Origin of the sequence: Streptomyces sp. So13.3 (assembly GCF_005860785.2) — a bacterium.
Classification (GTDB): Bacteria; Actinomycetota; Actinomycetes; order Streptomycetales; family Streptomycetaceae; genus Actinacidiphila; species Actinacidiphila fildesensis.
The window spans coordinates 5789405-5904118 of sequence record NZ_CP048835.1; the positions used below are offsets into that span (position 1 = coordinate 5789405).

Annotated in this window: 110 protein-coding genes and 1 pseudogene (2 of these 111 only partly in view); 56 read left to right on the forward strand and 55 right to left on the reverse strand. The window is 71.0% G+C overall.

From position 1 onward, the window contains the following. Positions 1-29, reverse strand: partial view of an MFS transporter gene (locus tag C8250_RS26210; RefSeq protein ID WP_138352250.1) — the start only. 1216 nt of this gene lie to the left of the window's left edge; 29 of the gene's 1245 nt are visible here — the first part of the coding sequence; it begins with the start codon at positions 27-29; its stop codon lies beyond the left edge, outside the window. 77 nt (positions 30-106) lie between these two features. Between C8250_RS26210 and C8250_RS26215 the strand changes: the two genes are divergently transcribed. Together C8250_RS26215 and C8250_RS26220 are read left to right on the forward strand one after the other, a co-directional pair. Next, complete coding sequence (locus C8250_RS26215; RefSeq protein WP_138352249.1) at positions 107-646, forward strand: MarR family transcriptional regulator; 540 nt, start codon at positions 107-109, stop codon at positions 644-646. Positions 647-675: 29 nt separating this feature from the next. After that, positions 676-1527: a carboxymuconolactone decarboxylase family protein gene (locus C8250_RS26220; RefSeq protein WP_138352248.1), complete on the forward strand. Its 852-nt coding sequence runs from the start codon at positions 676-678 to the stop codon at positions 1525-1527. A 112-nt stretch (positions 1528-1639) separates the two neighbouring features. Here the strand turns inward: C8250_RS26220 and C8250_RS26225 are convergent, their stop codons facing one another. Then, complete coding sequence (locus C8250_RS26225; protein WP_138352247.1) at positions 1640-3784, reverse strand: M4 family metallopeptidase; 2145 nt, start codon at positions 3782-3784, stop codon at positions 1640-1642. A 235-nt stretch (positions 3785-4019) separates the two neighbouring features. On the opposite strand from C8250_RS26225, the gene C8250_RS26230 reads away from it, so the two are divergent. Beyond that, entirely contained in the window at positions 4020-4952 is a 933-nt protein-coding gene (locus C8250_RS26230; RefSeq protein WP_138352246.1) for a hypothetical protein, read from the forward strand. Between the two features lie 66 nt (positions 4953-5018). On the opposite strand, the gene C8250_RS26235 is transcribed toward C8250_RS26230, so the two are convergent. From C8250_RS26235 to C8250_RS26255, 5 genes are all read right to left on the reverse strand, one after another. After that, positions 5019-5801 (reverse strand): succinate dehydrogenase iron-sulfur subunit, encoded by a 783-nt coding sequence (locus C8250_RS26235; protein WP_138352245.1) that lies wholly within the window; start codon positions 5799-5801, stop codon positions 5019-5021. After that, positions 5801-7555 (reverse strand): succinate dehydrogenase flavoprotein subunit, encoded by a 1755-nt coding sequence (sdhA, locus tag C8250_RS26240; protein WP_138352244.1) that lies wholly within the window; start codon positions 7553-7555, stop codon positions 5801-5803. Before sdhA ends, C8250_RS26235 begins: the two co-directional genes overlap by 1 nt. A 27-nt stretch (positions 7556-7582) precedes the next feature. Beyond that, entirely contained in the window at positions 7583-8050 is a 468-nt protein-coding gene (locus C8250_RS26245) for a succinate dehydrogenase hydrophobic membrane anchor subunit (protein WP_138352243.1), read from the reverse strand. A 2-nt stretch (positions 8051-8052) separates the two neighbouring features. Then, a complete protein-coding gene (sdhC, locus tag C8250_RS26250; protein WP_138352242.1) occupies positions 8053-8433 on the reverse strand; it encodes a succinate dehydrogenase, cytochrome b556 subunit in 381 nt (126 codons plus the stop codon). A 256-nt stretch (positions 8434-8689) separates the two neighbouring features. Next, positions 8690-9220: a 2-oxo-4-hydroxy-4-carboxy-5-ureidoimidazoline decarboxylase gene (locus C8250_RS26255; RefSeq protein ID WP_138352241.1), complete on the reverse strand. Its 531-nt coding sequence runs from the start codon at positions 9218-9220 to the stop codon at positions 8690-8692. A gap of 152 nt (positions 9221-9372) precedes the next feature. Between C8250_RS26255 and C8250_RS26260 the strand changes: the two genes are divergently transcribed. Beyond that, entirely contained in the window at positions 9373-10899 is a 1527-nt protein-coding gene (locus C8250_RS26260) for a glycoside hydrolase family 20 protein (protein WP_138352240.1), read from the forward strand. Positions 10900-10944: 45 nt separating this feature from the next. On the opposite strand, the gene C8250_RS26265 is transcribed toward C8250_RS26260, so the two are convergent. Beyond that, entirely contained in the window at positions 10945-11730 is a 786-nt protein-coding gene (locus C8250_RS26265; protein ID WP_138352239.1) for a DUF4253 domain-containing protein, read from the reverse strand. Between the two features lie 164 nt (positions 11731-11894). Between C8250_RS26265 and C8250_RS26270 the strand changes: the two genes are divergently transcribed. From C8250_RS26270 to C8250_RS26280, 3 genes are all read left to right on the forward strand, one after another. Next, positions 11895-12473: an RNA polymerase sigma factor gene (locus tag C8250_RS26270; RefSeq protein ID WP_307811166.1), complete on the forward strand. Its 579-nt coding sequence runs from the start codon at positions 11895-11897 to the stop codon at positions 12471-12473. Between the two features lie 9 nt (positions 12474-12482). Continuing rightward, entirely contained in the window at positions 12483-13475 is a 993-nt protein-coding gene (locus C8250_RS26275; RefSeq protein WP_138352237.1) for a hypothetical protein, read from the forward strand. A gap of 359 nt (positions 13476-13834) precedes the next feature. After that, positions 13835-16156 carry a HEAT repeat domain-containing protein gene (locus C8250_RS26280; RefSeq protein ID WP_138352236.1) on the forward strand — a complete coding sequence of 774 codons (2322 nt, stop codon included), beginning with the start codon at positions 13835-13837 and terminating at the stop codon, positions 16154-16156. Between the two features lie 37 nt (positions 16157-16193). Here the strand turns inward: C8250_RS26280 and C8250_RS26285 are convergent, their stop codons facing one another. After that, positions 16194-17069 carry a L,D-transpeptidase family protein gene (locus tag C8250_RS26285; RefSeq protein WP_232484670.1) on the reverse strand — a complete coding sequence of 292 codons (876 nt, stop codon included), beginning with the start codon at positions 17067-17069 and terminating at the stop codon, positions 16194-16196. Positions 17070-17299: 230 nt separating this feature from the next. Here C8250_RS26285 and C8250_RS26290 point away from each other — a divergent pair, with 230 nt between their 5' ends. Continuing rightward, the gene (locus C8250_RS26290) at positions 17300-18898 is read left to right on the forward strand and encodes a methylmalonyl-CoA mutase family protein (protein WP_138352234.1); all 1599 of its coding nucleotides are present in this window, start codon (positions 17300-17302) and stop codon (positions 18896-18898) included. A gap of 32 nt (positions 18899-18930) precedes the next feature. Here C8250_RS26290 and C8250_RS26295 read toward each other — a convergent pair whose 3' ends face one another. The 5 genes from C8250_RS26295 to C8250_RS26315 form a co-directional block, all read right to left on the reverse strand. Next, complete coding sequence (locus C8250_RS26295) at positions 18931-19062, reverse strand: SCO1431 family membrane protein (protein ID WP_138352233.1); 132 nt, start codon at positions 19060-19062, stop codon at positions 18931-18933. A 123-nt stretch (positions 19063-19185) separates the two neighbouring features. Beyond that, on the reverse strand, positions 19186-20721 hold the full coding sequence (locus tag C8250_RS26300; protein ID WP_138352232.1) for an FAD-dependent monooxygenase: 1536 nt from the start codon (positions 20719-20721) through the stop codon (positions 19186-19188). Positions 20722-20800: 79 nt separating this feature from the next. Then, positions 20801-21958 (reverse strand): acyltransferase, encoded by a 1158-nt coding sequence (locus C8250_RS26305; protein WP_138352231.1) that lies wholly within the window; start codon positions 21956-21958, stop codon positions 20801-20803. Further along, positions 21955-23325 carry a polysialyltransferase family glycosyltransferase gene (locus C8250_RS26310; RefSeq protein ID WP_138352230.1) on the reverse strand — a complete coding sequence of 457 codons (1371 nt, stop codon included), beginning with the start codon at positions 23323-23325 and terminating at the stop codon, positions 21955-21957. The genes C8250_RS26305 and C8250_RS26310 overlap by 4 nt, the downstream gene beginning before the upstream one ends. Beyond that, positions 23325-24308, reverse strand: a complete 984-nt coding sequence (locus C8250_RS26315) for a glycosyltransferase family 2 protein (RefSeq protein WP_138352229.1) — start codon at positions 24306-24308, stop codon at positions 23325-23327. Before C8250_RS26315 ends, C8250_RS26310 begins: the two co-directional genes overlap by 1 nt. 187 nt (positions 24309-24495) lie before the next feature. Here C8250_RS26315 and C8250_RS26320 point away from each other — a divergent pair, with 187 nt between their 5' ends. From C8250_RS26320 to C8250_RS26370, 11 genes are all read left to right on the forward strand, one after another. Beyond that, positions 24496-25812, forward strand: coding sequence for a DUF6716 putative glycosyltransferase (locus C8250_RS26320; protein ID WP_138352228.1), 1317 nt, complete (start codon positions 24496-24498; stop codon positions 25810-25812). 23 nt (positions 25813-25835) lie between these two features. Beyond that, complete coding sequence (locus tag C8250_RS26325; RefSeq protein ID WP_244809362.1) at positions 25836-27125, forward strand: acylneuraminate cytidylyltransferase; 1290 nt, start codon at positions 25836-25838, stop codon at positions 27123-27125. Positions 27126-27136: 11 nt separating this feature from the next. Then, a complete protein-coding gene (locus C8250_RS26330; protein WP_138352285.1) occupies positions 27137-28072 on the forward strand; it encodes an N-acetylneuraminate synthase family protein in 936 nt (311 codons plus the stop codon). 100 nt (positions 28073-28172) lie between these two features. After that, positions 28173-29288 (forward strand): hypothetical protein, encoded by a 1116-nt coding sequence (locus C8250_RS26335; protein ID WP_138352227.1) that lies wholly within the window; start codon positions 28173-28175, stop codon positions 29286-29288. Positions 29289-29562: 274 nt separating this feature from the next. Then, complete coding sequence (locus tag C8250_RS26340) at positions 29563-30696, forward strand: amidohydrolase (RefSeq protein ID WP_138352226.1); 1134 nt, start codon at positions 29563-29565, stop codon at positions 30694-30696. Positions 30697-30849: 153 nt separating this feature from the next. Continuing rightward, a complete protein-coding gene (locus C8250_RS26345) occupies positions 30850-31884 on the forward strand; it encodes a BMP family ABC transporter substrate-binding protein (RefSeq protein WP_138352225.1) in 1035 nt (344 codons plus the stop codon). 182 nt (positions 31885-32066) lie between these two features. After that, positions 32067-33632, forward strand: a complete 1566-nt coding sequence (locus tag C8250_RS26350) for an ABC transporter ATP-binding protein (RefSeq protein ID WP_244809846.1) — start codon at positions 32067-32069, stop codon at positions 33630-33632. Next, a complete protein-coding gene (locus C8250_RS26355; protein WP_138352223.1) occupies positions 33629-34738 on the forward strand; it encodes an ABC transporter permease in 1110 nt (369 codons plus the stop codon). Before C8250_RS26350 ends, C8250_RS26355 begins: the two co-directional genes overlap by 4 nt. Before the next feature lie 47 nt (positions 34739-34785). After that, positions 34786-36012 (forward strand): ABC transporter permease, encoded by a 1227-nt coding sequence (locus tag C8250_RS43705; protein WP_244809848.1) that lies wholly within the window; start codon positions 34786-34788, stop codon positions 36010-36012. After that, positions 36009-36518 (forward strand): cytidine deaminase, encoded by a 510-nt coding sequence (locus C8250_RS43710; protein WP_138352222.1) that lies wholly within the window; start codon positions 36009-36011, stop codon positions 36516-36518. Before C8250_RS43705 ends, C8250_RS43710 begins: the two co-directional genes overlap by 4 nt. Before the next feature lie 13 nt (positions 36519-36531). Continuing rightward, entirely contained in the window at positions 36532-37809 is a 1278-nt protein-coding gene (locus C8250_RS26370) for a thymidine phosphorylase (protein ID WP_138352221.1), read from the forward strand. Positions 37810-37953: 144 nt separating this feature from the next. On the opposite strand, the gene C8250_RS26375 is transcribed toward C8250_RS26370, so the two are convergent. The 3 genes from C8250_RS26375 to C8250_RS26385 are packed head-to-tail and all read right to left on the reverse strand — an operon-like array spanning position 37954 to position 39296. After that, positions 37954-38172 (reverse strand): DUF397 domain-containing protein, encoded by a 219-nt coding sequence (locus C8250_RS26375; protein ID WP_138352282.1) that lies wholly within the window; start codon positions 38170-38172, stop codon positions 37954-37956. Between the two features lie 15 nt (positions 38173-38187). After that, the gene (locus C8250_RS26380; protein ID WP_138352220.1) at positions 38188-38406 is read right to left on the reverse strand and encodes a DUF397 domain-containing protein; all 219 of its coding nucleotides are present in this window, start codon (positions 38404-38406) and stop codon (positions 38188-38190) included. Between the two features lie 5 nt (positions 38407-38411). After that, positions 38412-39296, reverse strand: coding sequence for a helix-turn-helix transcriptional regulator (locus C8250_RS26385; RefSeq protein WP_138352219.1), 885 nt, complete (start codon positions 39294-39296; stop codon positions 38412-38414). A 308-nt stretch (positions 39297-39604) separates the two neighbouring features. Between C8250_RS26385 and C8250_RS26390 the strand changes: the two genes are divergently transcribed. Then, a complete protein-coding gene (locus C8250_RS26390; RefSeq protein ID WP_244809364.1) occupies positions 39605-40000 on the forward strand; it encodes an ATP-binding protein in 396 nt (131 codons plus the stop codon). A gap of 106 nt (positions 40001-40106) precedes the next feature. After that, entirely contained in the window at positions 40107-40697 is a 591-nt protein-coding gene (locus C8250_RS26395) for a Uma2 family endonuclease (RefSeq protein WP_138352217.1), read from the forward strand. Between the two features lie 79 nt (positions 40698-40776). On the opposite strand, the gene C8250_RS26400 is transcribed toward C8250_RS26395, so the two are convergent. Then, the gene (locus C8250_RS26400; protein WP_138352216.1) at positions 40777-42120 is read right to left on the reverse strand and encodes an MFS transporter; all 1344 of its coding nucleotides are present in this window, start codon (positions 42118-42120) and stop codon (positions 40777-40779) included. Between the two features lie 92 nt (positions 42121-42212). Here C8250_RS26400 and C8250_RS26405 point away from each other — a divergent pair, with 92 nt between their 5' ends. After that, positions 42213-43199 (forward strand): LysR family transcriptional regulator, encoded by a 987-nt coding sequence (locus C8250_RS26405; protein WP_138352215.1) that lies wholly within the window; start codon positions 42213-42215, stop codon positions 43197-43199. A 21-nt stretch (positions 43200-43220) separates the two neighbouring features. On the opposite strand, the gene C8250_RS26410 is transcribed toward C8250_RS26405, so the two are convergent. Beyond that, entirely contained in the window at positions 43221-43997 is a 777-nt protein-coding gene (locus C8250_RS26410) for an alpha/beta hydrolase (RefSeq protein ID WP_138352214.1), read from the reverse strand. Positions 43998-44097: 100 nt separating this feature from the next. Between C8250_RS26410 and C8250_RS26415 the strand changes: the two genes are divergently transcribed. From C8250_RS26415 to C8250_RS26425, 3 genes are all read left to right on the forward strand, one after another. Continuing rightward, a complete protein-coding gene (locus C8250_RS26415; protein ID WP_138352213.1) occupies positions 44098-45264 on the forward strand; it encodes an adenosine deaminase in 1167 nt (388 codons plus the stop codon). Positions 45265-45368: 104 nt separating this feature from the next. Beyond that, positions 45369-45731, forward strand: coding sequence for an ATP-binding protein (locus tag C8250_RS26420; RefSeq protein ID WP_138352212.1), 363 nt, complete (start codon positions 45369-45371; stop codon positions 45729-45731). Between the two features lie 140 nt (positions 45732-45871). Next, positions 45872-46594: a hypothetical protein gene (locus C8250_RS26425; RefSeq protein ID WP_138352211.1), complete on the forward strand. Its 723-nt coding sequence runs from the start codon at positions 45872-45874 to the stop codon at positions 46592-46594. On the opposite strand, the gene C8250_RS26430 is transcribed toward C8250_RS26425, so the two are convergent. From C8250_RS26430 to C8250_RS26450, 5 genes are all read right to left on the reverse strand, one after another. Then, positions 46578-46778, reverse strand: coding sequence for a PspC domain-containing protein (locus tag C8250_RS26430; protein ID WP_138352210.1), 201 nt, complete (start codon positions 46776-46778; stop codon positions 46578-46580). The two genes, C8250_RS26425 and C8250_RS26430, sit on opposite strands and share 17 nt — an antisense overlap. Positions 46779-46869: 91 nt before the next feature. Beyond that, positions 46870-47403, reverse strand: coding sequence for a VanZ family protein (locus C8250_RS26435; RefSeq protein WP_307811157.1), 534 nt, complete (start codon positions 47401-47403; stop codon positions 46870-46872). 17 nt (positions 47404-47420) lie between these two features. Continuing rightward, positions 47421-48077: a hypothetical protein gene (locus C8250_RS26440; RefSeq protein ID WP_244809850.1), complete on the reverse strand. Its 657-nt coding sequence runs from the start codon at positions 48075-48077 to the stop codon at positions 47421-47423. A gap of 5 nt (positions 48078-48082) precedes the next feature. Beyond that, complete coding sequence (locus C8250_RS26445; protein ID WP_138352279.1) at positions 48083-49546, reverse strand: HAMP domain-containing sensor histidine kinase; 1464 nt, start codon at positions 49544-49546, stop codon at positions 48083-48085. A 29-nt stretch (positions 49547-49575) separates the two neighbouring features. After that, positions 49576-50253 (reverse strand): response regulator transcription factor, encoded by a 678-nt coding sequence (locus tag C8250_RS26450; protein WP_187144990.1) that lies wholly within the window; start codon positions 50251-50253, stop codon positions 49576-49578. A 233-nt stretch (positions 50254-50486) separates the two neighbouring features. Between C8250_RS26450 and C8250_RS26455 the strand changes: the two genes are divergently transcribed. Continuing rightward, a complete protein-coding gene (locus tag C8250_RS26455) occupies positions 50487-51266 on the forward strand; it encodes a SigE family RNA polymerase sigma factor (RefSeq protein WP_138352208.1) in 780 nt (259 codons plus the stop codon). A gap of 225 nt (positions 51267-51491) precedes the next feature. On the opposite strand, the gene C8250_RS26460 is transcribed toward C8250_RS26455, so the two are convergent. Beyond that, entirely contained in the window at positions 51492-52145 is a 654-nt protein-coding gene (locus C8250_RS26460; protein ID WP_244809366.1) for a hypothetical protein, read from the reverse strand. A 191-nt stretch (positions 52146-52336) separates the two neighbouring features. On the opposite strand from C8250_RS26460, the gene C8250_RS26465 reads away from it, so the two are divergent. Further along, a complete protein-coding gene (locus tag C8250_RS26465) occupies positions 52337-52729 on the forward strand; it encodes a hypothetical protein (protein WP_138352207.1) in 393 nt (130 codons plus the stop codon). Here the strand turns inward: C8250_RS26465 and C8250_RS26470 are convergent. The 4 genes from C8250_RS26470 to deoC form a co-directional block, all read right to left on the reverse strand. Beyond that, on the reverse strand, positions 52682-54202 hold the full coding sequence (locus tag C8250_RS26470) for a hypothetical protein (protein ID WP_138352206.1): 1521 nt from the start codon (positions 54200-54202) through the stop codon (positions 52682-52684). The two genes, C8250_RS26465 and C8250_RS26470, sit on opposite strands and share 48 nt — an antisense overlap. Before the next feature lie 188 nt (positions 54203-54390). Continuing rightward, a complete protein-coding gene (locus C8250_RS26475) occupies positions 54391-55278 on the reverse strand; it encodes an aldehyde dehydrogenase family protein (protein ID WP_138352205.1) in 888 nt (295 codons plus the stop codon). Continuing rightward, a complete protein-coding gene (locus tag C8250_RS26480) occupies positions 55271-56701 on the reverse strand; it encodes an aldehyde dehydrogenase family protein (protein WP_138352204.1) in 1431 nt (476 codons plus the stop codon). The genes C8250_RS26475 and C8250_RS26480 overlap by 8 nt, the downstream gene beginning before the upstream one ends. A gap of 5 nt (positions 56702-56706) precedes the next feature. Next, positions 56707-57699 carry a deoxyribose-phosphate aldolase gene (deoC, locus tag C8250_RS26485; protein WP_187145318.1) on the reverse strand — a complete coding sequence of 331 codons (993 nt, stop codon included), beginning with the start codon at positions 57697-57699 and terminating at the stop codon, positions 56707-56709. A gap of 339 nt (positions 57700-58038) precedes the next feature. On the opposite strand from deoC, the gene C8250_RS26490 reads away from it, so the two are divergent. Then, positions 58039-58680 (forward strand): PH domain-containing protein, encoded by a 642-nt coding sequence (locus C8250_RS26490; RefSeq protein WP_138352203.1) that lies wholly within the window; start codon positions 58039-58041, stop codon positions 58678-58680. A 25-nt stretch (positions 58681-58705) separates the two neighbouring features. On the opposite strand, the gene C8250_RS26495 is transcribed toward C8250_RS26490, so the two are convergent. Both C8250_RS26495 and C8250_RS26500 read right to left on the reverse strand, forming a co-directional pair. Continuing rightward, positions 58706-59476 (reverse strand): GntR family transcriptional regulator, encoded by a 771-nt coding sequence (locus C8250_RS26495; RefSeq protein ID WP_138352202.1) that lies wholly within the window; start codon positions 59474-59476, stop codon positions 58706-58708. 3 nt (positions 59477-59479) lie between these two features. Then, the gene (locus tag C8250_RS26500) at positions 59480-60022 is read right to left on the reverse strand and encodes a UTRA domain-containing protein (protein ID WP_138352201.1); all 543 of its coding nucleotides are present in this window, start codon (positions 60020-60022) and stop codon (positions 59480-59482) included. Between the two features lie 459 nt (positions 60023-60481). Between C8250_RS26500 and C8250_RS26505 the strand changes: the two genes are divergently transcribed. From C8250_RS26505 to C8250_RS26545, 9 genes are all read left to right on the forward strand, one after another. Beyond that, positions 60482-60892: a DUF1508 domain-containing protein gene (locus C8250_RS26505; RefSeq protein WP_138352200.1), complete on the forward strand. Its 411-nt coding sequence runs from the start codon at positions 60482-60484 to the stop codon at positions 60890-60892. A gap of 92 nt (positions 60893-60984) precedes the next feature. Next, positions 60985-62007, forward strand: coding sequence for a phosphate ABC transporter permease subunit PstC (pstC, locus tag C8250_RS26510; RefSeq protein WP_138352199.1), 1023 nt, complete (start codon positions 60985-60987; stop codon positions 62005-62007). Positions 62008-62017: 10 nt separating this feature from the next. Next, on the forward strand, positions 62018-63301 hold the full coding sequence (gene pstA, locus C8250_RS26515; RefSeq protein ID WP_198357046.1) for a phosphate ABC transporter permease PstA: 1284 nt from the start codon (positions 62018-62020) through the stop codon (positions 63299-63301). After that, positions 63298-65046, forward strand: a complete 1749-nt coding sequence (gene pstS / locus C8250_RS26520) for a phosphate ABC transporter substrate-binding protein PstS (protein ID WP_244809368.1) — start codon at positions 63298-63300, stop codon at positions 65044-65046. The genes pstA and pstS overlap by 4 nt, the downstream gene beginning before the upstream one ends. Further along, the gene (locus C8250_RS26525) at positions 65043-67499 is read left to right on the forward strand and encodes a hypothetical protein (RefSeq protein ID WP_187144991.1); all 2457 of its coding nucleotides are present in this window, start codon (positions 65043-65045) and stop codon (positions 67497-67499) included. Before pstS ends, C8250_RS26525 begins: the two co-directional genes overlap by 4 nt. A gap of 248 nt (positions 67500-67747) precedes the next feature. Beyond that, the gene (locus C8250_RS26530) at positions 67748-68725 is read left to right on the forward strand and encodes a substrate-binding domain-containing protein (protein WP_198357044.1); all 978 of its coding nucleotides are present in this window, start codon (positions 67748-67750) and stop codon (positions 68723-68725) included. A gap of 103 nt (positions 68726-68828) precedes the next feature. Next, positions 68829-69974: an Ig-like domain repeat protein gene (locus C8250_RS26535; protein ID WP_138352197.1), complete on the forward strand. Its 1146-nt coding sequence runs from the start codon at positions 68829-68831 to the stop codon at positions 69972-69974. A 345-nt stretch (positions 69975-70319) separates the two neighbouring features. Next, positions 70320-71147 (forward strand): sortase, encoded by an 828-nt coding sequence (locus tag C8250_RS26540; RefSeq protein ID WP_138352196.1) that lies wholly within the window; start codon positions 70320-70322, stop codon positions 71145-71147. A gap of 17 nt (positions 71148-71164) precedes the next feature. Beyond that, positions 71165-71980, forward strand: coding sequence for a phosphate ABC transporter ATP-binding protein (locus tag C8250_RS26545; RefSeq protein WP_138352195.1), 816 nt, complete (start codon positions 71165-71167; stop codon positions 71978-71980). Between the two features lie 3 nt (positions 71981-71983). On the opposite strand, the gene C8250_RS26550 is transcribed toward C8250_RS26545, so the two are convergent. From C8250_RS26550 to C8250_RS26560, 3 genes are all read right to left on the reverse strand, one after another. Further along, positions 71984-73666 carry a phospho-sugar mutase gene (locus C8250_RS26550; protein WP_138352194.1) on the reverse strand — a complete coding sequence of 561 codons (1683 nt, stop codon included), beginning with the start codon at positions 73664-73666 and terminating at the stop codon, positions 71984-71986. Between the two features lie 131 nt (positions 73667-73797). Continuing rightward, positions 73798-74607, reverse strand: a complete 810-nt coding sequence (locus C8250_RS26555) for a purine-nucleoside phosphorylase (RefSeq protein ID WP_138352193.1) — start codon at positions 74605-74607, stop codon at positions 73798-73800. Between the two features lie 147 nt (positions 74608-74754). Continuing rightward, positions 74755-75192 (reverse strand): gamma-glutamylcyclotransferase, encoded by a 438-nt coding sequence (locus C8250_RS26560; protein ID WP_138352192.1) that lies wholly within the window; start codon positions 75190-75192, stop codon positions 74755-74757. 63 nt (positions 75193-75255) lie between these two features. Here C8250_RS26560 and C8250_RS26565 point away from each other — a divergent pair, with 63 nt between their 5' ends. Both C8250_RS26565 and C8250_RS26570 read left to right on the forward strand, forming a co-directional pair. After that, positions 75256-76764 carry an NAD(P)H-quinone dehydrogenase gene (locus tag C8250_RS26565; protein ID WP_138352191.1) on the forward strand — a complete coding sequence of 503 codons (1509 nt, stop codon included), beginning with the start codon at positions 75256-75258 and terminating at the stop codon, positions 76762-76764. A gap of 174 nt (positions 76765-76938) precedes the next feature. Continuing rightward, positions 76939-77877 carry a DeoR/GlpR family DNA-binding transcription regulator gene (locus C8250_RS26570; RefSeq protein ID WP_138352190.1) on the forward strand — a complete coding sequence of 313 codons (939 nt, stop codon included), beginning with the start codon at positions 76939-76941 and terminating at the stop codon, positions 77875-77877. A 105-nt stretch (positions 77878-77982) separates the two neighbouring features. Here the strand turns inward: C8250_RS26570 and C8250_RS26575 are convergent, their stop codons facing one another. After that, positions 77983-78543, reverse strand: a complete 561-nt coding sequence (locus tag C8250_RS26575) for a TetR/AcrR family transcriptional regulator (protein ID WP_138352189.1) — start codon at positions 78541-78543, stop codon at positions 77983-77985. A 129-nt stretch (positions 78544-78672) separates the two neighbouring features. On the opposite strand from C8250_RS26575, the gene C8250_RS26580 reads away from it, so the two are divergent. Further along, positions 78673-80100 carry an MFS transporter gene (locus tag C8250_RS26580; RefSeq protein WP_138352188.1) on the forward strand — a complete coding sequence of 476 codons (1428 nt, stop codon included), beginning with the start codon at positions 78673-78675 and terminating at the stop codon, positions 80098-80100. A gap of 73 nt (positions 80101-80173) precedes the next feature. On the opposite strand, the gene C8250_RS26585 is transcribed toward C8250_RS26580, so the two are convergent. Beyond that, on the reverse strand, positions 80174-81940 hold the full coding sequence (locus tag C8250_RS26585; protein ID WP_138352187.1) for a biotin carboxylase N-terminal domain-containing protein: 1767 nt from the start codon (positions 81938-81940) through the stop codon (positions 80174-80176). Positions 81941-82314: 374 nt separating this feature from the next. Between C8250_RS26585 and C8250_RS26590 the strand changes: the two genes are divergently transcribed. After that, positions 82315-82773, forward strand: a complete 459-nt coding sequence (locus C8250_RS26590) for a hypothetical protein (RefSeq protein WP_138352186.1) — start codon at positions 82315-82317, stop codon at positions 82771-82773. 34 nt (positions 82774-82807) lie between these two features. On the opposite strand, the gene C8250_RS26595 is transcribed toward C8250_RS26590, so the two are convergent. The 4 genes from C8250_RS26595 to C8250_RS26610 all read right to left on the reverse strand — a co-directional run bounded on the left by C8250_RS26595 (position 82808) and on the right by C8250_RS26610 (position 85530). Continuing rightward, positions 82808-83410, reverse strand: a complete 603-nt coding sequence (locus C8250_RS26595; protein ID WP_138352185.1) for a nucleoside triphosphate pyrophosphatase — start codon at positions 83408-83410, stop codon at positions 82808-82810. Between the two features lie 60 nt (positions 83411-83470). Next, entirely contained in the window at positions 83471-83608 is a 138-nt protein-coding gene (locus C8250_RS26600) for a hypothetical protein (protein WP_187144992.1), read from the reverse strand. A 114-nt stretch (positions 83609-83722) separates the two neighbouring features. Beyond that, a complete protein-coding gene (locus C8250_RS26605) occupies positions 83723-83926 on the reverse strand; it encodes an acyl-CoA carboxylase subunit epsilon (protein WP_138352274.1) in 204 nt (67 codons plus the stop codon). 14 nt (positions 83927-83940) lie between these two features. Beyond that, the gene (locus C8250_RS26610) at positions 83941-85530 is read right to left on the reverse strand and encodes an acyl-CoA carboxylase subunit beta (RefSeq protein ID WP_138352184.1); all 1590 of its coding nucleotides are present in this window, start codon (positions 85528-85530) and stop codon (positions 83941-83943) included. A 147-nt stretch (positions 85531-85677) separates the two neighbouring features. On the opposite strand from C8250_RS26610, the gene C8250_RS26615 reads away from it, so the two are divergent. The 5 genes from C8250_RS26615 to hutH all read left to right on the forward strand — a co-directional run bounded on the left by C8250_RS26615 (position 85678) and on the right by hutH (position 91724). Continuing rightward, positions 85678-86517, forward strand: coding sequence for a biotin--[acetyl-CoA-carboxylase] ligase (locus C8250_RS26615; RefSeq protein ID WP_138352183.1), 840 nt, complete (start codon positions 85678-85680; stop codon positions 86515-86517). Between the two features lie 213 nt (positions 86518-86730). Next, positions 86731-87900, forward strand: a complete 1170-nt coding sequence (locus C8250_RS26620; protein WP_138352182.1) for an adenylate/guanylate cyclase domain-containing protein — start codon at positions 86731-86733, stop codon at positions 87898-87900. Between the two features lie 48 nt (positions 87901-87948). After that, a complete protein-coding gene (locus C8250_RS26625; RefSeq protein ID WP_138352181.1) occupies positions 87949-88752 on the forward strand; it encodes an enoyl-CoA hydratase-related protein in 804 nt (267 codons plus the stop codon). A gap of 102 nt (positions 88753-88854) precedes the next feature. Beyond that, entirely contained in the window at positions 88855-90009 is a 1155-nt protein-coding gene (locus C8250_RS26630) for a sensor domain-containing diguanylate cyclase (RefSeq protein ID WP_138352180.1), read from the forward strand. 161 nt (positions 90010-90170) lie between these two features. Beyond that, entirely contained in the window at positions 90171-91724 is a 1554-nt protein-coding gene (gene hutH, locus C8250_RS26635) for a histidine ammonia-lyase (RefSeq protein WP_187145319.1), read from the forward strand. Positions 91725-91855: 131 nt separating this feature from the next. Here the strand turns inward: hutH and C8250_RS26640 are convergent, their stop codons facing one another. Beyond that, on the reverse strand, positions 91856-92152 hold the full coding sequence (locus C8250_RS26640) for a hypothetical protein (RefSeq protein ID WP_232484665.1): 297 nt from the start codon (positions 92150-92152) through the stop codon (positions 91856-91858). Between the two features lie 101 nt (positions 92153-92253). Here C8250_RS26640 and C8250_RS26645 point away from each other — a divergent pair, with 101 nt between their 5' ends. Both C8250_RS26645 and C8250_RS26650 read left to right on the forward strand, forming a co-directional pair. Continuing rightward, complete coding sequence (locus tag C8250_RS26645; protein WP_138352177.1) at positions 92254-92625, forward strand: hypothetical protein; 372 nt, start codon at positions 92254-92256, stop codon at positions 92623-92625. Positions 92626-92932: 307 nt separating this feature from the next. After that, the gene (locus C8250_RS26650; protein ID WP_138352273.1) at positions 92933-94207 is read left to right on the forward strand and encodes an Ig-like domain-containing protein; all 1275 of its coding nucleotides are present in this window, start codon (positions 92933-92935) and stop codon (positions 94205-94207) included. Positions 94208-94436: 229 nt separating this feature from the next. Here the strand turns inward: C8250_RS26650 and C8250_RS26655 are convergent, their stop codons facing one another. Then, positions 94437-95630 (reverse strand): ROK family transcriptional regulator, encoded by a 1194-nt coding sequence (locus C8250_RS26655; RefSeq protein WP_138352176.1) that lies wholly within the window; start codon positions 95628-95630, stop codon positions 94437-94439. A gap of 217 nt (positions 95631-95847) precedes the next feature. Then, the gene (gene xylB / locus C8250_RS26660) at positions 95848-97239 is read right to left on the reverse strand and encodes a xylulokinase (RefSeq protein ID WP_138352175.1); all 1392 of its coding nucleotides are present in this window, start codon (positions 97237-97239) and stop codon (positions 95848-95850) included. Between the two features lie 78 nt (positions 97240-97317). On the opposite strand from xylB, the gene xylA reads away from it, so the two are divergent. From xylA to C8250_RS26675, 3 genes are all read left to right on the forward strand, one after another. Next, the gene (gene xylA, locus C8250_RS26665) at positions 97318-98487 is read left to right on the forward strand and encodes a xylose isomerase (protein WP_138352174.1); all 1170 of its coding nucleotides are present in this window, start codon (positions 97318-97320) and stop codon (positions 98485-98487) included. 162 nt (positions 98488-98649) lie between these two features. Further along, complete coding sequence (locus C8250_RS26670) at positions 98650-100083, forward strand: ABC transporter permease (RefSeq protein ID WP_138352173.1); 1434 nt, start codon at positions 98650-98652, stop codon at positions 100081-100083. 31 nt (positions 100084-100114) lie between these two features. Then, complete coding sequence (locus C8250_RS26675; RefSeq protein ID WP_138352172.1) at positions 100115-100801, forward strand: ABC transporter ATP-binding protein; 687 nt, start codon at positions 100115-100117, stop codon at positions 100799-100801. Between the two features lie 136 nt (positions 100802-100937). Here C8250_RS26675 and C8250_RS26680 read toward each other — a convergent pair whose 3' ends face one another. From C8250_RS26680 to C8250_RS26710, 7 genes are all read right to left on the reverse strand, one after another. Beyond that, on the reverse strand, positions 100938-102143 hold the full coding sequence (locus C8250_RS26680) for a Shedu anti-phage system protein SduA domain-containing protein (protein ID WP_138352171.1): 1206 nt from the start codon (positions 102141-102143) through the stop codon (positions 100938-100940). 32 nt (positions 102144-102175) lie between these two features. Beyond that, entirely contained in the window at positions 102176-102547 is a 372-nt protein-coding gene (locus C8250_RS26685) for a hypothetical protein (RefSeq protein WP_346268773.1), read from the reverse strand. Positions 102548-102659: 112 nt separating this feature from the next. Continuing rightward, the gene (locus C8250_RS26690; RefSeq protein WP_138352169.1) at positions 102660-103049 is read right to left on the reverse strand and encodes an Imm7 family immunity protein; all 390 of its coding nucleotides are present in this window, start codon (positions 103047-103049) and stop codon (positions 102660-102662) included. A gap of 6 nt (positions 103050-103055) precedes the next feature. After that, positions 103056-103673, reverse strand: a complete 618-nt coding sequence (locus C8250_RS26695; RefSeq protein WP_232484664.1) for a hypothetical protein — start codon at positions 103671-103673, stop codon at positions 103056-103058. After that, positions 103666-104361, reverse strand: coding sequence for a peptide-methionine (S)-S-oxide reductase MsrA (gene msrA / locus C8250_RS26700; RefSeq protein WP_138352168.1), 696 nt, complete (start codon positions 104359-104361; stop codon positions 103666-103668). Before msrA ends, C8250_RS26695 begins: the two co-directional genes overlap by 8 nt. 70 nt (positions 104362-104431) lie before the next feature. Further along, entirely contained in the window at positions 104432-105490 is a 1059-nt protein-coding gene (locus C8250_RS26705; RefSeq protein WP_138352167.1) for a hypothetical protein, read from the reverse strand. A 4-nt stretch (positions 105491-105494) separates the two neighbouring features. Beyond that, complete coding sequence (locus C8250_RS26710) at positions 105495-107060, reverse strand: M48 family metallopeptidase (protein ID WP_138352166.1); 1566 nt, start codon at positions 107058-107060, stop codon at positions 105495-105497. 111 nt (positions 107061-107171) lie between these two features. Between C8250_RS26710 and C8250_RS26715 the strand changes: the two genes are divergently transcribed. Beyond that, entirely contained in the window at positions 107172-108335 is a 1164-nt protein-coding gene (locus C8250_RS26715; RefSeq protein WP_138352165.1) for a cystathionine gamma-synthase, read from the forward strand. Positions 108336-108425: 90 nt separating this feature from the next. On the opposite strand, the gene C8250_RS26720 is transcribed toward C8250_RS26715, so the two are convergent. The 3 genes and pseudogenes from C8250_RS26720 to C8250_RS26730 all read right to left on the reverse strand — a co-directional run bounded on the left by C8250_RS26720 (position 108426) and on the right by C8250_RS26730 (position 109942). After that, positions 108426-108674, reverse strand: a complete 249-nt coding sequence (locus tag C8250_RS26720; protein ID WP_138352164.1) for a hypothetical protein — start codon at positions 108672-108674, stop codon at positions 108426-108428. 212 nt (positions 108675-108886) lie between these two features. Further along, positions 108887-109312 (reverse strand): annotated as a pseudogene (locus tag C8250_RS26725) (sigma factor-like helix-turn-helix DNA-binding protein); the annotation flags it as partial. A gap of 108 nt (positions 109313-109420) precedes the next feature. Beyond that, on the reverse strand, positions 109421-109942 hold the full coding sequence (locus C8250_RS26730; RefSeq protein WP_138352162.1) for a MarR family transcriptional regulator: 522 nt from the start codon (positions 109940-109942) through the stop codon (positions 109421-109423). A gap of 132 nt (positions 109943-110074) precedes the next feature. On the opposite strand from C8250_RS26730, the gene ilvA reads away from it, so the two are divergent. The 3 genes from ilvA to C8250_RS26745 all read left to right on the forward strand — a co-directional run bounded on the left by ilvA (position 110075) and on the right by C8250_RS26745 (position 113323). Continuing rightward, entirely contained in the window at positions 110075-111301 is a 1227-nt protein-coding gene (gene ilvA / locus C8250_RS26735) for a threonine ammonia-lyase (RefSeq protein ID WP_138352161.1), read from the forward strand. A gap of 199 nt (positions 111302-111500) precedes the next feature. Then, positions 111501-112469 carry an ATP-binding cassette domain-containing protein gene (locus C8250_RS26740; protein ID WP_138352160.1) on the forward strand — a complete coding sequence of 323 codons (969 nt, stop codon included), beginning with the start codon at positions 111501-111503 and terminating at the stop codon, positions 112467-112469. After that, entirely contained in the window at positions 112469-113323 is an 855-nt protein-coding gene (locus C8250_RS26745; protein ID WP_138352159.1) for an ABC transporter permease, read from the forward strand. The genes C8250_RS26740 and C8250_RS26745 overlap by 1 nt, the downstream gene beginning before the upstream one ends. 118 nt (positions 113324-113441) lie before the next feature. Here C8250_RS26745 and greA read toward each other — a convergent pair whose 3' ends face one another. After that, positions 113442-113948: a transcription elongation factor GreA gene (greA, locus tag C8250_RS26750; RefSeq protein WP_138352158.1), complete on the reverse strand. Its 507-nt coding sequence runs from the start codon at positions 113946-113948 to the stop codon at positions 113442-113444. 132 nt (positions 113949-114080) lie between these two features. Next, positions 114081-114491 carry a DUF4307 domain-containing protein gene (locus C8250_RS26755; protein ID WP_138352157.1) on the reverse strand — a complete coding sequence of 137 codons (411 nt, stop codon included), beginning with the start codon at positions 114489-114491 and terminating at the stop codon, positions 114081-114083. Between the two features lie 115 nt (positions 114492-114606). Between C8250_RS26755 and mca the strand changes: the two genes are divergently transcribed. After that, on the forward strand, positions 114607-114714 hold the 5' portion of the coding sequence (gene mca, locus C8250_RS26760; RefSeq protein WP_138352156.1) for a mycothiol conjugate amidase Mca. The gene runs 765 nt beyond the window's last position; the window shows 108 of its 873 coding nt (coding positions 1-108); the start codon lies at positions 114607-114609; the stop codon falls past the right edge of the window.

The window sequence follows — 114714 nt, forward strand, 5'->3', positions numbered from 1 at the left end:
CGGAGGGGGTGCGTGGGTGGTTGGGTCACGCGGAGAATGTATTTCGGTACCGAACCTTTCGTCAACGAATAATTCGATGCCGACGGAACGGGCGTAGAGTGACGACATGAGCCCTAGTGACGCCGGCGGCGGCAGCGGTCGCAGTGGAGACCGGGACCGGACCGACGAGCACGTCGAGCGCTGGCTGCCCGTCCTCCCCGACCTCGACCCCGACATCGAGGGCGCGGTCACCCGGATGAAGATGATCGCCCACCATCTGCGCCGTTTCCGGGACCAGTCGCTCGCCGACTACGACCTCCAGCGGCACGAGTTCGAGACCCTGCACGCGCTCGCGGGCCGCGGCGGCAAGGCCAGCCCCTCCGAGCTCGCCAACGACCTGGACATGGCGCCCGCCTCCGTCACCGGACGGCTCGACACGCTCGCCCACCGCGGCTTCGTCCGCCGCACCCCCTCCGCCACGGACCGCCGCCGGGTCGACATCGAACTGACCGAGGAGGGCCGGGCGACCTGGCTCGGTTCGATGGACGTGCTCGGCCACGAGGAGTACCGGCTGCTCGGCGCGCTCGACGCCGGCGAACGCCGCACGCTGTCCGACCTGCTGCGCCGGATCCTGTTGGCGGCGGAGGACGTGCAGAGCTTGCGTTAGAGCCCACTCCAACCCGTACGTTCGATGCCATGGCCACCACAGACAAGAACACCGCCGCCGCCGACGCCCCCTCCGAGCGCTACGCGCGCGGCCTCGCCGTACTGCAGCAGATCGCCGGCACCGAGCGGCCCGCCGTGCTCGACAGTCTCGCCGACATCGCCCCCGACCTGGCCCGGTTCACCGTCGAGTTCGGCTACGGCGACATCATCTCCCGCCCCGGCCTGACGCTCCCGCAGCGCCAGCTGGCCACCATCTCGGCCCTCGCCGCGATGGGCAACGGGGCTCCGCAGCTGCGCTTCCACATCGACGGCGCGCTCAACGTCGGCATCAGCCGGCGGGAGATCGTGGAGACCTTCATCCACGCCAGCGTCTACGCGGGCTTCCCGGCCGCCCTCAACGCCCTCACGGTCGCCCGCGAGGCGTTCGCCGCGCGCAAGGAGTCGGACGACCCGGCCGCCGGCCCCGTCGCACCGGCCACCCCCAGCGAGCCGGGCACCACCCGCTACGAGCGCGGCCTGGAAGCGCTGGCCCGCATCGACGGCCACGCCGGCGAAGCCGTCGTCGCCTCGCTCCAGGACATCGCCCCCGACCTGGCCCGATACCTGATCGAGTACAGCTTCGGCGACATCTACTCCCGCACTGGCCTCGACCTCAAGTCCCGCGAGCTCGCCAGCGTCGCCATGTGCACCGCCCTGGGCAACGCCGCCCCGCAACTCCGCGTCCACCTCCACGGCTTCCTCAACGTCGGCGGCACCGAGGACGAAACCGTCGAGATCATCACCCAGATGGCCGGCTACGCGGGCTTCCCCGCCGCCCTCAACGGCATCGCCGCCGCCCGCGAGGTCTTCGCCGACCGAGCGGAGAACAACCCGGAGCACTGAACGCGCCGTTCGTCAGGTGCCCGTCCGGCTGCCGGAAGCGGAAACGGCGGCGGCCCGGGCGGAAGGCCTATGCCGTTCCGTCCGGGCCGCCACCCCGTGGGGGGCAGGTGGGTCAGCCGTTGGTGACGGCGGTGTCGTCGATCAGGAAGCTGGTGGCCGCGGAGGAGTCCTCGGCGCCCAGGAACTTGATGGTGACCGTCTTGCCCTTGAAGGCGGACAGGTCGAGGGTGCGCTGGACGTAGCCGCTCGGGGTGACGTTGGAGTACGTCGCCAGGGTGGTCGTCGTGGTGCCGGAGACGACCTGGGCCTTGAGGGTGTCGTAGACCGTGGAGCCGGTCTCCTTGGTGGTGATGCCGAGCCAGAAGCTGAGCTTCGGGGCGGCGGCGGTGGCCGGGATGGTCACCGACTGGGACAGGGTGTCGGTGTGGGTGGTGCCGTAGCCGTTGAGCCAGGCGTAGTACGAACCGGCGTGCGGGGTGGCGCCGGTCTCATTGGTGATGACGCCGCTGGTCTGGGCCCAGGTGGTCGCACCGGACTCGAAGCCCGGGTTGGCCAGCAGGTTGATGCCGTCCGGCGGCGGGGTGGTGCCGGTGCCGCCGCAGGTGGTGGAGGTCGCGGCGACGGCGGCTGCCGTCCAGGCCTTCTCGACCGCGGCGCACTGGGCGCTGCTGCCGCCGAAGAGGTCCTTGGCGGCCTTGATGCTCGCGGTGCGGGCGCCCGGGTAGTCGGTGGCGGCCGTCATGTACGTGGAGAGCGCGCGGTACCAGATCTTGCCCGTGTCGGCGTTGCCGATGCCGGTGACGGCCGGAGCGCCGCCGCAGGTCGGGCTGTTGCCGTACGTGGAGGAGCCGGAGCCGACGGCCAGCAGGTAGAAGAAGTGGTTGCCGACGCCCGACGAGTAGTGCGGGTCGAGGTTCTTGGTGCCGGTGGTCCAGCAGGACTGCGAGACGCCGTCCTTCTTCGGGTCGTCCATGTACCGCAGCGGCGTGGAGCTGATCTTCTCGCCGATGAGGTAGTCGGGCTTGTCCGCCGGGCTGTTGGCGTTGAACTCGACCAGGGTGCCGAAGATGTCGCTGGTGGACTCGTTGAGGCCGCCCGCGTCGCCGAAGTAGTTCAGGCCGGCGGTCGCGGCGGTGACGCCGTGGCTCATCTCGTGGCCGGCCACGTCCAGCTCGGTGAACGGCTTGTCGCCCACCGCGCCGTCGCCGTAGATCATCGAGAAGCTGTCGTCGTCCCAGCCGGCGTTGCCGTAGTTGACGCCGTAGTGGACGAAGGAGCGGGCGCCGACGCCGTCGTTCTTGATGCCGTTGCGGCCGTGCACGTTCTTGTAGTAGTCCCACGTGGCCTGGATGCCGTAGTGGGCGTCGACGGCGACGGTGGCGCGGTTGGTGAGGGTGCCGTCGCCCCAGACGTTGTCGGTGTCGGTGAACGCGGCGCCCCAGCCGGCCGGCGGCGAGTCGTTGGTCGTCGTCTTGTTCTGGGCGTCCCGCGTCTCCCCGTTACCGCGGGTCGGGTCCAGCAGCTGGTAGCCGCCGCTGACGCTGCTGGTGCCCAGCGTGACGTCGCCGACCTGGTAGCCGTGACCGGTGCCGGAGGCGGCGGCGCCCGCGACGGTCGTGGCGGGGGCGGTCGCCTGGTTCTGGCCCGCGACGGCCGTGCTGATGAAGCTGTTCCACGACTGGCCGGCGGCGCCGGTCTGCGCGTTCACCAGGACGTGCAGGTGGCTCGGCGACTGGTCGGGGGCGGTGCCGTTGGTGACGACCTGCCAGACCAGCGTCGGGGTGGCGGTGGTGGCGTCGACGACCAGCTTGGCCGTGCTGCCGTGCTTGACGCCCTTGAACTTCTTGGCCGCCGTGGCGATGGCCTGCTTGGCGGTGATCTTCGGCGTGACCGACAGGTTCAGCGGCGCCGCCAGGGTCAGCGAGGCGTCGCGCGCGGTTCCGTCCGGAGCCGAGTGGACGACGACGTCGCCGCCCAGGACCGGCAGGCCCTGGTAGGTGCGGTCGAGATGTACGTGGCGCGAGCCGTCGGCGTCGACGGTCACGTCGCGTGACGTGAACACGTCGTGAGCGCCGGCCTTGACCAACTGCGGGTGGGCCGCGACGGCGGAGTTCGCGTCGCGCAGTGCCTGAGCTTCGCTCGCCTTCGGCGGGATGGGCCGGGGGTTCTTCGCGGCGCTGGCGGGGGTGCCCGCCCCGGCTATCAGGAGCCCGCTGACCGCGAGGGTGAGGGTGCTGGCGAGTACAGATCGTTTCATGGCCAGGGAGCATGGCGGCGCCTGGTGACCCGGGGCAACGAACTCCCAACTCTGTTTAATTGCGGGAGTTACAACAACTCGTTAAAGCCTGGCCCACAAGCTGTGCAACCTCTGTGAACGCTAAATCTTTGGGTAAGACTGTTCACAGCGTGATGCGCGTCACCGGCCGTTTCCCGGCCGGTCGCTAACATGTGCCTCCCCCACACCCGGCACGCAGGACGGATGACCACCCCCTGTGACCTATAGACCGCTGCCTCCAGAAATCGCCGATGCGCTCCGCACCGGCCCCTTCGAAGCCGCCCTCGACGCCGCCGTCCGGGCCAGCGGACTCAGCATGGAACGTATCCGGCACCGGCTCGACACCCGGGGCGTCCAGGTGAGCGTCACCACTCTCAGTTACTGGCGCCGCGGCCGCAGCCGGCCCGAACGCCCCCAGTCCCGGCAGGCCGTTCGCCTGCTGGAAGAGCTGCTCGCCCTCCCTTCCGACTCCCTGGTCTCCCTGCTCGGCCCGCAACGCCCGCGCGGCCGCTGGGTCAACCGCCCGCCCGCCAACCTCGACGCCGCCCGGCTCTGGCAGGAGTACGAGAGCCTGCCGGGACTGCTCGGCGAGATGGGCTCCGCCGACGACGGGCTCGCCCGGCTGGCGGTGCACGACCGCTACGAGATCGACGCGAACGGCTGTGAGGCGACCTGGACGACGACCCTGGTCCTGCGGGCCGAGCAGGAACGGGTGGACCGTTGCATGATCATCACCCGTGGCGACGACCCGGAACGGGAGCTACCCGTCCTCACCGGGGTGCGCAACGCCCGCCCCGGCCGGGTCCGCATCGACAGCTCGGTACCGCTGGTCGTCGCCGAACTGCTGCTGGACCGGGTGCTCGCCAAGGGCGAGACCGAGGTCGTCGAGTACACGTACCGCATGCCGACGGTGGGCGCCCGCACCACCGAGTGCGGGCGCGGCTTTCCGGTGCCCATCCGGCTCTACACGCTCGAAGTGCAGTTCCATCCGGACGCCGTGCCGTTCCGCAGCCACCGCTGCGTCGGCACCACGGCGGGCGGGCCGCTGCCCGCGGTCGAACCGGTCTGGATCAGCGCGTCGGGCCGGGCGCTGTTCTCCGTCGAGGACCCGCAGCCCGGTTTCCAGGCGCTGCGCTGGGAGTGGGAGTAACCGCCGGCGGGAACGGCTGAGGGCCCCGTCCGCCGTGGCGGAGAGGGCCCTCAGTTGCGGGACGTCCTAGAAGCGGCGCGTGATGAGCGCGCGCTTCACTTCCTGGATGGCCTTGGTGACCTCGATGCCGCGGGGGCATGCGTCGGTGCAGTTGAACGTCGTGCGGCAGCGCCAGACGCCGTCCTTGTCGTTCAGGATCTCCAACCGCTGCTCACCGCCCTCGTCGCGCGAGTCGAAGATGAAGCGGTGCGCGTTGACGATCGCGGCCGGGCCGAAGTACTGGCCGTCGTTCCAGAACACCGGGCAGGACGACGTGCACGCGGCGCACAGGATGCACTTGGTGGTGTCGTCGAAGCGCTCGCGGTCCTCGGCGGACTGCAGGCGCTCGCGCGTCGGCTCGTTGCCCTTGGTGATCAGGAAGGGCATGACGTCGCGGTAGGCCTGGAAGAACGGGTCCATGTCGACGATCAGGTCCTTCAGGACCGTCAGGCCCTTGATGGGCTCGACCGTGATCGGCTTCTCCGGGTTGAGGTCCTTGATCAGCGTCTTGCACGCCAGCCGGTTGCGGCCGTTGATGCGCATGGCGTCGGAACCGCAGATGCCGTGGGCGCAGGAGCGCCGGAACGTCAGCGTGCCGTCCAGCTCCCACTTGATCTTGTGGAGGGCGTCCAGGACGCGCTCCTTGGGATCGATCGGGAACTGGTAGTCGACCCATTCGACCGCGTCGGAGACCTCCGGGTTGAACCGGCGGATCCGCATCGTGACCGTGATCAGGTGACCTGCGGCGGCCTCGGCGGCGTCCAGGGCCTCCGAGTGTCCGGAGGACTTGTCGAGCGTCGGGGTGCTCATCAGTACTTACGCTCCATCGGCTGGTAGCGGGTCACCACGACCGGCTTGTAGTCGAGACGGATCGACTCGTTGCCGGCGGAGTCCGTCTCGCGGTACGCCATGGTGTGCCGCTGGAAGTTGACGTCGTCGCGGTTGGGGTAGTCCTCGCGGTAGTGACCGCCGCGGGACTCCTTGCGCGCCAGCGCGGACACGGCCATGACCTCGGCCAGGTCGAGCAGGTTGCCCAGCTCGATGGCTTCCAGCAGGTCGGTGTTGAAGCGCTTGCCCTTGTCCTGGACGGACACGTTCTTGTAGCGCTCGCGCAGGGCGCCGATCGTCTCGACAGCCGTCTTGATCGTCTGCTCGGTACGGAACACCATCACGTTGGTGTCCATGCACTCCTGCAGTTCCTTGCGGATGTCCGCGACCCGCTCGGTGCCGGTGTTGTTGCGCAGGCCCTCGACCTGGGCGACGACCCGGGAGGCCGGGTCCTCCGGCAGCTCGATGTGGTCCGTGGTCGCCGCGTACTCGGCGGCCGCGATGCCGGACCTGCGCCCGAAGACATTGATGTCGAGCAGCGAGTTGGTGCCGAGGCGGTTGGCGCCGTGCACCGAGACGCAGGCGACCTCGCCGGCGGCGTACAGGCCCGGGACGACGGTGGTGTTGTCGCTCAGCACCTCGCCCTGGACGTTGGTGGGGATGCCGCCCATGGCGTAGTGCGCGGTCGGCTGGATCGGGATCGGGTCCGTGTAGGGCTCGATGCCGAGGTACGTCCGCGCGAACTCGGTGATGTCGGGCAGCTTGGCGTCCAGCTGCTCCGGCGGGAGGTGCGTGAGGTCGAGGTAGACGTGGTCGCCCTCGGGACCGCAGCCGCGGCCCTCACGGATCTCGGTGTAGATGGAGCGCGAGACGACGTCGCGGGAGGCGAGGTCCTTCATGACGGGCGCGTACTTCTCCATGAAGCGCTCACCGTCCTTGTTGCGGAGGATGCCGCCCTCACCGCGGGCGCCCTCGGTGAGGAGGATGCCCATCCGCCAGATGCCCGTCGGGTGGAACTGGAAGAACTCCATGTCCTCCAGCGGCAGCCCGCGCCGGTACGCGACGGCCTGGCCGTCACCGGTCAGGGTGTGCGCGTTGGAGGTCACCTTGAAGAACTTGCCGGTGCCGCCGGAGGCGAAGATGACGGCCTTCGCCTGGAAGATGTGGATCTCGCCGGTGGCCAGCTCGTAGGCGACGACGCCGGCGGTCCGCTGGATCCCGTCGACCTCGGTGAGGAGCAGGTCCAGGACGTAGAACTCGTTGAAGAACTCCACACCCTCCTTGACGCAGTTCTGGTACAGCGTCTGGAGGATCATGTGGCCGGTGCGGTCCGACGCGTAGCAGGCGCGGCGCACGGCGGCCTCGCCGTGGCTGCGGGTGTGCCCGCCGAACCGGCGCTGGTCGATCTTGCCCTCGGGCGTCCGGTTGAAGGGCAGGCCCATCCTCTCGAGGTCGAGGACCGCGTCGATGGCCTCCTTCGCCAGGATCTCGGCGGCGTCCTGGTCGACCAGGTAGTCGCCACCCTTGACCGTGTCGAAGGTGTGCCACTCCCAGTTGTCCTCCTCGACGTTCGCGAGGGCGGCGGCCATGCCGCCCTGGGCGGCGCCGGTGTGGGAGCGGGTCGGGTAGAGCTTCGTCAGCACGGCGGTGCGGCTGCGCTTCGTCGACTCGATGGCCGCGCGCATTCCGGCGCCGCCGGCGCCGACGATGACGGTGTCGTACTTGTGGATCTGCATGGGGTTGTTTCCCTGTCCGTCCCTGGCCTAGCGGATGTTCGGGTCGAAGGTGAAGATCACCAGCGTGCCGAGCACGATCGTGAACGCCGTTGCGGTGAACAGCAGCGTCTTCAGCCAGAACCGGGTGTTCGCCTGCTCGGCGTAGTCGTTGATGACGGTGCGCAGACCGTTGCCGCCGTGCAGCATGGCCAGCCACAGCATGACCAGGTCCCAGCCCTGCCAGAACGGCGAGGCCCAGCGGCCGGCCACGAAGGCGAAGCCGACCTTGGTCACGCCGCCGTCGAGGACCAGCTGGATCAGCAGGTGGCCCAGCACCAGGACGACGAGCACGACACCGGACAGGCGCATGAACAGCCAGCCGTACAGCTCGAAGTTGGTGCGGGTGGCACGCGGAGTGCGCTTGGTACGGGCGCGCGGGGCCTCGATGAACGGCGCCGGGTTCTCCGGGCTGAACGAGGCACTGGAGGAGCTGAGCTCCACGGAGTCAGTAGACATTCTCAGCTCCCGAACAGAATGCGTGCGGCGTGCCCGAGAACCGGGTAGATGGCCCCGATCATCAGCACGATCCAGACGCCGAGGACGGACCACAGCATCTGCTTCTGGTACTTCGGGCCCTTGGACCAGAAGTCGACGGCGATGATGCGGAGCCCGTTGAGAGCGTGGAAGAGGATGGCCGCGACGAGGCCGTACTCCAGCAGGCTGACAGGCCAGGTCTTATAGGTCGCGACGACCTTGTCGTAGTCCTCGGGGGAGACCCGCACGAGTGCGGTGTCGAGGACATGGACGAACAGGAAGAAGAAAATGAGGACACCGGTGACTCGATGAGCCACCCATGACCACATGCCTTCCCGGCCGCGGTACAGCGTTCCTGCCGGCACGGAAAACCCTCCGGGAGCGGTTTGGGGCCAGCCGGCTTCGGTGTCGGACGGGCCCGGCCGGGTACGGTCCACCGGCCCTGGCCATCGTAGCGACGCGTTGTCGGCTCCGTATGCCCGGGTAGGCCAGGTGTGATTGATCCCGCACGACTGGGTGAACGTCTGGGGGAACCTACGAATGAACGGGCGACCGGATGTGCGGGCCAAAGGCCGGTGGGCGTACGGGCGGAGACGCCTGCGGAGGTGTTGTTCCCCGGAGCTAGCGGTGCAGTTCCGCCGTGGTCTGTGCGTTCGATCGTTCCGAGACCAGCCGGGCGAGCCGCGCCCGGGTGATGCGGCGCAGCTCGTCGGCGGTGACGACCCGTTCCTCGTCCTCGTCGTTCGCGAGCCGGGCGCGGATTCCGGTCAGGACCTGGTTGAGGAGGCTGGCCGGGTCGTCGCCCTTGAGGGCGATGACGAAGACATTGCCGAACTTGTTCTCGTACGCGGCCTGCGCGGCGCTCAGCGCGGTGTGCGCGGCCAGGCCGCCGCGGTGCGGCAGCGGGGTGGCGGCCTCGCAGGCCAGCGCCTCGGAGAGGTCGCCGGGGGTGAGGTCGTACGCCGCCTCGTCGGCCGCCGCGAGTAGGGCGTCAAGATCCGGGTACGGGCGGTGCAGGGCCATCCGCCGGGCCCAGCGGTGGCTTCCGCAGCAGTCGCGCAGGGCGGCTTCCGCCGCGCCGAAGGGGGCCTCGTTGAGCCGGGAGAGCCCGGCGGCGGGGACGGGCCCCTGGGCCGGAGTGTCGGGGAACAGCGCTGAACTCCTGTCGGAAAAGCGGGGAAGCGGTACACGTTAGTGGGGCATGTTCGACTCCGTCCGACGGATGAGTGGATTTCACCCGTACGGGATCGAAATATGTCACGAAGTGGACGACGGAACGGGGATGGTCTGCCATAACGTCCGGTATGGGGAAAATCTGGACAGGGCTGGCGTTGTCGCTCGCCGTACTCACACCGGCCGTCGGCACACCCAACGAGGCACCGGCCACCCGGACACTGCCGGTCATCCCCTCCGTACGGGATTTCCGGCCGGCCGGATCCGGTGTCTTCCACCTCGGTCCGGGGACCCGGGTGCGCGCCGGGCGCGGCAGCGCCGTCGAGGACGAGGCGCGGCTGCTCGCCGGACAGCTGCAGGTCCCCTTCGGGTTCGACGACGACAGGAGCGACGGGGACGGGCCGGCCGGAACGGGAGACATCACGCTGCGGATCGACGGTCCCGGCGCCGGCACCACGAAGAACGCCGCGAACGTGAACGAGTCGTACGTCCTCACCGCACGGAACGGGCAGGTCACCATCGACGCGCCCACCGACGCGGGGGCGTTCTACGGCACCCGCACCCTCCTGCAGACGCTGCGCGCCGGCACCGGGTTGCCCGAAGGCGTCATCAAGGACGCCCCGGACCGGCCGCAGCGCGGCCTGCTCCTCGACATCGCGCGGAAGCCCTTCGCACGCGACTGGATCGAGGACCGGATCCGGCAGCTCGGCGACCTCAAGCTCAACCAGCTGCATCTGCACTTCAGCGATGACCAGGGCTTCCGCATCGAGAGCAGCAGCCACCCGGAGATCGTGTCGCGGGACCATCTCAGCAAGGCGGACCTCAGGGCGATCATCGACCTCGCCGCGCAGCGCCACGTCACCGTCATCCCGGAGATCGACAGCCCCGGGCACCTCGGCGCCGTCATCAGGGCCCACCCGGACCTTCAGCTGGTCAACGCCTCCGGCCGGGCGCTGCCCGGGGCGATCGACATCTCGAAGGCCGCCTCGGCCCGCATGGTCGACGATCTGACCCGTGAGTTCGCGCCACTCTTCCCCGGCCCCTACTGGCACCTGGGCGGCGACGAGTACCAGGCGCTGGTCGTCAGCGACCCGGAGAGCTCGTATCCGCAGCTCGTCCCGCCCGGCGGGACCGTCGCCGAGGCGACGACCCGCTGGCTCAACGACCGCGAGGCGGTGGCGAAGAAGTTCGGCAAGCGGACCAAGGCGTGGAACGACGGATTCCTCTCCACCCCGCGCGCCGTGCCCGACCGCGACCGCGAGGTCGAGTACTGGACGGGGAAGGAACTGGGCGCCCGCGAGCCGGAGGAATACCTCAAAGCCGGCCGCAAGGTCGTCAACCTCAACGACGAGTACCTGTACTACGTGCTCGGCGAGCCGAACGACTTCACCTATCCGACGGGCGAGCGCATCTACAAGGAGTGGACCCCCGCCGTCCTGCGCGGCGCCAGCCCGGTGGCCGCCTCGCTGGCGACGCCCGACCGGGTGCTCGGCGGCAGGTTCGCCGTCTGGTGCGACCAGGCGGACGCGCAGTCGCAGGACGAGGTGGCGCGGGGCATCCGGCTGCCGCTGAACGCGCTGGCGCAGAAGCTCTGGTACCCCGGGACGCCGCCCCTCTCCTGGCCGGCCTTCACAGCTCTGGCCGACAAGGTGGGCTGACGGACGGTCCGGCCACAGGTGGTGCGGTCGGTCCCAGTGTTGTGGTCAGTCCCACCAGAAGGACCACAGCCGCTCCCCGCGCAGCGCCTCGGCGTAGTCGGGGAACGGGAAGGTGCCGTCGTTGAGGTGGGAGGCGCCGGTGAGGACGTGTTCGAGGGCGACATGGGCGGCGTGCTCCGACGTCAGCGGCGGGGACGCGACGGAGAGGAAGACGGAGGAGCCCTCGAAGCCGATGACGCGGGCGCCGAACCGGGTCTCCCAGGTGCGCAGCAGCGCGGAGAACTCCAGGGCCGGCGCGTCGGACTCCCACCCGAGGAGGGCCGGGACATCGGCGCTGCGGCGGGTCGGGACCAGCGCGATGTGCGCGATGAAGCGGGTGGTGAAGTAGTGCAGCATCTGACCCACCGTCTGGCGGGCGACCGCGTCCGGCGGGGGCCCCTGGTGCGCGGGGGAGGTGCGGGCGAGGCCGGGCCAGCGGGTGAACGGCGGGCCCGGGTCGTCGAGGAGCAGGGCGACGTCCTCGGGCCAGACCTCGTCGATCGCGGGATGCGGCGGCCGCAATGAGCGCAAATCCTGGTACGACCCCCAGGAATCAGTCATCGTTGCTTCGACGTCCACGCCGTCGATGTCCTCGGTGCGGTGGCCGCGGCCCGTCGCGCACGGCCAGGCCATGAGGACCGGGCACCAGCCCGTCTCGTCCTGCTGCGCCTGGAAGCGGGCCCAGAGCCGGCCGGGAGCGACGACGGGTTCGTAGGAGAGCCACAACCCGGGGGAGTCACCGGGCAGGAACCGGCCGGGCGGAAGGCCGTCGGGGAGACGGGCCAGGGGCATCGGTGGGCTCCATCGGTGTGGGGGCACGAGCTGGGACGGCCGGGGGCCGCCTCCCCCCACAGGAGCGTCCCCGGCCGCCGTCTATTACAGCGTCGCGGGCGCCGGAAGTGTCACCGCGGCAATGGGGCAGGATGGTGCCGGTGTTCGAGGGGGTGGAGCGAGCGGTGGATCTGGGGACCGCGGTCAGTGCCGCGCAGGAGGGCGACGACGCCGCGTTCCGGGTGCTGTACCGGGCGGTGCAGCCACAACTGCTGCAGTACGTGAGGACCCTGGTCGGACCGGCGGAGGCCGAGGACGTGGCGTCGGAGGCGTGGCTGCAGATCGCCCGCGACCTGCCGGGCTTCACCGGTGACGGCGACGCGGTGCGCGGCTGGGCGGCCCGGATCGCCCGCAACCGGGCACTGGACCACCTGCGGGCGCGCAGCCGGCGGCCGGTCACCGCGGCCGGCGTCGACGCCCTGCTGCACATGCCGGCGCACACGGACACCGCGGGCGAGGCCCTGGACGCGGTGGCCACCGACCGCGCGCTCGCGGCCATCGCGACGCTGCCGCGCGAACAGGCCGAGGCGGTCCTGCTGAGGGTCGTCATGGGGCTGGACTCCAGCAGCGCGGCGCAGGTGCTGGGCAAGCGCGCGGGGTCCGTGCGGATGGCCACCCACCGGGGGCTGCGCCGGCTCGCCGAACTGCTGGACGACGAGAGCCGCACCGCGGGTGTGACGTTTTCGGCGGCGAAGACGCTTTGAGGATATGAGATGACGGAAAACCGGCGATGCGACGGACATCGTGACGACGACTGGCTCGACGAGGACGCCGCGGAGCGGCTCCTGCGCGGCGAGTCCGTCATGTCCGGCGGTGCCGGGGCGGCCCGGCTGGCCCGGCTGCTGGCGGCAGCCGCCGCGCCGGCGGCGGCCGATCCGGAGCGCGAGGAGGCGGCGGTCGCCGCCTTCCTGACGAGCTTCGACGCGGCTCCGAAGGCCGGCCCCCGGGACGGTTCCGGCGCCGGTCCCGAGCAGGGTTCCGGGGATGCCGATTTCCTGTCGGTGGTCCGGCTGGGCCGGCCGGTCACCGCACCGGGCACCGCACTGACGCCGAGAACGGGGCGGCTGGGGGCACCCCCGGCCGAAGGTCGGGGGAAGGTGGCGGGAGCGCCGAAGTCGCTGAAGGCGTCGGTCGGCGCGCTGGTGGTCGCCATGGCCCTGTGCGCCGCGGTGCTCGCCGCGAGCCCCGGCATCCTGCCGCTGCCGTTCGACGCCGACAACGTCGGTTCCGCGCCGGTGCGCAGCGGCGCCCCGAGCTCCGCCATGCCGGACGGCTCCGGCACCGCGGGCCCGGACGGCGGGTCCTCGCCGCTCACCGGCGGGACGGCCGACGCACCGCACGGAGCGTCATCGGATCCGGGGCACGGGGCGACGCCGTCCCCCGGCCGGCCGGCCTCGCCCGCGAACCCGTCCGCGACGCCGCCGCCGTCCGCCCACTCGCTCGCACCGCAGGGGACGCACGGGGAACGCGACCGGCAGAACGTGGAGTTGTGCCGCGCCTACATCAAGGCGGGCGGCCGGCTGGACGGCGCGTCGTCCGACCGGCTCGTGGCGGCGGCGGGCAGCAAACGGGACGTACCGAAATACTGCGCGCGGGTGCTGGCCGCCGCCTACGTGGCCGGATCCGGCGGTGCCGGAAACGCTGACGGCGGCAAGTCCGGTGGCACGAGCGGCGGTCACACCAAGGGCGACGGCCGGAACGACTAGGTTCTGCCGGTTCGCCGGCGACCGTATTCCCGGCTCTCCGGACCGTCTGACCTGCGGGCCCGGAAGCGTCCGGTGACACTTTCCAGCTGGTTGACGCTTTAAGTAATGGGTCGACTGGTCATCGGCCCGGCGGACCCCGGTGCTCCCCGTGCCGGGTGGGTCCGCGCCCAGGGCGCGGCCGGGTGCATTCCCCCTACCCGGCCGCGCCCGCCGGGTGTTCCATGGCGGTGGCCGGAAGTGGCTGGTGGCGGTCCGCGGCGGCCGGTGGCGGGTCCTGGCGGTCGGCCGATAACTCCCGGCCGAATGTCGGTGCCGTGGTGCAGACTCGGTTGGGAGAGCAAAACCGGGGGAGGTACGCCATGTTGGCAGGACTGTACGAGATCGACTGGGCGGCTATGGGGCATGCCTACGGATCGGCGGAGGAGGTCCCCGAACTTCTGCGGGGGCTGGCCTCGGCGGACGCGGGGGAGCGGGAGGCCGCCCTCGACGCGATGTACGGGGCCGTTCATCACCAGGGCGATGTGTACGACTCGACGCTCGCCTGCATCCCCTTTCTCTTCGAGCTGGTGGCGGATCCGGCGGTGCGGGACCGGGGCCGGATCGTCGTCCTGCTGACCAGCATCGGGGGCGGCGACGAGGTCGCGGAGGAGTACCTGGACGAGATCGTGATCGAGGCCGGGGGCCCGGTCGCGGGAGGTTCGTGGAGCGCGCTGGGGGACGGTTCCGGAAACGCTCCCGGCACCGGTTCCGGCGGGTCCGGCGATGCGACGGACGCCCTGGACGACGAGGACATCCTCGGACTGCTGGACGCCGAAGAGGCCGCGGCCTCCGAAGACGCGGAGGCGGCCGCCTGGCGGGCCAACTACGCGATGGCCGTCACCGCCGTACGGGCCCAGGCGGAAGTTTTCACCGAGCTCGTCGCGGACCCCGATCCCGATGTACGGCGCGCGGTCCCGGTGGCGCTCGGCGCGCTGCACGGGGAGACCGCGCGGATACTCGACGTCCTGCGCGACCGGCTGCCGGTGGAGCGGGACACGGAGACCCGGCTGGCCCTCGTCGAGGCCGTCGGCACCCTCGCGCTGCGCCCGGGCGGCCCGGCCGCCGAGGCCGCCGACTGGCTGGCCCGGCTCGCCGGCAACCGCGCCGACGGCCCCGCCGACCGCTCGTCCGACAGCCGGTCGCTCTCCGCGGACCCGGGCCTGCGGCTGGCCGCGCTCGCCCAACTCGCCCGCTGCGCGCCCGAACGGCTGCCGGCGGACATCGTGCCGACCGCCGTCGCCCTGCTCCGCGCGGTGCGCGGCGAGGAGGCGGGCAGCCGGTCTCCCCTGGAGGTGTCCGCCGAGCGCCAGGTGCCCGCCACCTTCGTCGGCCATCTGCGGGAGCTGCGCGAGCGGGCCGAGGCCGGCCGCTCCGCGCCCTGGGCCGCCGACCTGCTCCGTACGCTGCACACCGCGCTCGACGACCGGGTCGCCGACCGCATCGCGCTCGTCATCGACCAGTTGCGCAGCCCGGACTGGGGCCGGCGGATCGACGCCGTGTGGATGAGCGGCGGCCTGGTGCGCGGCTGGCGCGGACCGTACGAGGAGCTGGTCGTCCTGCTCGGGCAGCAGCTCGCCGACCCCGAGGAGCGGCTGCGCGACGGCGCCGCCTCGGTGCTGGAAAACCTGTACGAACTGTCCGCACCCGCAGCCGACGCCCTCGCCGAGGCGGTCGCGGCGGATCCCGGGAGCTGGGTCCAGGAGTGGTCGCAGGGGCGGCCGAGCCTCGGCGGCATGGTCAAGACCCTCGCCCGGCTGGGCGACCCACGGGCGCTGCCCGCGCTGGCCTCGGCCCTGGACCGGCCGGACATACCCCAGGACCTGGGGTTCGCCATCGAGCACCTGGGCGCGGCGGCGGTCCCGCTCGCACCCCTGCTGCGCCGCAGGCTCGCCGAGGTGACGCTGAACGACGAGGAGGCGTACGACCAGGCGGAGCCGCTGCTCAGGGGAGTGGCCGCGATCGCGGCCGCCGAGGCGTTCCCCGAGGTGCTGCGGATTCTGCGCGGGGCGCCGAAGGCCCGCCGGGACTGGCTGCTGTGTTCGGCGATCCGCGCGCTCGCCCGGTTCGGTGACGCCGCCCGCGACGCGCTGCCCGATCTGCGCGCGCTGGTGGCCGATCCCGGCTCCTGTATTGCCCTGGAGGCCGCGTCCGCGCTCTGGGCGATCGAGCGGAACACCGCGGTCCTGCCGGTGCTGCTCGCGCACCTGAACAGCGACAGCCCGCACACCCGGCGCTCGGCGGCCGAGGCGCTCGGCGAGCTGGGCCCCGCGGCGGCCGGTGCGGCGCCGCGGCTGCGGGAGCTGCTCGCGGACCCCGCGGTGTGGATGCGGGTGGACGCGGCGGTCGCGCTGTGGCGGGTCTCCGGCGACGCCGGTCCTGTGCTGCCCGTCCTGCGGTCCGCCTGGGCGGAGAACGTGCACACCCGCACGGTCATCGCCGGCTGCCTCGCCGGGATAGGTCCCGCCGCGGCCGGCGCCGCCCCGCTGCTGCGCGACGAACTGGCGGCCGTCCGTCGGCACAACAACGAGGGCGACCACTACGGCACCCTCGATGTGTGCGCCGACGAGAAACTGCTCCTGGCATGCCGACGGGCCCTGTCCCGGATATCCGGAACAGGGCCCGTCGTGGACAGCGGCCGTTAGGTCCTGTTCTCGGACCTCACGTCAGGCCGGCCCGGGGTCACCAGTAGACGACGACCTTGTCGCCGGCCTTGACCTGGTCGAAGAGGGAGGCGATCGCGGCCTTGTCGCGCACGTTCACACAGCCGTGGGAGGCGCCGGCGTAACCGCGGGCCGCGAAGTCGGACGAGTAGTGCACGGCCTGGCCGCCACTGAAGAACATCGCGTACGGCATGGACGTGTGGTAGATCGTCGAGACGTGGTCACGGCTCTTGAAGTCCACCTTGAACTGGCCCTCGCGGGTCGGGGTGTACTGGGAGCCGAAGCGCACGTCCATCGTGGTCTGCACCTTGCCGTTGATCACCCAGGACAGTGACCGGCTGGTCTTGCTGATGCAGAGCACACGGCCGGTCATGCAGCGCGGGTCGAGCTTGGCGCTGGCCGGCTGGGTGGTGGGCGGGTACATCGCCGCGTGCGTCGGCTGCTTGGTCACGCCGCGCAGCTTGGTCCAGGTCTGCGCGGAGACGCTGCCGGTCATCGGCAGGCCGTAACGCTCCTGGAAGTCGTTCACGGCGTTCGCGGTGACCGAGCCGTAGGTGCCGGTGGGCGTACGGCTGAACAGGTTGAGCTGGCCCAGCCGGGCCTGCAGCTCACGGACCTGCGCGCCGGTGGAGCCCTGCTTCATGACGGCGGGCACGACCGGGGGCTTGGACGTGGTCGCGGAAGCGCTGGGGGTGGCGGAGGCCGTGGTCGAGCTCGACGCCGAGGGTGAGGGTGAGTCACTCGGGCTCGCGGAGTCGGTGGGACTCGCGGTGGTCGACGCGGCAGGCGTCGGCTTGGCGCCCGAGGTGGGCTTGTCCTGCGGGCCACAGCCCACCAGGGCCGCTGCCGCCAGAGCGGCCACCACGATCGCTATCGGAGTTCTCTTCGTACGCAAGACAGTCACCCTTTGCCCCCCAGAATCTGCAGTTACCCGGCTAGACACTCAACCCGCCCGTGCAGTTGCACGGATCCGGAGCAAGACTGTTTCGTGACATCGGAGAGACAAGACTGTGAGGAAGCTCCCAGCGCGGGCCCCTCCACGGCTCGCACGCCCGCAACTACAGTCCGTGCCGGAGACAGGATATTACCCACCAGTAACGCGACAGCGATGCGGAGGCGTGAACCATGGCGCGCGAGACGGACACCGCCCGGTCCACCGAGAGTGGACTGCCCATCGAGCCGGTCTACGGGCCTGAGGCACTCGACGGCTGGGATCCCGCGGAGAAGCTCGGCGAGCCGGGGGAGTACCCGTTCACCCGCGGCGTCTACCCGTCGATGTACACCGGCCGGCCCTGGACCATGCGGCAGTACGCCGGGTTCGGCACGGCGGTCGAATCCAACGCCCGCTACCAGCAGCTGATCGCCAACGGCACGATGGGCCTGTCCGTCGCCTTCGACCTGCCGACGCAGATGGGCCACGACTCCGACGCCAAGATCTCCAGCGGCGAGGTGGGCAAGGTCGGCGTCGCCATCGACTCCGTCGACGACATGAAGGTGCTCTTCGGGAACATCCCGCTGGACAAGGTGTCCACGTCGATGACGATCAACGCACCCGCCGCGCTTCTGCTGCTGATGTACCAGCTCGTCGGCGAGGAGCAGGGCGTCCCGGCCGACCGGCTGACCGGCACCATCCAGAACGACGTGCTCAAGGAGTACATCGCGCGCGGCACGTACATCTTCCCGCCGAAGCCGTCGCTGCGGCTGATCGCCGACATCTTCAAGTACTGCCGCACCGAGATCCCGAAGTGGAACACGATCTCGATCTCCGGCTACCACATGGCCGAGGCCGGCGCCTCGCCCGCGCAGGAGATCGCCTTCACGCTCGCCGACGGCATCGAGTACGTCCGCACCGCCGTCGCCGCGGGCATGGACGTGGACGACTTCGCGCCCCGCCTGTCGTTCTTCTTCGTCTCGCGCACGACCATCCTCGAAGAGGTCGCGAAGTTCCGCGCCGCCCGCCGGATCTGGGCGCGGGTGATGCGGGACGAGTTCGGCGCGAAGAACCCCAAATCGCAGATGCTGCGCTTCCACACCCAGACCGCAGGCGTGCAGCTCACCGCGCAGCAGCCCGAGGTCAACCTCGTCCGCGTCGCCATCCAGGGCCTCGCCGCGGTGCTCGGCGGCACGCAGTCGCTGCACACCAACTCCTTCGACGAGGCCATCGCGCTGCCCACCGACAAGTCGGCCCGGCTGGCGCTGCGCACCCAGCAGGTGCTCGCCTACGAGACCGATGTGACCGCGACCGTCGACCCGTTCGCGGGCTCCTACGTGGTCGAGACGATGACCGACGAGGTCGAGGCCCTCGCGCTGGACCTGATGCGGAAGGTCGAGGACCTGGGCGGCGCCGTCAACGCGATCGAGCACGGCTTCCAGAAGGGCGAGATCGAGCGCAGCGCGTACCGCATCGCCCTGGAGCAGGACGCGGGCGAACGCGTGGTGGTCGGTATGAACCGCTTCCAGCTCGACGAGGAGGACCCGTACGACCCGCTGCGCGTCGACCCGGCCATCGAGGCCCAGCAGGCCGCGCGGCTGGCGACGCTGCGCGCCACCCGGGACCAGGGCGCCGTCGACACCGCGCTCGCGGCGCTGCAGAAGGCGGCCCAGGGCACGGACAACGTCCTGTACCCGATGAAGGACGCGCTGCGCGCGCGGGCCACGGTCGGGGAGGTCTGCAACGCGCTGCGCGAGGTGTGGGGGACGTACGTCCCGACCGACGCGTTCTGAGCAGGCGGGCCCTGGAGGTCGGAGGCCGCCGGTCAGAGCAGGTGCAGCTGCGTGATCAGCATCGCCACGACGATGCAGAGCGTCCAGCCGACGATGTGCTCGACGATCTTCCGGCCCTCCTGGGGCCCGCCGGTACCGGTACGCGCCGCTGCGATCTCCGCCATTGCCAGTCCTGTCGTCCGCCGATGAGAAGCCCCCCGCAGCTGCCCAGGATGCGGGGGCCTTTCGCCCGCTGTACAGGGGCAAACTCACCTTTATGGCGGATCGTGACCCATTTCACCGCAGGGTCAGCCGGTGAAGCGGGCAAGGTACCCGGCCACATCGGCCGGATCCTCCGTGGCCAGGCCGAGGTAGCCGTCGGGGCGGACGACGAACAGCCCGTCGCCGTAGACCGCGTACGCGCTGTTCGCGCCGTGCTCCGGGGCGTCGTCGATCCGGTGCGCGTGCACCAGGCCCGGATCCGCCCCCGGGCCCGCCCACGCCCCCGGGTCCGGCGGCAGCTGGGCGGTCCCCAGGGCGAGCAGGGTGAAGTGCGGGCCGCGGAACAGGTCGAAGAGCCGGCCGCCGCCGGCCAGCGGCGCGTCCGGGGCCCGGTCGCCCGCGCGCGGCCCCGTGTCAGGCAGCGTTCCCCCGGGTAGCGCTGCGGGCCGGAGTTCCCGCGTGAGCGGCCCACCCCGGTAGTTCAGCTCCAGGCCGTGGGTGTCGGTGCCGCGCTGCCGGGCGGCGGTGTCGTCGCCGTCGCGGGTCGCACCGTGCAGCCGGGTGCTGAGGCCCAGGACGTCGGCGGCGATCGGCAGCCGCTCCTCCTCGTAGCTGTCGAGGAGCTCGGGTCCCGCACCGTGCCGCAGTACCTGGCCGAGCTTCCAGCCCAGGTTGTACGCGTCCTGGACGCCGGTGTTCAGGCCCTGCCCGCCGGCCGGTGAGTGGATGTGCGCGGCGTCGCCGGCGAGGAACACCCGGCCGACGCGGAAGTGGTCGGCCATGGCCGCGCTGGGGTGGAAGGCGGAAGCCCAGAGCACCTCGTGGACCTGCTCGGCGCCGATCGGCGTCCGGGCCCCGATGAGCTCGCGGATCCCCTCGACGGTGCCGTCCGGCTCGCTGCCGGTGTCCGTGTACTGGGCGAGCAGCTGGAAGTGGTCGGTGCCGGCCAGCGGGCAGAGCATGACGGTGCCGCCCTCCGCCTTGGGCCAGACGTGCCAGTGGTCGCGGTCGATGCCGCCGAGGAGCAGATCGGCGATCAGGATCGGGTGCGGGTCGATGGTCTCGCCGGTCATCCCGACGCCGAGCGCCCGGCGGCCGGTGCCGCGTCCGCCGTCGGCGGCGACCAGGAAGCGGGCCCGGACGGTGCCGGCCGTGCCGTCGGGAAGGGACAGTGCCGCGTCGACCCCGTCGGCGTCCTGGGTGATGCCGGTGAGCGCGGTCCCGAACTCGACGCCGCCGCCGAGTTCCCGCAGTCGCTCGTGGAGGATCTCCTGGGTGCGCCACTGGGTGAGCATCCATACCTCGCCGTACGGGGCCTGCGGCGTCGGCGCGAAGCGCTCCAGCAGGTCCCACTCACCGAGCCGCCGGTCGTCCTGCCAGCCCATCATCAGCGGGTACGGGCCGCCGGACGCGAGGACGGCGTCGATCACGCCGAGGTCGTCGAGGACCTCCAGGGTGCGCGGCTGCAAGCCCTTGCCGCGCGAGCCCGGGAAGAGCCGGTCCGACTGTTCGACGAGGCGGGCGGATATCCCCCGGCGGGCCAGGTCGACCGCGAGCGCCAGACCGGTGGGGCCTGCTCCGGCGATGAGTACGCCCACGTCGTGGGCGCTGTTGGGTGCCATGCGGACAGAGCGTACCGACGGGTTCCAGAAGCCAAGACCCTTTGCTTCATGGGTAGTTGAGAAAACGGTCAAGGTTCGGTCAGCGGACGGGAGCTTTCGGGACCATCGTCAGAAAGCGCTTGAGCCGGGGCGCCAGCGGACGTTCCACGAACCGGTGCAACAGCCACGCCAGCACCAGCATCGACCCGGCGGTGAGCGGCAGCACGGCGTACGACGGCATGTGCAGGCGCTGGTGCAGCTGGAAGATGACGACCCAGCCCAGGTGTTCATGGACCAGATAGAAGGGATAGGTCAGGATTCCCGCCGTCGTCAGCCAGCGCCAGTCGACGCCCGCGACCCGGGGCAGCAGGGTGACCGCCGCCACCGCCGCGAAGCCGAGGGTCACGATGAGGATGATCACCGACTCGGAGCGGTGCTGGAAGACGTGCGCGGCATGCGCGTTCGGGATCAGCCCCTTGACCGCGTAGTGCTGGCCGAACAGCCAGCCGACCCCGACGACACCCCAGGACAGCGGGTCGTTGCCGAAGCGGTGGACCAGATAGATCCCGATGCCGCCGATGAAGAACGGCGCGTACTCCGGCATCAGCACGGTCTTGAGGAACGCCTCGCCCGACGCGTCCGCGAGCACCGCGCCCATCGTCCACAGCCCGCAGAACGCCAGCACCCGGCGGCGGGTGGCGCCCGGCCACACGACGGCCAGCGCGAAGAGCAGATAGAACCGCAGCTCCGCCCACAGGGTCCAGCACACACCGAGCACCCGGTCGGCCCCGACCGGCATCTGCAGCATCGTCATGTTGGTGAGCAGATCGCTCGGCGAGACGGTCTTCCAGACCACACCGGGCAGTGCGAAGACGGCGGTGACCAGCAGGACGGCCGCCCAGTAGGCCGGGTACAGCCGGGTCGCCCGGGAGACCGCGAAGCCCTTGAGGGTGCGCCCCCAGCCGCTCATGCAGATGACGAACCCGCTGATCACGAAGAAGATCTGGACGCCGAGCGGCCCGTAGACGGCCACCTTCGACAGCTCGGGGAAGACCAGCGCGGGCGTCTGCCCCCAGGCCTTCCAGGCATCGCCGCCGCGCCCCGCGTAGTGGTAGAGGCACACCATGAGCGCGGCCACGAGCCGCAGCCCGTCGAGCGCCCGCAGCCGGCCGGGCCGCGGTGCGGCGGCCACCACCGCGTCCGGTGCGGCATCCGGTGCCGGGTCCTGAGCGGTGACCTGCTGGAGCTGGAGACTCATCCGATGGCAGCCTTCTTCAAGGCGCGTGCGCGGCGGGCGACGCGACGGAGCAGGGGATTGCGGGGCAGGAACGCCAGCTGCGCAGGGACCACGCCCGGCAGGGCCAGCGAAGCGAGCCGGCGGCGCTTGAAGTACCGCCAGGTACGGGCGTTCAGCTCCTTCGACAGATAGGAGACGGTCTCCTCGCGCAACTCCGGGTACAGCTCGGCCCGCATGCAGAACCCGACGGCGCGCAGCAGCGGCGTGAGGTCCCCGGCGATCCGTTCGGGGGCCGGCGGGGACCAGGTGCGGACGGCTTCGGCGTCGTCGAGATCGGGCAGCAGGGAGTCGACGATGGTGACCGGGACGCGATTGCTGTTCTGGTACGGCGACAGCCGCTCCAGCAGCATCTCCGTACCGGTCCGCGCCACCGGGATCCCGTAGAACGCCGAGGCGGTGAGCAGCGCCGTCGAGTAGCAGCCGACCACCAGCGCCGGACGGGCCCGCTGGTACAGCACCTCGGCCAGCACGGGGGAGTCCAGCACCGTCAGCTCCACACCGAGCGCGGCCGCCTCCCGCTCCAGCGGCTCCGACCAGTGCGCGGGGGCGATGGGGTGCGGCTTGAAGACGATCCGCCGGTGCCCGAGGGCCGCCGCGCCGCGCAGCATCCGCAGGTGCAGCTCCTCCTCCTCGACGGCCGTGAGGATCCCCAGCGCGGACAGGTACTGGCCGAGCAGCAGCGCCGCGTCCTCGGGGACCGCGGACAGCTCGGCCTCGTCCGGCCCGTCGCTCGCGTCGGCGAGTTCCGCCAGCACCTTGGTGAACTCCGCGGCGGGCACGATCCGCGGTTCGATGCCGTGCTCGGTCAGCAGCAGCGGCCGCAGTCCGGTCACCAGGTCGAGATGGAGCAGCTGGTTGATGCGGGTGGTCACCAGCGGTTCGAGCTTGTCGCGGGTCGGGCCGTACGACATGAGGCCGTCCGCGTAGACCTCGATCGGCGCGGCCGGGAAGAGCCGGACCAGCGCGGCGGCGGGTTTGACCTGGATCGACTCGACGATCAGTTCCACATCGTCGTCACCGAGGTCCCACAGCATCCGCAGATACCGCTCCCACATGGGGACGTCCTCCGGACGCGGCGCCCAGTCGCTGGGGTGCATCGGCGCGATGGTCTCGTTCCACGACAGCACCCGGTCGAACCGGCCGCGCAGCGCCCCGAAGCCGGGGGCCTCGTCGACGGCGGGCGTGGTCTCCGGAACGGCGGAGTTGTTGCTGATCAGCAGCAGCCGCCGGTCCGCGGGGCCGAACAGCCCGGCGTCCAGGGCCGCCGCGATGGTGGCGGCGCCGTACAGCGTCGACGCCACATGGATCTGGGTGCGTGCGCGGGCCATCAGGCGGCCACCGTCCCGGTCGAGGAGGCGAGCCGCCTTCGCAGGCGGCGGAGCGGGACGCTGCGGTCGACACCCATCGAGTCCAGCGCCTCCATGAGGATGTCCTGCGGCATCCGCTTCAGGGCGGCGGCGCTCATCGTCTTCAACTGGCGTGCGACCTGCGGTTCGAAGCGTTCGATGGAGTTGAGGTGGTGGGCGATGATCGCGCAGTAGGTCCGTACCGCCTTCGGCAGGAAGCGGTCCGCGTCCCGGTCGGCGGCGGTCTCCGCGAGCACCTGGTCGAAGGAGCGGATGAAGTCCAGCTGCCGTACGTCGCCGATCTGGGTGAGCGAGGTGGCGATGCCGCGCCGGTAGAAGACCCCGAGCAGGCCCACCACCGCGAAGGACGCCGCCTCCCGGTGCAGCCGCCAGATCCACGGCCGGTCCTCGGCGGTCCGCAGCCCGTCGGGGAAGTGCAGCAGCCCCGCGTCGGCGAGCCGGCGGTGGTAGATCCCGGCCCAGGCGAAGGGATAGTCGACGGAGGTCGGCCGCGCGGTGGGCAGGATCGCCTCCCGCGGGTTCAGCACCACCCCGCGCCGGCCGTGCGGCACATGAGTGATGACGCGGACCCGGTCGGTGCACTGCACATGGTCGGTACGGACGAAGTCGGTACCGAGCTCCTCGATGGCCGCGAGCAGCTGCGACAGATAGCCGGGGGCCAGCCAGTCGTCGCCGTCGAGGAAGGTGAGGAACTCGCCGCGCGCCGCGTCGATTCCGGTGTTGCGGGCGGTGGCCAGGCCGCCATTGGTCTCGCGCGCCACGAGAACGGAGCCGGGAAGGGTGCGTGTCGCCCGCTCCAGGATTTTCGGGGTGTCATCCGTCGAACGGTCGTCGACCAGGATGAATTCGAAATCCGGGCGGGAGTTCGCACGAAGACTTTGGAGCATGTCGGGTGCGAATGCCTGCACGTTGTAAAACGGCACAATGACGGAGAGCTTGACCACCTGCTGAACGTTAGGGGCCGACCGGACTCGGCGGCCGACATTGCGCGGACCCTCAGGTGAACGGCACATGTCGGGACCATGAAGCAGCCGCCCCTTAAGCATGGTTGGGCAATTCGCGGCACGCTGTTTACCGTCCGTTGGCTCAACGTTGGAACGCTGCTCGGAACGGATTCCTAGCGTCTGCGTCGTGCCGAAAAGTTCTTCCGGTCCGTTGCGGATCACCGTTCTCGCCGATTCGGACACCCGTTGGAAATGGGGTGCGCTGACAGCGCGCCGTATTTCGTCCGATGTCCGGCTCGATGCCCGTCTGCTCCGTGGCCGGGCCACTCCGACGAGCCGCCAGCTCGCCGAGATCGGCATACCCGCGGAGTCGATGCGCGAGGTCACCGCCGCCGAGTTCCTGAGCGAGGCCGGCCACGGCCAGGACGCCGAGGGCGGCTGCGACGTGGTCGTACTCGCCTGTGTCGGCGGCACCGTCCAGGCCATGCTGCACGGTCTGGCCCGCGCCTGGGAGGGCAGCACCCGCCGCCCGGTGGTCGTCACCGGATACGTCGGCGTGGTCTACGAGAAGCTCGCCGACGGCCTGCTGCTGCGGGCCGGCGCCGATGTGGTGCTGGCCAACAGCGCGCACGACGCCCAGCGGTTCCGCGACACCTACGCGGGTGTCGGCGCTGACACCGCAGGCATCGTCGAGACCGCGCTGCCGTTCCTGGAGGGCGCGCCCTACCGGCCGTCGGACGAGCGGCCGTTCACCGTCACCTTCGCCGTGCAGCCGTCCGCGCCGGAAGGCCGTACGGACCGCACCTATCTGGCCCGCCGCGCGGTGGAGCACGCCCGGCGGCACCCGGAGCGCGAGGTGCTGGTCAAGCTGCGCAGCAAGCCCGGTGAGCACACCACGCACATCGAGGAGCACCCGTACCAGAAGCTCGTCGCCAAGCTCGGCCCGCCCGACAACCTGCGGCTGGTCTACGGGCACATGGGCGAGGTCCTGGACCGCACGGACCTCCTGGTGACCGTCAGCTCCACCGCGGCCCTGGAGTCCCTGCACCGCTCCGTCCCCACCGCCGTCCTCACCGACCTCGGCATCCGTGAGTCCCTCGGCAACCACCACTTCCTCGGCTCGGGCTGCTTCGCCTCCTGGGACCAGCTCGACGAGGGCCATGTCCCGCAGGCCGACCCCGGCTGGCTCGCCGCCCAGGGCGTGGCCTCGGAAGACCCGTTCGGGGCCCTGCGTGAGCGCGTCACCACCCTTGTCGCTGCCGGCGAACTGCCGCCGCCCGCGCCGTACTACACCCCGCTGACCGCCCCCGGCTATCTGCCGGGCGTGCTGGCCCGGCACGGCCTCGACGCCAAGGGCGAGCCGCTGCCCGGCGCGGTCGCCGAGCGCGAGCCCAGTGCCCTGCGCCGGGCGCTGCGGGACGCCGCGCGCAACTCCGCACGTACCGCCTACCGGCAGGGCGTGCAGCGCGTCGCGCCCGTCATCCGCCGCTGGGGCCAGCTGTGACGAACCGACCGACCGGAGCACCCGTGACCACCCCACTGTCCGCGCCCACTCCCGTTCCCGTTCCCGCGGGCGCCCGCGTCCTCGCCGTCATCCCCGCCCGGGGCGGCTCCAAGGGCGTCCCCGGCAAGAACCTCGCGCCCGTCGGCGGCGTCCCGCTGGTGACCCGGGCGGTGCGCGAATGCCTCGCGGCACGGCTGGTCACCGACGTGGCCGTGTCCACCGACGACCCCGCCATCGCCGAGGCGGCCCGCGCCGCCGGCGCCGAGGTCGTCCTGCGGCCCGCGGCCATCGCGGGCGACACGGCGAGCAGCGAGGCCGCCGTCCTGCACGCGATGGACGCCTACGAGGCGATGCGCGGCGGCGTTCTCGACGTCGTTCTGCTCGTGCAGTGCACCAGCCCCTTCCTCACCCGCGAGGAGGTCGACGGCGTCGCCGCCGCCGTCATCGAGGACGGCGCCGACACCGCGCACACCGTCGCCCCCTTCCACGGCTTCGTCTGGCGTGAGGGCGAGGACGGCGGTCAGGGGGTCAACCACGACAAGGCCACCCGCCCGCGCCGCCAGGACCGCCCCCAGGACCTGTTGGAGACCGGCGCCGCGTACGCCATGCGCGCCCCCGGTTTCCGAGCCGCCGGCCACCGGTTCTTCGGCCGCACCGCACTGGTCCGCACCGAACCGGCCCGCGTCCTGGAGATCGACGAGCCGGACGACCTCGTCCGGGCCCGCGCTCTCGCGCCGCTCCTCGACGCCGGCTCCACCCCCACCCTCGACGACATCGACGCGGTGGTACTCGACTTCGACGGCACCCAGACCGACGACACGGTGCTGGTCGACGCCCAGGGACGGGAGACCGTCGCGGTGCACCGCGGCGACGGGCTCGGCATCGCGGCACTGCGCCGCGCCGGACTCCCCGTACTGATCCTGTCCTCGGAGACCAACCCGGTCGTCGCGGCACGGGCCAGGAAGCTCCAGGTGCCCGTGCTCCACGGCATCGCCCGCAAGGACCTCGCCCTCAAGCAGTGGTGCGAGGAGCAGACGATCGCCCCCGAGCGGGTCCTGTACGTCGGCAACGACGTCAACGACCTGCCCTGCTTCGCGCTCGCCGGCTGGCCCGTCGCCGTGGCCAACGCCCACGACGTCGTACGGGCCTCGGCCCGCTCCATCACCTCCACCCCGGGCGGCCGCGGCGCGATCCGCGAGATCGCCGGGTGGATTCTCGGCCCGAATCTGGCCGCCCCTCCTACCGACCCTCCTTACGCACCCCTCACAGCAGTCCCCTCAGCACCTCTCTCCGCAAAGGATCTCTCCCAGTGACCAGCACCCCCCTGACCCCGAAGAACCTCCGTCCGGTCGGCACCCGCTACATCGGCACCGGACAGCCCGTCTACGTCACCGGCGAGATCGGCATCAACCACAACGGTGACCTGGAGAACGCCTTCGCGCTCATCGACGCCGCGGTCGCGGCCGGCTGCGACGCCGTGAAGTTCCAGAAGCGCACCCCCGAGGTCTGCACCCCGCGCGACCAGTGGGAGATCGAGCGCGACACCCCCTGGGGCCGCATGACGTACATCGACTACCGGCACCGCGTCGAGTTCGACGAGAACGACTACAACGCCATCTCCGACTACTGCCGCAAGCGCGGCATCGACTGGTTCGCGTCCCCGTGGGACGTCGAGTCCGTCGCGTTCCTGGAGAAGTTCGACCTCCCGGCCCACAAGGTCGCCTCCGCCTGCCTCACCGACGACGACCTGCTGCGCGCGCTGCGCGCCACCGGCCGGACGATCATCCTCTCCACCGGGATGTCCACCCCGAAGCAGATCCGGCACGCCGTCGAGGTGCTCGGCAGCGACAACATCGTGATGTGCCACGCCACGTCCACGTACCCGGCGAAGCACGAAGAGCTCAACCTGCGCATGATCAACACCCTGCAGGCCGAGTACCCGAACGTGCCCGTCGGCTACTCCGGCCACGAGGTCGGCCTCCAGACGACGCTGGCCGCCGTCGCCCTCGGCGCGGTCTTCATCGAGCGCCACATCACCCTCGACCGCGCCATGTGGGGCTCCGACCAGGCCGCCTCCGTCGAGTCCCAGGGACTGGAGCGCCTGGTCCGCGACATCCGCATCATCGAGACCTCGCTCGGCGACGGCGTCAAGAAGGTCTACGAGGGCGAGCTCGGCCCGATGAAGAAGCTCCGCCGCGTCCCCGGCGTCGTCGCCGAGGCCGAGGCGTCGGGCTCGGACCGCGCCACCGCCTCCGTCTGACGGACCGCGCCACCCCGGCCCGAGCGGCCGGGCCCCGCGCACGCCCCCATGACCCGAGGGCACCGCGCACCACGCGAACCATGAGAACGAGGAGTACGGGATGACCGCGCCCGCAACCGGCCGGGGACCGCTCGCACTGGTCGAGTCCCCTGTCCAGCTCCTCAACGTCCTGGAGTGGTCGCACATACACCCCCCGACCGCGGTCGCCGCACCGCGTCCCGGGGCGGCTCCGTCCGCCCCGGGCGGCGGCCCGGTCACCGGCCCGCTCACCGTCGTGGTGCTCTCGCCCCGCGACCCGATGAGCCGCGGGCAGCTGCGCCGCATGGCGGAGCTCGCCCGGGACGACGGCGTCACCGTCCGCTGGTTCGAGGCCCGCAGCAACCGGCTCGGCCTCCTGCGTACCGCCATGACCCTGGCGCCGCTGCTGCTGCGCGTACGCCACCTCGTCATCGGTGATCCGTTCTCCCGGCTGGTGCAGGTGCTCCTGCCGCTGTGCCGGGCCCGGGAGATCACCGTGGTCGACGACGGCACCGCCACCATGGAGTTCACCGAGATCCTGAGCAGGGGCGGCCGTCTGGTGCGCTGGCACCGCGCGGGCCGCCGGTCGCCCGTCGACGCGGCCTTCGCGGTCTTCGCCTCGGCCGCCCGCCGCCGGCTGACCCCCGGCCGCCGCCGCACCGTCGAACTCTTCAGCGCGATGCCCGCGACACCGCCGGCCGGGATGGCGCTGCGCGCCAACCGGTTCGCGTGGACGCGGTCGCGCTTCGGGCCGCCGCGGATCACCGCCGGCACCGACATCATCGGCACGTCCCTCGTCGAGACCGGGGTCGTCGACCTCGACCGTTACCTCGCCGCGGTCGCCACCCTCGCCGAATCCCACGGCGCCACCCGCTACTTCGCGCACCGCCGCGAGGACACGGCCAAGCTGCACCGGCTCGCCGTCCAGACCGGGCTGGAGATCGTCCGCCCCGACCTGCCGCTGGAACTGGTCGCCCGCCGGGGGCCGATCGGTCACACCGTGCTGAGCTTCCCGTCCACGGTCGTCCACACGCTGCCGCTCGCGCTGGCCGGCACCGGGGTCAAGGTCGTCGTCCGCGACATCGACGACGGCTGGCTCACCCACACCGCCTCACCCCGCGCGCAGGGCTTCCTCTCCGGCATCACCGGCACCGCCAGGGACCTGCACGGCCTGACCTCCGTCACCGCGACCGCTTAGGGGGCTTGTCCAGGCCCGGATCCCCCCGCGGATCCAGTGGGCCGCGATGCCCGGCCCCTACGCTCCGGGCCACCGGACCCCGGTGTGGCACGGGACACCCCCTGCGCCGGAGCCGTTGCCTCGCGATCGATGGATCGTTGAGCGAGGATGGGATGGGTGGTGAAGGCCCAAGAGGCCGTGATACCCCCCAGAGGGATTGGGTATGCGCCGATCGGGTGATTTCTTCTCCTTCAACAGGAATGAATTTCTCTCGATCAACGCTGGAGGATCTCCCATGGGGCCTACGCTGTCGGAGGTGAACGACTCACCCGCAGTGCCATCCGGCGCGCTGCCCGCGGGGCTGCGCGCCGAACTGATCGCGTTCCGCCGGGACTTGAGCCGCCGCCCCGCAACGGGCCGGCCGGACTCCCACGACGCCGAGGCCGCCGCCGCGGCCGTTCTGGCCCGGCTGGAGCAGGACGGTCTACGGCCGCGGGTACTGCCCGGCGGGACCGGAATCGTCTGTGACATCGGCGCCACCGACCCCGCCTGTCCGCGTCTGGCACTGCACAGCGACATCGACGCGGTGCTGCTCGGCGCCGCTCTGGCGCTCGCCGCCCTGGAACGCGAGGGCAGGCTGCCGCGCCCGGTGCGGCTGATCCTGCAGCCGACGGACGAGGCGACCCCGGGCGGAGCGCTCGGCGCCATCGAGGCGGAGGTGCTGGAGGGCGTCGGCCGGATCCTCGCCGTGCACGGCGACCTGGACACCGACGCCGGACGGATCGGTCTGCGGCAGGGCCCGATCACCGCGGCCGTCGGCCGTCTGGTCCTGAAGCTCGACGGCGCGGGCGGCCACAGCGCCCGCCCGCATCTGACGACCGACCTGGTGATGGCCACCGCCAAGATGGCCACCGAACTGCCGGCCGTGCTGGCCCGCCGGATGGACCCGCGCTCCGGCGTCCGGGTCGTGTGGGACCGCATCGAGGCCGGCCACGCCTGCAACGTGATCCCGCAGCACGCGGAGCTGGAGGGCACCGTCCGCTGCCTGGACCTGGCGGCCTGGAACGACGCGCCCGACCTGGTGCACGAGGTGATCGACCAGGTGGCCGGCATGTACCGGGCGAAGTGCGAGATCCGGTACCAGCGCGTCGTCCCGCCGGTCGTCAACGAGGTGGAGTCGACGGAGCTGCTGCGCGAGGCGATCACGCTGAGCCGCGGCGCGCACGCCGTCGAGGACACCGGTCAGAGCCTCGGCTGCGCGGACTTCGCCTGGTACCTGGAGCACGTGCCGGGAGCGCTCGCCAGGCTCGGTCTGCGACCCGCCGACGGGCCGGCGCGACACGGCGTCCATCCGGGTGAATCCCAGGACGCCGAGGACCCGGTCGTGATCGGCGCCGAGCTGCTCGCAGGGGCTGCGCTGCTGGTCTGACGGTGGGTGGCGTGGTGCTTACGGGTGGTTCACCTGGCCGAAATGCGTCGATCCGATAACAGGTCTTCATTCAGCCTTTACCTGACATCTACGCGCGTTAAGCTCCCGCTTAGCCAGCGCCGGACGGGGCGCTTTCGAATGAAGGGGACCCTCGTGCGCCGGGTTACCAAGATCGTTGCTGCGGGTGTCGCGTCCGCGGCCCTCGCCCTCACCGCCACCGCGTGTGGCAGCAGCAGCTCCGACGACAGCAAGGACAAGGGCGTCGGTATCGCCTACGACGTCGGCGGCCGAGGCGACCACTCCTTCAACGACTCCGCCGCCAAGGGACTGGACAAGGCCAAGGCCGAGTTCAACCTGGGCAGCAAGGAGCTCACCGCCAAGAACACCGACACCGAGGCGGACCGCGAGCAGAAGCTCAACGACCTCGCCGGTGCGGGCTACAACCCGGTCATCGGTGTCGGCTTCGCCTATGCCGACTCGGTGAAGGCCGTCTCGAAGAAGTTCCCGAAGACGACCTTCGCGATCGTCGACTCCGTGGTCGAGGGCGCGAACATCGACAGCATCAACTTCACCGAGGAGCAGAGCTCCTACCTCGCGGGTGTCGCCGCGGCGCTGAAGACCAAGACCAACAAGGTCGGCTTCATCGGCGGCGTGGACACCACGCTGATCAAGAAGTTCGCGGCCGGCTACCAGCAGGGCGTCAAGGACACCAAGCCCGACGTCTCGGTCGACATCGAGTACATCACCCAGGGCGGCGACTTCTCCGGCTTCGCGAAGCCGGCTGAGGGCAAGGCCAAGGCCAAGGGCATGCTCGACCGCGGCATCGACGTGATCTACGCGGCCGCGGGCAGCTCCGGCTCCGGCGCCATCGAGGCCGTCGCGGGCAAGAAGGGCACCTGGGCGATCGGCGTCGACGGCGACCAGTACCAGGACAAGGGCCTGGCGCAGTGGAAGACCGCGATCCTGACCTCCGCCGTCAAGAACGTCGACGGTTCGGTCTACGACGTCATCAAGAGCGTCAAGGACGGCAAGCCGCTGACCGGCACGCACGTCTACAACCTCAAGGCGGGTGGCGTCGGCCTGGCCACCTCCGGTGGCTACATCGATGACATCCAGGCCCAGCTCGACGCCGCGAAGAAGAAGATCACCGACGGCACGCTGACGGTCCGGACGACTCCGACCAGCTGATCACCGACGCGAGGCCCGGCAGGGAACGTCACGCTCCCTGCCGGGCCTCGTGCCTTGTGCGGCCACCGTGCCGTATGTATCCCGCGACAACTGTGGATCTGGCGCCGCTACGCGCGTAGAGTCCGATCCTCGCGATACGTTCACCCCCATCGCTCCGCTCTGCCCCGCGAGGAGAGTGCGTCATCAACGCGTCCAGCAGTCCCCCCGCCGTCGAACTCCGCGGCATCACCAAACGCTTCCCCGGCGTCGTCGCCAACCGCGACATCGACATCACCGTGCTCCGTGGCACCGTCCACGCCCTGGTCGGCGAGAACGGCGCGGGCAAGTCGACCCTCATGAAGATCCTTTACGGGATGCAGCGCCCCGACGAGGGGACCATCACCCTCGACGGCGAGAAGGCGGACCTGCACACCCCGGCCGACGCCATCCGGCTCGGCATCGGGATGGTGCACCAGCACTTCATGCTGGCCGACAACCTCACCGTGTTGGAGAACATCGTTCTCGGGGCCGAGCAGTTGCACGGCATCGGCGGCAAGGCCCGCGCCAAGATCAAGGAGCTCTCCGACGCCTACGGCCTCGGCGTCCGCCCCGACCTCCTCGTCGAGGACCTCGGGGTGGCCGACCGGCAGCGCGTGGAGATCCTCAAGGTCCTCTACCGCGGCGCCCGCACCCTGATCCTGGACGAGCCGACCGCGGTCCTCGTGCCGCAGGAGGTCGAGGCGCTCTTCGCCAACCTCCGCGAGCTCAAGTCCGAGGGCCTGACGATCATCTTCATCTCGCACAAGCTGGGCGAGGTGCTCTCGGTCGCCGACGCGATCACGGTCATCCGCCGCGGTACGACGGTCGGCGACGCCGACCCGAAGTCGGTCACCGTCAAGCAGCTCGCCGAACTCATGGTCGGCAGTGAACTGCCGTCGCCGGAGACCCGCGAGTCCACGGTGACCAGCGAGGTCCTGCTGGACGTCAAGGGGCTGAAGCTGGCCGCCGTCGACGCCGAGGGCATCGAGCGCACCGTGCTCGGCGACGTCAGCCTGACGATCCACAAGGGCGAAGTGCTCGGCATCGCCGGGGTCGAGGGCAACGGCCAGGCCGAACTGGTCGAGGCCATCATGGGGATGCGGACCCCCGACGCCGGGGTGATCACCCTGGACGGCGCCGACATCTCCACCGCCCCCACCCGCAAGCGGCGCGAGGACGGCATCGGGTACATCCCCGAGGACCGCCACCGGCACGGCCTGCTCCTCGAAGGCACGCTGTGGGAGAACCGCATCCTCGGCCACGTCACCGAGAAGCCCAACAGCCGCGGCGCGCTGCTGGACCTGACCGCGGCCCGCCGCGACACCGAACGGATCGTCAAGGAGTACGACGTCCGTACGCCCGGCATCGAGGTCACCGCGGCGTCCCTCTCCGGCGGCAACCAGCAGAAGCTGATCGTCGGCCGCGAGATGAGCCACCTGCCCAAGCTGCTGATCGCCGCGCACCCGACCCGCGGTGTGGACGTCGGCGCGCAGGCGCAGATCTGGGACCAGATCCGGCAGGCCCGCCGCGAGGGCCTCGCCGTGCTGCTGATCTCCGCCGACCTGGACGAACTGATCGGCCTGTCCGACACCCTGCGGGTGATGTACCGCGGCCACCTGGTCGCGGACGCCGACCCCGCCACGATCACTCCTGAGGAGCTGGGTTCCGCCATGACCGGCGCCGCTTCCGGCCACCTCGAGCACACGGACGCCGAAGGAGAGGACCGATGAAGAAGTTCGACAAGGATCGGCTGATCCTCGGCCTGGCCGCTCCCGTACTGGCGATCGTCGCCGCCTTCGTCCTCACCGCGCTCGTGCTCCTGGCCACCGGCAAGGAACCGTTCCACGCGTTCAACGTGATGTTCGACAAGGGCCTGACAAGCGACAGCCAGGTCTTCATCCTCAACAAGGCGACGCCGTACTACCTCGCCGGCATCGCGGTGGCCATCGGCTTCCGGATGAACCTGTTCAACATCGGCGTCGACGGCCAGTACCGCCTCGCGGCCTTCTTCGCGGCCGTCGTCGGCGGCGCGGTGAACCTGCCCTCCGTCATCCAGATCCCGCTGATCATCCTCACCGCGATGCTCGTCGGCGCGATGTGGGCGGGCATCGCGGGTGTGCTCAAGGTGACCCGCGGGGTCAGCGAGGTCATCACCACGATCATGCTGAACGCCATCGCCACCGCGGTGATCGGCTACTTCATGATCCCCGGCCGGCTCGCCCAGCTGCACGCGGACACCAACTCGGTCTCCACCAAGGAAATCCCCTCCTCGGGGCACTTCTTCGGGTTCGACATGGGCACGGACGGCACGATCTGGGGCTTCATCGTCATCGCCGTCCTCGTCGGCGTCCTCTACTGGTTCGGCCTCTCCCGCACCCGCTTCGGCTTCGACCTGCGGACGGTCGGCCGCTCGGAGTCCGCGGCCGGCGCCAGCGGGGTCAACGTCAAGCGCATGATCATCACCAGCATGCTGCTCTCGGGCGCCATCGCCGGTCTTGTCGGCATGCCGGTGCTGCTCAACGACGCGCACCAGTTCAGCACCGAGTTCCCGGCCGGTATCGGCTTCACGGGCATCGCCGTGGCGCTGCTCGGCCGGAACCACCCGATCGGTATCGCGCTGGCCGCGCTGCTGTGGGGCTGGTTGGAAATCGCGTCCAGCAAGCTGGAGTTCGAGGACTACGACAAGGAAATCGTCGGCGTCATGCAGGGCATCATCGTGCTCTGCGTCGTCATCGCCTACGAGGTCGTCCGCCGCTACGGCATCAAACGCCAGCAACAGAAGGTCGGCGAAGAACTCGCCGCCCAGGCCCGCACCAAGCAGGAGGCGGCAGCGTGAGCGCCACGGCTACCCCCGGCAAGACCGCCAAGAGCCCCGCGGCGAAGATCCGCGCCAGGCTCACGTTCTCCCGTGTGCTGCTGATCATCGCGGGCGCGCTGATCCTCATCTCCGCCGTACGCGCCATCACCGGCGCCAACGACATGACATCCTCCGGGCAGATCTCCGGCGCCCTGACCATGGCCGTGCCGATCGGCCTCGCCGGCCTCGGCGGCCTGTGGTCGGAGCGGGCCGGCGTGGTCAACATCGGCCTCGAGGGCATGATGATGCTCGGCATGTTCTTCGGGGCGTGGGCGGGCTGGCAGACCAACCCGTGGCTCGCCGTCCTCGCCGGCATCCTCGGTGGCGCGGCCGGCGGCCTGATCCACGCCGTCGTGACCGTTACCTTCGGCGTCGACCACATCGTCTCCGGTGTGGCGATCAACATCCTGGCGCTGGGTACCACCCAGTACCTGGCCAAGATCTGGTTCAGCATGGGCAAGGCCGCGGCCGCGGGTGGCAGCCCCAAGCAGTCGCCGCCGATGGACGACATCAAGTCGTTCACCGTCCCCGGCCTCTCCGACTGGATGCACACCCTCGAAGGCCACCACTGGTTCCTGATCTCGGACATCGCCGGGATCATCGGCGGCCTCGTCACGGACCTGTCGTCGCTCACCATCCTGGCCGCGGCGCTCTTCGTGGCCACGTTCTTCGTCCTGTGGCGGACCGCGTTCGGTCTGCGGCTGCGCTCCTGCGGTGAGAACCCGATCGCCGCCGAGTCGCTGGGCGTCAACGTCTACAAGTACAAGTACCTGGCGGTCATCGCCTCCGGCGGTCTCGCCGGCCTCGGCGGCGCGTTCCTCGCCATCGTCCCCTCGCACATCTACAACGAGGGCCAGACCGGCGGCCGCGGCTACATCGGCCTCGCCGCCATGATCTTCGGTAACTGGCGGCCCGGCGGGCTCGCCATGGGCGCGGGCCTGTTCGGCTACTCCGACAGCCTCCAGCTCCGCAACGGCGGCGAGACCGTGCACGCCCTGCTGCTCGCCCTCGCGGTCGGCCTGGCCGCGCTGGCCGCCTGGCGGCTCTACCAGAAGAAGTACCTGCCGGCCGTGGTGGGCGGCGCCGTCGCCGCGCTGCTGGTCGTCTGGTACTCCCTGACCGACACGGTCCCGGACCAGCTCGTCGGGGCCACGCCGTACATCGTCACCCTGCTGGTGCTCGCGCTCGCCTCGCAGCGACTGCGGATGCCGGCGGCCGACGGCCAGCCGTACCGGAAGGGCCAGGGCAAGTGACGCATCCTCCTGCCGAGGGCTTCGACGAGCCTGCGGGTGCCGGTGCCGGTGCCGGTGCGGGTGCCGGTGCGGGTGCCGAGGCCGGTGCTGGTGCCGAGGCCGGCTCCGGGGCCGTCGACTCCGTCGACTGGGAGGGCTTGCGGAAGCAGGCCCAGGACATCATGTCCCGGGCCTACGCCCCGTACTCGCACTTCCCGGTCGGCGCCGCCGCCCTCGTCGACGACGGCCGTGTCGTCGTCGGCTGCAACGTCGAGAACGCCTCCTACGGAGTCGCGCTCTGCGCCGAATGCGGACTCGTCTCCGCGCTGCACGCCTCCGGCGGCGGCCGGCTGACCGCCTTCACCTGCGTGGACCTGCGCGGCAACCTCCTCATGCCGTGCGGCCGGTGCCGCCAGCTGCTGTGGGAGAACGGCGGCCCCGGCCTCCTCGTCGACACGCCGCGCGGCGTCGTCCCGATGAGCGAAGTCCTGCCGGACGCCTTCGGCTCCGAAGACCTGAACCGCTAAGGAAACCCCTGTCATGGACGTCATTTCCGTCATCCGCACCAAGCGCGACCGCGGCCGCCTCAGCGACGAGCAGATCGACTGGGTCATCGACGCGTACACGCGCGGTGTCGTGGCCGACGAGCAGATGTCCGCGCTCGCCATGGCGATCCTCCTCAACGGCATGGACCGTGCCGAGATCGCCCGCTGGACCGCCGCGATGATCAACTCCGGTGAGCGGATGGACTTCTCCTCCCTCCCGCGCCCCACCTCCGACAAGCACTCCACCGGTGGCGTCGGCGACAAGATCACGCTGCCGCTGGCCCCGCTCGTGGCCGCGTGCGGCGCGGCCGTGCCGCAGCTGTCCGGCCGCGGCCTCGGCCACACCGGCGGCACCCTCGACAAGCTGGAGTCCATCCCGGGCTGGCGCGCGTCGCTGACCAACGCCGAGATGCTCGACGTGCTGCGCGGCACCGGCGCCGTCATCTGCGCCGCGGGCGACGGCCTCGCCCCCGCCGACAAGAAGCTCTACGCGCTGCGCGACGTCACCGGCACCGTCGAGGCGATCCCGCTCATCGCCTCCTCGATCATGTCGAAGAAGATCGCCGAGGGCACGGGGTCGCTCGTGCTCGACGTGAAGGTCGGCACGGGCGCCTTCATGAAGACGATCGAGGACGCGCGCGAGCTGGCGTCGACGATGGTCGGCCTCGGTACGGACCACGGCGTGCGCACGGTCGCGCTGCTGACGGACATGTCCACGCCGCTCGGCCTCACGGCCGGTAACGCGCTGGAGGTGCGGGAGTCTGTCGAGGTGTTGGCGGGAGGTGGGCCTTCCGACGTCGTCGAGCTCACGCTGGCGCTGGCGCGCGAGATGCTCGACGCGGCCGGTCTGCCCGACGCCGATCCGGCGAAGGCCCTCGCGGACGGCTCCGCGATGGACGTCTGGCGCCGCATGATCGCCGCCCAGGGCGGCGACCCCGACGCCACGTTGCCGGTGGCGCGGGAACAGCACGTCGTGCACGCCTCGACGAGCGGCGTCCTCGAAGTCCTCGACGCGTACGCCGTCGGTATCGCGGCGTGGCGCCTCGGCGCCGGGCGCGCGCGCAAGGAGGACGTGGTCCAGCTCGGCGCGGGCGTCGAGCTCCACGCCAAGCCGGGCGACTCCGTCGTGGCGGGCCAGCCCCTCATGACGCTGCACACGGACACGCCGGAGAAGTTCGCGTACGCGCTGGACGCGCTGGACGGTGGGGTGCTGGTGGGGGCGCCGGGCGCGGCGTTCGAGCCCAAGCCGATTGTGCTGGACCGGATCGCGTAACGCTGCGGGTGCGCGGGCGGGCCGGGGGCCGGTGACTCCGGGGGTGGGGTTCGAAATCGACTATTTACGGGCCTGGCGGCCCACAAATAGCTCGGCAGCATTTCGAACCCCACCCCCTCCGCCCCCGTCCCCCTCCGTCCGTACTCAGGCGTCGGGGAACTCGCCGTACCCGACTGCGGCCGCGAATGACCGCCATGCGTCGGCGGTGAAGACCAGGGCGGGCCCGTGCGGGTCCTTGGAGTCGCGGACGGCCATCGAGCCGTCTGCCAGGCGGGCGCCCTCGACGCATGCGCCGCCCTGGTTGTCGCTGTAGCTGGATGTGAACCAGGCAGCGTTGTTGAGGGCGCGGGCGCTGGTGGGCATCGGCATCTCTGCTCCTTAAGCTGCGGGGAACTCGCCGTTTTGGGTCGCGGACGCGAACGACTGCCATGCGTCGGCGGTGAAGACCAGGGCGGGCCCGTGCGGGTCCTTGGAGTCGCGGACGGCCATCGATCCGTCGGCGAGGCGGGCGCCCTCGACGCATGCGCCGCCGTGATCGTTGCTGTAGCTCGACTTGAACCAGTTGGTGTGCTTGAGGACGTCAGCCGTGGTGGTCATCGGTATCAGTGCTCCTTGATCGCTTCTTTGATCATGTTCAAGGACTCCTGCGGTCCCGGAGCGAGGGCCCGGAGTTCGGAGATCGAGTCCCCGTAGCGCTCCACGGCACTATCGCCTCTCTTGACCCAGGCGTCCGTCAGGTTCTCCAGGTAGACCATCGGCTTGAGCGCGAGCTTTTCCGGAAACTGGATGACGAAGAACGATCCGTTCATCCCCGAGTGGGCGCCGACGCGGAAGGGCACAACCTGCACGTTCACATTGTGCCGGGATTCAACTACGTTGATGACGTGGTTGAGTTGATCGCGCATGACGGTCGGGCTGCCGACTTTCCGTAGCAGCACCGCCTCGTCGATGATCGCGGTGAACTTCAGGGGCGAGTCTCCGCGACTGAGGATCGCCTGTCGGGTGGTGCGGACCGACACCACGCGGTCGATGTCCTCGGCTGGGCGTTCCCGGTGGGCGCGTTGGTGGATGGCGCGCACGTACGCCTCGGTCTGCAGCAGGCCGGGGACGAATTGGGACTCGTAGTTCTGGAGCGAGGTTGCAGTGGCCTCAAGGTCCAGGAATGCCTTGATCCCAGGGCCGATGACCGGGCGGTACTCAGGCATCAGCGACCAGTCGCGTTTGGTCTTGGTGACAGCCGCGTAGCCCTGCAGCCGAGCCCGGGTCTCCGGATCAGCTCCGTAGATCTCGCAGAGGGCCATCACATCAGCGGTCTCGACGGACGAATTCTCCCCGGTTTCCAGCCGGGTGAGCTTCGAGGGGCTCCAGATCAGCTTTTTGACCACTTGGGCACCCTTGAGGCCGGCGGCCAGCCGCAGTTGGCGCAGTTCGCTGCCTAACTGGAGGCGGCAGAGAGCGGGCGTTGCCGCCTCCACGTCTGTGATCATCTGCTTCTCCTCCGCGCAGTGTTCCAGTGTGTGGGGGAAGGTTCCGCGCGTGCAAGGAACCTTCTGCGCCACAGCGGGAGATGTCGTCGTGGGGTGTGAAATCCCTGGTGGGACAAGGAAGTTCACGCGAAAAGTTGACGGCAGAATTCCGCTGGAGCGCTATCACCGTAGCGCCGGGAGTGCCACGCTTGCATGCGGTTGCTCACATAGAGCACGCACGACTTCGCCGAGAGTAACGGCCCCGGGACGACGGAGGCACGACGATGCAACAGGTACCGCCCAGGGGCGGAGTTCGCGATGGGGCCTCCGTGGTGACAACGCGGTGGCCGTCCTCACCCCGCTCGGTCGGCCAGGCCCGGCACCTGCTGGAGGAGACGCTCAACGACTGGGGATTGGCAGGCCTCGTCGAACCGGCTGTGCTCGTCATCTCCGAGCTGATGACGAATGCGGTGGTGCACGGACGGGTGCCGGGGCGACGGGTCGAGACGCGGGTCATTCGGCTGGCCGGCGGCGTGCGCATCGAGGTGCATGACGCGAACGGGAAGCGGCCGGAGATGCGGCAGCCGTCCGAGGACGACGAATGGGGGCGCGGCCTCGCGCTGGTGCAGGAGCTCACCCGCGGATGCTGGGGCGTGAACACCCGCCAGGGCGTCGGCAAACTCGTCTGGGCCCAGCTCGCAGCCGGGGGCAGCCACGCCAGATGAGGCCTCTGGCCTGCGGCTTCCCCGTATGGGTGAACGGGATCGGTGGACGTCCACCGGTCCCGTTCTGCATGCTGGGATCGGTGACGTACCGAACGAGGAGCACACCATGAGCGCACTCAACGTCGAGCCGGAGTCGTACAACGGCTACGGCTGGGACGACCTCGTCCGTATCTGGGAAGAGACGGACGTACCCGAGGGCTGCACGGTGGAGATCATCGAGGGGATCGTCACCGTGGCACCACCGCCCGCCAATGACCACAACAACATTGCGGATGATCTGCAACGTGAGCTGTATCGGGTGATCCCCCGAGACTGGGGCATCTTTCAAACGCAGGGGCTCGCAGTGCCGTCGCGCAAGGGCCTCTTCATCCCTGACCTGGCGGTTGTGCCGAAGGCGGCGCTGCAGAGGCCCGGTCATTTCATCGCCGCGAGTGAGGCCCGGCTCATCGCCGAGATCACCTCGCCGAGCAACCCGGGTCATGATCGGATCAGCAAACCCGCCGCCTATGCGTGCGCCGGGGTGCCGCTGTATCTGCTGATCGACTCCTGGGCACCTGGCGGTCCGACCGTCACCCTGTTCAGCGAGCCGGAGGGTGATGTCTACCGGTCTCACCACGCCGTGAAATTCGGCGATCCGATCGAGCTGCCCGCGCCGTTCGGGATCACGCTGGCGACGGGATCGTTCCCCGTCGGCTAGATGCCGGGCTCAGCCGACGCCGGGGCTTGGACGTGAGGGGGACGGGGCTGGAGGTGCAGGGGTCCGAAATGCTGCCGAGCTATTTGTGGGCGGCCACGCCCGTAAATAGTCGATTTCGGACCCCTGCACCGGAAGGCCCGGCCCCCGACCCACCACCGGCCCGAGCAGTAAGCACAGCGCGCCGCGTGGCGTAGAGGGTGATCCCCGCCACCCCAACCAGCGCCGAAAGGCTGAGGGCCACCGTCCCCTCCCACCCCGCCGCGTTGAAAGCGGAAGCGCCCACCGTGCCGCCCACGCTGTTCCCTATGTAGTACGCCGTCAGGTACAGCGCCGACGCCTGCGCCCGACCCGTCGTCGCCGTCCGGCTCACGGAAGACGACGCCACGGCGTGGCCGGTGAAGAAGCCACCGGTGATCAGTACGAGGCCGGCCAGCACCAGAACCAGCGACGTCGACAGAGTCAGCAGCAGGCCGGCCGCCGCCAGACTCACCGCGACGTAGAGCGACCCCCGGCGGCCGACCCGGCCAAGAAGCGCACCGGATCCCGCCGAGGCCGCCGTTCCCACCAGGTACACGAGGAAGATCAGGCCGACCGCGGTCTGCGAGAGCCCGAACGGCTCAGCCATCAGCCGATACCCGAGCACCGTGTAGACCGCGCCGAACACGGCCATGAAGAGCAGGCCGATCGCGTAGAGCCGGCGCAGCAGCGGGTTGCCGAGGTGGCCGGTGATGGTGCGCCACAGGGCGCGCGGGTTCACCGGGCCGGGCTGGAAGTGCCGGGCCTTCGGGATGAGCACGCGGAACGCGGCGGCGCAGGCGAGCGCGACGAGGCCGACGACGAAGAGGGCGGTGCGCCAGCCGAGTGCCTGGGAGACCGCTCCGGAGAACACCCGCGAGCTCATGCCGCCGATGCTGTTGCCCGCCACGTACAGGCCGATCGCGGAGGCCACCGCCTTGGGGTGGATCTCCTCGGCGAGGTACGCCATGGCGGTCGCGGGGAGCCCGGCCAGTGCCACGCCCTGTACGGCACGCAGCACGACGAGCGTGGTGAGGTCCGGGGCGAACGGGATCACGAGGGCCAGGAGAGCCGCGCTGAAGACGGAGGCGGTCATGACCGCCGTACGGCCGTACTTCTCGCTGAGCGCGCTCACCGGCAGCAGCGCGATGGCGAGGGCGGCGGTGGTGGCGGTGACCGTGAGGCTCGCCTGTGCGGGGGTCAGCGCGAGGTCGGCGGAGATCGCGGGGAGCAGTGCCTGCGTGGAGTACAGGAGCGCGAACGTGGCGAGACCGGCGGCGAAGAGCGCGAAGTTGGCGCGGCGGTAGCCGGGGCTGCCGGGGCTGAGCTTGGCGGTGGTGTCGGGGGACGGCGGAGCAGAGGCGCCCGCGCGCAGTGCGGCGGACGCCTCCGTATCGGCGGGAGGCATGCCATGAATCTAGGACCGCCGGTTTTATGCGTCCAATGCACAAACAGTGCAGTATTGATGCTGTGACGCATGAGCAGAGGTCAGCGGGGTCGATGTCATCGCCCCGCAACGGAAAAGACACTTCCGTAACAGGCCGGCCGCCGGTCGCGGCGCCGACCGTCGCGGACCTGGACGGCGAGTCCTGGGCGGCGGTGCTGGCGCCGCGCCTCGCCCAGTTCGCCGCCGTGGCGCGGCACGAGCACGTGACGCGCGCCGCGCAGCAACTCGGGATGCCGCAGTCGACGTTGAGCCGTGCGATGGTCCGGCTGGAGCAGGATCTGGGGGTCGCGCTGTTCGCCCGCCGGGGCCGCAACGTCCAGCTGACCCGCGCGGGTCACACCTTCCTGGCGTCGGCGGAGCGGGCGCTCGGCGAGGTGGAGCGGTCCGCCGAGGCGGTACGGGTGGACGCCGATCCGCACACGGGCAAGGTGGCGTTCGGCTTTCTGCACACGCTCGGGTCCGAGACCGTCCCGTCGCTGTTGCGCGGCTTCCGCGCGGACTATCCGCGCGTGCAGTTCCAGCTGGTGCAGAACTACGCCGAGGCGATGCTGGAGCGGCTGCGCGCCGGCGAGCTGGACCTGTGCCTGACGTCGCCGCCGCCGGACGCGCCGGACCTGGTGGTCCGGCGGCTCGACGAGCAGCGGCTGCGGCTGGTGGTCCCGGCCGACCACCGGCTGGCGAACCGTAAGCGGGTCCGGCTGGACGAGGCCGCGGGTGATCTGTTCGTCGCCCTCGAACCGGGCTACGGGCTGCGGCGGATCACCGACGACCTCTGCGCCGAGGCGGGCTTCGTACCGCGGCTCGCGTTCGAGGGCGAGGAGGCGGAGACGTTGCGCGGGTTGGTGGCGGCGGGGCTGGGCGTGGCTCTGTTGCCGCCGCCGGCGGTGCCGCGGCCGGGGGTGGTCGAGCTGACGGTGTCGGCGCCGCGCGCGGTGCGGTACATCGGGGTGGCGTGGCTGGACGGGCATCCGGACACGGCGCCGGTGGCGGCGTTCAAGAAGTTCCTGCTGTCGCGCCGGGGGCAGCTGCTGCCGCGGTAGGCCGCGGCCCAGGGCCAGGCCCTAGTGATGGAGGGACTGGCCGAAGCCGGAGGCGAGTGGCATTCGCAGGCCCAGCGGTGGTGGTGCCGCCAGTGCGTCCGCGATGGGGCGGGCGAAGGGGCGGTCGAGGAGGGCGCCCAGGGTGAAGTCGGTGGTGAGGGCGAAGATCTCGGCGCGGTGTTGGTGGAGGGTGTGGCCGTCGGTGTGGACCTCGAAGCGGCACACGTCGCGGTTGACCTTCTTGGCGCGTTCCGCGAGGAGGTAGGAGAGTTCGGGATCGGTGGCGAAGTCGTCGGTGCCGTGGGCTATGAGGACCTGGCGGCCGATGAGCTGTTTCACCGGATCGGGTTCCTCGCCGGGCGGCAGCCAAGGGGACAGCGCCACAACGGAGTTGACGGCGGGGTGGCCCGCGGCGTGCAGCGCCGCGCGGGCGCCCATGTCCATGCCGACGAGGCAGACCGGGACGTCGCCGTAGCGGCGGACGATCTCGCCGACGGCCCATGCGGCGTCCTCCGCCGGATGGGCGTTGCCGCCGTTCCAGCCGCGGTAGCGGTAGTGGACGACATGGGCGGCGAGGCCGTCGGCCCGGCCTTCGCGCACCAGATGGCGGGCGAGCGGCCACATGAGGGCGGCGGCCAGCGGGGAGCGGCGGCGGGTGCTGGTGGCGTCACCGCCGGGGAGGACAAGGACGACGGCGCGGACCGTCTCTCCGGTCTCGCGCCGCGGGGCGGGAACGAGTCCCGGCGCGACCGGCCGGCCGAGCCGGGCATCCCGCGCCGTTAATGCTTGCGAAGCCATGGCCCAACGATGGCAGACGGAGGGGTGTGCGCTACATGTCCGTGCGGAAAATAATCCGCCCCGGGAGGTGATCTACGCGCGTAGGCGGTATCGTTCGTGAATGCAGAGCCAGAAAACGAGCACCCCGACCCCGGACCAGATCCGTCGCGCGCCCAAGGTGCTCCTCCATGACCACCTCGACGGCGGGCTGCGTCCCGGCACGATCGTCGATCTCGCCCGCGAATCCGGCTACGCCGGTCTCCCCGAGTCCGATCCGGACAAGCTCGGCACCTGGTTCCGCGAGGCCGCCGACTCCGGCTCCCTGGAGCGGTACCTGGAGACGTTCGCCCACACCTGCGCGGTCATGCAGACCCGCGAGGCGCTGGTGCGGGTCGCCGCCGAGTGTGCCGAGGACCTCGCGGCCGACGGTGTCGTGTACGCGGAGATCCGCTACGCCCCCGAGCAGCACCTCGAAGCCGGACTGACCCTCGAAGAGGTCGTCGAAGCGGTCAACGAGGGCTTCCGTGAGGGCGAGCGCCGGGCCCGTGAGGACGGCAACCGCATCCGCGTCGGCGCGCTGCTGACCGCGATGCGGCACGCGGCCCGCTCGCTGGAGATCGCCGAACTCGCCAACCGCTACCGGGACCACGGCGTCGTCGGCTTCGACATCGCGGGCGCCGAGGCGGGCTTCCCGCCCACCCGGCACCTGGACGCCTTCGAGTACCTCAAGCGGGAGAACAACCACTTCACGATCCACGCCGGTGAGGCCTTCGGGCTGCCGTCGATCTGGCAGGCGCTGCAGTGGTGCGGCGCCGACCGGCTCGGCCACGGGGTGCGCATCATCGACGACATCCAGGTCGCCGAGGACGGTGCGGTCAAGCTGGGCCCGCTCGCCAGCTACGTCCGCGACAAGCGGATCCCGCTGGAGATGTGCCCGTCGTCCAACCTGCAGACGGCGGCGGCCGCCTCGTACGCCGAGCACCCCATCGGGCTGCTGCGCCGGCTGCACTTCCGGGTCACGGTGAACACCGACAACCGGCTGATGAGCGGTACGAGCATGAGCCGTGAGTTCGAGCACCTGGTCGAGGCTTTCGCGTACTCCCTCGATGACCTGCAGTGGTTTACGGTCAATGCGATGAAATCAGCATTCATCCCTTTCGATGAACGTCTCGCGATGATCAATGACGTAATCAAGCCCGGATACGCCGAGCTGAAGGCGGAGTGGCTGTTCCAGCAGGCCGCCGCCACACCGGCGCTGGCCAGCGGTTCTGCCACACCGCAGGGCTGATCGGAAAACCTTCGGGCGTGGCCGTGACCCCCGGGTTACGGCCACGCCCGTACATATTTTCCCCGCTTGCACCCTTCGTGATGTCATGACTACGTTCCGGAGCCATGACGACCCGAACCATGAAGACCCTTGGTGCCGCCGCTCTCGGCGTCGCCTTCGCCGCCGCTGCCGCCGGCTCCGCCTCGGCCGCCGCCCTCCCCGCCGTCGACGCCCTGGGCACGGTCGGCCAGCTCGCCGGCCAGCTGCCCACCGGCCAGGTCACCGACACCCTGCCCGGCCTCAGCACGGCCACCGAGTCCACCAAGACGGTGCTCACCGGAAGCGGCTCCACGCTGCCGGAGGCCCAGAAGGACCCGGTCGGCGGCCTCCTCGGCGGTCTGCCGGTGGCCAAGGGCGTGACGACCAACAGCCTGCCGACCGGCCCGGTGGCCACCAACGCGCTGCCCGGCGGCCTGCTCGGCGGCTGACCCTCCCGCACCACAGCACCGACCCCGCGGTGCCCAGCCGCGGACCGACCAGCGACCGCTACGCGCATCGTGACGCGGCGACGGGCCGTACCCTGCCTTCCCGGCGGGGTACGGCCCGTCGCTCTTGCTACGCTCCGCGCGTGCACATTCCCCAGAGGATCGCCGGGTTCGCGCTGCTCGCGCCCCTGTTGCTGGTCACGGCCTGCAGCGGATCGTCCGGCGGCGACACGGCCGGGGCCTCCACCGGGCCCGGCGCCACCACGCCGGCCGTGCTGCCCGCGCGCACGGCGCTGGAGCGGACGGCGCTCGTGCCGGGGGACGTGCCGGGCTTCACGGTGACGGCGGGCGATGCCGCCGGTGCGGCCGCCGACGCCACGGCGGCCGACAAGCGCGCGTGCCAGCCGCTCGCCGATCTGCTCTCCGGGCGTCCGCCGGCCGGTGCCAAGGAGACCGTCCCGAGGGCGCTCGCCCCGGCCGGCCAGAAGATGCCCGGCGCGGGCGTCACCGTCACGCTCTCCGCCTATGGCAGCGGGGGAGCGCAGAAGGCGGTCGCGGCCCTGCGGACCGCGGTTCACGCGTGCGCGGCCGGCTTCAAGCCGGTCATCGGGGGCGTCACCGGAGTGCCGGTGGCGGTCGCCCCGCGGCCCGCGCTCGAACTGGGCGACGACGATCTGCGGTTCGCGCTCGGCTTCGCGGCGGGCGGCAGCGGCGCACGGCAGGACTTCGTCGTGATCCGTACCGGCTCGACCGTCAGCATCTTCCGCGGCGCGGACGTCACCCTGGCGAAGAGCTACGACGTGCCGCCGGCGGTGGTCACCGCGCAGCTGAAGAAGCTGGGCGCGCCGGTCACCAAGCGGCGGTAGCGGACTTCTCCGCCGGGAGCATCACCCACAGGGCGATGTAGAGCAGGAACTGCGGGCCGGGAAGCAGGCACGACAGCAGGAAGATCACCCGCATCGTCGTGGCGGAGGTGCCGAACCGGTTGGCCAGCGCGGCGCAGACACCGCCGATCATGCGGCCGTTGGTGGGGCGGGCGAGGGCGCTCATCTCGTACTCCTGTCGGAAGGTCGGATGCCGGAGGTTTCCGGTGTTCCGATGTCTCCAACGCTACGAGTACATACCCTGTCGAATCATCGCTCTACGGGGCGATCCCGACCCTGGGAGTCGTCGGGGACGACCCCTGAGACCGGGCCCGGGGTCCGGGCCCGGTGAGGGCACCGAACCCGCGGCGGCGCAGCAGCCGCCGGGCCGCGGGGACGACCGCCAGATACGCCAGGGCGACGCCCGCCGTGTTCAGCAGCAGCGCGTCGATGTCGAAGATCTGGCCCGGCACCACCGTCTGCAGGAACTCCACGGACAGCGACACCATCAGTCCGGCGAAGACCGTGCGGGCGAAGGAGCCGACCCCGGGGGTGCGGATCCGGCCGCCCGTCATCGGCAGCAGGACACCGAGCGGGGCGAGCAGCAGCAGTCCCGCGAGCAGCCGCCGGGCCGCCTCGAACGGGCTCATGGCCAGGTCGGCGTGGATGGTGTCGAGCGGCCGCAGATTGGGCGCCGCCACCCAGGGAACGTAGTGCGGCCGGAGCATCAGCCATCCGACGAAGGACAGATGCACGGCGGTGAGCACCAGGCCCATCGCGCGTGCCTTCAGGATCGGGGCTTCAGGCTGCACGAGGGGAATGACGCCATTCACTTGACGACGGTTCCCGCCGTGTCCGCCGCGTCCGGCCTGGTGCGCAGTGCGGACGTGCAGAGGTAGCGCTTGACGGGGTCCGCGGCATCCGGACCGCCGAGCAGTACGGAGCGGTCCGCGAGGCCGACACCGGGCGCGGCCGTGAAGGTGCACACCAGCTGGGCCAGTGCGAAGGACGGCAGTTCGTCCAGCGACAGGTTCAGCCGCAGCGAGTCCTTCGGATCACCCGGCCTGGGGCCGGTGAGGTTCAGGTTGCCGGGCACCTCGGTGGCGAACCCGGCCTCCGCCTCCCCGGCCGACGGCCGGCGCTTCAGCTGGTCGAGCAGCTCATGGGCGGCGATCAGCCGGCTCGCCGGAGCGGGGCGCGCCCCGGTGACGTCGGAGCTGGTGACGGTCCGGGTGACCTGCGCGGCCAGCGCGCTGCACACCAGGTACACCTTCACGACGGTGGCGCCGGGCGTCTCCGGCGGGACGGTCGCCCGGGGCACGGCGCACGACACCCGGGTGGGCGCGGGTCCCGCGTCCACCGGCACGGTGGTCGTCCGGATGCCGCAGCCGCAGGTGGCGGCGGTGACGAGGGCCGCGAGCAGCGCGGCGGTGCGGAGTGTTCCGGCCCGCGAGGAGCGCAGGCCGTTCCGCAGGAGGGACGTCATGGTCGTCACGGTCGGCCGTCCTCGTCGCCCTCGGGCAGTGCCTCGGCGGGCCGCACCGGCAGGTACAGGGTGAAGACGGCGCCGCCGCCCGGCGCGTTCGCGGCGGTGATGTCGCCGTCGTGGATGTGTGCGTTCTCCATCGCGATCGACAGGCCGAGCCCGCTGCCCTCCGAACGGGCGCGGGACGCGTCCGCCTTGTAGAAACGGTCGAAGACGTGCGGCAGCACGTCCTCGGGGATGCCGGGACCGTTGTCCGCGACGGTGATGACCAGCTGGTCCTCGGCGGTCCGCACCGACACCCGGACCGGGGAGCCGCCGTGCTTGAGCGCGTTCCCGATCAGATTCGCCATGATCACATCGAGCCGGCGCGGGTCCAGGCGGACGAAGATGCCGCGCGGCGCGTCCAGCTCGACGGAGTCCAGCCAGGCCCGCGCGTCCATGCACGCCGTCACCATGTCGGCCACGTCGACCTCGTCGAGCAGCAGCCGGGCGGTGCCCGCGTCGAAGCGGGTGACCTCCATCAGGTTCTCCACCAGCTCGTTGAGCCGGCGGGTCTCACTGACCACCAGGCGCACGGCGGGCGCGATCATCGGGTCGAGGGAGTCGGCCTCGTCCTCCAGCACCTCGGTCACGGCGGTGATCGCGGTGAGCGGGGTGCGCAGCTCATGCGACATGTCGGCGACGAAGCGGCGGCTGGCGGCCTCCCGCGCGCTCAGCTCCTCCACCCGCGTCTCCAGGGCCTCCGCCGCCTTGTTGAACGTCCTGGACAGTTCCGCCAGCTCGTCCGTGCCCGACACCTTCAGCCGGGTGCCGAGCCGGCCCTCGCCGAGCTGCTGCGCCGCGACACCGAGCCGCTGGACGGGCCGCAGCACCGTCGAGGCGGCGGCCTGGGCCAGCAGGGCGGAGCCGATCAGCGCGAGCATCGTGGCGATCCCCAGCGACCAGGCCAGGGAGTTGAGGTCCTTGCGCTCCGCGTCCAGCGACTTGAGCATGTAGCCGGTCGGGCCGTCATCCATGATCTTCGCGCCGGCCACCAGGTACGGCGTGCCGTGCAGCGAGATCCGCAGCCAGTGCAGGTGGTACTTGTTGTCCTGTTGCTTGTGCCGGGTGTTCACCGCGTCCTGGAGTGCCTTCGGCACATCGTCCAGGGTGAAGACGTCGCGGCTGGACGGCGCCGCGCACGGCCCGTTGTCCGGGGTCCTGTCGATGAGCAGCACCGCGTAGCTGCCGGGGCCGCCCATCTCGTCGGCGGCGTCCTTCAGCCCCTCGCACGGCGGGTTGACCGGCAGCGAGGCCGCGTTGCGCTGCAGCGAGTCGCGGAAGTCGTTGAGCGCGGAGTTCTGCGCACGGGTCAGCACCGCGTCACGGTTCAGCCAGTACGCGATCCCGGAGGCGGACACGGCGGCCGTCAGCGCCACCGCGGCGAACACCGCGACCAGCCGCAGCCGCAGGCTGGTCCAGCGCAGCATGCCGGTGGCCCAGCCGAAGAACCGGTCCGTCACTGCGGCGTGTCCAGGCGGTACCCGACACCGCGGACCGTACGAATGAGGGTCGGTGACGACGGAACGTCCTCGATCTTCGCGCGCAGCCGCTGCACACAGGCGTCGACCAGCCGCGAGTCACCGAGGTAGTCGTGCTCCCACACCAGCCGCAGCAACTGCTGCCGGGACAGGGCCTGGCCGGGCCGGCGGCTCAGCTCCAGCAGCAGCCGCAGCTCGGTCGGCGTCAGCTGCAGATCCTCGCCGTCCTTCGTCACCGTCATCGCCGAACGGTCGATCACGATGGAGCCGAAGGCCGCGGAATCCGTGCTGTCGCGCTCACCGCGGCGCAGCACGGCGCGGATGCGGGCGTCGAGCACCCGGGGCTGGACGGGCTTGATGACATAGTCGTCGGCCCCCGACTCCAGCCCCACGACGACATCGATGTCGTCGCTGCGGGCGGTCAGCAGGATGATCGGCAACTGGTCGGTGCGCCGGATCCGGCGGCACACCTCGAAGCCATCGATGCCCGGCAGCATCACATCCAGCACGATCAGGTCGGGGCGCTGCTCCTTGAGCAGCTTCAGGCCGTCCTCGCCCGTCGCCGCGGCAACCACACGGTGGCCCTGGCGGGACAGGCCGAGTTCGAGGCCGGTACGGATGGCGTCGTCATCCTCGATAAGCAACAGGAAAGGCACGCCGGTCATTGTGACCTACCGGATGCCCATGTATCGAGCACTGGGGGATCTCACCTCAAGGATCGGCCTCCGGCTCACTCTGCGTGTACCGGAAGTCTCTGTGACGGGCCTGTGACACTCGGCGGACAGCGCCATGAAACTGGCCCGGCAGTCTTATGGACCTAAGGCAGCGGCATCCACACGGAGACCGACGCCGAATATCACCAAGACGGTTCCACCGACGGGGGCGCGACATGAACGCACTGCACAGCACCACCACCACCGCAGTCCTTCAGCCGCGCCAGCACACCGCCGGCCGGAACGACGGGAAGTCCGGTGCCGCGAACGGACGGGGGTGCGCTCGCGGCACCGGACGACAGACGGCACAGAGCACCGGCCAGGTGACCCGCAACCGGCCGCCGTACATGACGGCGATCGAGGGCGGCGCCGGTGCACCGGCCGCCACGGCCACCGCAACGGCCACCATTCCGGTACCGCGGCACGACAGCCTGGCGGAGGCGGAGTTCACCGCCTACGTCAAGGACCGCCGCGCCTCCCTCTACGCCACCGCTTACCACCTGACCGGTGACCGTTACGAGGCCGAGGACCTGCTGCAGAGCGCGCTGTTCTCCACCTACCGCGCCTGGGACCGGATCAGCGACAAGGCGGCCGTCGGCGGCTACCTGCGCCGCACCATGACCAACCTGCACATCAGCGCCTGGCGCCGCCGCAAGCTCAACGAGTACCCGACCGAGGAACTGCCGGAGACGGTGGGCGAGTCGGACGCGATGGGCGGCACCGAACTGCGCGCCGTGCTGTGGCAGGCGCTGGCCAAGGTTCCCGAGACCCAGCGCACCATGCTGGTGCTCCGCTACTACGAAGGCCGCACCGACCCGGAGATCGCCGACATCCTCGGCATCAGCGTCGGCACGGTCAAGAGCAGCATCTGGCGCTCGCTGCGCCGGATGCGCGAGGACGAGGCGCTGAGCTTCGGCCGCGACGAGGAGGAGTCGTTCGGCGAGCTGGTGGCCTGACGATTCGGACCGTCCACAGAACGCCGGTCGGGGGACCGGCGGGGGGGAACGGGGAAGCGGGGGGAACGGGGGATACGGGGGAGCGGGGGAAAAACCGGGGGGTACGGGGGAAAGCCGCGGTCGGGGGAGCGCGGTGGGTGCGGGACCGGGCAGTCCGGGGGGACTGCTTGGTCCCGCACCTGTTTGTGCGTGCGGGGCGGGGGCCGGGGCCGTCGTTCGGGGCGGTTACGCGTCCACGGGTATGTCGGTCGGCTGGTCCGCCGCCGCGCGCGGTGCGGGCAGCGGCAGCGCGGTGATGCGGCGCAGTGCTTCGTCCTGGCCGCACGGGTAGGCGCCCAGTGCGGTCTGCCGGGCCACGATCGCCCGCTCGCCGCGCATCAGCCGCCAGCCCCTGCGCAGCAGGACCGTCACGGACTTGCGGCCCTCGGCCAGATCGCGGCGGAACCGCCGCCAGGCCGTGACGGCCGGACTGCCGCGCAGGCACAGGGTGTCCGCCAGCAGTCCCAGTTCGCGGCAGCGGTCGGTGATGTCGGCCGCGAAGATGCCCTCGGCGACGAAGACGGGGGAGCCCGTCAGTTCGACATGGATCTCGCCGGTGATGGAGCTCGACGCGATGTCGTACTCGGGCACCGAGGCGGTGCCGGTCGCGCACAGCGTGCTGATCGCCGCCACCGCCGCGTCCGCGTCCCAGGAGAGCGCCGAGTCCCAGTCCGTGCCGGCGCCGTGCGCCAGTTGGGGGAGGGTCGGGTCGTCGCCCTCCTTGTAGAAGTCGTCGAGGTGCAGCACCGGCAGCCCGGTACGGGCGGCCAGGGACGACTTGCCGGACCCGGAAGGGCCGGCCAGCAGGATCACGCGCGCGGTGGACGGAGAGGAACTCACGAGAGAACAGTGTGCGGCATTGCGCCGACCGGGTGACCCCCCGGGCGCAGGTTTGGACGCTGTGCACTCGTCCAACTACCTTGTGTAGCCGAATGGCGATCCTCCGCGGTGCCGCGCCGTGAGTGTCGCCGGGACGCGTCCCCGTGCCGTGTTCCACCAGATCACCGCACTTCTATGCCAAGCAGGTGGCCATGCCGAACCACGCCCGTCCGAAGCTGAACTCCCTGCTGCGCACCGCGGCCACCGTCACCGTCGCCGCGGCGGCCGCCGCCCTCGCGGCGAGCGGCTCGGCGTCGGCCGGCACGGCGCCGGCCCTCACCGACTCGGCCCTCGGCTCCGATGCGGCCGTCGGCTCGACGCTGGGTTCCGATTCCGCCCTGGGTTACGCGCTGGGCCCGGTCAAGCACCTGACGATCAACCCGCTGGCGCAGACCGGGGTGGACCCGCTGGACAACGTGGTCACCCCGCAGGTGGCGGACTTCAAGCCGGTGTCGACGGGCGCCGTGACCGGGCCGCTCTCGCAGGGGGACTCGGTGTCAGAACTGCCGCTCGTGGGCCAGCTGTCCACCCTCCTGCCCGGCTGAGGAACCCTCCTCCACGTACGCCGCCCCCTGCCGGCCGGGTGCGGTGCCCGCTCCCGCTCCGCTCCTGGCCTTCGGCACGGCCGCGGCCGGGGTCGCGATGCCGATCGAGGCCGTCGCGACGGCCACTTCCGCGCGCCGGCCGTCGGCGTCGTCCGGGCACAGGCAGCTGGTGTCGGCGGCCTCCGCGACGTACAGCAGGGCGTAGCGGACCTCCTGCGGGTCGCCGGAGCGGACGGCGCGCAGCAGGGTGCGGACGACGCGGGTGGCGTCCACGGCGCGGTGCACGACGCGCGCGGCGGCCCCCAGAGCGGTGAGCGCCGCCAGGATGATCCAGACGGTGGCGTCGCTGTCGTGGGTCCACAGGTCGCGCAGGAGCACCAGGGCCAGTCCGAGGAGCGTCAGGCCGCCGAACGAGACGCCGTCGCGGACGGCGAGCTTCCGCAGTACGGAAACCCGCCACCAGGGCGAGTCGTGGAAGTCCGGCGGCAGATGGAGACGGCGGGCCAGCAGCCGGTCGAGGGGCCGGGCCAGCGACAGCACCGGGTCGGTGGACGGCCGCTCGGGCTGCTCGGGTGTCGTGACGGTGGCGGGGACGGCTTCCGAGGGCCGCCAGTGGCGGCTCCAGCGCAGCTGCGAGAGCCCGAAGCCCAGCGCGCTCACCAGCAGTTCGGCCGCGCAGAGCACGCCGAGGATCGGCAGGCTGTCGGTGTCGAAGGCGTTGCCGCGCAGCGGCCGGGGCAGGGCGATGACGTCGATGGTGTCGCCGCGCCGGTAGTGCCCGTCGTCCGCCCGGATGCAGTCGACCTCGGCGTCCCTGCGGGAGCCGTCCCAGGGGTCGGCCCAGCCGACACCGCAGTAGTCGTCCCCGGTGTTCGACGTGACATGGGCGGTGACCTGCTTGCCGAACACGGCGATCGAGGCCACCGGTACGGCGCCGAGCAGCGCCAGGACGGCCAGGACGGCGCACCAGACCGGCAGCCGGGCCGGCAGGGCGCGTGGGGCCGGCCGTCCGGTGGGAGGCGCCTGGAGGGCGGCCCGCAGGGCACGGCTGTCGCCGCGGGCGGTCTCGACGCGCAGGCTGCCGCCCGACGGCGTGCGGTGGACGAGCGCGGTCCGCACGATCCGGCGGCCCGAGCCGGGCGCGGAGCCGGCGCGGGCGTACAGGGTGCGCTCGAAGGTGCCGCCGGGCGGCAGTTCCAGCACCGGTACCGGGCCGTCCGACGACAGGAAGTACAGCGGCCCGCCGGGCAGCGCCACCAGTTCACCGCGCTCGGAGGTACTGGACGGGCCGGTGTCAGGGGATGCGGACGGCGGCTCGTCGACGCGCAGCCGGCTGCGGATCCGTATCGGCCGGCCGGCGGCGATCGCGCGGGCCTTGCGGCGCCCGAGCCACACCGGGACGGACGGCACCAGGAAGCACAGGAACGCGCTGAAGGCGACGTAGGGAAGAACCCCGGTGAAGCCGTCCCACACAGGGATCCTCCGACGGTGGCGCACTGACGCGGGGAGACACGGCGGCGCGGTGAACAGGTACCTGAAAACGCAACACCCCCCGCGGGTCAAGCCTGCCCCGCGAGGGGTGCCGGTGGACGGAGACCTTGCTCACACGCCCTGGTGCGTGCGTGAGCCTGGATCTCCGCCTGAGGTCGATCGCAGGCCGGTCAGACGCCGATCGGGTGCCAGACGGTCTTCGTCTCCAGGAACGCCTTGAGGCGGTTCAGGCCCGGGTCGGCGGACCAGTCGCCGTCCTTCGCGCCGCGGGGGCGCAGGACGCGCTTCATGTTGTCGGCCGCGGCGATCTGCAGATCCTTCGCCAGGCCGGCGTCCGCGCCCGTCAGGTCGATCGCGTTGACGTCCTGGTGCGAGGCGAGCGACGGAGAGATCTCCGCCGTCCGCCCGGACAGGATGTTGACGACGCCACCGGGCAGGTCCGAGGTGGCGAGCACCTCGCCCAGCGCCAGCGCGGGCAGCGGCGAGTTCTCGCTCGCCACGACGATCACCGTGTTGCCGGTGGCGATCGCCGGGGCGATCACCGAGACCAGGCCGAGGAACGACGACGCCTGGGGGGCGAGGACGACCACGACGCCGGTCGGCTCCGGGGTGGAGAGGTTGAAGAACGGTCCGGCGACGGGGTTCGCCGAGCCGACGATCTGGCCGATCTTGTCGGTCCAGCCCGCGTACCAGATCCAGCGGTCGACGGCCGCGTCCACCTGCGCCGCGGCCTTGGCCTTCGAGATGCCCTCGGCCGCCGCGACCTCGGCGGCGAACTGCTCACGCCGACCGTCCAGCATCTCGGCGACGCGGTAGAGCACCTGGCCGCGGTTGTACGCGGTGGCGCCCGACCAGCCGCCGAACGCCTTGCGGGCGGCCACCACCGCGTCCCGCGCGTCCTTGCGGGACGACAGCGGCGCGTTGGCGAGCCAGTTGCCCTTGGAGTCGGTCACCTCGTACACCCGCCCGCTCTCGCTGCGGGGGAACTTGCCCCCGACGTAAAGCTTGTACGTCTTGAAAACGCTGAGCCGCTCGGACTTTTCAGACTTCTCAGACATCGAGGTACGCCTCCAGGCCGTGACGGCCGCCTTCGCGGCCGAAGCCCGATTCCTTGTAGCCGCCGAAGGGCGAGGTCGGGTCGAACTTGTTGAACGTGTTGGCCCAGACGACGCCCGCGCGGAGCTGGTTCGCCATCCACAGGATGCGCGAGCCCTTCTCCGTCCAGATGCCGGCCGACAGGCCGTACTGCGTGTTGTTCGCCTTCTCGACGGCTTCAGCCGGGGTGCGGAACGTCAGCACGGACAGCACCGGGCCGAAGATCTCCTCGCGGGCGATCCGGTGCGCCTGGGTGACGTTCGTGAAGAGCGTCGGGCGGAACCAGTAGCCGGCGGACGGCAGGTCGCAGGCCGGGGCCCAGCGATCGGCGCCCTCGGCCTCGCCGGCCTCGGTGAGCTCGGTGATGCGGGCCAGCTGCTCGGCGGAGTTGATGGCGCCGATGTCGGTGTTCTTGTCCAGCGGGTCGCCGACGCGCAGCGTCTGCATACGGCGCTTGAGCGCGTCCAGCACCTCCTCGGCCACCGACTCCTGGACCAGGAGGCGGGAGCCGGCGCAGCAGACGTGCCCCTGGTTGAAGAAGATGCCGTTGACGATGCCCTCGACGGCCTGGTCGACCGGCGCGTCGTCGAAGACGATGTTGGCGGCCTTGCCACCCAGCTCCAGCGTGATCTTCTTGTCCGTGCCGGCGATGGAGCGGGCGATGGCCTTGCCGACCTCGGTGGAGCCGGTGAAGGCGACCTTGTTGATGTCGGGGTGCTCCACGAGCGCCGCGCCGGTGGCGCCGTCGCCCGTGATGATGTTGACCACGCCCTTGGGCAGCCCGGCCTGGCGGCAGATGTCCGCGAAGAACAGGGCGCTGAGCGGGGTCGTCTCGGCGGGCTTGAGCACCACCGTGTTGCCCGCGGCGAGCGCCGGGGCGATCTTCCACGCCAGCATCAGCAGCGGGAAGTTCCACGGGATGACCTGGCCGGCCACGCCCAGCGGGCGCGGGTCGGCGCCGTAGCCGGCGTGGCCGAGCTTGTCGGCCCAGCCCGCGTAGTAGAAGAAGTGCGCGGCGACCAGCGGCAGGTCGGTGTCGCGGGTCTCGCGGATCGGCTTGCCGTTGTCCAGCGACTCCAGCACGGCCAGCTCGCGGGAGCGCTCCTGCACGATGCGGGCGATCCGGAACAGGTACTTGGCGCGCTCGGCGCCGGGCAGCGCGGACCACTTCTCGAACGCCTTGCGGGCGGCCTTCACCGCCCGGTCGACGTCCTCGGCCCCGGCCTGGGCGACCTCGGAGAGGACCTCCTCCGAGGAGGGCGAAACGGTCTTGAAGACCTTGCCGTCGGCGGCCTCGGAGAACTGGCCGTCGATGAAGAGCCCGTACGACGGCGCGATGTCGACGACCGCGCGGGACTCGGGTGCGGGTGCGTATTCAAATGCCATGTCGGTCAGTCCACCGTCACGTAGTCGGGACCGGAGTAACGCCCGGTGCTGAGCTTCTGGCGCTGCATCAACAGATCGTTGAGCAGGCTGGATGCACCGAATCGGAACCAGTGCGGGGACAGCCACTCCTCGCCGAGCGTCTCGTTGACCATCACCAGGTACTTGATGGCGTCCTTCGTGGTGCGGATGCCGCCGGCCGGCTTCACTCCCACTTGTACACCCACCGCGTCGCGGAAGTCGCGGACGGCCTCCAGCATCAGCAGCGTGTTCGGCGGGGTCGCGTTGACCGCGACCTTGCCCGTCGAGGTCTTGATGAAGTCGGCGCCGGCGAGCATCGCGAGCCAGGAGCAGCGGCGGATGTTGTCGTACGTCGCCAGCTCGCCGTTCTCGAAGATCACCTTGAGGTGGGCGGCGCTGCCGTCCGGCCTTTGGCAGGCCGTCTTGACGGCCCTGATCTCCTCGAAGACCTGCAGGTAGCGGCCCGTGAGGAACGCACCACGGTCGATGACCATGTCGATCTCGTCCGCGCCCGCGGCCACCGCGTCGGCGGTGTCGGCGAGCTTCACCGGCAGCGCGGTGCGGCCGGCCGGGAAGGCGGTGGCGACGGAGGCGACGTTGATGCCGGATCCGCGCAGCGCCTCCTTCGCGGTCTTCACCATGTCGGGGTAGACACAGATCGCGGCGACCTTGGGGGCCGTGCGGTCGGTGGGATCCGGATGGATGCCCTTGGCGCACAGCGCCCGGACCTTGCCGGGGGTGTCCGCGCCTTCGAGCGTGGTCAGATCGATCATGGAGATCGCCAGGTCGATGGCGTAGGACTTCGCCGTCGTCTTGATCGAACGGGTGCCGAGCGTGGCGGCGCGGGCTTCGAGGCCGACGGCATCGACACCGGGCAGTCCGTGGAGGAAGCGGCGGAGTGCGGTGTCCGAGGCGGTCACGTCCGCCATCGTCGCCAGCCGGGCCGCGGCTTCTGGGCCGAAAGCGGGAACAGTGGGCATGGTCACCACATGAGCATATCTACGCGCGTAGCGACCTGTCACCACCACCCCCCTGATTCGTTCGCCACACCCGGGCGTGTTCGCGGCGGGGCGGGCGGGTGCCTCCGGGGCTGTGTGCGCTGCGGTGTCGGCTGCCGTGGCGGCCGTGGGGCCGGGTGGGCGCACAGGGCCCGCGCCGCAAGGCCACAGGGGGGATGGCCGGCCCCTTTTCCTACCACCGCTTCCTGCTACCGCGCTGTTTTCTCGATCCATGCCGACGCCGTACCGATCTGTCCCGATGCCGTACCGCAACCTGTGCGCGACCGGCCGCGCGGCACCCGTCAGGCAGAATCGGGCCTTATGACGAGTTCCGACGACCCCACGCCGACCCCGCAGCCCGACCGGCCGAAGTACGACGACCGCGCCTACCGGTCGGTGGCCGGCATCGTCACCGGCACGCTGCTGATCGCGCTCTCCCTGTGGCTCGGCGGCGACGCGGTGCTCCGCGGCTCGGGACGCACCCCGTGGCTGACCCTCGCCGGGCTCCTGGCGGCCCTGCCCCTGCTGGCGGCCTTCACGATCCGGCCCGCCGTCTTCGCGGGCGAGGAACGGCTCCGCATCCGCAATCCCTTCCGGACGATCACCGTGCCGTGGTCGGCCGTGGAACACCTGCGGGCCGGCTACTCCACCGAGGTCGTCGCCGGCGGCCAGCGCTTCCAGCTCTGGGCGATCCCGGTCTCGCTGCGCGCCCGCAAGCGCGTCGCCCGCCAGACCGCCCGCGCCGCCACCGCGACGGCCCGCCAGTCCTCCGCCCTCAACGCCCCGGAGATCCCGCCCCGCGCCTGGTCCGACCAGGCCGTCGACGAACTCCGCGAGCTCGCCGAGACCAACGCCGCCAAGCCCGGCGCCCAGGGCGAGGTCAGCGTCCGCTGGGCCTACGAGGTCATCGCCCCGATCATCACCGGCGCCATCGTCCTGGCCGTCCTCCTCGTCATCGGCTGACCCCCGGCCGCTCCGACGGCCGGCGTCAGATCACGGGCATCACGGGCAGGCGGTATTCGAGTTCGTACAGGTGGCCTGCCTTCACCATCACGGAAGCCTCGATAGGGCGGCCACCATCGGAGTGGACCACCCGGAAGGTGCGCAGCACGCACACCTCGGCGGGCAGCTCCAGCACGGTGAATTCCTCGGACGTCGGCGGACGCGCGGAGACCCGGTCGACGAACTCCCGGGGCGGATGGCCCAGCTCGGCGAGGAGCGTCGGTGATCCACCGCGGATGCGTCGGCGGTCGGTGAGACGAGTGCCCCGGGCCAGTTCGACCGGGTAGTAGGAGCGCACGAGCTCCGCCGGCTCGTCGTCGAGCAGCATGAGCCGGGACCGGAGTACGGCGGTCCCGCCGTCCGCCAGTCCGAGCGCCTCCGCGACATCATGCGGGGCCGTAACCTCCGCGACATCGAGGATCCGGGTCGCTCCGGTCCGCGAACGGGCTGCCGCCTGCTCCATCCAGCGATCCGGCGCGCCGCTCTCCGGCGGCGGGATGTACGAGGCCGGAACAATGGTGTGGTTCGGCTGCTCGCGGATGAAGACCCCTTTTCCGGGATGCCCGACGGCGAAGCCCTCGCCCTTCAGGATCTGGAGCGCCTTCTGGACGGTGGTGCCGACCACGCCGAACTCGTTCATGAGCTGTTGTGTGGAAGGCAGCTTGCTGCCCGGCTCCAATCGGCGCGCCATGATCCGGTCACGCAGTTCCGCAGCGATCTGCTGATGGGCGGGCCGGGTGTCGTTCCAGTGGGGCATGCGTCAGCCGAGCCGGAGCCGGTAGCGCAGCACGCGATCGCTTGCGGTCATGGTCATCACGCAGGCCTCCATCGGTTGATCGTCACCGGAGAGGATAAGCCGCGACAGGAGGATCACCGGGTCCTGTTCGCCGAGTTGAAGGGCTTCCCGTTCCACTTCGGTGGGCATACGTGCGGTGACCGATTCCTCGACGTGCCCCGCCACATGGCCGAGCCGGGCGAGCAGCGTGACTGCTCCTCCGGGCACCTTCCTCTGCTCGGCGAGCTCGGTGCCGGCCGCGATGCGGGCCGGGTAGTACGAGTCCGCGAGCTCCACGGGCAGGCCATCAAGCAGGATCAGGCGTCGTCGTACGACCACCTGCTCGCCCTCCGGGAGGCGTAGGGCCCGGGCGACTTCAAGCGGAGGCACGACCATCCCCGCAGCGAGAAGTCGCTGTCCGCCGCGACGGTTGTTCTCCGCGGCCTCCTCCGTCCACGCGTCCGACCGGCCCTGCCCACGGGGAATCAGGTACCGCGTCGATTCGCTCTCCCATTCCTCGTTCGTCAAGGGCCGTTCCTTCCATCGGCGGACCTCCAACGTATCGCCAGGAGCCGTGGAGGCGGAGTTGCTGACACCTTGCAACCTTAAGTCGATTCGCCTTAAGGTTTGCTGTGAGCTTCGCAACACCCTTGCGAGGCACTGCTGCAGGGGGATCGATGGACCCAATGCATTCCGAGCCCGTCCCGTGAGGGAACTGCAGGCCGAAGAGGTGACCGACTTCGCTTGGCGTGACGCGCCGACCCTTGCCGATGAGCGACTTCGTCAGCGGGTCCGCTCCGGGATCCGCTGAACCGGAGGGCGGAGAGCGCTTGCTCGGGTGGGGTGAACGAGGGGCAACTTCGTGGTGAAGGCATGCTGTGGTGCTCCTGTGAGTACGCCCTTTGTCTGCGCAGTCTCATTACATTGCGTGTGCTGCATGTCTGCCGCATATGCAGCCTTCCTTGAGACGGCCAGCAGGGGTGGGGGATGGCAGCAGGGGACACGGGGGGCGCGGCCGGGGTCGGTGCGCGCTGTCGGATAGACATCGATGACGAGGGATTTCACTCCTGGCGGCTCACCGCCCAGAACGGGCGGACGGTAGCGGTCGGCGCAACCGCTTACCCGGACTACGGGGAGTGCCTGCGGGCGTTCGGGCGGTTGTGTGCCGGGTCGGAGGGGCTGCCCGGGGGAGTGCAGCACGCCGCCGACAGCAACGGCTGGGTGTGGCGGCTGCGCGGTGCGGACGGGCAGACGGTCGCCGTCTCGTCGCGGGCCTACGAGCGGCACTCGACCTGCCAGACCGCCTACGACCGCTTCCGCGCGCTGCTTGCCGAGATGGGTGCCGCCGGGACCGAACAGGTGGACAACGGTCTCTCCGAAGGAGCCGATGTGCGGTAACTGACGCCATGTGAACCGAAGTTGCCTCTACGGGGCCCCTCGTTCACATCGCCTTGCGCACGCGTCCACCGCACCCCGTGAACGTCAGCCATGTGACGACACGAACGCATGACCGACCACCCGCGGCAGCCGCCGCCGAGGACGTACCGAGGCGGCTGCACGCGGATCCCGGGCTGCCCGACCGTGTCTTCCGCGCGGTGGCCCGGGGCGGTGGGGGGTTCGTGCTGGCGGTGATGCTGCTGGTCGGCGGGTTTCTGCTCTACCGGGCGTGGCAGGCGCTGTCGAAAGCCGGCTTCTCGTTCCTCACCACGGAGGCGTGGGAGCCCGACGCCGGGAACTTCGGCATCGCGGCCGTCCTCACCGGCACGGTGCTCATCGCCCTCGTCGCGATCTGCTTCGCCGTACCGCTCGCCATCGGTACGGCGCTCTACATCTGCGAGTACTCGCCGCCCCGGCTGCGCCAGACGCTGATCAGTCTGGTCGACCTGATGGCCGCCGTGCCCTCGGTGGTCTACGGGCTGTGGGGGCTGTTCTTCCTCCAGGGGCACGTGCTGGGCACGGCGCGCTGGATCGCCCGGTACTTCGGCTGGTTCCCGCTGTTCAAGGTCGACGGCGCCGACCCGTCGGACCCGCTCGCGACCGCCACCGTCTACACCTCCTCCACCTTCGTCGCGGGCATCGTCGTCGCGCTGATGGTCGCGCCGATCGCCTGCTCGGTGATGCGGGAGGTCTTCTCGCAGGCGCCGGTCGGTGAGCGGGAGGGCGCCTACGCGCTCGGTGCGACGCGCTGGGGCATGATCCGCAGCGTCGTGCTGCCGTTCGGCAAGGGCGGCATGATCGGCGGCACGATGCTGGGCCTGGGCCGCGCGCTCGGCGAGACCATCGGCGTGTACCTGATCATCTCGCCGGTCTTCGCGGTCCAGCCACACATCCTGCAGAACGGCTCCAGCTCCGTCTCCTCGCTGATCGCCCTGCGGTACGGCGAGGCCAGCGAGTTCGGCATGTCCGCGCTGATGGCCGCGGGCCTCGCGCTCTTCCTGATGACCCTCGTCGTCAACTTCGCCGCATCGTCGATCGTCGCCCGCAGCCGGTCCGGCGCGGCCAGCGACTCCTGAGGAAGGCCCGATGACCCTCGTCGCCCCGCCGCGCGGAGACAACGCCATGAGCGCCCAGAACTCCCCGCGCACCACTCTTCCCTCGAAGTCGACGTCACCCGACGCCGGGAGCCCCCGCGAGCCGCGCCGCCGGCTCGCGCTGCTGCGTGCCACCGATGTGTACGCGGTGCTGGGCGCCGCGGCGGCCTCGCTGAGCATCACCGCGCTGCTCTTCACCCGGCTGCTGCCGTTCAGCGGCGGGCTCGGCTTCACGCTCGTGGCGTACGGGCTCTTCCTCGGGCTGTACGCGCTGCTGGTCTCCTTCGACGAGGACGGTCCCGCCGTCCGCGACCGGGTGGCGGCCGTCCTCGCCCAGAGCCTGGGCCTGCTGATGCTCGCCGCGCTCGCCTTCGTCGTCGTCTACACCCTGTGGGAGGGCCGCAAGGCGCTGCCGCACCTGAACTTCTACACGCAGGACATGGCGTCGGCCGGGCCCCTCGACCCGCTGGCGGCGGGCGGGATCCTGCACGCGATCACCGGCACGCTGGAGCAGATCGGGATCGCGCTGGTGGTCACCGTTCCGACCGGGCTGCTGTGCGCGGTGTTCCTCAACGAGGTGCCGGGCCGGTTCGCGCGCTTCGTGCGGACCATCGTGGAGGCCATGACGGCCCTGCCGTCGATCGTCGCGGGCCTGTTCATCTACGCCACCGCGATCCTCACCCTCGGTCTCGACCGCTCAGGACTGGCCGCCGCCCTCGCGCTCTCCGTGATGATGCTGCCGATCATCATCCGCGCCGCCGACGTCGTCATCCGGCTGGTGCCCGGCCCGCTGCGCGAGGCCGCGTACGCCCTCGGCACCTCGCGCTGGCGGACGGTGTGGCACGTGGTGCTGCCCACCGCCAGGTCCGGGCTCACCACGTCCGTGATCCTCGGCACCGCGCGCGGCATCGGGGAGACCTCGCCGGTGCTGCTCACCGCCGGATTCACCGCCGTCACCAACACCGATCCGCTGTCGGGGCCGCAGGTCTCGCTGCCACTGGCCACGTTCGAGTTCATCAAGTCGCCCGAGCCGACGATGATCGCCCGCGGATTCGGCACGGCCGCCGTGCTGATGGCGCTCGTCCTGCTGCTGTTCGTCGCCGCCCGGGTGATCGGCGGGCGCGGCCCAGGCCGGCTGACCCGCCGCCAGGAACACCGCCGTGTGCTGGCCTCGCGCCGCGACGCGGCCCGGTTCGCCGCACGGTTCGCCGCCCGCGCCGAGGAACAGCTCGACTCCGGCTCCCGTGCATCCGCCCCGACCAGGAGTGCTTCGTGATACCCGCACCCGTACTACCGCCCGCTGATGCCCGCCGCATCCGCGCCGCCCGCGCCGTCGCCGCGCTCCTCGCGCTCCTCTGCGTGCTGCTCGCCGTCGAGCTGCCCGCGGCACCCGCCGCGCACGCCGACTCGTACACCAAGATCAGCGGGGCGGGGTCCACCTGGAGCTCCAACGCGCTGGACCAGTGGCGCCGCAACGTCACCCAGTACGGGATGACGGTGAACTACGCGGCGGTCGGATCGTCCGTCGGGCGCGAGCAGTTCAAGAACGGGGTCTCGGACTTCGGCGTCTCGGAAATCCCGTACGGGCTGACCGAGTTCGGCGTGAAGGAGGCGCCGCCGAAGCGCGGCTACGCCTATATGCCGATCGTGGCGGGCGGCACCTCGTTCATGTACAACCTCAAGATCGGCGGCAAGCGGGTCACCAACCTGCGGCTGTCCGGCGCGGTGCTCACCAAGATCTTCACGGGGAAGATCACCATGTGGAACGCACCCGAGGTCGCGGCCGACAACCCCGGCCTGACGCTCCCGGCCCGCCGGGTCATCCCCGTCGTCCGCTCCGACGGTTCCGGCACCACCGCGCAGTTCAGCACCTGGATGGCCAAGGAGCAGAGCGGCCTGTGGAACGACTACTGCCGCCGCGCCGGCAAGCCGACGCCCTGCGGCCTGACGTCGTACTACCCGGTCATCCCCGGCTCCGGGTTCACCGCCCAGTCCGGCTCGCTCGGCGTCTCCGGCTACGTCCGGCAGCCCCAGGCGGAGGGCGCGATCACGTACGTCGAGTACTCGTACGCGATCAAGACCGGCTTTCCCGTCGCCAAGCTGCTCAACAGCAGCGGCTACTACGTCGAGCCGACGGCCTCCAGCGTCGCTGTGGGCCTGATGTCCGCCCGGATCAACGACGACAAGAACTCCACGGACTATCTGACGCAGATCCTCGACAACGTCTACCGCTCCGGTGACCGCCGGGCCTACCCGCTGTCCAGCTACAGCTACATGATCGTCCCGACCACGAACGAGGCGCCGTTCACCGAGGACAAGGGCAGAACGCTCGGGGCCTTCGCCTACTACTTCCTCTGCGAGGGGCAGCAGCAGGCCGACCAGCTCGGCTACTCGCCGCTGCCCATCAACCTGGTGCAGGCCGGGCTCTCGCAGGTCCGCCGGATCCCCGGCGTCGAGGCCAAGAACGTCGACATCAAGGGTTGCCGCAACCCCACCTTCTCCTCCGACGGCTCCAACACCCTCGCCAAGAACGCCCCGTACCCGCAGCCCTGCGACAAGCGCGGGACGACGCAGTGCTCGACGGGCACGGCGGGTGCCAGGAACCAGCAGACGCCGGTGAAGTCCGGCGCCAACGGCGGCAGCTCGTCCGGCAGTTCGTCCGGAACCACCGGCGGGACGACTGCCGGCACGTCCGGCGGCACCGCGGCGGGCGGGACCACCGCCGGCGCCACGACGGCGGGCGCGACGACCGGCACCACTGGCGCCACGGCCATCGACCCGGACACCGGGGAGCAGCTGCCGGCCGACAGCGGCGGTGGCGGCGACGCGACCGTGGCGGGCAACCCCGTCTCGCTCGCCGCCGACGGGCAGGGCGCGCTGCGCACCACGCTGATGGCGCTCTCCGCGATCCTGCTGCTCGGTGTGGTCGTCGGCCCGCCGATCGCCGCCCGCGCACTGGGCGCGCGCAGCGGCCGCAGCGGCCGCACCGCCCGCACCCCAGGCAAGGGAGCGGACGCATGAACAGGCTCAACAGCAAGCGCGCGAGCAGGCGTCCGGGCCGGCAGATCCTCGGGTTCGCCGCTCTCCTCGCGGCCCTCGTCATCGCCCTGCTGCCACTGCCCGTCACCACGTCCCAGGCCAGCGCCGCCGACGGCGAGGAGTCGGCCGTCACGCTCTCCGGCAGCAAGGGCCGCTACGACGACTTCTCCGCTCTGAAGGTCACCGTCCACCAGACGAAGAAGCTGCGGGCGCAGGGCGTCCGGGTGACCTGGACCGGCGGGGCACCGACCACCGACACCGAGTTCACCTCCAACTATCTGCAGATCATGCAGTGCTGGGGGGACGGCCGGAACGGGCCCGACCGGGAGAACTGCGAGTTCGGTGCCTCGGGCATCGGCGGCACCGGCGGCCGGTGGGCCGGCCAGCGGGCGCTGCCCGACCAGGTCGACCCAGGCGAGAAGACGTACGTCCTGGACCCGGCGCACCCCTTCGACAACCCCTTCGTGCCGTTCCGCCCGGTCAAGGGAAAGCCGACCAAGTCGTCCACGGACTTCACCTACTTCGGGCCCATCGACACCAACGAGCAGCCGTTCGTACGCGTCGGGGCCGACGGCACCGGGGAGTCGGTCTTCGAGGCGCAGACCGTCGTCCAGGCGCCCCATCTCGGCTGCGGCGACGCCACGGCCGCCGGCCCGCGGCACTGCTGGCTGGTCGTCGTGCCGCGCGGGGCGCACGACACGGACGGTACGACGGCGACCGCCGGGGACAAGGTCGACGCGTCCGGGCTGTCCACCACCAGCTGGGAACAACGGCTCGTCTTCCGGCTGGACTTCCTGGCCACCGGCTCCTACTGCCCGATCGGCCAGCCCGAGTCCCGCACCATCGGTTCGGAGATGGTGACGGACGCCCTCACGTCCTGGCAGCCCACGCTCTGCCAGAGCACCGGTACGACCTTCGGGTTCAGCCAGAGCGGCGAGCCCTACGCCCGCCGCCAGGTGACGGCGGCGGCCGCCGCCGCCCCCGGTCTGGCCTTCACCCTCGACCCGGTGGAGGCCGCGGAAGGCGGGCCACCCGTCGTGCACGCGCCGGTCGCGGTCTCCGGCCTCACCCTCGGGTTCTACATCGAGACACCGGGCTCCGGCGAACTGCAGGAAATGAGACTGACGCCACGGCTCGTCGCGAAAATGCTCACGCATTCCTATATCCGTGACGTGCCGGGCTGGCAATTGGCGCAGCCGCCCGCACATGTGGCGAAGAATCCGGCGTCCCTGCGCAACGACCCGGAATTCATCGCCCTCAATCCGCAGTACAAGAACTGGGCGGTCGACGCGGCCCGGCCGCTTTCCCTGCTGGTGCCGCTGGACGAGACCGACACCGCGCGCCTGGTCTGGCAGTGGCTGCGGTCGGACCCGGAGGCCAGGGACTTCCTCGCCGGGAAGCCGGATCCCTGGGGCGCGAAGATCAATCCGTACTTCGGCAGCCTGACCCTGGACAAGGACACCGGCCTGACCGACTTCCCCAAGTCCGACCCGACGCTGTCGCCCGCGCTCTCCGTACCCCCGAACGACCCGCTCCAGTACGGGATCACCGACCTGGACCCGTACACCCAGGACATGCACGACAGCGCCCAGCGCACCCGGCGCGGCAACACCGGGCGGACGATCGTCGCCGAGCTCGACAGCAACGCCCACAAGGCGAAGCTGGTCAGCCAGGCCTCCAAGCCCGGCGACCGGGCCGTCATCGCCCTCGTCGACTCCGCCTCCGCGGCCCGGTACGGACTGCGGACCGCCGCGCTGCGCACCGCCGACGGCACGTTCGTGAAGCCGACGAACGACGCGCTCGCCAAGGGCGTCGGCACGATGCGGCCGTCGGCCGTCCCCGGGGTGCTGAGCCCCGACCCCGCGAGCGCCAGGGGCGGGGCGTACCCGCTGACCACCGTCACGTACGCCGCCGCCTCGACCGGCCGGCCCGCGGCGGACCGCGCGGCGTACAGCCGGCTCATGCGGTACGCGGCGGGGCCGGGCCAGACGCCCGGCGTGTCGGCGGGCCAGCTGCCGCCCGGCTACGCGCCCATGCCGCAGTCGCTGCGCACCCAGGCGCTCGCCGCCGCCACCACCCTGGAGAAGGCGACGGACCCGCCGGGGGCGGACGGCGGCGCCACGGCCGGCGCGGGATCCGCGGGCGGCACGGTCGGGACCTCGTCCGGCACCGGCGGCGGCGCGACGACCGGCGGTCCCGGCGGCGGCACCGCCGGCACGTCCGGCGGGCCACCGGCGTCCGCCACCCCGCCCGTGAACCCCGCCCAGCACATCGATCCGCAGAAGCAGAACGTCGTCCGCGCCACCGGCTCCACGCCGGGCGCGGTGCTCGGCGCCATCCGCTGGGTGCTGCTGGCGGTCCTCGTCGCGGGCGGCGGCTCGGCGCTGGCCGGCCCGGCGATGCTCCAGTGGGGGGTGTGGCGCCGGCGGTCCTGAGGAGGGCCGTTGCATGCCGGGGGATTCGTGGTGCCTGAAGGGGATACCAGCAGTCGCATTCGCTGTGGCGAATCTCCTAAGGGGTGCCTTGGAAACCCTCCCGTAACCTTTTCATCCGCCCCAATTGGTGGCCACCGCAACGTAATTCGGGAATTGTTTGCGGTGGCCGGCCGACGGGTCGGCAGCACGAAAGTCCGGATTTTGCTTGCACGTCCATTCGGTATCCGTTTATTCGGAGGAGAACAGAAGTGAACGTCAAGTCCCGCGCTCGTATCGGCTTCATCACCGCGACTGCCGCCATCAGCCTCGCCGCCATGGCCATCCCCGCCGCGGCCAACCCGCCGGCCGGCGAGTACCGGCAGCTCGCCGGGGTCGGTTCCGACACCACCCAGGACGTGGTGAACGGTCTCGGCGACGTCGTCACGAACGCGAGCGGCAAGATCATCGCCTCTTACGACGCGACCGGAACGTCCCCCATCAAGACGCGTGCGGTGGGCTGTGACACCCTTGCCCGCCCCGACGGTTCCGGGGCCGGTATCGCCGCCCTGAACAACGCCGTGGACAACAGCACCGGCTGCCTCGACTTCGCGCGCTCGTCGAGCGGCCCGTCGGACACCAGCACCACGGACCTGACCTTCATCCCGTTCGCGAAGGACGGCGTCACCTACGCCACGCGCTCCTTCAGCGCACTGCCGACGAACCTCACCAAGACCCAGCTGACCGATATCTACAAGTGCACGCTGACGTCGCTCAACGGCGTGACGATCCAGCCGCTGCTGCCGCAGACCGGTTCCGGCACGCGGAAGTTCTGGCTGAACACCCTCGGCCTGACCGACGCCACGATCGGCTCGTGCGTCAACGGCACGATCCAGGAGAACAACGGCCTGGCCCTTACCAACAACAGCCAGATCATGCCGTACTCGATCGCCCAGTACATCGCGCAGGGCAAGAGCCTGCCGAACGTGCCGAACCGTCGTGGTTCGTCCGTGCTGCGCAACGTCAACGGCGTGGCTCCGACCACCGGCGGTGTCCTGAACACCTCCTTCCCGATCGTGCGCGACGTCTACAACGTCGTCCCGACCGCGAAGCTGACCGACGCGCTCATCTCCTCCACCTTCGTCGGCACGACGTCGAAGGTCTGCGCCCAGACCACCGTCATCCAGAACTACGGCTTCGGCTCGCTGGGCGCGTCGTGCGGCTCGACCACGGTCAAGGGCGAGAAGTGACCTTGTGCCGGAGCTGATCTGACACCTCGTTCAACGGCCGGGCGCCTCTCAGGCGCCCGGCTTCCGTCCTGACCGCGGTACATCCCTTGGGGGGATCGCCACCATGATCGTCATCGCACCACGGAAAGTCCCGGCCGTCTTGTTCGCCCTGGCGGCGGTCCTCCTCGCGGCCGCGGCCGCCCTGTTCGGCGCGGCCGCGCCGGCGCACGCCGGAGCCGCTGCGAGCGGGTCCGCTGCTAGCGCCGGGACGTTCGCGCCGACGCCCGCCGGCGGTGACCTCACCGCCGACCCGTTCCTGACGTCCCTGCGCACGTCCGCGGGCTGCCCGGCGGGCTTCGGCGCGTCGGCGGCCCTCCAGTTCGTCATGCCGGACGGCTCCGCCGTGACCATCCCCGGCGCCCGGGAGTCCGGTGGGTTCGACACCGGGCCGTTCACCCTCACCTACGACGCGATCGGCGGAACGCTGGCGGACGTCATCGGCGCGCCGGTCGCCGACGGGGACGACGAGCTGCGCGTCACGTGCTGGAACGGCACCGGGGACGCGGCGCCCGCCGCCTTCTCCACCACCATCACCAGCACCGGTGACACCTGGACGGTGAAGTCCCAGGCCGTGCCCACCGCCACCACCCTGACGGCGAGCCCGGCGGGCACCGCCGCCGCGGGCGCCGAGGTGACGCTGACGGGCGCCGTCGACCCGGCGGGGGCCGTCGGCAAGCTCGCGTTCTTCGACGGAGCGACGGCGTTGGGGGAGGCGGACGTGGTCTCCGGGCAGGCCACGGTGAAGACGTCCGCGCTCGTTGCTGGGGCGCATGACCTGACGGCGCGGTTCACGCCGGCGGATCCGGCGGCGTTCGTGGCGTCGACGTCGGCGGTGGTGACGTACACGGTCACGGCGGCGACGCAGTCGCCGTCACCGACGGATACGGGGTCTCCGACCCCTACGGACACCGGGGTTCCGTCGCCCAGCGACACGGGATCGCCTACGGCGACGGATACCGGTTCGCCCAGTGCGTCGGCGACGACGGGGGACACGACGTCGGGCGCCGGCGGTACGTCCGGTGATGGCGGTACGGGCGGGAGTTCCGGCGGCGGGTCGACGGGTGGCAACGGGAGCCTTGCGCATACCGGTGCCGGGGCGGCGCTGCCGTTGGGGGTGGCCGCGGGTGTGCTGGCTGTGGCGGGTGTCGTGTTCGTGCGGCATGCGCGGCGGAGTGGGTTGTTGACGTTCGGTGCGCCGCGGCATCGCTGACCGCCGGCCGCCGGCCGCCGGCCGCTGACCGCCGGCCGCTGGCCGCTGACCGGTGGTGGGCCGGGGGCCGGGCCCTCCGGGGCGGGGCTTCGAAATCGACTATTTACGGGCCTGGCGGCCCGCAAATAGCTCGGCAGCATTTCGAAACCCCACCCCTGCGGACCCGTCCCCCTTCCGTTCAAGCCGCCGGTCTCCGTCGGTGGCCGTTCAGGGCCGCCCCTCAGGTCCTCTCTCAACGACTTGGAGCGCATCCCCGTGACCGTGCTCGCCCCACCCGCCCCGCCCGCCATCCGGTCCCCCGAGCCCGTTGCTGAACGGCCGGCTCCCGCGCCCGGTATCGCGCTGGTGGGTGCCGCGCTGTGTGTTCTTGCGGCGTTGCTGCTCGGCTTCGCCGCGAACCTGACGATCGTGGGACATCTGCAGCATGCGCGCGACCAGCGCACCGCGTACGACGATCTGCGCGCCGAACTCGCCATGGGTACCGCGCCGGTGGGACAGACGACGTTCGACGGTAAACCGTTGGAAGCGGGCGCGCCCATGGCGTTGTTGCGGATTCCGGCGCTCGGGCTGAAGCAGGTGGTCTTCGAGGGGACCACGTCGGGTGTGCTGCGGTCCGGGCCGGGGCACCGGCGGGATACGCCGTTTCCCGGGCAGGCGGGCACCAGTCAGATCTTGGGGCGGGCGTGGGGGTACGGGGGGCCGTTCAACGATGTTGCCCGGCTGCCGGTGGGCGCTGTGATCAAGGTGACGACCGGTCAGTCCACCGCTGAGTACCGGGTCACGGGGATCCGCAGGGACGGCGATCCGCTGCCCGCGGTTCTCGGTACGAACAAGGGGCGGCTGACGTTGGTCACCGCGACCGGCTGGGCCTATACGCCGTCGGGGGTCGTTCGGGTGGATGCGGATCTGGTGTCGGAGACACAGCCGAGTCCGCCCCGGCCGCGCCGGGCGGGGTGGATCGATGCCGCCGAGAAGCCGCTCGGGACCGAGAGCGGTGCCTGGATGTCGGTCTATCTGTGGTCGCAGGCGCTGCTGGCGGCCGCGCTGCTCACCGTGTGGACGCATCGACGCTGGGGGCGGTGGCAGACCTGGATCACCGCCGTTCCGGTGCTCACCGCGCTCGGGGTCGCCGCGTCCGGGGCCGCGACCTGTCTGCTTCCCAATCTGCTCTGAGAACGGAGATCTGCACCATGACCGATACCGAGGTACTTCCGGTTCTCAGCGAGACGGGCGCCGCCACGCTGCGGGCCGATGCTGTTTCCGCCTGGTTCGGCGATCACAAGGTCCTGGACCGGGTCTCGCTGACCATGCCCGCGCGCCAGGTCACCGCCCTCATCGGGCCCTCCGGCTGTGGCAAGTCGACGTTCCTGCGGGTGCTGAACCGGATGCACGAGCTGATCGGGTCCGCCTCGCTCGCCGGGCAGGTGCTGCTCGACGGGGAGGACATCTACGACCGGGGGCGCCGCATCACCAGTGCTCGCCGGCAGATCGGGATGGTGTTCCAGAAGCCGAACCCGTTTCCCGCGATGTCGCTCTACGACAACGTGCTCGCCGGGCTGAAGCTCGGCGGGATCAAGTCCACCCGGGCCGGGCGGGACGATCTGGTCGAGGAGTGTCTGACGCGGGCCGGGCTCTGGAACGAGGTCAAGGACCGGCTGCGGCAGCCCGGTGGCGCGCTGTCCGGGGGGCAGCAGCAGCGGTTGTGCATCGCGCGGTCGTTGGCGGTGCGGCCGCGGGTGCTGTTGATGGACGAGCCGTGCTCGGCGCTCGACCCCACGTCGACCCGCCGCATCGAGGAGACGATCGCGGACCTCTCGTCCGAGGTCACCATCGTGATCGTCACCCACAACATGCAGCAGGCCGCGCGGGTGTCGGACTCCTGCGCGTTCTTCCTCGCCGAGCAGGGCACGCCGGGAGTCATCGTGGAGCACGGTCCGACGGACGCCATGTTCAGCGACCCGCAGGACCCGCGCACCACCGACTACGTCAACGGCCGCTTCGGCTGACCCTCAGATGCCGGCGGCCGCCGCCAGGTCCTTCTTGAGGGCGGCCAGGACCGTGTCCGCGGTGGTGCGGGCCGCGGTGAGGGTGGTGACGGGGACGACGACCTCGAGGTAGCACTTGATCTTGGGCTCGGTGCCGCTCGGGCGCACGATCACCCGTGCCGACCCGACACCGGAGGCCGTGTCGCCGGCCAGGGTGTAGCGGAGGCCGTCGGTGGGCGGGAGCTGCTCGCTGCCCTCGGCGAGGTCCTCGGCGGTGGCGACGGTGAGGCCCGCGAGGACCGTCGGGGGCTTCTCGCGCAGCCGCGTCATGGCGTCCGCGATGAGGGAGAGGTCGGCGACGCGCGCGGAGAGCTGGTCGGTGGCGTGCAGGCCGTGGTCGAGGGCCAGGTCGTCCAGGAGGTCGTCGAGGGTGCGGCCGTGTTCCTTGAGGGACGCGGCCAGCTCGGCGATGAGCAGGGCGGCGGTGATGCCGTCCTTGTCGCGCACGCCGCCGGGGTCGACGCAGTAGCCGAGCGCCTCCTCGTAGCCGTAGCGCAGGCCGTCGACGCGGGCGATCCACTTGAAGCCGGTGAGGGTGTCCTCGTAGGGCACGCCGGCCGCGGCGGCGATCTTGGAGAGCAGCGAGGACGACACGATGGAGGCGGCGAAGGTGCCCGTCGCGTGCTTGTTCACCAGGTGGATGGCGAGCAGTGCGCCGACCTCGTCGCCGCGCAGCATCCGCCAGCCGGACGCCGAGGAGCGGTCGGGGACGGCGACGGCGCACCGGTCGGCGTCCGGGTCGTTGGCGATGACGATGTCCGGGCCGAGGGACTGCGCGGCCTTGAAGGACAGGTCCATCGCCCCCGGCTCCTCCGGGTTGGGGAAGGCCACGGTCGGGAAGTCCGGGTCGGGCTCCGCCTGCTCGGTGACCGGGGTCGGCGCAGGGAAGCCGGCGCGCGCGAAGGCCGCCATCAGGACCTCGCGGCCCACGCCGTGCAGCGGTGTGTAGACGACGGACACGTCACGCGGTCCGCCCGGTGCCACGACGCCGGCCGCCCGGGTCAGGTACGCGTCGATGACGTCGTCACCGAGGACCTCCCAGCCGTCCGCGGCCAGCGGTACGTCGGCGAGCGACCCGACCGCCGCGATCTGGTCGGCGATCTCCGCGTCGGCGGGCGGCACGATCTGGGAGCCGTCGCCGAGGTAGACCTTGTAGCCGTTGTCCTGCGGCGGGTTGTGGCTCGCGGTCACCATGACGCCGGCCACCGAGCCGAGGTGCCTTATGGCGAAGGCCAGGACGGGCGTGGGCAGCGGGCGGGGCAGCAGCGCCGCCCGCAGGCCCGCGCCGGTCATCACGGCCGCCGTGTCGCGCGCGAAGTCGTACGACTTGTGGCGCGCGTCGTAGCCGATGACGACGAGGCCGCCGGTCTGCCCCTGCGCCTTCAGATAGCCGGCGAGGCCCGCGGCCGCCCGGATCACCACCGAACGGTTCATCCGCATCGGGCCGGCCCCGACCTCGCCGCGCAGCCCGGCCGTGCCGAACTGGAGCGTCCCGGAGAACCGCTCCTCCAGTCCGGCCGCAGCTGCCTCGTCACCGGCCTCCACCGCCGTCAGGAGCGCCTCCAGCTCCGCCCGGGTGTCCGGGTCCGGGTCCTCGCCGAGCCAGGTGCGCGCGGCGTGCGTGAGCTGAATCCTGTCGGTTCCCATAAGAGCTCCTGATCGGGGGGAGGTGCGTACGGATGCTGCCGCGGACGGGGTCCGGGAGGTGCCGCCGGGCAGGCCTGTGGTGCAAGCCTGCCCGGCGGTCAGGGGCATCGACCCGTTCGGGCCGGCACGACCTAGAGGCGGCCGAGGACCTGGCCCAGCAGGCTGCCCATCCGCGTGGCGGACTCGCGGCCGGCCTCGAGGACCTCTTCGTGGTTGAGCGGCGCGCCGGTCATGCCCGCCGCCAGGTTGGTGACGAGGGAGATGCCGAGCACCTCGGCGCCGGCCTCGCGGGCGGCGATGGCCTCCAGCGTGGTGGACATGCCGACGAGGTCACCGCCGATGGCGCGGACCATGCCGATCTCCGCCGGGGTCTCGTAGTGCGGGCCGGGCAGCTGGACGTAGACGCCCTCCTCCAGGGTGGGGTCCACCTCCTTGCACAGCGCGCGCAGCCGCGGGGAGTACAGGTCGGTGAGGTCCACGAAGTTGGCGCCCACGATCGGCGAGGTCGCCGTCATGTTGATGTGGTCGCTGATCAGGACCGGCTGGCCGGGGCGGAAGTGCGGGCGCAGCCCGCCGCAGCCGTTGGTGAGGACGACGGTCTTGCAGCCCGCGGCGACGGCGGTGCGGACACCGTGCACGACGGTGGCGACACCGCGGCCCTCGTAGAGGTGGTTGCGGCCGAGGAAGACCAGGGCGCGGACGCCGCCGATCGTGACCGAGCGGACCTTGCCCGAGTGGCCGGCCACTGCGGGGGGCGGGAAGCCGGGGAGCTCGGTGATCGGGAATTCGGCGTCGGCGGTGCCGAGCTGGTCGGCGGCGGGGACCCAGCCCGAGCCCATGACGAGGGCGACGTCATGGGTCTCGGCGCCGGTGAGCTCGCGCAGGCGGGCGGCGGCGGCATCGGCGGCGCCGTACGGGTCGGGGTTAACAGAAGCGTTCACGCGCACGAGGGTATCCGGTTCCGGCCTACGCGCGTAGACGTCCCAGCGGAGCGTCCCCGGGATTTCGGATGATCCGCTGATTGACGACCGTGCCGGCGGGAGGTTAGGACACCGCCGGGACGGGTGACGGGCCCTGGTGCCGGCGGTTCAGCAGGGGCGCTTGCGCAGCTCCATCACGTAGTCGTGGGGCGCGCCGCACGATTCCGCGGCGTCCGCGATCTCACCGAGGTAGCGGGCGTTCGGCAGGCCGCCCTCGTAGTCGTTCAGCACATACGTCCAGGCGGCGACCTCGCCGTCCAGCGTGTGCACCCGCACGGTCGTACGCCGGTAGATGCTGAGCGGTACGCCCTCCCAGCGGTCCATCGACTCCTCGTCGATCGGCGCGATGTCGTACAGCCCCACGAAGACCTGCCGCAGCGGGTCCTCCACCAGGGTCGCCAGGGCACCTTCCCAGCCCATCTGCTCACCGCCGAAGGTGAGCCGCCAGCCGTCCAGCCAGCCGGTCCCGCGCAACGGGGAGTGGGGGGCGCGGCGGGTCATGAGCCGCGCGTCGAGGTTGCCTGCGTAGGCGGCGTAGAGCGACATGAGGACGAGAGTACGGGAGGGAGGTGAGCCCCCTGTAAGTGAACGCTTGGCGCGTGCGGGACAATGGGGTACGTGACTCGGATCGTGATCATTGGCGGCGGACCCGGCGGATATGAGGCAGCGCTCGTTGCCTCGCAGCTCGGCGCGGAGGTGACCGTCGTCGACTGCGACGGTCTGGGCGGGGCGTCGGTACTCACCGACTGCGTCCCGTCGAAGACTTTGATTGCCACCGCCGAGGTGATGACCACCTTCGACTCCTCGTACGAAGAGCTGGGCATCATCGTCGCGGACGACACCCCGCCGCTGGAGCAGGCGGCGCGTGTGGTGGGCGTGGACCTGGGCAAGGTGAACCGGCGGGTGAAGCGGCTGGCGCTCGCCCAGTCGCACGACATCACCGCCTCCGTCACCCGTGCGGGCGCACGGGTGATGCGCGGTCGCGGCCGACTGGAGGGCTGCCAGACCGCAGGTGGCACCCGGTGTGTCGTCGTCGAGGCGGCGGACGGCACGTCGGAGACGCTGACGGCCGACGCGGTGCTCATCGCGACCGGCGCCCGCCCGCGCGAGCTGGCGGACGCACTGCCGGACGGCGAGCGGATCCTGAACTGGACGCAGGTCTACGACCTCGACGAGCTCCCCGAGGAGCTCATCGTGGTGGGCTCCGGTGTGACCGGCGCGGAGTTCGCCGGCGCGTACCAGGCGCTCGGCTCGAAGGTGACGCTTGTCTCTTCGCGCGACCGCGTGCTGCCGGGCGAGGACCCGGACGCCGCCGCCGTGCTGGAGGACGTCTTCCGGCGCCGCGGCATGAACGTGATGGCGCGCTCCCGCGCCACGAGCGCCAAGCGTGTTCCCGGACCTGCTACGACACAGGGACCCTCCTCGCCGAAGGCGGGCGAGGAGGGACGGGTCGGCGACCGGGTGGAGGTCACCCTGGCGGACGGCCGGGTCATCACCGGCTCGCACTGCCTGATGGCGGTGGGCGCCATCCCGAACACCACCGGAATGGGTCTGGAGGAGGCGGGCGTCAAGCTCAAGGACTCCGGCCACATCTGGACCGACAAGGTCTCCCGCACCTCGGCGCCCGGCGTGTACGCGGCCGGTGACGTCACCGGCGTCTTCGCCCTCGCCTCGGTCGCCGCCATGCAGGGCCGGATCGCGATGTACCACTTCCTGGGCGACGCGGTCGCGCCGCTCAACCTCAAGACGGTCTCCTCGAACGTCTTCACCGACCCGGAGATCGCCACCGTCGGCTACACCCAGGCTGACGTCGACAGCGGCCGGATCGACGCCCGCTGCGTCAAGCTGCCGCTGCTGCGGAACCCGCGCGCGAAGATGCAGGGCATCAGGGACGGCTTCGTGAAGCTGTTCTGCCGCCCCGGCACCGGGATCGTCGTCGGGGGTGTCGTCGTGTCGCCGCGGGCCAGTGAGCTGATCCACCCGATCTCGATCGCGGTCGACAACAACCTGACCGTCGAGCAGATCGCGAACGCGTTCACCGTGTACCCGTCCCTGTCGGGCTCGATCGCCGAGGTGGCGCGCCAGCTGCACACCCGCAAGACCGCGAGCGAGCTCTAGGCCACGGCCTGGCCGCCGCTCGCGGGCGTCGGTCGCGGCCGGGAGATGACCGGACGGTAACCGGGTGGTGGAGCCGTAAAGGCTCTACCACCCGATGGTCTCTTTTGTGCACGACTTCGGTTAAGTGGCGCAAAGTGCTGAAAGCAGACGGTCGTTGGCGTTACTGTCAGTTCCGTGTTCGCTGCAGAACGTCGCCAATTGATCCTCGAAATGGTGCGGGCCAACGGAGCGGTTTCGCTCCGTGAGCTCGCCCGTGTCGTCCAGACCTCCGAAGTGACCGTACGGCGGGACGTGCGCGCTCTGGAGGCCGAAGGACTGCTCGACCGCCGGCATGGCGGTGCGGTTCTGCCGGGTGGCTTCACCAGGGAGTCCGGTTTTCCGCAGAAATCCCATCTAGCGACCGCGGAGAAGACGGCCATCGCCGATCTCGCGGCGAGTCTCGTCGAAGAGGGCGAGGCCATCGTGGTCGGCGCCGGGACCACCACGCAGGAGCTGGCCCGCCGGCTCGCGCGGATCCCGGGACTGACCGTCGTCACCAACTCCCTGCTGGTGGCGCAGGCGCTGGCACACGCGAACCGGGTCGAGGTCGTCATGACCGGCGGCACTCTGCGCGGCTCCAACTACGGCCTGGTCGGCAGCGGCGCCGAACAGTCCCTCCAGGGACTGCGGGTGTCGCGGGCCTTCCTGTCCGGCGCCGGACTGACCGCGGAACGCGGTCTGTCGACGTCCAACATGCTCTCCGCGAGCGTGGACCGGGCGCTGGTGCAGGCGGCGGCGGAGGTCGTCGTGCTGGCCGACCACACGAAACTGGGCGCGGACACCATGTTCCAGACCGTGCCCACGGATCTGATCACGCATCTGGTGACGGACGAACCGCCGCCCGGTGACGACCGCAGCGCGACCGAGCTCCAGGCCCTCGCGGACCGTGGAGTGCAGGTCGCCGTCGCGTCCCTGATGGGGGCCGACGCCATCGCGGCCGGCCGGCCGCGCCGCGAGATGCCGATGCCCGCGCCCCGGAGGCACCCGCACCCGGGACAGCCGCCGCTGCGCAGTGCGGCGCCGATCGCGGCCGACCAGCAGGCAGCCAGGATCGCCGACCTGCGGCGCCGTTAGGGACGCCGCGGGAAGGGATCCGACGGACTGGGCCCGGGCCGTGGCAGGCCCGGGTCGCGGAACGGCCTGGGGGTTGGGAAAGGCCTGGTCACGGGAGCTCCGGCATCACGCCTGCGCGGTGACTCCTGCCGGGGCGCGCAGGCCGTGCAGGGTCAGGTCCATCAGCCGGTCGAAGATCGCCTGGCGCTCCGGGTCCTTCTCGGCCACCAGCACGATGGCGTTCGTCAGCTTGAGCAGGTCGGCGATGGTCGCGTCCGCACGTACCTCACCGGCCCGCTGGGCGCGCTCCAGCAGTGCCCCGCCCGCCGCGCGCAGCGGTGCCTTGCACGCGGTCATCTTCGCGTCGCCCGCGGCCATGATGGCCGCCGCCAGCCCGCGGTACATGGTGGAGTGGACGGCGACCATCCGCAGCCACCGGACGAGTGCGTCGGTCGGTGAGTCCGCCGTCAGCAGTTCGTCCGCGCGCACGGTCAGCAGCTCGACCTCCTGCTCGAAGACCGCGTTCATCAGCGCGTAGCGGTCGGGGAAGTGCCGGTAGAGGGTGCCGATGCCGACGCCCGCGTGGCGTGCGATGTCCTCCAGCGACGCGTCGGTGCCGTGCACGATGAAGGCCTGTCGGGCCTCGGCCAGCAACCGGTCGTAGTTGCGCTGCGCGTCTGCCCGCATCGCCACCTGCCTCCCAAGGTCCGATCCCGGAATTCCAGGATCCCAGAATGGCATTGTAGAACCGGAGGCGTCCTCCGTATAGTTTGCGGAGGCACCCTCCGCTTCTGCCTCTCTGGAGGTCTACTCATCATGTCCACATCCTTGAGCACGGCTCCGGTCGCCGCCCCCGCCCCGACCCGGCGGCACCACCCGTTACTCGCTCTCTCCGCCATCGTCGGCACCCAGCTGATGCTGCTGCTGGATGCGACCGTGGTGAACGTCGCCCTGCCGGGCATAGGCGCCGACCTGGGCTTCTCCTCCACCGGCATGTCCTGGATCCTGAACGTCTACATCCTCACGTTCGGCGGCCTGCTGCTGCTCGGCAGCCGGATCGGCGACCTCATCGGCCGCCGCCGCGCCCTGATCATCGGGGTGCTGGCCTTCACCGCCGCCTCGGTGGCCGGGGGATTCGCCACCGACGCGACGCTGCTGCTCGTCTCCCGCGGCGCCCAGGGCGCCGCCGCCGCACTGGCCGCGCCCAGCACGCTTGCCCTGCTGACCACCACCTTCACCGAGGGCACCGAGCGCAACCGTGCGCTGAGCGTGTTCTCCGCGATCTCGGGCGCCGGCTCCGCCGTCGGCCTGATCGTCGGCGGGATGCTCACCGAATGGGGCTCCTGGCGCTGGGTGTTCTTCATCAACATCCCCGTCGGGCTCGCCATCGCCGCGCTGGCCCCGCGCTATGTCGCCGAGACGGCCTGCCACCCCGGCGGCCGGTTCGACGTCGCCGGGGCGCTCACCGGCACCCTCGGCATGGCCTCGCTCGTCTACGCGTTCATCCGCGTCGCCGACCAGGGCTGGAGCGACACCCGGGCGCTGACCACCTTCGCCGCGGCGGCCGCGCTGCTCGCCGCGTTCCTGCTCAACGAGGTACGGGCCGAGCGCCCGCTGGTCGTGCTGCGGCTGTTCGCGGACCGCAACCGGGCCCTCGCCTACGGCTGCATGCTGCTCATTCCGGCGGGCATGTTCGGGGTCTTCTACTTCTCCACCCAGTTCCTGCAGGGCGTACTGGGGTACAGCCCGCTGCGCACCGGCTTCGCCTTCCTCCCGCTGGCGGCCCCGCTCTTCGTGGCCGCCCGCACCGCCCCGCGCGCACTGGCCCGCTTCGGCGCCAAGCGCGTCGCGTCGGCCGGCGCCCTGCTCTCGCTCAGCGGGACGCTGTGGCTCTCGCAGCTCGACGCGGGCACCGGCTACGTTGGCGCGCTGCTCGGGCCGCTGGCCCTCATCGGGGTGGGTGTCGGCTTCACGATGATGCCGCTCAACACCCTCATCCTGAGGGGCGTCCAGCCGCGTGACGCCGGTTCGGCGTCCGGACTGCTGCAGACGATGCAACAGATCGGCGGCAGCCTGGGCCTGTCGATCCTCGTCACCGTCTTCGGCACCGCGGCCCGGCACGCCGGCGGGGGCGCGGGGGAGGTCTTCACGGCGGGCGCCACCGCGGCCTTCGCGGCGGCCGCCGTCTTCACCGGCCTGGCGCTGTTGCTCGTCCTGGCCGTACGGGCGCCCTCGAAACGCTGAGGGTGCGGGACAGCGAAATGCCGGGCGGGCCCGATCGGGCCCGCCCGGCATCGTCAGTTCACCCGACCGGAGATCAGTCCTTGATCTCGCAGATCAGCGCGCCCGAGGTGACCGAGGAGCCGACCTCGGCCGTCAGGCCCTTGATGGTGCCGGAGCGGTGCGCGTTGAGCGGCTGCTCCATCTTCATGGCCTCCAGGACGACGACGAGGTCGCCCTCGTTGACCTCCTGGCCCTCCTCGACCGCGACCTTGACGATGGTGCCCTGCATCGGGGATGCCAGGGAGTCACCGGAAGCGGCCGAACCGGCCTTCTTGGTGGTGGCGCGGCGCGGCGCCTTCTTGTTCAGGCCCACCGGCATGGACGCGACACCGAGCGACGCCGGGAGGGAGACCTCCAGGCGCTTGCCGCCGACCTCGACGACCACCGTCTCGCGGGCCGGGGCCTCGTCGTCCTCGCCACCGACCGGCGCGAACGCCGTGATGGTGTTCTGGAACTCCGTCTCGATCCACCGGGTGTGGACGGTGAACGGCTCGGTGGATCCGCCCAGCTCGGGGGCGAACGCCGGGTCGGCCACGACCGCGCGGTGGAACGGGATGGCCGTGGCCATGCCCTCGACGCGGAACTCCGCCAGCGCACGGGCCGCACGCTGCAGCGCCTGCTGCCGCGTCGCGCCGGTCACGATCAGCTTGGCGAGCAGCGAGTCCCAGGCCGGGCCGATGACCGAGCCGGACTCGACGCCCGCGTCCAGCCGCACACCGGGGCCCGACGGGGGCTGGAAGGTGGTGACGGTGCCGGGGGCGGGCAGGAAGCCGCGGCCCGGGTCCTCGCCGTTGATACGGAACTCGATCGAGTGACCCCGCAGTACCGGGTCGCCGTAGCCGAGCTCCTCGCCGTCCGCGATCCGGAACATCTCCCGGACCAGGTCGATACCGGAGACCTCCTCGGTGACCGGGTGCTCGACCTGCAGACGGGTGTTGACCTCCAGGAAGGAGATCGTGCCGTCCACGGCCACCAGGAACTCCACGGTGCCCGCGCCGATGTAGCCGGCCTCCTTGAGGATGGCCTTGGACGCCCGGTACAGCTCGGCGTTCTGCTCATCGGTCAGGAACGGCGCCGGAGCCTCCTCCACCAGCTTCTGGTGGCGGCGCTGCAGCGAGCAGTCACGGGTGGAGACGACCACGACGTTGCCGTGGCTGTCGGCCAGGCACTGCGTCTCGACGTGCCGCGGGCGGTCCAGGTAGCGCTCGACGAAGCACTCGCCGCGACCGAAGGCGGCGACCGCCTCGCGGACCGCTGAGTCGAACAGCTCCGGGATCTCCTCGATGGTGCGCGCGACCTTCAGACCGCGCCCACCACCGCCGAAGGCGGCCTTGATGGCGACCGGCAGGCCGTGCTGCTGGGCGAACGTGACGACCTCGTCAGGACCCGAGACCGGGTCCGGGGTGCCCGCGACGAGCGGGGCACCGGCACGCAGCGCGATATGACGCGCCGCCACCTTGTCACCGAGATCGCGGATCGCCTGCGGCGGCGGGCCGATCCAGGTCAGCCCGGCGTCCAGCACCGCCTGGGCGAACTCGGCGTTCTCGGACAGGAATCCGTATCCGGGGTGGATCGCGTCCGCCCCTGATTCGGCTGCGGCGGCCAGCACCTTGGCGTAGTCCAGATAGCTGGACGCCGGCGTGTCACCGCCCAACGCGTAGGCCTCGTCGGCCGCGCGGACATGCAGCGCGTCCCGATCCGGGTCTGCGTAGATGGCTACGCTGGCGATCCCGGCATCCCGGCAGGCGCGGGCGACGCGGACTGCAATTTCACCGCGGTTGGCGATGAGCACCTTGCGCACGATGGCTCCCTCCTTGAAACAAGCCGAGTTTAGTTACTGACGACACTTCATGCCGAGTCACCCCTACAGGTGAGCTTGCCCACACGGAGGGTGATTCGAGCGCCGGTCGAGCGCCCGAGTGCCTGCTAAATCCACGGTACGACCCCATTCGTCCGGGTGCCCCAAGGGCCTTGGTGTGGCCCATGTCTCTCTGAGTGACCAAGGGCAGGATGCCGGATCCTTTGTGGGTTCTCCACGAATAGGGGGTGGAATCTTTGCTGGTCCGCCACCCCGAAAGGGTGGTGGGGTCATGGACCTTGCCGCGCGGCGTACCCGTTAGTAGCGTTCGCGATGCGTGATACCCGGGGTAACGGTTGCAGGTTGAAGGGGGAAAGGTGCGCAGAGGTCTGGCCGCGACCACGGCTGTAGTGCTCGTCCTTGAGGCGTTCGTCATCGCGTTCATCCATGTGGTGCTCGGCCTCGCCGTGCGCAACCAGAACATGTCCGTCGCGGGACTCGACTCCGACGGCATGGCCATCGGCACCTGGGTCGGTGGTGCTCTGTTCGGGCTCTTCCTCATCGGCTGTGCCCTCATCCCGGCGCGGGTAGCGCTGCGTGGCCGCCCGCCCGGCCGGTTCGGGCAGATCCTGCTCATCGTGTGCGCGGTCGTTCACGGCCTGCTGGGTGCGCTGGTGGTCGGCCTCGTCGGCTGGGCCGCCTTCGTCTTCATGATGGTCGTCCTGGCGCTCCTTGTCGGCACTCTGCTGCTGTACCCCGACACCGAGGACAGCGCACCCGCCGCCGGGAGCAACGGCAACGAGGTCCCGCCGCCGACCGCCCCGGCCGCAGCCTAGGACGTTACGGGCAGGGGCGGGCGGAAACCGGCGGCTACGCCGTCCAGAGGTCGGTGATCCGCACGTCCAGGTCGCCCAGCAGCCGCCGCAGCGTCGGCAGGGACAGGCCGATGACGTTGCCCGGGTCCCCGTCGATCCCGTCGACGAACGGGGCCGAGCGGCCGTCCAGGGTGAACGCGCCCGCGACGTACAGCGGCTCGCCGCTGGCGACGTAGGCGGCGATCTCGGCGTCGTCCGGCGAGCCGAAGCGCACCGTCGTCGACGCGGTCGCCGAGACCTGCTTGCCGTTCGCGGTGTCGATGACGCAGTGACCCGTCCGCAGTACGCCGGAGCGGCCGCGCATCGACACCCACCGGGCGGTCGCCTCCGCGGCGTCCGCCGGCTTGCCCAGCGCCTCGCCGTCCAGGTCCAGTACGGAGTCGCAGCCGATCACCAGCTCGCCGCCGGTCAGGCCGGCCGCTACCGCCGCGGCCTTCGCCTCGGCCAGCACCCGCGCCAGCTCCGCCGGGTTCGCGGCGGTCAGCGCGTCCTCGTCGACCCCGCTGACCACGACCCGGGGATCGAGTCCGGCCTGCCGCAGCAGGTTGAGCCGGGCGGGGGATGCAGAGGCCAGGACGAGAGGGCGACGGGTGCTCATCGGGCCATCGTAATTCGGGCCGCGGCCGCTGCGGTGCCGGGGCGGGACACTGCCGGACGGTCAGCTGTGCCAGCCGACCAGCAGCATCAGCAGGGGAATGGTCAGCGCGATCACGAGCATCGCGCGCCGCAGCATCGCCTGCACCTGCCGCATGTCCTCCGGCGGTTCGTCGCGCCGGTCGCGGTCCGACCACAACATGTCTTCCAGGTTGCGCCCGGGAAAAGGCCCGCGCCTGAGTACGGGTACTCAAGCGCGGGCCGGGAGATGACTATTTGTTCGGCTTGCTCCGCTGATGCGGCCGGGCCGGCTCGTTCAGCGCGGCCAGAAGGACGTGCGCCACGCGCCGGGACCCGGGCCGGGGACAGGGCGGGGCACGTTGTGGGCCGGGTCGGCCCACTGCTCCGTCGGGTGCGGGCCGTCGGCGCTGCCCGACGTCGCGGCGGCCCGCGCCTGGACCAGTGCCACGACGGCGGCCAGCTCCTCCGGGGTCGGATTTCCCCGCTCTACCTTGATCACCACGGGACGGCTCCTTACAGGGGGATGTTGCCGTGCTTCTTCGGCGGCAGGCTCTCGCGCTTGTTGCGCAGCGTCCGCAGCGCCTTGACGAGGTGCGAGCGGGTCTCGGACGGCATGATCACCGCGTCGATGTAACCGCGCTCGGCGGCCACGTACGGGTTCAGCAGCGTGTCCTCGTAATCGGTGATCAGCTGCTGGCGCAGCTCCTCGACCGCCTCCGGCGTCTTCGCCTCGGCCAGCGTGCGGCGGTGCAGGATGTTCACCGCGCCCTGCGCGCCCATGACCGCGATCTGCGCGGTCGGCCACGCCAGGTTCAGGTCGGCGCCCAGGTGCTTGGAGCCCATCACGTCGTAGGCGCCGCCGTACGCCTTACGGGTGATGACGGTGATCAGCGGGACCGTCGCCTCCGCGTAGGCGTAGATCAGCTTGGCGCCGCGCCGGATGATGCCGTTCCACTCCTGGTCGGTGCCGGGCAGGAAGCCGGGTACGTCCACGAAGGTGATGACCGGGATGTTGAAACTGTCGCAGGTACGGACGAAGCGGGCGGCCTTTTCCGACGCGTCGATGTCCAGACAGCCCGCGAACTGCATCGGCTGGTTGGCGATGATGCCGACCGGCCGGCCCTCGATCCGGCCGAGGCCCGCGACGATGTTCGGCGCGAACAGCGCCTGCGTCTCCAGGAACTCGCCGTCGTCCAGCACGTGCTCGATGACCTTGTGCATGTCGTACGGCTGGTTCGCGGAGTCCGGGATCAGCGCGTCCAGCTCCAGGTCCTCGGCGCTGGTCGCCAGGTCCGCCTCGACCGGGTAGGCCGGGGCCTCCGCCAGGTTGTTGGACGGCAGGTACGACAGCAGCGCCTTCACGTACTCGATGGCGTCCTTCTCGTCACCCGCCATGTGGTGCGCGTTCCCGGACGTCGTGTTGTGGGTGCGGGCGCCGCCCAGCTCCTCCATGGCGACGTCCTCGCCGGTCACGGTCTTGATGACGTCGGGTCCCGTGATGAACATGTGCGAGGTCTGGTCGACCATCACCACGAAGTCCGTGATGGCCGGCGAGTACACCGCGCCGCCCGCGCAGGGGCCCACGATCAGCGAGATCTGCGGGATCACACCGGAGGCGTGGGTGTTGCGGCGGAAGATCTCGCCGTACATGCCGAGCGAGGCCACACCCTCCTGGATGCGGGCGCCGCCGGAGTCGTTGATGCCGATGACCGGGCAGCCGGTCTTCATCGCCCAGTCCATGACCTTGACGATCTTCTCGCCGTAGACCTCGCCCAGGGCGCCGCCGAAGACGGTGAAGTCCTGGGAGAAGACCGCCACCGGGCGGCCCTCGACCGTGCCGTAGCCCGTGACGACGCCGTCGCCGTAGGGGCGGTTCTTCTCCAGGTCGAAGTTGGTCGACCGGTGCCGGGCGAGCTCGTCCAGCTCGACGAACGAGTCCTCGTCGAGGAGCAGTTCGATCCGCTCCCGGGCGGTCAGCTTGCCCTTGGCGTGTTGCTTCTCCACCGCGCGCGCGGAGCCGGCGTGCGTCGCCTCCTCCATACGGCGGCGCAGATCCGCGAGCTTGCCCGCGGTGGTGTGGATGTCGTGCTCCGGCTCGGCCATGGAGGCGGCTCTCCTGCTCTCGTGGGTCCTGTCGGGTCCTACTTGACTGGCGAGTAACGCTGTTTCGTAGCGTAACGGCGCGACTGGTTCCCGAGCAGTGCGGCGTTGGACACACTCCGCTCACAGGTCTTCTCCTAATCTGGGCGGATGACGACTCCCAACCGCTGGTCCGACCTGGAGCGCCCCCCTCTCGGCGAAGCCGCGCTGCGCCGGGCGGTCATCGCGCCGGACAGCCCCTGGACGTCCCTCGACGTCGTCGAGGCCACCGGTTCCACCAACAGTGACCTCGCACAACGCGCCAACGCCGGTGCCCCCGAAGGCGCCGTACTCGTCGCGGAGGAGCAGACCGCGGGCCGCGGCCGGCTGGACCGCCAGTGGTCGGCGCCGCCCCGCTCCGGCCTGTTCCTCTCGGTGCTACTGCGGCCCGCCGACGTACCGGTGGAGCGCTGGGGCTGGCTGCCGCTGCTCGCCGGAGTCGCGACCGCCACGGCGCTGTCCCGGACCGCCGGCGTCGACACGGCACTCAAATGGCCCAACGACCTGCTGGTCACCATCGACGGCGAGGAGCGCAAGACCGGCGGCATCCTCGCCGAGCGCGCCGGCACCGACGCCGTGATCATCGGTATCGGGATCAACGTGTCGCTGCGCACCGACGAACTGCCCGTCCCCGCCGCGGGCTCCCTCGCCCTCGCCGGCGCCAAGGGCACCGACCGCGACCCGCTGCTGCGTGCCGTGCTGCGCTCCCTCGCCGACTGGTACGGCGAGTGGCGGGCGGCCGGCGGCGACCCGGCCGCCTCCCGTCTCCAGCAGACGTACGCGGCCGGCTGCGCCACGCTCGGCCGTGAGGTCCGCGCCGAGCTGCCCGGCGGGCGTGAGCTGGTCGGCACCGCGGTCGGCGTGGACGACGACGGCCGGCTGGTGCTCGCCACCGCGGACGGGGAGCAGGCGGTGGGCGCGGGGGACGTCGTCCACATCCGCCGCGCGTAGGACCGGGGCCGGGCGGTGGAGGCAGCCCGTCCGGATCCCGGTCCTCCCTTGCGGATCTCCCGTCCGCGGGGGCGCGGAGGAGACCCGTTGACGTAGGCACGGGCAGGTGACGTGAGCTACGGCACACCTGCCGTATCGTTGAGGCGGCGTGTCGGCTTGATGATCGGAAGGGCTCGGACGGGCATTGCGCAGGGATCTGACAGGGGGCGGAGGGTGAGCGTGGACGACGCGGACCTTCCCCCGTACGCGACGGATCCGGGCACCGGCCCGGACCCGGACGGCATCGACCCCGATCAGCCGGCCGATCCGGCCGGCTCCGCCGACCCCGGGACGCCCGCCGATCCCGGTGCCGGCACGGATTCCACCGATCCCGCCGAGCATCCGCTCGCACTGCGCCTCGAACACCTCATCCTCGGCGCCGGCCGCCAGTACACGCCCTTCCAGGCGGCCCGCACCGCCGGCGTCTCCATGGATCTCGCCTCCCGCTTCTGGCGTGCCATGGGCTTCGCCGACATCGGCCAGGCGAAGGCCCTCACCGAGGCCGACGTGCTGGCGCTGCGCCGGCTCGCCGGGCTCGTCGAGGCCGGGCTGCTGAGCGAGTCGATGGCCATTCAGGTGGCCCGCTCCACCGGCCAGACCACCGCCCGCCTCGCCGACTGGCAGACCGACTCCTTCCTCGAAGGGCTCACCGAGCCGCCCGAGCCCGGCATGACGCGGGCCGAGGTCGCCTACCCGCTCGTCGAACTGCTCCTGCCCGAGCTGGAGGAGTTCCTCATCTACGTCTGGCGGCGCCAGCTGGCCGCCGCCACCAGCCGCGTCGTCCAGTCCGACGACGAGGAGGCCGTCGACCGCCGGCTGGCCGTGGGCTTCGCCGACCTCGTCGGCTTCACCCGGCTCACCCGGCGGCTGGAGGAGGAGGAACTCGGCGAGCTCGTCGAGGCCTTCGAGACCACCTGCGCCGACCAGGTCGCCGCACACGGCGGGCGCCTGATCAAGACGCTCGGCGACGAGGTGCTGTACGTCGCCGACGACCCCGGCACCGCCGCCGAGATCGGGCTGCGGCTCATCGAGACGATGACCGGCGACGAGTCCATGCCCGCACTGCGCGTCGGGATGGCCTTCGGGACCGTGACCACCCGGATGGGCGATGTCTTCGGCACCACCGTGAACCTCGCGAGCCGGCTGACGTCGATAGCGCCACGGGACGCCGTCCTCGTCGACGGTGACTTCGCGCAGGCGCTCGGCGCGGCGGGCGACGCCCCCGTCTCCGAGGTCGACGCGTCCGAGGACGACAAGTACCGCTTCGCCCTGCAGCCGATGTGGCGCCGCCCGGTGCGTGGGCTCGGCGTCGTCGAGCCGTGGCTGCTGACACGCCGTAGCTGACCCCACCTCCCCTGCCGCGCGGCGGGCGCGGCTGGCATGATCCGGGGCATGACGGAGTCTGAAGTGCGGTTCGGGGAATGGGTCGCGGTGCGGCGGCACGGCGCGCGCGTCGCGGAGTTGGTGCTGGATCGCCCCAAGGCGATGAACGCCATCTCGACGGAGATGGCCGGGAACGTGGCGGCGGCCTGTGCCGCGCTCGCCGCCGACCGGACGGTCAGCGTCGTGGTGCTGACGTCCACGCACGAGCGCGCGTTCTGCGTCGGCGCGGACCTGAAGGAGCGCAACTCCTTCACGGACGCCGACCTCGGCCGGCAGCGGCCGCACACCCGTGCCGCGTACACCTCGGTGCTGGAACTTCCGATGCCGTCGATCGCCGCGGTGCACGGCTTCGCGCTCGGTGGCGGCTTCGAGCTGGCGCTGTCCTGCGACGTGATCGTGGCGGACGCCACCGCGGTGGTGGGGCTGCCGGAGGTCTCGGTGGGCGTGATCCCCGGCGGTGGCGGCACCCAGCTGCTGCCGCGCCGGGTGGGCGCGGCACGGGCCGCCGAGCTGATCTTCACGGCGCGGCGGGTGGCGGCGGAGGAGGCCCGTGAGCTGGGCCTCGTCGACGTCCTGGCCGCCGCGGGCGAGGACCGCGCGGACGCGCTGGCGCTCGCGGAGCGCATGGCCGCGAACTCGCCGGTGGGCCTGCGGGCCGCGAAGCGGGCGCTGCGGCTCGGGCACGGACTGGATCTGCGGGCCGGTCTCGACGTCGAGGACGCGGCGTGGCGGACGGTGGCCTTCTCGGGGGACCGGGCCGAGGGCGTGGCGGCGTTCAACGAGAAGCGGACGCCGGACTGGCCCGGGGAGTGACGCCGGCCCGGGTGGCGGCGGGCGGCTGACGGGGGAACAGTAAATTCGCCCAGGGAGTAGTCAAACAGCCCCAAGTGCGACATTTGTTCTTAATCTGGTGGGATGGGTGACGGGACGGCCGATCGACGGCTGCGAGCGGTCGTGGAGTTGGCGCAGGCGATGGCGGCCGCCCAGGACCCGCGCGAGGCGGTGCGGGCGGCCGCCACCAGGGCGCGGCTGGCGATGGGCGGGTCCTTCGCGGCGCTGTCGTCGTGGGAACGGGGATCGGGCCAGCTCAAGGTGCTCGTCAACGACGGCGACCTGGCGCCCGGCGAGGACCCGGAGCCGCGGGACGAGACCTATCCCGTGAACGACTTCCCGGAGATCGTCGAGTTCCTGCACGGGAAATGGGCCGGCGGCGGGGAACCGCACGCCTGGGTCGAGACGGCCGAGGAGGGCCCGCAGGGGCCGGGCGCGTACTGCCACCAGCGGGTCGCCGCCCTGCGACGGCGCGGGCGCGGCTGCTGCGTCGTGGCGCCGATCGTGCTGCACGGGCGCGCCTGGGGCGAGCTGTACGTGGCCCGGGGCGCGGGCGAGCCGGTCTTCGACCGGGCGGACGCGGACTTCGCGACGGTGCTGGCCGCCGTGATCGCGGCCGGGATCTCGCAGACCGAACGGCTCGCCGAGGTCCAGCGGCTGGCCTTCAGTGACCCGCTGACCGGGCTCGGGAACCGGCGCGCCGTCGACGTCCGGCTGGACGAGGCGCTGGAGCTGCACCGGGTGTCGGGGACCGTGGTGAGCCTGGTGGTGTGCGATCTGAACGGTCTGAAGAAGGTGAACGACCGGCTCGGGCACGCGGTCGGGGACCAGCTGCTCGAACGTTTCGGCTCCGTCCTGTCGCTGTGCGGCGCGCTGCTGCCGGGCAGCCTGGCGGCCCGGCTCGGTGGCGACGAGTTCTGCCTCGTCGCGGTCGGCCAGAGCCCGGACGAGGTGGTGGGCGCGGCGGACGAGCTGTGCCGGCGGGCCACCGAGCTGGAGGTGGGCGAAGGCGTCGCGTGCGGGGTCGCCTCGACGGGCGACCCGATCGGGCCGGTACGGACCGCCCGGCGGCTCTTCCGCCTCGCCGACGCCGCCCAGTACCGGGCCAAGGCGCTGCGCTCGACCACTCCGGTCGTCGCGGGGCGCGGGGGCCCGGACGACCCCGTCGTACGCCTCGCGGACCAGCCGCCCGCGCCCGAGGGCGAACGCCGGCGGATTCGCGGGCGCCACGGGTCCTGACGGGCGGGCCTGCCGGCGGGCCCGGTTGCCTTGCTGTGCCCGGCCCCGAGCGGTTGTCGGGTAGGGCCCGCGAAGATCACCGGGGCGGGCCATCGAAGATCGCCTGCGAAGGTAAGGAGTGACAGGCGGCGATTCACTCTCTAGGGTGCGTGAATATGAATATGCATAACGTGGTCATCGGCGCCGACGGCGCGAGCGCGGACGACGTCCTGGCCGTGGCTCGCGGCGGCGCGAAGGTCGAACTGTCGCAGCAGGCACTGACCGGGATCGCCGCGTCGCGGCAGGTCATCGAGGCGCTGGCGGCCAAGCCGGAGCCGGTCTACGGCGTGTCCACGGGCTTCGGCGCGCTGGCCGTCCGCCACATCAGCCCGGAGCTGCGCGCACAGCTGCAGCGCTCCCTGGTGCGTTCGCACGCCGCCGGCATGGGCCCGAGCGTCGAGCGGGAGGTCGTGCGCGGCCTGATGTTCCTGCGGCTGAAGACGCTCGCGTCCGGCCGCACCGGCGTGCGTCCGGTCGTCGCCGAGACGATGGCGGCGATCCTGAACGCCGGAATCACCCCCGTCGTGCACGAGTACGGCTCGCTCGGCTGTTCCGGTGACCTCGCACCGCTCGCGCACTGCGCGCAGGTGCTGATGGGCGAAGGCGTGGCCGAAGGCCCCGACGGAACGATTCGTCCGGCCGGCGAGCTGCTCGCCGAGGCCGGCATCGAGCCGGTGGAGCTGCGCGAGAAGGAGGGCCTGGCCCTCATCAACGGCACCGACGGCATGCTCGGCATGCTGGTGATGGCCTGCGCGGACCTCGCGCAGCTGTTCACCGCCGCCGACATCACCGCCGCGCTCTCGCTGGAGGCACTGCTCGGCACCGAGCGCGTCCTCGCGCCCGAGCTGCACGCCATCCGCCCGCACCCGGGCCAGGCCGCGAGCGCCGAGAACATGCGCCGCGTGCTGGAGGGCTCCGGCTTCACCGGGCACCACCAGGACGACGCCCCGCGCGTCCAGGACGCCTACTCGATCCGCTGCGCCCCGCAGGTCGCGGGCGCCGGCCGGGACACCCTGGCGCACGCCCGGCTGGTGGCCGACCGCGAGCTGATCTCCGCCGTCGACAACCCCGTGGTGCTGCCCGACGGCCGCGTGGAGTCCAACGGCAACTTCCACGGCGCGCCCGTGGCGTACGTCCTGGACTTCCTGGCGATCGCCGCCGCCGACCTCGGCAGCATCGCCGAGCGGCGCACCGACCGGCTGCTCGACAAGTCGCGCTCGCACGGGCTGCCGGCGTTCCTCGCCGACGACCCGGGCGTGGACTCGGGCCTGATGATCGCTCAGTACACGCAGGCCGCGCTGGTCAGCGAGATGAAGCGGCTGGCCGTGCCGGCCTCCGTGGACTCCATCCCGTCGTCCGCGATGCAGGAGGACCACGTCTCCATGGGCTGGTCCGCGGCCCGCAAGCTGCGGACGACCGTCGACAACCTGGCGCGGATCATCGCCGTCGAGCTGTTCGCCGCGACCCGCGCCATCGAGATGCGCGAGAAGCTCACCGCGGGCGGTCTGCGGCCCGCCCCGGCCACTCGGGCGATCGTGGCGGCGGTCCGTGAGGCGGGCATCGACGGAGTCGGCCCGGACCGTTTCCTGTCGCCCGACCTGGAGGCCGCGTACGCGTTCGTCCGGGCCGGAAACCTCAACGCGGCGGCCGAATCGGTGACGGGGCCGCTGGCCTGACGCCGGATCAGCGGGGCCGGCGCCGCGCGCCGCGCGACTGCTGAGCGGCGACTGCTGAGCGATTGCTGAGCCGCTGCTGAGCGTGACGATGATGAGGGGCGCACACCCGCGGGTGTGCGTCCCTCGGTGCTTCAGAGCGCCTGCGCGCGGGAGCGCCGCCCTGCGTTCAGCACCAGCCCCGCACCGCCGACGAGGAACGCGGCCCCGCCGATCAGATACGGCGTGGTGTGCACCGTTCCGGTGGCCGCGAGATGGAGCGTCCCGGTCGTCGACGTCGTCGGTCCTGATGCCGTCACGGGTGCCTTGACCTGCGAAGCGGGGGCATGATCCGGGCTGGCGGTGGCGGACGGCACGAAATACAGCGCTGCCAGTACGGAAGCCGCGGCGGCGGCGACGAACGGGCGTGGAGAGGCCAGAGGCGAGGTCAACGGATCCCCCATTGGGTGCGGCGACTTGACCGTAGACGCCGATGTTAGTGACCTGGTGTGCCTGGTGGGAAGCTGGCGCTCCGGCGTTTACGCTCCGTCGCATGAGCACTACTGAGATTCCCCGTGGCGACAGCGGCCCGCGCTATGTCCGACTCCAGGTCGAGCTCGTTCTCGAGGTCACCGGACAGCAGGAAGTGACCGCCGCCGCACTGGAGCACATCGCCGCCGACGCGGAGATGCCCGCCGAGGAGCGGACGCACGCCGAGGCGGCTGTGAAGCAGGACGAGTCCGAGGCGCTGGCCTATCTGATCGACCCGTTCGACCTGGTCACGACGGTCCCCGGGATCGAACTCGTGCAGGCCTCGTGGTCCTGCGCGCACACCGAGTACGACCCCGACTCCGAAGAGTGGGACATGTACGACGACGACGATGCCGCAGAGGAGGACGTCGAGGAGGCCACCACGCCGGCCTGATCCCGGTCCGGCTCCGCCTGATCCTGGTCTGACCTGCATTTTTCCCCGACCCCGGGCCGTTTCGCGGCCCGGGGTTCCGCACGTGTGCCTCGACACACTTTCCGGACAAAGGGAACGGACTTCCGGCCCCGCATGTTCCTCTGGTTATGGATGAGGCTCGTTTCCGGATCCATCTCGTCCGGATCCGTCGCTCGCAGGGACGCGGGCAGGACTCGCGGGAACGCGAGCAGGGAACGTGCGCCCGCAGGCATTGGAGATTTGTGTGAAGTCGCCCGACCCCGGCACCGCAACCGGCCCCGTCAACGGCATGACGCCCGACCAGCGCGCGCGCTCGCGGCGCAGGCGCCGCACCGGCCTGGCGGCCGTCGCGGTCGTGCTCGGCGGCGCGGTCGCGCTGACCGCGTGCGGCGGCAGCGGCTCGGACAAGGGCGCCGCCGCGACGGACAAGGGCAAGACACAAGCGGACGTCGACGCGGCCGCCGCCGACGTCTCCTCGGACGCCAAGATCGCCATCACCCCGAAGACGGGGACCAGCAACGCGAGCATCAGCAGCGGCACCAAGATCGCCGTGACCGACGGCAAACTCACCGCGGTCGCCATGACCGAGGTCGTGAGCGGAAAGGCCGTCAAGGGCGCGATAGCCACCGACGGCACCAGCTGGAAGCCGGACGCCTCCCTCGACCGCGGCAAGAAGTACAAGGTCGCGGCCACCGCGCAGGACGCGAAGGGCCGCGTCGTCACCGAGACCTCCACCTTCGGCACGGTCTCCGCGAGCAACAGCTTCATCGGCTACTTCACGCCGGAGGACGGCTCCACGGTCGGCGTCGGCATGCCGGTGTCGATCAAGTTCGACAAGGCCGTCACCAACAAGAAGGCCGTCGAGTCGGCCATCAAGGTGGCGTCCAGCAGCGGCCAGACGGTCGTGGGCCACTGGTTCGACTCCACCCGGCTGGACTTCCGTCCGCAGGAGTACTGGAAGGCCGGCTCGAACGTCAGCGTCAAGCTGAAGCTCGACGGCGTCGAGGGCTCCAACGGCGTCTACGGCGTCCAGAACAAGGACGTCAACTTCACCGTCGGCCGGTCCCAGGTCTCGACGGTCGACGCCACCACCAAGACGATGACGGTCGTCCGCGACGGCAAAACCATCAAGACCATCCCGATCTCGGCCGGCTCCGCCGACCACCCGACCTACAACGGTCAGATGGTGATCTCCGAGAAGTACAAGCAGACGCGGATGAACGGTGACTCGGTCGGCTTCAAGGGTGAGTACGACATCGCCGACGTGCCGCACGCCATGCGGCTGAGCTCCTCGGGCACGTTCATCCACGGCAACTACTGGGGCAACAAGTCGATCTTCGGCTCGGCCAACACCAGCCACGGCTGCATCGGCCTGAGCGACGCCAAGGGCGCCAACGACCCGGACACGCTGGGTGCCTGGTTCTTCGACCAGTCGCTGATCGGCGACGTGGTCGTGATGAAGAACTCGCCCGACAAGACGATCAAGCCGGACAACGGGCTCAACGGGTGGAACATGACGTGGAGCGCTTGGACCGCCGGGTCCGCGCTGGGTGCCACGTCCTGATCCTGCGGGTTTGCCTGCGGCCGGCTCGAGCCGGGGGCCCGAAGGTCCCTCTCTAGGCCGTGTTGCGAAAGTCCCGCCTGGCCCACGGCGTCTGGCACGCGCCCTCGCCGCGTTGTCGGGCTCGTCCACGTACGTCCAGTACGAGGACGACCCTCCGCCTTGCGAGCGCACGCACCGGACGCCGTGGGCCACGCCCTCCGGGCGAACGGCGCTCCTTTCGCAACACGCCCTAGCGGGCGGTCCATTCGGACGGGTCGTCCAGGACCGCCCGCACCGCGCTGTACGCCGCGCCCAGCAGCACCCCGTCCCGGCCCAGCCGTGACTCGACCACCAGCGCGCCGCCGCCCGTGACCCGTCGCCCCAGCTCCCGCCGCACCCCCGGCAGCAGCCACGGGGCCAGCTCGGAGAGCGGGCCGCCGAGGACCACCGCCTGCGGGTCGAGCAGGTTCACGGCGCCGCTCAGCGCGATCCCGAGCGCCCGGCCGGCGGCCTCCAGGGCCGCCAGCGCGGGCGCGTCGTCGTCCGAGGCCGCCGTCCGCAGCGCCTTGAGCCGCCCCGGCAGCTCCGGGGCGATGCCGGCCGCGCGCAGCACCGCCTCCTCGCCCGCGTACTGCTCCAGGCAGCCGCGGGCGCCGCAGGAGCAGCGCGGACCGTCGGGGTAGACGGGGACGTGCCCGAGCTCGCCGGCGAAGCCGCGCGCTCCGCGGAAGAGGCTGCCGTTGATGACGAGGGCGGCGCCGATGCCGATCTCTGCCGAGACGTGGATGAAGTCGGTGAGGGGGGCTTGGGCAGCGCCTTGTGGGGTGTCGGTGGCGGGGAGCGCCTTCTCCCTGCCGGCCAGCCACAGTTCTGCCAGTGCCCCCAGGTTCGCCTCGTTCTCCACGGTCAGTTCGGTGCGTTCGTTCTTCCAGCCGAGGTTCGGTGCCCGCAGCACCGTGTGCTGGTCCCTCCCCACCAGGCCGGGGACCGCGACGGTCAGCCCCGCCGGGCGCAGCCCGAGCGCCACCGCTTCCTCCGTCACCTGCCGGACGAGTCCGTCCAGCTCGCCGAGCGTCTGCGCGGCGGCCCGGCCGCGGTTGCGGGCCTCCACGGTCGCTCGGGCCCGTACGGTGCCGCGCAGGTCCACGACGCAGGCCGCGAGGTGGTCCACGCCCACTTCGGCGCCGATCCCGGCGGGGCCGCGCGGGCTGAGGGCGAGGGCGGTGCCGGGGCGGCCCACGGTGCCGGGGCGCTGCGCGCCCAGCTCGGTGACGAGGCCCGCCGCGATGAGTTCGTCGACGAGCGTCGAGACGGTGGCCCGGGTGAGGCCGACCTCGGCGGCGACGGCTGCCCGGGAGAGGTTGTCGCCGGCGGCGACGGCGTGCACGACGGCGGACAGGTTGCGGCGGCGCAGGGCGGCTTGGGGGTTGGTGCCGGTTGCCACGGTCGGTCCGTTCTGTGGTCTGTGGGGGCGGGGGCCGGGCCCTCCGGGGCGGGGCTTCGAAATCGACTGTTCACGATCCCCCAACCTTCGGCCGGGGGTGCCCCCAGGGGCTCACAAATAGCTCGGCGGCATTTCGCAACCCCACCCCTGCGGACCCGTCCCCCTCCGGTTCGAGCCCCCCGGGGGGTGGGGGCCCTGGCCTCCTGCGTGTCGTTCGTCAGGTGGTGGTCAGCGCCGCTCTCAGGGATTCCAGCGTGGTTTCGTCCCGTTCGATCGGATCGTAGACCGGGCCCGCCGACGTGCCCCAGCGGACGGCGATGTCGGTGGGTGTTTCGCCGGTGAGGAGGGCGGCCGCCTGCGCGGCGGCGCCCAGGGCGACGAGGTCGTCCGCGTCGGGGATCTGGACCGCTCGTCCGGACAGCCGGCGGACGGTCTGCCGCCAGGCGGTGCCGCGGGCGCCGCCGCCGATCAGGAGGAGGGGCTCGTCGGAGGGCCGGTCGTCGACGGCCAGGACCAGGTCCAGGGCGGTGAGGAGGGTGTAGGTGGCGCCGTCGTAGGCGGCCTGGAGGATCTGGCCGGGGGTGGTGTCGTGGCGCAGGCCGGTGAGGGTGCCCGAGGCGAGGGGGAGGTTGGGGGTGCGCTCTCCGTCGAGGAAGGGGAGGAGGGTGATCGTTCTGTTGGGTTCCACGGCTTCTCTGGTGAGGCTGAGGAGGCCGGCGATCTTGTCCACCGCCTGGGTGCAGTTCAGGGTGCAGGCGAGCGGGAGCCAGCCGCCGTGTGCCCCCGCGAAGCCGGCGACCGTTCCCGTGGGGTCGGTGGGGCGGTTGGTCGAGGGGGTGTAGACGGTTCCCGAGGTGCCCAGGCTGAGGGCGGCGCGGCCGGGGGTCAGGCCGAGGCCCAGGGCGGCCGCCGCGTTGTCGCCGGTGCCGGAGGCGACCGGGATGCCGGGTGGGAGGGGGAGGCCGGGGAGCGTGGTCCCTGCTGGTTCTCCTGGGGCCAGTACGCGGGGGAGGAGGGCTTCGTCGAGGCCGACGGTGGTGAGGACGGCGTTGTCGTAGGTCTCGGTGTCCGAGGCCCACCAGCCGGTTCCCGATACGTCGCCGCGATCCGTGACCGCCTGGCCCGTCAGCCGTTCGGTGAGGAAGTCGTGCGGCAGGCGCACTCCGGCCGTCGCGGCGGCGACGGCCGGTTCGTTCTCGCGCAGCCAGGCCCATTTCGCGACGGTGAAGCTGGCGCCGGGTACGGAGCCGAAGCGCTCGGCCCAGTGTTTGGCTCCGAAGCGTGCGACGAGTGCCTCTGCCTGGGGGGCTGATCGCACGTCGTTCCAGAGGAGGGCCGGGCGCAGGGCCTTACCCGATGCGTCGAGGGTGACCAAGCCATGTTGTTGGCCTCCGATGGAGATGGCCGAGGCCGGGTGTGGGGACAGGGCTTCGAGGGTTGTTCTGAGGGCTTGCCACCAGACCTCCGGGTCCGTTTCGCGCCTTCCGCCCTCGCTGACCGTGTGGGGCGATCTGGCCCGCGCCAGCACTTCGCCGGTGTCCACCCGGACCGCCAGCGCCTTCGTCGACTGGGTGGAGCTGTCCACCCCGATCACGACCGTCGGTTCCATTGAGCGACCCCCTTCTCTTCCCATCGCGGTCCCCGCATACTAATTTGTTCAACGGTCTTACGAATAGGAGCCGGCGCCATGAGTCTCACCCCCACCCCCGAGCACAAGTTCACTTTCGGCCTCTGGACGGTCGGCTGGCAGGGCCGCGACCCGTTCGGTGACGCCAGCCGCCCCGCCCTCGACCCGGTCGAGTCCGTCACCCGGCTCGCCGAGCTGGGCGCGTACGGCGTGACGTTCCACGACGACGACCTCATCCCGTTCGGCGCCACGGAGGTCGAGCGCGAGACGCACATCAAGCGGTTCCGGCAGGCCCTCGACGCGACCGGCCTGGTGGTGCCCATGGCCACCACCAATCTCTTCACGCACCCGGTCTTCAAGGACGGCGCCTTCACGTCCAACGACCGTGACGTACGGCGGTACGCGCTGCGCAAGACGGTCCGGAACATCGATCTGGCCGTCGAGCTCGGTGCGCAGGTCTATGTGGCGTGGGGCGGCCGGGAAGGGGCGGAGTCCGGGGCGGCCAAGGACGTGCGGGTCGCGCTGGACCGGATGAAGGAGGCGTTCGACCTGCTCGGCGAGTATGTGCTGGGGCAGGGGTACGACCTGCGGTTCGCCGTGGAGCCCAAGCCGAACGAGCCGCGCGGCGACATCCTGCTGCCGACCGTGGGGCACGCGCTCGCGTTCATCAACGAGCTGGAGCACCCGGAGCTGGTCGGGGTGAACCCCGAGACCGGGCACGAGCAGATGGCCGGGCTCAACTTCACGCACGGCATCGCGCAGGCGCTGTGGCACGGCAAGCTCTTCCACATCGACCTCAACGGCCAGACCGGCATCAAGTACGACCAGGACCTGCGCTTCGGCGCGGGCAATCTGCGGGACGCGTTCTGGCTCGTCGATCTGCTGGAGACCGCCGGTTACGAGGGGCCCCGGCACTTCGACTTCAAGCCGCCGCGTACCGAGGACTCCGACGGCGTCTGGGCCTCGGCCGCCGGGTGCATGCGCAACTACCTGCTGCTGAAGGAGCGCGCCGCCGCGTTCCGTGCCGATCCGGTCGTGCAGGAGGCGCTCAGGGCGTCCCGGCTGGACGAGCTGGCCCGGCCGACGCTGGGGGAGGGCGAGACGCTCAGTGATCTGCTGGGCGACCGGGCGTCGTTCGAGGACTTCGACGTCGAGGCGGCGGCGGTGAAGGGCATGGCGTTCGAGCAGCTCGACCAGCTGGCGATGGACCACCTGCTCGGCGCCCGCTGACCTTTCTCATCCGGCTCTCAGTCCGGCCTCACCCGTTCATCACCGCTGGTTCCTACCGTGACGGCGCAGCGGGAGTACGAGGGACCTCCGATCCACTCGTACTTCCGCCGTCCCCATTCATCCCCCCGCATCCTGGCCGGGGTGGCAACGGCGAGGAATCGCATGTTCTTTACGTATCTCAGGCGCGAGCTGCGACGTCGCAGAAAGGCCGCGCTGGTCATCGCGCTGGGGCTGGCCCTCGGTATCGGGCTGGTCATCACCGTCAACTCGGCCTCGGCGGGGATGCAGGTGGCGCAGGGCAAGGTCCTGCAGTCCCTGTACGGCCTCGGGACCGATATGACGGTCACCAAGGCCGCCGCCGCGCAGGGCAGTACCGGGGCCACCGGGCGTCCGAAGTTCAACTTCGGTGCCACCACGGACTCCAAGGAGCAGAGCAGCGACCAGGTGATGGTGCAGGGCTTCGAGTCGCTGCCCAGCACGGTCGTGTCCCAGGTCGCCGGGCAGAAGGGGGTGGACGACGCCGTCGGCGGGCTGAGCCTGCGGGTGCTGAAGGTGAGCGGGCAGTTCGACCGGGGGCAGGTCAAGCAGGGCCAGACCACCGGCGGCGGGCGCGGTGGTGGCGGCGCGCAGCCGCCGAGTGAGGTGCAGGGCGGTGGCGCGCAGTTCGACGTCAACAACTACTCGGTCTACGGCGTGGACGTCGCCAAGCCGGCGCTCGGGCCGCTGACCTCCTCGAAGATCACCTCGGGTACGTCCTTCACGAGCGCGCAGTCCAACACCGCCGTGGCCGTCCTCGACAGCTCCTACGCCAAGGAGAACAAGCTCGCGGTCGGTGGCACGCTCACCATCAAGGCCGTCAAGTACAAGGTCATCGGCATCGCGACCGCCGACAGCGGCGACTCCGCCGCCAACGTCTACATCCCGCTGACGCAGGCCCAGACGCTGGCCGGCGCCAAGGACAAGGTCACCACGGTCTATGTGAAGGCCACGGACTCGCAGCAGATCGACGGCGTCAAGTCCGCCATCCAGAACAACGTCCCGGGCACGACGGTCACCACCTCCGCCGATCTCGCCTCCACGGTCTCCGGTTCGCTCGCCACCGCTTCCGACCTGGCGACGAACCTCGGCAAGTGGCTCTCCATCGCCGTGCTGATCGCCGCGTTCCTGGTCGCGGGACTGCTCACCTCCTCCGCCGTCAGCAGGCGCGTGCGGGAGTTCGGCACGCTCAAGGCGCTGGGCTGGAAGAGCCGCCGGGTCACCGGTCAGGTGATGGGCGAGGCCCTGGTCAACGGCCTCATCGGCGGCGTCCTCGGTATCGCGCTCGGCCTCGGCGGCGCGTACCTCATCACCGCCATCAGCCCGACGCTGACCGCGTCGGTCGCCTCCGGTGGCGGTGGCGGTGGTGGCTTCGGCGGCGGGCCCGGGCGGCAGGCCGCGACGAAGGCGCTGGACATCGCGCTGACCGCTCCCGTCAGCCTCGGCACCATCGGCCTGTCGGTCGGCCTCGCCGTCGCCGGCGGCCTCATCGCGGGCACCTTCGGCGGCTGGCGCGCCTCCAGGCTCCGCCCGGCGGACGCCCTGCGCCGCGTCGAATAGCCACCCACCTTCAGTCTCAAGGGAGTTGACCATGTACCAGCTGACCGGCGTCACCAAGCACTACCGACGCGGCAAGGACACCGTCGAGGCCCTACGGGGTGTCGATCTCACCATCGAGGACGGCGACCAGCTCGTCATCCAGGGCCCCACCGGCGGCGGCAAGTCCACCCTGCTGCAGATGCTCGGCGCCCTCGACCGCCCGACCGAGGGCTCGGTGGAGTTCGACGGCGTCGACCTCGCCCGGCTCGGCGAGGCCAAGCTCACCAGGATGCGCGCCGAGAACATCGGCTTCATCTTCCAGAGCTTCAACCTCATCCCGACGCTCACCGCCCAGGAGAACGTCGAGACGGCCCTCGTCCCCATGGGCGTCAAGCCCGCGGAACGCCGCCGCCTCACCGTCGAGGCACTGGAGTCCGTCGGCCTCGACGAACGCCTGAGCCACCTGCCCTCCGAACTCTCCGGCGGTCAGCAGCAGCGCGTCGCCATCGCCCGCGCCCTCGTCAAGAAGCCCAAGGTCCTCCTCGCCGACGAGCCCACCGGCAACCTCGACGAGGCCACCCGCGACGACATCATGGGCCTCCTCGAAGGCCTGTGGAGAGAACGCGGCCTGACCTTCATCCTCGTCACCCACGACTCCGCCATCGCCAAACGCGCCCCCCGCCTGGCAACCATCCGCAAGGGCCGCGTCACAGTGACGGAGCGGGTCCTGGCGACCTAGCCGGCTGTCGGGGCCGGGCCACCCGACGAGGGCCCGGCCCCGACACGGCGGTCGGCAAGGAGACCTCCGCGGCGTACACGAGCAGGTTCGCGAAGCGCAGCCATGGGAGCAGGTGCATGTTCAGTGGCGCGTACCTTCATTGCCAGCCGTCCAATGCACGCTCTGCGTTGTCGACCAGTTCCTTATAGGTCATGACCTCAACGCGACTGATGTGTGTGTTGAGGGTGCGGAAGGCCTCGTTGATCGCGTCTTCGGCAACAACGGGTTGCGCGGCAGGGTGTCCAATCAACACGAGTGCGCTTGCTCGCCGAGTCTCGATGCCCAGTTCATCTCGAATGCGGAGTCGGTGTTCATCCAAGCCGACAAGGTAGTTGACCGCTTGGCTCACTGCGTCGTGTACTTCGGCCGTCGGTACCCAGCACCCTCGGTGTTCCTTGACCAGGCGGCCGCGCAGGCTCATGGAACGCTTCAACTCGACGATATGTAGTGCGCCATCCCCGCGTATGAGGGGGATATCCACCTCGTCGCCTGGTACCAATCGGCGCTGGACCGCTTGGCTCGCGAACTGGCCACCGAAGATCCAGTGCTGACCGTCCAGCGCGCGTTGCAAGTCGAGCTCACTCGCCTCCGGATCCTCCACCACCTTGCGCAACGCCTTGAGATCCTTCCGACGCTTTTGAATCTCGGCGGCCCGGAGTAGCAGTTGCCCCTCCTCGTCCGCTGCCAAAATTGCCAAGGAGCCAGGAGACATCACGATGTGGCGGGCAGATTTCTCCGGATCTTCCAAATCGACTCTTTCGCGTAGGACTTGCTCCATCCACGCGGCCACCTCGGCAGAGCCACGGACTATTCGATACCGGCTGGGTTGCTCCTGCGACTGTTGCATGTAACGGGCGTCCCGGGCGACGGACCCTACGTGAGTAAGCACCTCGCTCGGGCTCGCGTCGGGATACTCGCTGAGGTACTGATCGCCGAGCTGAGCGAAGAAGGCAAGACTCGCGGCTATCGTTCGTGCCAGGAAGTCCTGGTGCGAGCTCAGCGGTTGTGTCGACCGTTGAAAGAGGCGGTATCGCTCTTCGAAGTCCGGTCGGAGGATCCGACCTTCCGCGTAGTCCAGAGAGTCTTGTATCAGTCGCACGATGTGCCACTCGTCTGCCGCTGCCGCTGCCGAGCGCACGTTCTTCAGTACGGTGACGAGTGCTTGGCCTCCTCTGTAGGGGACCTTTCCGCTGCGCATATGCTTGAAGACCGATGCAAGCGCGTCCTTGACGTCAGGATCGATGGCTTGCTCGGCCACGCGCTCCAGTTGCAACTTCAACGCGAAGTCAGATCTCACATCCATAGTCACGATTCTGGTGCCTGGCACTGACAGAATCAGCTTGCGTTGTACCTGCTGAAGATGTGGAGTGCCGCGTCGATCTGTGCTTTCGTGCGGTCGTCGGCTTCCCCTTCGAGTCGCACGAAGACGACGGAGGAACCAGGGTCGGCCGCGACCAGCAGGGTCAGCGGTATTCGGCCCGCCAACGGGTAGTCGTACCAGCCCCCGGGCCTCTCCACGTCCGTGCCTGGGAGGGCGCCCTCGGTAGCCCCCCAGTCCGAGTCGTCGAAGCGGTAGCCCGAGAACTCCGCAACCGACTCGCAGAACGGCCGCAGATTGGCCTCATGGATCCAGCGGCCGCCGAAGATCGGATCGGAGCACGGAGGGTCGTCTGTCGGTCGTGACGACTCCGATGGGGATGGAAACACCCGTGCCTCCCGGCCCGCAGTACCCGTCAACGTTGCGGTCAAGGTACCGCTGGTCGTCCGGATCGCGAGGGTCGTTGGCGGTGGTGCGGGACAAGCGCAGCCGTGATCGTGGTCACGGATCTTCGATGGTGGGCCGGACGGGGGACAGGAACGGGTCCGGTCGCTCGGTGAGGGCGCCGCGGGCGAGGCGGTGGACTCGGAAGGCGTTGGGGTTCTGCGGGTCTTCGTCGTCGTACGTGTGGAGCAGACCGTAGGAGCCGGGCGCGATGCGGCCGACTTCCGTGAACAGGTCGATGATCTCCGGGCCGTGCAGTCCGGAACGGTTGGGGTGGCCGGCGATGTGCAGCATCCAGCGACCGTTCATCGCGCGCAGGTCGGCCAGGTAGGGACTGTCCATGCGATCGAGGAGTGTCCGCACCTGGCCGAGGAACGCGTCGCAGGGAGTCTCGTCCTCGGGGTCGGGACTCCCTACGAGCGTGATCCAGCCGTGGTACTCGAACACGTCGTCTCAGCAGCCTGAGGGATGGCTGGACAGCCAGTTCCTGTGCTCGTCGCGTAGGGCGTCCCGCTCCTGGGGCGTTGCCAGGATGACGTCGGCCCCGCCGTCGTAGGGGTGGTGGATCCGGCGGAGATCCGTATCGGTTACGAGCACGCCGGCCAGTTCGTCATCCGCCACGTGCCGGAGCAGCGTGTCGATGCAGCCGCTCTGCCATGGTCGTCGGCTGACGTAGAGGTGGGTGTGGACGTCGGAATCGAGATCGGGGTCCTCCGCGTCCGTGAGCGTGGTCCAGCGGGAGGCGCCGTGGTCCGCGTCGCGGCGGGTTGCGGGGTGCTCCGCTTCGGCGGGAGGAACCGACCAGGCCGTGGTCACCACGTACACGTCTCTGCCGACGAACAACCCGTCCAGGACCGTGTTGTACCGGTCCAGGACGGTGGTGTACTCGTGCTCGTTCTCCGGGTAGCGCTTCCCCCCGGGGAGGCTGTGGAAGCGCACCCACCGGTCGTTGTAGACGCTTCGTAGTCGGTGCGCGACCGGCGGGCCCAGCGGCCGTCTTTCCCGCCACAGCGCGGACAGGGCTTCGCTGTCGAAACCGACATCCGCGCCGGGCGGGAGTGGGTCAGCCATCTGCCGGGGCGATTCCGGTCGGGCAGGAGCGGCCCCAGTTCGTCTCCGAGGGGGAGTCCAGGTTGACGCCGGTGCCGCCGATGCCGCAGTAGCCGTCGGGGTTCTTGTCGAGGTACTGCTGGTGGTAGGGCTCGGCGGGGTAGAAGGGGCCGGCCGGGAGGATTTCGGTGGTGATGTCGCCGTAGCCGGCCTTGGTGAGGATCTGCTGGTAGGCGTCGCGGGAGGCCTGGGCGCCGGTGAGCTGGTCCGGGGAGTGGGTGTAGACCGCGGAGCGGTACTGGGTGCCGGAGTCGTTGCCCTGGCGGTTGCCCTGGGTGGGGTTGTGGGACTCCCAGAAGACCTTCAGCAGCTCGGCGAAGGACACCAGCGCGGGGTCGTAGACGACGCGGACGGCCTCGGTGTGGGCGGTGAGACCGCTGCAGACCTCGTCGTAGGTGGGGTTCGGGGTGTGGCCGCCCTGGTAGCCGACGAGGGTGGTCCAGACGCCCGGGGTCTGCCAGAACTTGCGCTCGGCGCCCCAGAAACAGCCCATCCCGAAGTCCACGACCGCCAGATCGGCGGGGTACGGGCCGGTCAGCTGCTTGCCCAGCACGGTGTGCCGCGCGGGCACGTCGAATTCCGGCTCCGGGCGGCCCTTGAGGGCCTCGTCGGCGGAGGGCAGGTGGTTCTTGTGGCGGTTCAGGAACATGGGGGTTACTCCTCCGGGGTCGGCTCGCTCTGAGAGAACGTATGGACGGCCCGCGGGATTCCGTGCGGGTTCATTTCGCCCGCTGGAGTGCCTTCCGGATCGCTTTGTTCCGGGTGGCGACGAAGAACTCCGCGGGATCCACCTGGTAGCGCCAGGGGAGGGCGTCGATCCAGCCGTCGACCAGCCGGAACTGCTCGGCGGACTCCTGGAAGCGCCCCTGCTGATACAGGAAGAACGCGAGGAGGTGCCGGGCCTCGGGCAGCTGGGGGTGGTCCGCGCGGGCGGCGGCCACGTCGGCCAGCAGGGCGTCGACCCGGGCGAGCAGGTAGGGCGCCCGGTATCCGGCGCGCTTCACACCCTGCAAGCCGCCGTGCTCGTACCAGCTGATCAGCGGCAGAGCCTGGAGCAGGCTGCCGAGGGGAGCGCCGGCCGCGGCGTCGGCGGCGAAGCGGTTCGCCAGCTCTCCCGAACCGCACCACTTCGCGCACAGGTACTGCAGCACCGAGCTGTGGGCGAGGAAGTGGTGCGGGGCACGCTTGTCGACCTCCGTCCACATCAGGTGGAAATCGTGGTGGGAGTATCCGAAACCGATCCCGACCCAGAGTTCCGGCATTCTCGCGCAGGGGTCCTCGGGCGCCAGCTGCACGGCGCGGAAGGCCGCGGCCCGTGCTCGGGTCAGCAGGTCGAAGAACCCCTGGAACTCCTGCGCGCTGGTGTACCGCGCGTAGTGGCCCCCGCGCCTCTTCCAGGCCAGGTCGACCAGTCCGTGCGCCTCGACGAGTGCCGCGGTGGGGTCGTCCGGCCGTTCTGCCTGCCAGGCCTTCAACGAGGTGTTGTCCCAGGCGGCGAGCTTGCCCAGCCGCTCGGCCCGGTAGGCGCGGAGATCCCAGTCGTCGCCGGTGTCGGCGAGCAGCTGGGCGGCGGGCTGCCAGTCGCCGGCCCGCCCCGCGGCCAGGGCGACGTCCAGCACCGGGTCGGGGCCCGGGCGGGTCGTGTCCTGCTGATCCTTCGGCACCAGGCCGGGCTCGGGCGGCCGGCTGACCGCCCTTCTGGTCATGAACCGGTGGTACTGCCGGCGGAGCCTGGGGCTCAGCCCGAGCACGAGGAAGACAAGCAAGGCTACTGCCATGGACTCAGGGCTCCTGGATGAGGGGAAGTGCGCCGGCCAGGAGCTCGCGCAGCGGCCCGGTGTCGGGGTCGTCGGTGACGGCGGCGTCGAGGGCCTCGGGGAGGGCCTCGTCGTAACCGTCGGGGAGGGTGAGGCGGGCGGGGGTGGACCAGGAGAGCGTCCAGTCGGCCTTGCCGGCGTCGGCGAGGGTGACGCAGGTCAGCATGGACAGGCCCGAGCGCAGCGCGGGCCGCGCGAATTCGCGGGCCGCGCGGCCGGTGACGGCGGCGGCTTCGGGGGATTTGGGGAGCCGGTCGGCGATGGCCCACAGCCGGCCGGCGTCGATGGCGTCCAGGATCTCGTCGAGGCTCGCGAGGCCGCGCTCCGCGGCGTGACCGGCCCCCGCCGCGGCCTGCTGGAGCGGCCGCGCGCCGGCCCGGAAGGTGGCGAGCCCGGCCTGGCTCGCGAGGGCTTCCCAGCTGACGTGCCGCATCCTTGCCGCGCCGGCCGCGAGCGTCGCGGTCTCCAGGGCGGCCAGTACCCCGTCCGGGTCGCGCAGCAGGGTGAGGGCGGACGGTGCGTCGGGATCGTCGCGCACACCGTCGTCGGGGAGCGCTTCGAGCAGGCGGACGCGTTCGGCGATGGGCGGGTGCGAGTCGTAGGGGGAGTGCTCCGGCTCGGGGAGCTCCGCCCGCAGTCCCGCCAGCTCGGTGCGGCGGTCCGGGTCGGCCAGCAGATGCCGCAGCCCGCCGTAGAACTCGCCGGTGGGCGGGAGCAGTTCCACGTCCCAGCCGAGGGTCGCGTAGCGGCTGACGTAGAAGTCGAAGGCGGCGTCCAGGACCGGGATCTCGCGCAGTGCGCCGGCCGCCGCGTCGCGGCCCACGATGCGTGCGGCGGCGCGGTCGGCGGCGAGCTCCTGGCGGCGGCCGACGGACTGGGAGGCGCGCATGTAGAGCTTGGCGTAGCCGGTGTAGATCCTGGCCAGCACCGCGTGCGAGGCGCTGTCGTTCGCCGCGGCCTGTACGTGGAAGGACTCGATGGTACGGACGACGCTGTCCCGGCCGCGCATGGTGATGCCGGCGAGGCGGGTGTCGCGGTTGCTGTAGTGGCCGAGTTCATGGGCGAGGACGGCGCGCAGGTGGGGGACGCCGAGCCCGGTCATGAGCGGTACGCCGAGGAACAGCCGGCGCCGTCCGGGCAACAGGCCCAGCAGATGGGCGCGCTCCGAGACACCCGCGTTGACCTGGCCGGTGAGGGTGATGTCACGGGGCGGGCGGGTGCCGGCCTGCCGCGCGAGGTCACGCACCTCGGCCCACAGCTCCGGCTGCTGCGTGTCGTCCACGGTCAGCCCCGGGGGGCCCTCGTCGCCCTTGCCGCCGCGGAACATGAACACTCCGCGAATGATCGGGAAGGTCAGCAGCAGCGGCACCACGAGCAGCTTGCCGAGGAAGAGCAGGGCGAGGTGCCCCTGGAAGGACTCGTAGACGATCACGCCGAACACTCCGGCCAGCACGGCCAGCAGGCCGGTACTGAGGACGTAGAAGCCCGCGAGCAGCACGAGAGCGCGCAGCGCGCGCAAGGTTGCGCCCATTGAAGAAGGTCCCCCCACAGGACAAGAGTTCGAACTCGAAGCGGGATCATACGGCGTGGGGCAGCACCCGGACCAGGCGGTTACCGGGCCCGGGCGACTACGCTCGGCGGAATGAGCGACCACGACCAGCAGCACCAGAATTTCGAAACCCTCGCGATCCACGCCGGTCAGGCGGCGGACGCCCAGACCGGCGCCGTGGTGACGCCGATCTACCAGGTGTCGACGTACAAGCAGGACGGAGTGGGCGGGCTGCGCGGCGGCTACGAATACAGCCGCTCCGCCAACCCGACCAGAACCGCGCTGGAGGAGAACCTCGCGGCACTGGAAGGCGGCCGGCGCGGGCTGGCCTTCGCGTCCGGGCTGGCGGCGGAGGACTGCCTGCTGCGCACCATCCTGTCGCCCGGCGACCACGTGGTGATCCCGAACGACGCGTACGGCGGCACGTTCCGCCTGTTCGCCAAGGTCGTCGAGCGCTGGGGCGTCCAGTGGTCGGTGGCCGACACGTCCGACCCGGCGGCCGTGCGGGCGCAGCTGCGGCCGAACACCAAGGCGATCTGGGTCGAGACCCCGTCGAACCCGCTGCTCGGCATCACGGACATCGCGGCGCTGGCGGAGATCGCCCGCGGCGCCGGCACCGGCGTGCGGCTGGTGGTGGACAACACGTTCGCGAGCCCGTACCTGCAGCAGCCGCTCGCGCTCGGCGCGGATATCGTCCTGCACTCGACGACGAAGTACATGGGCGGGCACTCCGACGTCGTCGGCGGCGCGCTGATCACCGGTGACGCGGCGCTCGGCGACGAGCTGGCCTACCACCAGAACGCGATGGGCGCGATCGCCGGGCCGTTCGACGCCTGGCTGGTCATGCGCGGCATCAAGACGCTGGCGGTGCGCATGGACCGGCACAGCGCCAACGCCACCCGGATCGCCGAGATGCTCCAGTCGCACCCGAAGGTGTCGCGGGTCCTGTACCCGGGGCTGGCCGAGCACCCGGGGCACGAGATCGCCGCGAAGCAGATGAAGGCGTTCGGCGGCATGATCTCGTTCCAGGTGAACGGTGGCGAGGAGGCGGCCGTCGCGGTGTGCAACCGCGCGGGCCTGTTCACGCTGGGTGAGTCGCTGGGCGGCGTCGAGTCGCTGATCGAGCACCCGGGCCGGATGACGCACGCCTCGGTGGTGGGCTCCGCGCTGGAGGTCCCGGCGGACCTCGTACGGCTCTCGGTGGGCATCGAGTCGGTCGACGACCTGCTGGCGGACCTGACCCAGGCGCTCGGCTGATCCGTCCGAACCGGCTGATCCGTCCGATCCGTCGCTGTGGGCACCTGGTGCCCGAGCCGTCGTGAGGGCACCTGGTGGCCGGCCGAGCCGCTACCAGGTGTCCACCGGCGGCGTGGTGTCGAGCGGCTGCGGGTCGGGCCACTCCAGCACCGCGAACACCACGCCCGTCACGATCGCCGCGACGAGCAGCAGCCACAGCAGCTGGTGCACGACGCGGCGCCGCCGCAGGATGCGGCGGCCGCGCTCGGCGGCCCGTTCCGCCAGGTCGGCGGGGACGTAGGGGTGCGGGGTGTCGAGGACCCGGCGGACCTCCTCCTCCTTGCGGTCCGGGGGCATCATGACGCCGCTCCCTGGATCTCGTCGGCCGCGGAAGAGCTCTCGGCCGGAGTGTCCGACGAGGACGCCGATCCCCCCGCCGATCTCCCGGGCGGACCCCCCGGCGATCCCCCGGGCGGACCCCCCGGCGGGTTCTCGCGCGAGTTCTCCGACGCGGCCTGTTTCCTGGCCTTCTCCGCCGCCGCACGGGCCTCGGTCACCGACCGGGCGGGAGCCGGCGCCGGGCGGCTGCGCAGGGTGGCCGTGGCACGGTTGCAGATGGCCCGTACGCGCTCCACAGGCAGTCCCAGCTGCGCGGCGGCCTGTTCCTCGGCGACGCCCTCGAACAGCCGCAGAACGACCACCAGCCGCTCCTGGGCGGTGAGCCGGTCCAGCGCCCCGCCGTGCGGCCGGCGCCACCAGGGCCGGTACGCGAAGCGCCGTACGAGCTCGGTGCGGGCCTGGTCGTACGGGTCCTCGGAACGCATCCGGAACCAGTTCGCGTACGTGTGCGCCAGGACGGTTCCCAGCAGTTTCTCGGCCGCGGCCGGGTCACCGGTGAGCAGGGTGGCGGCGTGCAGAAGCCGTCCTGCCGCTCCTGCGGTGAACGCCTGAAACTCGACGTCCCGTTGGTACTCCGCTGCCGCCCGGCGCGTGCCCACGCCGCCAGTGGACGTCAAGCAGGCGGTTCAGGTCAAGAGCTCTGCGGGTGCGGGGTGCGCGCGGCGGCCGGGCAGGACCGGCTCGAGCGCCGGCCCGGGCGTCGGGACCTACTCGTCGGCCGGTCCCGACTGCACCGTCGTCGCGTGCCACTCGGACAGCGCCAGGTTGAAACGCCCGAGCAGATCGCAGAACATCTCCCGCTCGTTCTCGCTCCAGCCCTCGGTGACCTGGGCCATCAGCTGCTTCCGGGAGCTGCGGACCTCTTCGAGCCGGCCGAGGCCGCGCGGCGAGAGGGCGAGCACGACGGCGCGGCCGTCCTCGGGGTGCGAGGTGCGCTTGACGAGGCCGGTGTCGACGAGCGGCGCGACCTGGCGGGTGACGGTGGAGGAGTCGATGCCCATGCCCTCCGCGAGCGCCTTCACGCCCATCGGGCCTTCGCGGTCGAGCCGGTTGAGCAGCAGGTAAGCGGCCCGGTCCATGGAGTTGCGGGCCTTGCCCACACCGCCGAGGCGGGTCTGCTCCGCGCGCCGGGCGAAGAGAGCGACCTGGTGCTGGAGCCGCTCGAAGAGTTCGGTGGGCCCCTCCTCGTCGAGGGGGGGAGAGGAGGGCGACTCCGATGGATTGGGCATGGCCGGAAGCTCGCGTTCTGTCGGTCCTGCGGAGGTTGGGAGAAGAGTACGCGGAGAGGGTCACCATGAGACCCATCCCGCACAAACCGTGCTCCGGCGGTGACACGGGACCGGAACTGGGACACTGGGCGCATGGACAGAGCGGCGCCCGCAGTACCCCACCCGATCACGCTCGACGACGTGCGCGGGGCCCACAAGATGCTGTCCGGGGTGGCCAGGGTGACCCCGATGGAGGGCAGCCGGTACCTCACCGGTCTGGTCGGCTCCCCGGTGCATCTGAAGTGCGAGAACCTGCAGCGCACCGGCTCGTTCAAGGTGCGCGGCGCGTATGTGCGGATCGCCGGCCTGACGCAGGAGGAACGATCCGCCGGGGTCGTCGCCGCGAGCGCCGGCAACCATGCGCAGGGCGTCGCGCTGGCCGCGTCACTGCTCGGTGTGCGGTCCACGGTCTTCATGCCGGTGGGCGCACCGCTGCCGAAGATCGCGGCGACCCGCGACTACGGGGCCGAGGTGCGGATGCACGGACAGGTGGTGGACGAGACGCTGCGCGCCGCCAAGGCGTACGCGGAGGAGACCGGCGCGGTCTTCATCCACCCCTTCGACCACCCGGACATCATCGCGGGCCAGGGCACGGTGGGCCTGGAGATCCTGGAGCAGTGCCCCGAGGTGCGGACGATCGTGGTCGGCATCGGTGGCGGCGGGTTCGCCGCGGGTGTCGCGCTGGCGGTGAAGGCGCTGCGTCCGGATGTGAAGGTGATCGGCGTGCAGGCGGCGGGCGCGGCGGCGTATCCGCCCTCGCTGGCGGCCGGCGAGCCGGTGGCGCTGGGCGCGGTGGCGACGATGGCCGACGGGATCATGGTCGGCCGGCCCGGCGACATCCCGTTCAAAATCATTCGCGAACTGGTCGACGAAGTCCGTACCGTTTCCGAGGACGCTCTTTCCAGCGCGCTGCTGCTGTGCCTGGAGCGGGCGAAGATGGTCGTGGAACCGGCCGGGGCGAGCCCGGTGGCGGCGCTGCTGTCCGATCCGGACTCCTTCGAGGGCCCGGTGGTGGCGGTGCTGTCCGGGGGGAACGTGGACCCGTTGCTGATGCAGCGGATCCTCCGGCACGGGATGGCCGCGGCGGGCCGCTATCTGTCCCTGCGGCTGCGGGTGACGGACCGTCCCGGTGCGCTGGCGACGCTACTGGCGGTGTTGTCAGAGGCGGACGCTAACGTCCTGGACGTGAGCCACGTGCGGACCGACCCGCGGCTGGGACTCACGGAGGCGGAGGTCGAACTGCACCTGGAGACCAAGGGGCCGGAGCACTGCGAGGCGGTCGAGGCCGCTCTGCTGGGGGCCGGCTACATGGTCATCTGACGTCCGCTCCGGGCCGAGGTGCCCGAAGATTTCGGGAGCCCTGGTCTTGACGCGATATATCGCATGCGCCATGCTCGCGATGTGTCGCGTTTGGACTCTGTGTGTGCGGGCCCGGACGCCGGCCGAAACGGGTCGCGGCCGCCCGCGAACCTCGCGAACACCGACACCAGAGACCTATCCCCGGATTGGGAGTAGTCACATGCCAGGCGCGATCTACGCCGAAGGTCTGGTCAAGACCTTCGGTGACGTACGGGCATTGGACGGAGTGGATTTCGACGTCCCGGAAGGCACGGTTCTGGGACTGCTGGGCCCGAACGGCGCCGGCAAGACCACCGCCGTACGGGTTCTCACCACCCTGCTGCAACCGGACAGCGGTAACGCCGTCGTGGCCGGTATCGACGTGCTCAAGCACCCCAACGAAGTCCGCCGCCACATCGGCCTGTCCGGCCAGTTCGCGGCGGTCGACGAGTATCTGACCGGCCGTGAGAACCTCCAGATGGTCGGCCAGCTCTACCAGATGAAGAGCCGTGACGCGAAGCTCCGCGCGGCCGAACTGCTGGACCGCTTCAACCTCGCGGACGCGGCCGACCGGCCCACCAAGACGTACTCCGGCGGCATGCGCCGCCGGCTGGACCTCGCCGCCGCGCTCGTCGTCAAGCCGCCCGTGATGTTCATGGACGAGCCCACGACGGGCCTGGACCCGCGCAACCGGCAGGTCATGTGGGAGGTCATCCAGGACCTGGTGGCCGGCGGCACGACCCTGCTGCTCACCACCCAGTACCTCGAAGAGGCCGACCAGCTCGCGCACGACATCTGCGTCATCGACCACGGCAAGGTCATCGCCCGCGGCACCTCCGACCAGCTCAAGGCGCAGACCGGCGGCGAACGCGTCGAGGTCGTCGTCCACGAGCGGGAGCGGCTCGCCGAGGCGGAGGGCGTCCTGCGCGGCTTCGGCAAGGGCGACACCAAGACCGAGGATCACACCCGCCGGATCACCGTCCCGGTCGACGGCGGTGCCAAGCTGCTCGCCGAGGTCATCCGCGATCTCGACGCCCGGGGCATCGAGATCGACGACATCGGGCTGCGCCGCCCGACCCTGGACGATGTGTTCCTCTCGCTGACCGGCCACGAGGCCGAGGTCGCCGCACCGGAAGAGGAGGCCAAGTGATGGCCGTCATCGACGCGAAGCCCACGACCACGCTCGCCCCGCGGTCCGGCGGCGGGGTCATGCAGTCCGTCCGGGACTCGCTGGTCATCGCCAAGCGCAATCTGATCCGGATGACCCGCATCCCGGAGATGATCATTTTCGGGCTGATCCAGCCGATCATGTTCGTGGTGCTGTTCACCTACGTGTTCGGCGGCTCCATGAAGGTCGGCGGCAGCACCGATCCCAACACGTACAAGGAATTCCTGATGGCGGGCATCTTCGCCCAGACCGTCACCTTCGCCACGGCGGGCGCCGGCGCGGGCATCGCCGACGACATGAACAAGGGCCTCATCGACCGCTTCCGGTCACTGCCCATGTCGCGCGGCGCGGTCCTCACCGGACGCACTCTCGCCGACCTGGTGCAGACGATGCTGACCGTCGTCGTGCTGGCCGTCGTCGCCCTGATCGTCGGATGGCGCGTCCACGAGGGCATCCCCAAGATGCTCGGCGCCTTCGGGCTGCTGCTCCTGCTGGGCTACGCCTTCTCCTGGATCGGCGCGCTGATCGGCCTGTCGGTCCGCACCCCGGAGGCGGCCACCTCCGGCGGTCTGATCTGGCTGTTCCCCGTGACGTTCATTTCCAACGCGTTCGCGGACACCACCAACATGACGCCCTGGCTGCGCCACATCGCCGAATGGAATCCGTTCAGCGCCACGGTGCAGGCCTGCCGGCAGCTGTTCGGCAACCCGGGCGTCTCGCAGTCCAGCGCCTGGCCGATGCAGCACGCCGTGTGGGCGTCGCTGCTCTGGTCCGTCCTGATCCTCGTGGTGTTCCGCACCCTGGCGGTGCGCAAGTACCGCTCCGCGACCGCCTGACCCGGACGACCGCCTGACCTGACCCGTAACGCGGAACGGGCTCCCCGCCGTACCCACGGCGGGGAGCCCGTTCTGCGGTGTCCCGGAAGGTGTGTCCCGGAAGGTGTGTCCCGGAAGGTCAGCCGCGGTGCGGCTTGACCGAGAGGATCTTCACGGAGGACTTCTTGCCGTTCGGCAGCTCGTAGACGGCGTCCTCGCCGGCCTTCTTGCCGCTCACGCCCTTGCCCAGCGGGGACTGCGGCGAGTACGTCTCCAGGGTGTCGCTCACGTACTCACGCGAGCCCACCAGGAAGGTCATGGTGTCGTCCGGGTCGCCGTCGAAGGCGATCGTCACGACCATGCCGGGCGCGACCACGCCGGTGTCGGCCGGCGCCTCGCCGACCTTGGCACGCTCCAGCAGCTGGGTCAGCTGGCGGACCCGCAGCTCCTGCTTGCCCTGATCCTCGCGCGCCGCGTGGTAGCCGGCGTTCTCCTTGAGGTCGCCCTCCTGGCGGGCTTCCTCGATCTTGGCGATGATCAGAGCGCGTGCCGGACCCGACAGGTACTCCAGCTCGGCCTTCAGCTGGTCGTACGCCTCCTGGGTCAGCCAGGTGACGCTCTCGCTGGTCTGGCTGGTCTGGGTCACTGGTGCTCCTCGTAGGTACTGCGTGGGACTGCGTCGAGTGCCTTGCCATCGCGTGGCCGGGCGAAACCTGGAGCTTAACAATTCCGGCACCCACACGGGAGCGGGAAATCGTCAGTGTGTCGTCGTGGCAGGTCAGCCCTGGTCCGCCGGCTTGCAGCCGAGCAGCTCAGCGGTCTCCCCGCGGTGGGTGGTCCGCATGGTGACCACGGTATCGACCTGCTTCTTGTGGTCGCGCATGGTCACGTCCATGCGTCCCACCTCAGTGTGGTCCTTGTCCACCGAGCGCAGCGTGCACACGGCGACCGTTCCGGCGTCCTTACGGACCTCCAGATGGATTTCCACGGCCTGGTCCGAGACGGCCCGGGACTTGATGACCTCGCCGCTCACGTCCGTGCCCGCGACCGAGTGCCAGCCGAACCAGCCGACCCCGCCCAGTGCCAGCACGCCCAGCACCAGGCCGATGATCTTCAGTCGCCGGTCGGCCCGCGCATCGGCGCCGCGTCCGTAGCGCCCTTCGGGCAGCCCCTCGCGCACCGCAGCCATGATCGTTCCTTCCGGTGGGGGCCATGGAATTAATTGCCCCCTCGCTTCGGTCACTATAGGAGGCGCCCTTTACATGGAACGAGGGGGCTACTACCGATGACTAGAGGATCCAGCCTTGACTGAGCAGCTGCGACTGATGGCCGTCCACGCCCACCCTGACGACGAGTCGAGCAAGGGCGCGGCCACCATGGCCAAGTACGTGTCCGAGGGGGTGGACGTACTG

Coding starts and splice junctions, on each gene's coding strand:
- C8250_RS26490 (WP_138352203.1), top strand. CDS start 58,039: ATGACGAGTTCCGACGACCCCACGCCGACCCCGCAGCCCGACCGGCCG.
- C8250_RS26275 (WP_138352237.1), top strand. CDS start 12,483: ATGACGGAAAACCGGCGATGCGACGGACATCGTGACGACGACTGGCTC.
- C8250_RS26245 (WP_138352243.1), bottom strand. CDS start 8,050: ATGTCTACTGACTCCGTGGAGCTCAGCTCCTCCAGTGCCTCGTTCAGC.
- C8250_RS26525 (WP_187144991.1), top strand. CDS start 65,043: ATGAACAGGCTCAACAGCAAGCGCGCGAGCAGGCGTCCGGGCCGGCAG.
- C8250_RS26705 (WP_138352167.1), bottom strand. CDS start 105,490: ATGGCAGTAGCCTTGCTTGTCTTCCTCGTGCTCGGGCTGAGCCCCAGG.
- ilvA (WP_138352161.1), top strand. CDS start 110,075: ATGGACAGAGCGGCGCCCGCAGTACCCCACCCGATCACGCTCGACGAC.
- C8250_RS26385 (WP_138352219.1), bottom strand. CDS start 39,296: ATGATCACAGACGTGGAGGCGGCAACGCCCGCTCTCTGCCGCCTCCAG.
- C8250_RS26420 (WP_138352212.1), top strand. CDS start 45,369: ATGACGACCCGAACCATGAAGACCCTTGGTGCCGCCGCTCTCGGCGTC.
- C8250_RS26300 (WP_138352232.1), bottom strand. CDS start 20,721: ATGGCACCCAACAGCGCCCACGACGTGGGCGTACTCATCGCCGGAGCA.
- C8250_RS26375 (WP_138352282.1), bottom strand. CDS start 38,172: ATGCCCACCAGCGCCCGCGCCCTCAACAACGCTGCCTGGTTCACATCC.
- C8250_RS26335 (WP_138352227.1), top strand. CDS start 28,173: ATGACCGCGCCCGCAACCGGCCGGGGACCGCTCGCACTGGTCGAGTCC.
- C8250_RS26400 (WP_138352216.1), bottom strand. CDS start 42,120: ATGCCTCCCGCCGATACGGAGGCGTCCGCCGCACTGCGCGCGGGCGCC.
- C8250_RS26370 (WP_138352221.1), top strand. CDS start 36,532: ATGGACGTCATTTCCGTCATCCGCACCAAGCGCGACCGCGGCCGCCTC.
- C8250_RS26380 (WP_138352220.1), bottom strand. CDS start 38,406: ATGACCACCACGGCTGACGTCCTCAAGCACACCAACTGGTTCAAGTCG.
- C8250_RS26580 (WP_138352188.1), top strand. CDS start 78,673: ATGTCCACATCCTTGAGCACGGCTCCGGTCGCCGCCCCCGCCCCGACC.
- C8250_RS26560 (WP_138352192.1), bottom strand. CDS start 75,192: ATGTCGCTCTACGCCGCCTACGCAGGCAACCTCGACGCGCGGCTCATG.
- C8250_RS26430 (WP_138352210.1), bottom strand. CDS start 46,778: ATGAGCGCCCTCGCCCGCCCCACCAACGGCCGCATGATCGGCGGTGTC.
- C8250_RS26235 (WP_138352245.1), bottom strand. CDS start 5,801: ATGAGCACCCCGACGCTCGACAAGTCCTCCGGACACTCGGAGGCCCTG.
- C8250_RS26720 (WP_138352164.1), bottom strand. CDS start 108,674: ATGATGCCCCCGGACCGCAAGGAGGAGGAGGTCCGCCGGGTCCTCGAC.
- C8250_RS26220 (WP_138352248.1), top strand. CDS start 676: ATGGCCACCACAGACAAGAACACCGCCGCCGCCGACGCCCCCTCCGAG.
- xylB (WP_138352175.1), bottom strand. CDS start 97,239: ATGGAACCGACGGTCGTGATCGGGGTGGACAGCTCCACCCAGTCGACG.
- C8250_RS26260 (WP_138352240.1), top strand. CDS start 9,373: ATGGGGAAAATCTGGACAGGGCTGGCGTTGTCGCTCGCCGTACTCACA.
- C8250_RS26505 (WP_138352200.1), top strand. CDS start 60,482: ATGGCAGCAGGGGACACGGGGGGCGCGGCCGGGGTCGGTGCGCGCTGT.
- C8250_RS26670 (WP_138352173.1), top strand. CDS start 98,650: ATGTTCTTTACGTATCTCAGGCGCGAGCTGCGACGTCGCAGAAAGGCC.
- C8250_RS26495 (WP_138352202.1), bottom strand. CDS start 59,476: ATGCCCCACTGGAACGACACCCGGCCCGCCCATCAGCAGATCGCTGCG.
- C8250_RS26625 (WP_138352181.1), top strand. CDS start 87,949: ATGACGGAGTCTGAAGTGCGGTTCGGGGAATGGGTCGCGGTGCGGCGG.
- C8250_RS26340 (WP_138352226.1), top strand. CDS start 29,563: ATGGGGCCTACGCTGTCGGAGGTGAACGACTCACCCGCAGTGCCATCC.
- C8250_RS26475 (WP_138352205.1), bottom strand. CDS start 55,278: ATGTCTGAGAAGTCTGAAAAGTCCGAGCGGCTCAGCGTTTTCAAGACG.
- C8250_RS26280 (WP_138352236.1), top strand. CDS start 13,835: ATGTTGGCAGGACTGTACGAGATCGACTGGGCGGCTATGGGGCATGCC.
- sdhA (WP_138352244.1), bottom strand. CDS start 7,555: ATGCAGATCCACAAGTACGACACCGTCATCGTCGGCGCCGGCGGCGCC.
- C8250_RS26445 (WP_138352279.1), bottom strand. CDS start 49,546: ATGCTGCGCTGGACCAGCCTGCGGCTGCGGCTGGTCGCGGTGTTCGCC.
- C8250_RS26225 (WP_138352247.1), bottom strand. CDS start 3,784: ATGAAACGATCTGTACTCGCCAGCACCCTCACCCTCGCGGTCAGCGGG.
- C8250_RS26480 (WP_138352204.1), bottom strand. CDS start 56,701: ATGGCATTTGAATACGCACCCGCACCCGAGTCCCGCGCGGTCGTCGAC.
- C8250_RS26290 (WP_138352234.1), top strand. CDS start 17,300: ATGGCGCGCGAGACGGACACCGCCCGGTCCACCGAGAGTGGACTGCCC.
- C8250_RS26295 (WP_138352233.1), bottom strand. CDS start 19,062: ATGGCGGAGATCGCAGCGGCGCGTACCGGTACCGGCGGGCCCCAGGAG.
- C8250_RS26755 (WP_138352157.1), bottom strand. CDS start 114,491: ATGGCTGCGGTGCGCGAGGGGCTGCCCGAAGGGCGCTACGGACGCGGC.
- C8250_RS26410 (WP_138352214.1), bottom strand. CDS start 43,997: ATGGCTTCGCAAGCATTAACGGCGCGGGATGCCCGGCTCGGCCGGCCG.
- C8250_RS26630 (WP_138352180.1), top strand. CDS start 88,855: ATGGGTGACGGGACGGCCGATCGACGGCTGCGAGCGGTCGTGGAGTTG.
- C8250_RS26305 (WP_138352231.1), bottom strand. CDS start 21,958: ATGAGTCTCCAGCTCCAGCAGGTCACCGCTCAGGACCCGGCACCGGAT.
- C8250_RS26355 (WP_138352223.1), top strand. CDS start 33,629: ATGAAGAAGTTCGACAAGGATCGGCTGATCCTCGGCCTGGCCGCTCCC.
- msrA (WP_138352168.1), bottom strand. CDS start 104,361: ATGTTCCTGAACCGCCACAAGAACCACCTGCCCTCCGCCGACGAGGCC.
- C8250_RS26710 (WP_138352166.1), bottom strand. CDS start 107,060: ATGGGCGCAACCTTGCGCGCGCTGCGCGCTCTCGTGCTGCTCGCGGGC.
- C8250_RS26550 (WP_138352194.1), bottom strand. CDS start 73,666: ATGGGAACCGACAGGATTCAGCTCACGCACGCCGCGCGCACCTGGCTC.
- C8250_RS26575 (WP_138352189.1), bottom strand. CDS start 78,543: ATGCGGGCAGACGCGCAGCGCAACTACGACCGGTTGCTGGCCGAGGCC.
- C8250_RS26565 (WP_138352191.1), top strand. CDS start 75,256: ATGGGGTACGTGACTCGGATCGTGATCATTGGCGGCGGACCCGGCGGA.
- C8250_RS26310 (WP_138352230.1), bottom strand. CDS start 23,325: ATGGCCCGCGCACGCACCCAGATCCATGTGGCGTCGACGCTGTACGGC.
- C8250_RS26405 (WP_138352215.1), top strand. CDS start 42,213: ATGTCATCGCCCCGCAACGGAAAAGACACTTCCGTAACAGGCCGGCCG.
- C8250_RS26610 (WP_138352184.1), bottom strand. CDS start 85,530: ATGGCCGAGCCGGAGCACGACATCCACACCACCGCGGGCAAGCTCGCG.
- deoC (WP_187145318.1), bottom strand. CDS start 57,699: ATGCCCACTGTTCCCGCTTTCGGCCCAGAAGCCGCGGCCCGGCTGGCG.
- C8250_RS26455 (WP_138352208.1), top strand. CDS start 50,487: ATGAACGCACTGCACAGCACCACCACCACCGCAGTCCTTCAGCCGCGC.
- C8250_RS26615 (WP_138352183.1), top strand. CDS start 85,678: ATGACGACTCCCAACCGCTGGTCCGACCTGGAGCGCCCCCCTCTCGGC.
- C8250_RS26440 (WP_244809850.1), bottom strand. CDS start 48,077: ATGACGTCCCTCCTGCGGAACGGCCTGCGCTCCTCGCGGGCCGGAACA.
- C8250_RS26730 (WP_138352162.1), bottom strand. CDS start 109,942: ATGCCCAATCCATCGGAGTCGCCCTCCTCTCCCCCCCTCGACGAGGAG.
- C8250_RS26595 (WP_138352185.1), bottom strand. CDS start 83,410: ATGAGCACCCGTCGCCCTCTCGTCCTGGCCTCTGCATCCCCCGCCCGG.
- C8250_RS26545 (WP_138352195.1), top strand. CDS start 71,165: ATGACCGATACCGAGGTACTTCCGGTTCTCAGCGAGACGGGCGCCGCC.
- hutH (WP_187145319.1), top strand. CDS start 90,171: ATGCATAACGTGGTCATCGGCGCCGACGGCGCGAGCGCGGACGACGTC.
- xylA (WP_138352174.1), top strand. CDS start 97,318: ATGAGTCTCACCCCCACCCCCGAGCACAAGTTCACTTTCGGCCTCTGG.
- C8250_RS26215 (WP_138352249.1), top strand. CDS start 107: ATGAGCCCTAGTGACGCCGGCGGCGGCAGCGGTCGCAGTGGAGACCGG.
- C8250_RS26650 (WP_138352273.1), top strand. CDS start 92,933: ATGACGCCCGACCAGCGCGCGCGCTCGCGGCGCAGGCGCCGCACCGGC.
- C8250_RS26265 (WP_138352239.1), bottom strand. CDS start 11,730: ATGCCCCTGGCCCGTCTCCCCGACGGCCTTCCGCCCGGCCGGTTCCTG.
- C8250_RS26745 (WP_138352159.1), top strand. CDS start 112,469: ATGGCCGTCATCGACGCGAAGCCCACGACCACGCTCGCCCCGCGGTCC.
- C8250_RS26715 (WP_138352165.1), top strand. CDS start 107,172: ATGAGCGACCACGACCAGCAGCACCAGAATTTCGAAACCCTCGCGATC.
- C8250_RS26740 (WP_138352160.1), top strand. CDS start 111,501: ATGCCAGGCGCGATCTACGCCGAAGGTCTGGTCAAGACCTTCGGTGAC.
- C8250_RS26465 (WP_138352207.1), top strand. CDS start 52,337: ATGCCGAACCACGCCCGTCCGAAGCTGAACTCCCTGCTGCGCACCGCG.
- C8250_RS26695 (WP_232484664.1), bottom strand. CDS start 103,673: ATGGCTGACCCACTCCCGCCCGGCGCGGATGTCGGTTTCGACAGCGAA.
- C8250_RS26680 (WP_138352171.1), bottom strand. CDS start 102,143: ATGGATGTGAGATCTGACTTCGCGTTGAAGTTGCAACTGGAGCGCGTG.
- C8250_RS26675 (WP_138352172.1), top strand. CDS start 100,115: ATGTACCAGCTGACCGGCGTCACCAAGCACTACCGACGCGGCAAGGAC.
- pstA (WP_198357046.1), top strand. CDS start 62,018: ATGACCCTCGTCGCCCCGCCGCGCGGAGACAACGCCATGAGCGCCCAG.
- C8250_RS26645 (WP_138352177.1), top strand. CDS start 92,254: ATGAGCACTACTGAGATTCCCCGTGGCGACAGCGGCCCGCGCTATGTC.
- C8250_RS26415 (WP_138352213.1), top strand. CDS start 44,098: ATGCAGAGCCAGAAAACGAGCACCCCGACCCCGGACCAGATCCGTCGC.
- C8250_RS26535 (WP_138352197.1), top strand. CDS start 68,829: ATGATCGTCATCGCACCACGGAAAGTCCCGGCCGTCTTGTTCGCCCTG.
- C8250_RS26600 (WP_187144992.1), bottom strand. CDS start 83,608: ATGTTGTGGTCGGACCGCGACCGGCGCGACGAACCGCCGGAGGACATG.
- C8250_RS26395 (WP_138352217.1), top strand. CDS start 40,107: ATGAGCGCACTCAACGTCGAGCCGGAGTCGTACAACGGCTACGGCTGG.